This is a genomic window from Flavobacterium artemisiae, from assembly GCF_042678225.1.
Lineage (GTDB): Bacteria > Bacteroidota > Bacteroidia > Flavobacteriales > Flavobacteriaceae > Flavobacterium > Flavobacterium artemisiae.
The window spans coordinates 934,648-1,043,511 of record NZ_JBHUDZ010000018.1; the positions used below are offsets into that span (position 1 = coordinate 934,648).

Genomic DNA, 108,864 nt, shown 5'->3' on the forward strand with positions numbered 1-108,864 from the left:
ATTGGCGTTGACCACATGAAATACGTAATGTCACAGAATCAAACTGCAAGAGTAAATGGTTATATCAATTTACCTCAAGATGACCCAGGATCAATCTACAATGGAGAATACAATAACAGACCTGTAGATATGTCTCAAGGAGGCGCTATAGAAGGCGGCTACGAAAATGGTGCTACACCAGCAAATGGTCCTGCTTTTTTAATGTATGAGCATACTGATGGTTTGAACTACGTTCATACTGAGGTGTCTAGGTTTGATGATATTTCAAAATGGTTTGGATTGCCAAATATTGATAAAGTTCAGATTAATTTAACCGAAGGTTTGGGTGCTGGAGTTTTATACCCTAAAACGAATACTACTCTTTTAGGTAAAGAGCGTCATGATGATTTTCACATTTCTGGTTATGGTGTTTCGGCAAAAGCGGGTCTTAACATTACCTTTTTCAAATACTTCTATATTCAGGGAGAGCTAAAAGGTGGTTACATCAACATGCCGGATATTAAAACTACATTAAGTAATGACGATAAAGCTTCTCAGCACTTTACTTATTTCCAACGTATTATTGCTGTTGGAGGTATATTTAGAATCTAATATCTCTTAAAAATATTTATAAAAATAGCTGTCATTTTATTTGGCAGCTATTTTTTTTATTATTTACTTTGTACCTCAAAGTACTTTAAAAATATATTTAATGAAGACTAAATATTGGTTTCCGATTATTACTTTTATCCTTAGTTTTGGATGCGCTTTTTTTGTTGCAATAAAAGTTTTTCCTAATAACCCATTTACTGGAAATAAAGCACAGACAAATCTTGCTGCAACTATTCAGGATGGCGATTTGATCTTTCAGACTTCAGAATCTAAACAATGTGAAGCGGTACGAATTGCGACAAATTCTAAATTTTCTCATTGTGGTATTATTTTTAAAGAAAATGGAAACTGGATGGTTTTTGAAGCTGTTCAGCCGGTAAAAGTTACTCCATTAGAGCAATGGATTAAACACGGAAGAGATTCAAAATATGTGATTAAAAGACTTCAGGATCCAAGCGTATTAAATACGACTTCACTTTCTAAAATGAAAGCATACGGAAAGTCACTTTTAGGTAAAGAATATGATGCGTATTTTGAATGGTCGGATAATCGAATTTACTGCTCAGAATTAATCTGGAAAGTGTATAAAAACGGCGCAGGAATAGAATTATCAAAAACTAAATTACTGAAAGACTTTAATTTGACTGATCCGAGAATTCAACCCATTTTAAAGGAAAGATATGGAAATGAAATTCCGCTTGACGAAAAAGTAGTTGCTCCTTCTGACCTTGCTGATTCTAACTTACTTAAAACAATAATAGACACTTATTAATTTACTTAATGAGCCGGTAATACCATATTCCGGCTTTTTATTTATCATTTTACTTTGAATTTCAAAGAACTTTACAAAAACAATTATGAGAGATTATTTAATTGAAAGACTTTACGAATGTTCTAAAAAACCTTATCAGAAATATTTCAAGAAAAACGAACCTTGGAATATAGATAAAAATGCCCTTATGAATTATCCTGAGGAAAGTCTAGGTTTTGGTCTTGGCAACTTTTTATACAAAAACCATTTTGATATTCAGGAAAAACTGGAAGATCACGACATTATTCATGTTTTGACCAACACTGGTGTTTCTGTTTATGAAGAAATCGGGATGCAGTATTATCTATTTGGCAATGGAAAAAGAAGTTTGTATTTGTATATGGTTATTCTGTCTGGAACTATTTTTTACCCAAAACAAATGAAATACTTCATACAACAATATCAAAAAGGGAAACAAGCATTTCCGTATCATTATTTAGATTTTTCTAAAATGCTTTTATTATCTATTCCATCTATTCAACAAACTTTTAATATTAAAAACGTATGAAAACTATATCTAAACACTTCGAAGAAAGACAATCTATAGAATTAGCAATTGGTACTTTTGTTATAATTACGACTTTGTTTATGCTTTACATTTTATCTAAAGAAAATACAATCGTTTTGGTCGTTGCCTGGCCATTTGCTTTAGGAGCTATTATTGTCAATACGATAATGTTTGTTCATTTAACAGATCGCTTTATACATCATCCAGAATACCGAAGAGACATTTGTTTTAAAATACTTTTACTCCTATCAAATGTTCCGATCACGTTTTTATTTTATCTAATCACGGCACATTAATAAATAAAAAAAAGCTATGAGCAGAACTCATAGCTTTTTTTTATTTTATTTTAGCAATTTATTAGTTTGATGTTGGAAGCACAATTCCGTTTTGATCTAGTAGATAGATTAATGAAGTCATTGTTGCTGCACCAAGTTCAAGCTCTCTTTTGTTGATTGCATCAAATTTATCGTTTGCTGCGTGATGATAATCAAAATAACGTTGAGAATCTGGTTTTAAACCAGCTTTAACAATTGCTGGCGAGGTTAAATGGCTAATATCTGAACCTGCATGTCCAATTGTAAAACTATGTACTAAATAAGGCTCAAAAAGATCTCTATAGCCTTGAATTTTTTTCAAATTAGCATCGTCTGCTTCAATAGAAAATCCTCTAGGAGAAAATCCGCCAGAATCGCTTTCTAAAGCAAAAACGTGGTTTTCTTTATTTTGTTTTGAAACTTCTTCGTATTTCGCACCGCCTTTTCCGCCATTTTCTTCATTCATAAATAAAACAACACGAATAGTATTTTTAGGTTTGTAGTTTAAGTTTTTCAAAATGCGAATTACTTCCATACTTTGTACCACTCCTGCTCCATCATCGTGAGAACCGTCAGCTAAATCCCAAGAATCCAAATGTCCTCCTACAACCATAATATTTTTTGGCGTTACAGTTCCTGTCAATTCTCCAATTACATTGTATGACAATACATCTGGCAAAGTCTCACAAGACTGTTTGAAATAAAACTTCAAAGCTGGATTAACTTTTAAAGATTTACTTAATAACTCAGCACCATTCGTACTAATTGCCGCAGTTGGAATGTATTGCTCTTTTGGCAGATCACCGTAACTTTGGTTTCCTGTATGAGGGAAATCGTCTAAACGTAAATTCATTGAACGAACGATAGTTCCGACTGCTCCTAATTTAGCAGCTTCTTTTGCTCCTGCATATCTTTGGTCAACACATGCTCCGTATGATGTAAAAGTTTCGATGTTTTCAGGATTCATTGGTCGGTTGTAAAAAACAATTTTGCCTTTTACTTTATCAGCTCCAAGTTCATTTAATTCTTTAATTCCCTGAACTTCGATTACCTCTGCTGTAAGACCAGTTTTTGGAGTTGCAACAGAAGCTCCCAAAGCGCAAATTGGCACCGTAGTTTTTACTTTTCCATCAAGAATATATGCTGTTTCTTTCTCGCCTCTTACCCAATGAGGGACCATTACTTCCTGCAGGTAAACTTTATCCAATCCAAGACTTTCTAATTGTCTTTTAGTATATTCTACACCTTCCGCAGCTCCTTTTGAACCAGATAAACGGCTTCCGATATCATTAGACAAATACTCTAACCAAGTGTAGCATTTTGCTTCGGTCAAAGCTTTTTTGTAAAATAGTTTAATGTTTTTTTCATCATTTGACTGTGCAAAAGATGAAGTCAATCCGTTTAAAACTAAAGCAGTTAAAAGAATCGTTTTTTTCATAGTTTTTTTAGCATTTTGGGTTTTTCCAATTTCTTGGCTTATTTCACAAAGAAACAAAAAATCTACAAAATTGTCAGAGTTTTTACATATCCTTTCTCAAAAAAAAACTCTAATTACAAACCTGTTAGTTTATAATTAGAGTTTTTGTGATTTCATTAAAATAAAACTATTTTACTTCAATAATCTTATTTTTTGTTCCGATACCATTTTCATTAAAAGGCTCAATTGTAAAGTAATATTTTGTTCCTTTATCCAAACCTCTAAAATCGTATGAACTTTCTCCGTAAACCATTATACTGTTGTACATTTTGTCTGGAGTGATTCCGTAGTAAATGTTATAACCAATTGCATCATTTTGCTTTTTCCACGAAATCATAGCATTGCGAGAATCAGCTTTGTTTCGATCTACTTTAAAAGCTGTCACGGCTTTTGGTTTTGCTGCTAAACCGTTTCCGAATACTCTAAAATCTGAAATCGCGAATAAACCTGAAGCGTTGTGAATGTTTTCCATTTTAATGTAACGCGCTTCAATTGACTTTGAAAGCTCAACATAATCGTGAGGAACATCTTTATCATTTTTAGATTTATCTACAACTAATTTCCAGTTTACAGCATCATCAGACATAAATATTTTATATTGATAATAAATATCCATTGCTTTATTAAATTGCGTTGCTTTATGATCGGCATAGTTAATTTGTAAAGCATTGATTTGCATTTTTCTACCTAAATCCATTTGAAGCCATTCGCCAGGATTTGCCGTTTTAGCAGACCAATAGGTTTGAATATTTTCGTCTGTTAAGTTTTCAGCTCCGTAACAGAATTTCTCGTAGACTTTTTTACCGCCGTTATCCATTCTGTGTGTTTCAACTTCCATACAATCTTCAGATGAAGAAACTGTTACGGGCTTTTTGTACGAAAGTAACATCCATCCAGAAGAAGCTCCTTTTTCCTGATTTCTTTCTCCAGTTGGTAGTACAATAGGAAAATCGCCGTAGGACGTGATCGAATACATAACATCATCTTTATCAAATCCTGCTGGAAACATGTCTATACGACGCTCAAAACGGTCTTTTATAGAGATCTTACATGTTCCGGTATTCCAATAATTTCCGTAAACGTCTGCAAAAGTATTTCCGTGTCCAGCTCCAATTACAAATCCGCCCGGTTTATAAGACATCGGATTGTGTTTTTGGTACGTAAATGGCCCTAACGGATTATCACCTACGTGAACTCCATTTGCATAGCCTTTAAATTCGGTTGCAGGCGCTCCGTATTGCATATAATATTTTCCGTTGTGTTTCGTCATCCAAGCCCCTTCAATAAAATTTCCCCAAGGCGCAGGTTCCATATCATTGTTTGGACCAAAACGCTCCCAGCCATGTTCTGAAGGTTCTAAAACAGCTACTTCTTTGATCTGTCCATACGGACGCTGAATATCTTCGACTTCTGTCGCTTTATATAATGTCGCATAATCGGCTTGATTTCCTTTTGGAAGCCAAGTATTGTAATCTACCTCAACACCAACTAATGGTAATTTTCCGCTTGAACCATAGTACATGTAAACTTTTTTATCATCATCCTGAAAAATGGCAGGATCCCAAGTTGGCAGCATTGCCTTATTTACATGACGTGTCCATCTTCCCGATTTTGGATCGGCAGTTTTCCAGATCGGGTGATCTCTTTTCCAAGTAGAACCAACGTAAAATAGAGTATCGTTTACCACCCATGCAGCAGGCGCGCATTGATCATCGTCGCCTGGCTGTCTTTGAAAACTTCCATAAACAAAATTCCAATCAGACATATCTTTACTCCAAAAGAAACCTGCTTGATTGGTTGCAAACAAGTAATATTCGCCTTTATAAGTAATAATCACAGGATCTGCACTTGAACGACGAGATTCTGGAATTCCGTTATGATTGTGTGTTGTGTAATTGTAGCCAATATTTATTGGATTACAATATGTTGTCGCGGGTCTGCTTGGGTCAAACCATTCTGTTTTACCAGAATTTTGTGCCGATAAACTGTTTCCAAAAAGTATCAAAAACAATGAAATTGGCAGTGAAAGTTTTTTATATATTTTTCTCATGGTCAAATTCTTTAGTAAGTCTAAAAGATTATTTTTTAATCTCTTTTCTTTCTTTTAAAAGTTCAGGTTCGTTAGTTGTAATGTAATCGAATTTGTTTTCGATGATCCAATCCATGTCTGCAGCTTCATTTACTGTCCAAGCATTTAGAATTACTTTGTTATCTTTTGCTTCTTTGATCCACTCTGGATGTTTTTTAAAGACAGAATAATGGTAATCAACTCCATTGATTTTATCTGCTTTTACTTCTTTAGGAGATTTATTTCCTTCTAAATATTGCAGTGAAGTTTTAGGGTCAATCGCTCTAATTTGTTTTAGAATATCGTAATCAAAACTGATGTAGCAGGTGTTTTTATCGGCTTTTAATTTTTTAATGGTTTCGACTGCTGCTACACCCGTTTTGTGGCCTCTTTCTTTACTAATCTCTGAAGGTTTAATTTCGCACACTAACAATGTATGTTTGTTGTTTTTGATTCCTTCTGAAATGTATTCGTATAATGTTGGGAGTTTTTCTCCGTTTGAAAGTTTAAATTTTATCAAGTCTGCATAATTGGTTTTCTCAATAAGAAGTTTGTTGTAATGCGCGTCATGATTAATTACAAGTGAATCATCGGCAGTACGCCAAACATCAAATTCTGAACCGGGAAGTTTTAAATCTATTGCATGTCTAAGAGAAGCAATAGAATTTTCTGGCAGATTATTTTTTTTCCAAGCGCCTCTATGTGCTACAATTGCGTTTTGAGTGCAGCAAGAGGAAAATAAAACAGCAGTCAGCAAAAATGAAGCGGAACGAAATATTTGAAAAGTATTCATAATACATTTAGTTTAATAATTATTGCACAATAGTATATTTAGGGTTTTGCTTTTAGAAAAAAAGCCCTTCGTCAACCAGAACGAAGGGCTAATTACTAACCAATAAACCAACTATTTAGTTAACTCAAAACTAACTTTCTTGTCGGCAGCAGAATTTCCTCCAACGAAAATATCAAACTGTCCAGGCTCTGCTACGAATTGTAAATCAGAGTTATAAAATTTTAAATCTTCAACCGAAATATCAAAACTTACGGTTTGTTTCTCTCCTTTTTTAAGTGCTATTTTTTGGAAACCTTTTAATTCTCTAACTGGTCTTGTTACAGAACCAACTAAATCTCTAATGTATAATTGAACGGTTTCTTTTCCGTCAAAGTTTCCTGTGTTTGTTACATCAACAGTTACTTTTAATTTTCCAGAGAAATTCATTTTATCAGCAGAAATTTTCAAGTTTGAATAATCAAAAGTCGTGTAGCTTAAACCGAATCCGAATGGGAATAAAGCTTCGTTTCTTTCGTCGATATAATTTGATCTGAATTTTTCGAATTTTCCTTCAGTGTTAGAAAGTGGTCTTCCTGTATTCTTGTGTGCGTAATAAATTGGTAATTGTCCAACGCTTCTTGGAAAAGTCGAAGTTAATTTTCCTGAAGGATTTACATCTCCAAATAAAACATCAGCAATAGCATAACCAGCTTCTGTACCAGCAAACCAAGCATTTAAAATTGCTGGAACTGTTTTTTCTTCATCAGTAATTACTAACGGACGTCCGTCAAATAATACTAAAACAACAGGTTTTCCTGTTTTTAATAACGCATTTAATAAATCTTTCTGCGCTTGTGGAATTTCTAGATTTGTACGGCTACTAGATTCTCCGCTCATTTCTGCAGATTCTCCAAGAGCTGCAACAATTACGTCAGATTGGTTGGCTACTTTTAAAGCTTCTGCTAATAATTCTTCTTTCGAACGTGCATCGCGGTGTAATGTTTTTCCAAACATAGTTGCATTAGTTTCAAAAGTTTCATCGTAATCTAAGTTACTTCCTTTTGCATATAAAACTTTAGTTCCTGCTCCTGCCACTTCTTTAATTCCTGCTAAAAGCGAAACTGCATTTTCCATTTTAGTCGCTACAGACCAAGTTCCCGGCATGTTTTCTTTAGCATCTGCTAAAGGTCCGATAAGTGCAATTGTACCTGATTTTTTAAGAGGTAAAAGCTGATTCTGGTTTTTCAACAAAACCAAAGATTGAGAAGCAATCTGACGAGCTTCTTTTCTGCTTGCAGCTGTAAAGATTTCCGTTTTCGCTCTTTTTTCATCGCAATATTTATATGGGTCTTGGAATAATCCTAGATCATATTTTGCTTCCAAAATCAATCTAACAGCATTGTCAATTTGCTCAATTGTAACTCTTTTTTCGTCTAATGATTTTTTTAAAGTTGTAAGGAAACCTTCTCCAACCATATCCATCTCAACACCAGCGTTTAAAGACAAAGCCGAAACGTCTTGAAGATTACCCATTCCGTGTTCGATCATTTCTGGAATTCCAGTAAAATCAGTTACTACGAAACCTTTAAAGCCCCATTGTTTTCTCAAAATATCTGTCATTAACCATTTGTTTCCTGTTGCAGGAATTCCGTCAACTTCGTTGAAAGAAGCCATTACAGAACCTACACCAGCGTCTACTGCCGCTTTGTAAGGAGGAAAATAATCGTTAAACATTCTGATATGGCTCATATCCACAGTATTATAATCACGCCCGCCTTCTGGTGCACCGTATAATGCGAAGTGTTTTACACAAGCTAAAATTGAATTATTTTTAGAAAGATCAGGCTGCTGGTAGCCATTTACCATTGCTTTTGCAATTTGGCTTCCTAAATACGGATCTTCTCCAGAACCTTCAGAAACTCTTCCCCATCTTGGATCACGAGAAATATCTACCATTGGAGAGAATGTCCAGTTGATACCGTCTGCACTCGCTTCCTGAGCGGCAATTTGAGCACTTCTTTCAATTAATCCCATATCCCAAGTACACGATAATCCTAACGGAATTGGGAATGTAGTTTCGTAACCGTGAATAACGTCCATACCAAAAAGTAATGGAATTTTTAAACGGCTTTGCTCAACTGCAATTTTTTGTACTTCTTTAATTTTTTGTACCGATTTAATGTTGAACAAACCTCCTACTTTACCTTCAGCAATATTTTTTGCCACATTCGAGCTATTTGCTTGCCCTGTAGTAATATCACCAGATGTCGGCAAGTTTAACTGACCCAGTTTCTCGTCTAAAGTCATTTTAGAAATTAACTCCGCTACAAATTCAGACTTTGGTTTAATTTTCACTGTATTTTTAGTGTTCTTTTTTTGAGCATAACCCAAAACAGCACATCCTAAAAAAAGTAAGACTAATTTGTTTTTCATGTGTATTTAATGTTTGTTTTTTAATGGAACACGGAATCGCTTTTCTTGATTTTATTTTTGATTTGGAATCAAAGCGATTTCATTCTATTTTATTTATTTGTTTTTGTATTCGTTTTTTTCTGCTGTAACATCCAGTCGTAAATTGCTGCATTATCATAAACTCTCGTCCAGCTGTCATGATTTGCATCATCAAAAATGGTCAGCTTTACATCTTTTGCATTACACTTTTTTAATTCATTATAAATTGTGATTGCATAATTCACATTTACCACATTATCCTGTAATCCGTGGAAAATTCTGGTTGGAATATTGGCTATTTCACATGCGTGTTCTAACTGAATTAAATCTACAAAACCGGCGACAGGTACGTTTGCGGCAAATAGATCCGGATGTGCAAAAGCCAAATTCCATGAAGCCCAGCCTCCTGAGCTCAAACCAGTAACATATATTCTTTCTGAATCAATTTTATTTTCTCTCTGAATTTTTAATATCAGCTGATAAATCGATTCTATATCCCAATTTTCATCTTCTTTACACTGTGGTGCTACGACATAAGCGTCTAACTGGTGTGTTTTTAAATATTTAAGAGGACCGTTAATTTTTACCTTTTCAAGATCAGTTCCTTTTTCTCCATCTCCGGAAATAAAAACTATTAATGGCTTTTTTTCTTTCGTATTTGCCGGCTTGTGCAACACATAACCCAACTCGTACTTTTCCACTATGACAGTATTAATTTTTCCGGTTGTTTCGCTTTGGCTAAAGCCAAAAATTGAAAACAAAAGAGATAAAAGAGCTAATTTATATTTCATTGTCGATTCTTAAATTCCGTATTTCCCAGATTTAAATCCAATTTTGGTTAAACCTTGTTTTACTTCTGGCGCATTCATGAATAATTTCCATAATAATCCTGAACGATAGTTTTCAATCATTACCACTTCAGGCCCTTGATCAATTGCTAGATAACGTTTTGCAACCCATTTGTTTCCTAAGCTAAGAGCATCGTAAAAACCAGCGTCTCCCCAAGTTTCTTGTTTATGATTTTCATATAAATTGCGAATAAAAGTAAGAGACTCTTTTGGCGTATAAACAATCGAGCTTATTGCAGCTGTAGGCGAAATCACACCTTGATCATTACTCGGCATGTGCGCATTGTAACCGATAGAACCGTCAGGATTTCTAGAATATGATGCTGTTAAGCCCCAATATTCTGGGCCATAACCTGCATTTTTATTTGGATTTTCTACACAATATTGGTAATTGATTTTGGTTTGATTTACGTTCAAATCCCAATAATTAGCGTATTTATCACTCAATTGATTTGGATCTAAACCTACATAAGAATAATGTGCCCAGAATAAAGACCCGCCAAATTCTTCTGCACCATTGTGCTTTAAGATTAATGGTAAATTGTATTTTGTTTTTGAAGAAACGATATCCCCGCTTCTAGCCCAACCTTCGTGATAAACCTTTGGATCGATTGTATGTGTTGGTGATGAAGCTGCCATTACATAAGTAATAAGACATTCATTATAACCTTGCAAAGGAAAATCCATCTGCCAGTCATAGTTTGGAGACCAGTGCCAGTACAAAACATTTTTGTTATTAGTGAACCACTGCCAGTCAACACCTTTCCAAAGTGCATCATATTTTGCCGCAACGGCTTTCTCTTTTTCATTACCTGTTTTTAGATACTCACGAACGGTAATAAATCCTGAAACTAAAAATGATGTTTCGACTAAATCTCCTCCATTATCTTTAGTACCAAAAGGTTTTACTTTTCCTGTATTTCCGTCAATCCAGTGTGACCATGCTCCATGAAAGCGATCTGCTTTTGCAAGAAAATCGGCAATTTTATCTAATCTTTTTACGCCTTCTTCTTTTGTAACATAACCTCTATCTATACCTGCAACTAAAGCCATAAGTCCAAAACCTGAACCGCCTGTTGTTACAATATTTGAATCGTTTTCTGGATAATTCCCGTCTGGATGAAAACGTTCTCTTGCTAATCCTGAATTAGGTTCAGCGTAATCCCAGAAATATTTGAATGTTTGTTTTTGAACAACATCTAAAAGCTGTTCATCTGATAGTTTTTCGACAGAAGGTTTAACTTCTTCTTCTTTTGGATTTTGTTCTTTTGAACCACAGCTCAAAAAAGCAAATGAAAGTACTAAAAGTGAAAATCTAATCATGTCTAAATTTTAAAGTGATTTTTATAATGAAATCACTTCCTCCGAATTGAAGGAAGTGATTTTTAAAGAATTTATTAATAACCAGGGTTTTGAGTTGTTAAACCTCCTGATTCCTGAATTACTGTAGATGGAATTGGGTATAACTCGTGTTTACCAACTATAAAAGTTTTTCCGTTAGGGAAAGTCGGGCTAACATCTGCTTTCAATGCTGCCTCAGCCTGTCCAGTTCTTACAAGATCGAACCATCTATCATGTTCGAAAGCCATTTCTAACCTTCTTTCTTTATAGATCGCTTTTCTAACATCAGTTTGAGAAGTAAATGGAGTATCTCCAAGACCAGCTCTATGTCGGATTTGATTGATTAGAGGAATTGCAGCCCCAGTTTGTCCTAATTCATTTAGAGCTTCAGCTTTCATTAATATGACTTCAGCATATCTTAAATATCTAAGATTTGTATCTGTAAATTCTTGATTTGAAAATGCAGATGAGTATGCTTTATAATTGTACATTTCGTTAGATACAGTTGATGCTACAACAGTTCCATCATATAAAACTGAACCTCTAAAAATTATTGTTGCTGCTCTTCTAACATCTCCAGTTTCATAAGCATCAGCAAGTCCTTGAGATGGTGTATTGAAACCCCATCCCCATCCGCCAGCACCTCTCGGCGCTTGAGATACACTATAATTTCCAATTCCGAATCCTGGAGAAGAAGTTCCTCCGATTCCATTAATTTCAAAAATTGATTCTGAACCAAATTCTCCTTCTTTTTTATATTGCAAAGAATAATCTGAAACTAAAGAATAACCTGTTACTTTATCACAATTGTCAATAACATTTTGCCATTTTTTCTGGTATAAATTTACCTTGGCTAACAATGCATAAGCTGCTCCTTGAGATGCACGTGCAACATCAGTTCCACCATAAGTAGATTTTGGCGGTAATGCTTGTATAGCATCATTTAAATCTTTTTCAATGAAAGCGTAAACTTCTGCAGGAGTTTTACGTGTTAACTGCATAATTCTATCGTCCTCATTTCCAGGAACAGGTAAATGATCTACAATAGGAACCCCACCATACCCTTTAACTAAAGTAAAGTACATAAAAGCTCTTAAAAACTTAGCTTCTCCTTCTAATCTAGTTTTTAAAGCTGGAGTTACTTGTGTAAGCTTTGGAAACATAGCTAATGCTTGATTTGCTCTATTGATTCCTGCATAATTATAATTCCAAATACTGCTGAAAGATGGTGTAGAAGCATTAAATGTCAAAGCATCTAGAACATCTTTATCAGTACCTGTATCTCCCGGATCTGATCCTTTGTCCGCATCGTCTGTCATAATACTTGTAACTCCGTTCCATGCAAAAGAAGACATATCCCAGCTTAAGAATATATTATAAACCGCATCAACCATTGATGTAGCACCTGCATCGCTGTCAACTAAGGCAGGATCTGCAGGTATATTTTTTGTTTGATCTACTTCGAGAAATTCATCTGAACATCCTGAAACAAATAATCCAGAAAGTATAAAAAGTGATATATATAATCGTTTCATGATATTAAAATTTTAAGTTTGCACCAACTACAAATGTTCTTAACGCTGGATAAGCATCTAACTCAACTCCCTGAGTACCTGTAACTAACTCACCATTTCCTAAAATCTCAGGTGAGAATCCTGAAAACTTTTGAGTAATAAATGGGTTCATAGCATTTACATAAATTCTGCAATAGTTAATAAAACCTTCTTCTCTTAAAGGAAGTTTGTAACCTAAAGTAATGTTGTTGATTCTGAAGAAGTCTCCAGACTCTAAATAATATGTTGATGCAACTGGAACCTGATTAAATGGAGCTGGATTAGTTCCTGTTATATTTGTTGGAGTCCACATATCATTTAATAGAGATGCTTCAACATTTTCTCCAGAAAAACGCTGTGCTTTTTTTCCGTTATAAACTTTAGCACCTCCTGTTCCGTATCCGTCCACAGAGAAATCAATATTTTTATAATTCAATCCTAAAGTTACTCCGTAATTTGAAGTAGGTAAAACTGAACCTACATATTTTCTGTCTTTAGTTTGATCTAAAGCACCCTGAGCTACTTTATTCCCAGATGCAGTGTAATACAACATTTGTCCGTTTGTTGGGTCAATACCTGCATATTCATACATATAGAAACTACCTAAAGGCTGTCCTACCGATGAATTATCAAGTATTTTTGTAACTTGACCATTTCCTAATGAACCTCCATTTACTGTTGCAATCTGAACATTTTTTAAACTAGCTAATTCGTTTTTGTTATGAGAGAAATTACCTCCTACCCAATAACTTAAGTTATCCGTAATTTTATCATCCCAGCGCAATGCAATTTCATATCCTTTATTAGTAACTTCCCCTACGTGTGTTGGTGATTCTAATGTGATTCCTGATGTAGAATATGGCTTAACATTTAAAATAGCGTTGTTTGTGTTTTTATTATAAACATCAAACGATCCTTTTAATCTACTGTTAAACAATTCAATATCAATACCTGCAGAAGATTCTTCCACAATTTCCCATCCTAAACTAGGGTCAATTTGAGAATTAATAGTTGTTCCTGTGTTGCCATTATAATCTACTCCAGATGTAAATGACTGAATGTTTAATGGCACTTTCTGGTTTCCTAATTTACCCCATGACCCTCTAAGTTTTAATAAATCTAAACCTTTAACATCAGATAAGAAACTCTCTTTTGTTACAATCCATCCTAAACCTACAGAAGGAAATGTTCCCCAACGGTAATCACTAGAATAGTTTGAAGATCCATCACGTCTTACAGTACCAGTTAACAAGTATCTATCCATTAATTTGTATTGAAAACGTGCAAAATATGATGCTAATCTAGCTTCGTTTTCGTTTACAGCTTTATATGTAGTTACACCGCCATTTTGTGCATATGCAACATTGTCAAGTCCCCAATAGTTACTATTTGGATTTACATTCTTAATATCTGCTGTAGTTTTTGATCTTGTACCCATAACGTTAGCCTCAATACCTGCAGTAACTTCTACGTCATGAATCTCTGCAAACACTTTATTGTAAGTGAAATAGTTAGATAAATTCCAATTGAAATAATCATCTGTATTTCTTGTTAATGTGTTTGTGTTCAAGCTCTTTTTGTCATAAGCTGATTCTACTCTATTAGGATCAGCTGCTAACCAAAGACCTAAATTATCAACAAAATTGTATTGTTTATAAGTGAAATATTCTCCATTAAACTGTGAAGTAAATTTTAACGATTTTAGAATATCCCAATCTAATCGTAAACCTCCTTGGAGCATTACTGTTTTTTGCTGCTCATTGTTATAATCTAAAGCAACAACAGGATTACCAACTGAGTTAAAAGAATCTCCAGTCTGACCTACAACACCATTCGAAATAAATGGCACTCCATATTTTCCATTAGAATAACGAACAGGAACTAAAGGAGATTGTCTGTAAGCAGATGTAAATGCAGACATCGGCTGTGGAGTATTTTTTATAGAACTAACGCTAAAATTTTGAGTAATTTTAAGTTTATCAGAGATCTTGTATTCATTATTACTTCTGAAAGTAGTACGTCCATATTCGGTACCTTTTAAAATACCTTCTTCCTCATAATTACCAACACTAAAAAAGTATTTAATATTTTCTGATGATCCAGAAAGAGATATATTATTTTGAGTATAAACTCCTGTTTGCGTGATCTCATCAAACCAATTTGTATTATATAATTGATTTTGATTAAATCTACCAGCTGGAAATTGGCTCGAAAAAGCCGCATTATTGTACTGAATATATTGGTCAGCATTTGCCATTTTGACCTTCTTAAGTGGCGTTCTGAAACCTGCGTAACTATCAATATCGACAGTCATCTTACCTTTACCTGCTTTTGTTGTAATCATAATTACACCATTTGCACCTCTTGTACCATAAATAGCAAGAGCAGAAGCATCTTTTAAAACCTCATAAGAAGTAATATCATTTGAGTTGATATTATTGATGTTATCAGTCGGCATACCATCCACAACATACAATGGATTTCTTCCTCCTAATGCAGTACCAACCCCTCTAATAACAATAGAAGGTGTACTTCCTGGTGCATCTGAAGTAGCAACTTGAACCCCTGCAGCTTTACCTTGAATAGCTTGCGAAGCATTTATTACTTTCATTTTTGTAATTTCTTCGGACTTGATTGAGCTGACAGCCGAAGTATTATCAATTTTCTTTCTAGTACCATATCCAATAACTACTACTTCTTTTAATGCAGTATCACCTGCCTCTTTTAATGTAATTGTCATTGGTGCAGCGGTTGCAGGAACTGAAACAGAGTCAAAACCTAACATTGAGATTTTGATCGCTTCGCCTACTTTGGCATTGATCGTAAAATTTCCGTCGAAGTCAGCATCAGCTGTGGCTCTGGATTCTGGCGCCGCAATGATTGCACCTGGAACTCCAACTCCATTACTGTCTACTACTTTTCCTTTAATTGCTTGTGCCTGTCCCATCATATATGAAGGCAGCAACAAGAGCGCTAAAAAGCTAAAAATAAAATTTTTCATACAGTACGTAATCGTTTAAGTTAGTTCAGCCAAATTAAACAATTACAACGTTGTAGTACATCAAACTTCACTACTACATAGCTACATCACTACATCAAAATAATTAATTAACAAGCTTAAAAATAGACTTTTAGATATTATTAAATCTTCTTTAACATAGCATTATGATGTAGTAATGATGTATTGTAATTATGTAAAAAATAGTATTGAAAAATAATATATCTCTAAAAAATAAATGCGAATCTTACAGACTTAATAAAAACTTGGACAGGTTTTCGTCTTGTGTAAGGTTTAATTTCTTTCTCAAGCGATATCGGTGTAGTTCTACACCTCTAAATGAGATGTTCATCATAGGTGCAATTTCTTTTGATGAAAGATTCATTTTAAGATATACACACAATTTAATATCCTTTGGAGTCAGATTTGGATATTTCTTTGTTAGATTAATGATAAACTCGTTGTGGATTTGATTTAAATTCGTCTCAAAAGTTTCCCATTCGTGTTTATTTACCTCATTAATTTTTATTGCTTTTTTGATTTCGCTTTTTAGTTTGCTAAAATCTTTTTCATTTTCGAGAATTCCTTGGATTTTATCAATCATTTCGCTTTGTTTAGCGATAGATAAGGATTTTCCAGCAACTTCAGACGATTTGGTCTGCAGTTCTAATTCTAAAATATGTTTTTCGTATTCTTGAATATTGAGTTCATTTTCCTTTTTCAATTCCATTTCAAGAATTTCTCTTTGGTGTTTTAATTCTTCTGCCTGCAATTTTAATTTTTGCATATAACGCAGTTTATTCCATTTATAATAAAAGAACAAAACAGTTCCAACAACAAGTAAATAAAGCAATATCATCCAGAATGAAAAATACCAAGGTTCGGCTACCTTAAACCTATAATCTGAAACCTTGTCATACGTTGCACCGTCGTGTTTAAAAATTTCTATAGAATGATAACCGCTGCTAAGATTGTTTAGAATAATTAATCCATCAGAAATAGGCAGATAATCCTTTTCTTTATTTAATTTATAAAACAAATTGGGTTTACTGGCTCCATAAATTCCCGAAATCACATTAACTTTTATTTCGGTATTAAATTTTATCTTAGTTCCGTTTGGTACTAATTGGTCATTACTAAAAGCTTCAATTTCTACTTTTGAGTTTTGTCTGTTTTCGTATTCTAATTTAAGCGAAATAAAACCGTCGTCGAGATTAAAAAGGTAATCTTTGTCTTTTTTAAAGATTCTTAAATTTTCATTTATCAGTTTCCCTTTATAATATTTCTCTTGAATGATGTTCCAGATAAATTTATTTCCATCCGCAAAAATATGATACAGAATTCCATTTTGTAAAACCATGAAGTGATCTTCATCAATAGAAATCACATCGGTCACATTTTTAAAATTCTTGTTGAACAATTCATTTTCTTCTAATTTATTTGAAATCGAATTATAGGTATACCATGAATTATTGATTAGAAAAAGAATTTCTTTTCTAAACTCAAAAATCTTGATTCCAAAATCGTTTTGAATTTTGCTTTGCTGTGTAACATTCTCAACTTTTAAAGTATTGTAATTATCATCCAGCAAAACACGGTATAGTCCACGATAATTATCGGCAGCCCAGATTTCGTTCTTTTTATTTTGAGCAACATATTTAATTGGTTTTGCAAGATCTTTAATTATCTTATAATGTGACATGTTAGACGGATCGTCATACACCAAAATACCGCTGTAAGTTGATTGGAAGTAAGTATTATTTATACTGCTTTTAGACATATTCCATCCACCGCTTACTCCGTTAATTTTATGCAGCGAATTATTTTCGTATGAAAAAGTACCATCATTGTGTCCGATAATATATTTATCCTTTACCAACGAAATATTCCAGCCTTGACCTTGTGTATTGGGAATCATATTGAATTTTCCGGCACTGTACTCAAATATTCCATGATTCGAAGCTATTAAATATCCTTTATTAATAGTAGCAACAGAATAAACTGATCCTAAAATCCCTGAATTATCGTAAAAGAAAGAAATTGGAGAATTAACTTCAACATGTGCGAGACCATTATCTAAACCAAGCCAAAGATCATTTTCTTTATCAAAACCCAAACTCAAAACCGAATTGTTCATGAGAACATTATCGCGTTCAATGTTTTTGTATTGATTGGTTTTTAAATCTAATAATACAATACCGCGATTTCCAGTTCCTATTATTAATTTTTCACCTTTAATAAATTTTGCCACATTTATAGTCGCCGATTTTAAAGTCTCATTTATCGGATTATCCCAAGCTTTTAAACTTGTGCCATCAAATACAAAAACTCCTTTTTTTTGTGTAAAAATATAAGTCTTGCCTTTATACTTCTCAATAGCGTGAACGACTGTATTCTTTAAAACATTCCAGCCCTTTGGATTAGCGATATGCTTGTCATTCATTTTAAAAATTCCATCTTTAACAGAAGCAACATAAAGATTCTGATCTACAGCAAAACAGTATGAAATAAGAAAAGGGAATTTTATTTTTCGGATTGATTTTCCGTTATAAATAAAAACATCATTAAACGACTGAAAATACAAAGAGCCGTTGAATCTAAAGATTTTCCAGATTTCTTCATTATCTTTTTCATCAAATAAACGAAGGTTTTTGGTAATCGAAACATAATGCATTGTGCCGTCTTTTCTATACCAATAACCAAATTCTTTATAAGATCCTGAATAGATTTTATCCCCTTCGATCAAAATAGAACGAATGATCGTTTTATTAGGAAGCGTATATTTTTCCCATTTTACACCATCATATCGAAGCAAATAGTGATTGTTTGCAAAATACATGGCATCATCATTTCCCTGCGCCACATTCCAGACCTGATTATCACCCTGGTAATCAGATTTGCTGTAATTTTCTACGAAGGGAAGTAATTCTTGTGCTTGAAGTTGTAAAGCGATGAAAAAGAAGAAAATGATTTTATAAAGTATCGATTTCAAAATATTCAGATTTATTTTCAAAGGTACTGACAAAATTTAATTTAATGACGTAAAAAAAGCTTCTCGATGGAGAAGCTTTCTATATTAAGTGCCTTTTCAATTAATTTTCAAGCAAATGATAAACTTGATTTGCAATTTCAAATTCTTCGTCTGTTGGAACAACCAAAACTTTTACGATCGAATTTACTGAATTGATTTCTCTTAATTCTTTAGAACGAATTTTATTTTTTTCTTTGTCAATTTCAATTCCAAAATAATCCATATCGGTACAGATTAAATTTCGCATAAACGAAGAGTTTTCGCCGATTCCCGCTGTAAAAACAATAGCATCCAATCCGTTTAACGCGGCTGCATAAGCTCCGATTGTTTTTCTAATTCGATATGCATTCATTAACAAAGCCAATTCGCAGTCTTTATTCCCTTCTTCCGCTTTGGCTTCAATGTCACGTAAATCGCTGTATCCTGTTAATCCAAGCATACCGCTTTGTTTTAATAAGATTGAATTTACCTCATCCGGCGTATATCCGAGACTTTTTACCATATAAAAAATTACAGATTGATCGATATCTCCTGCTCTAGTTCCCATAATTAAACCATTTGCCGGGGAAAATCCCATCGTGGTATCAATACTTTTTCCGTCTTTTACAGCCGACATACTGCAACCATTTCCTAAGTGAATCGTAATGATCTTAGAATTCTTTTCTAAATAACGACTCGCTTTTTCTGAAACGTATTTATGACTTGTTCCGTGAAAACCATAAACACGAACTTTATGTTCTGTTAAAAGAAAATTTGGAATAGCATATTTATGTGCTTCAACTGGGATTGTTTGATGAAAAGCGGTGTCAAAAACTGCAACTTGTTTAGCCGATGCAAAAATTTCTTCTGCAACATTAATTCCAACTAAATGCGCTGGATTATGAAGCGGTGCTAATTCTGAAAGTTCTTTAATTTTTTCTTTTACTTCGTCCGTAATTATTGTTGTATCAGAAAAATAACTTCCGCCATGAACAACACGATGTCCAACAGCAGTAATTTCTGATGTCGATTTTATTACTCCTTTTTCTGGATGCAAAAGCATATCGGCTACTTTTTGTAAACCAATTTTATGTGTTAAAATCGGAATTATTTCTTCATGAGAATTGGCTGCTGTTTTAAAAGTCACGTTTGAAGTTTCTAATCCGATTCTATCAATCATACCCGAACAAATTACTTCGTTTTCAGGCATAACCATTAATTGATATTTTATAGATGAACTTCCAGAGTTTATGATAAGTATTTTCATTTTATTTAGAGATGCTAAGCTTCTAAGTCTCTAAGCTGTTGAGCTTTTTGAGAATCAGATTTTTTAATTTTTAATTTTCATTGATTTACAATCCTTGCGCTTGAATTGCCGTAATTACAACAGTATTAATGATATCGTCTACGGTACAGCCGCGGCTTAAATCGTTTACAGGCTTGTTTAGACCTTGTAACATTGGTCCGATGGCCAAAGCTCCAGTTTCTCTCTGAACGGCTTTGTAAGTGTTGTTTCCGGTATTTAAATCTGGAAATATCAACACACTCGCTTGTCCTGCAACTTCAGAATCTGGCATTTTGCTTTTTCCTACCGCACGATCTACGGCAGCATCGTATTGGATTGGTCCTTCGATTTTTAGATCTGGACGTTTTTGTTTCACAATTTCGGTTGCTGTTCTTACTTTATCTACTTCATCTCCTTTTCCTGAAGCTCCAGATGAGTACGAAAGCATTGCAATTTTTGGTTCAATTCCGAATGCAGCACTTGATTCTGCTGAAGAAATGGCTATTTCTGCCAGCTGTTCTGCCGTTGGGTTTGGATTAATAGCACAATCACCAAAAACAGAAACTCTATCTTCTAAGCACATAAAAAATACTGAAGAAACTACAGATGAATTTGGTTTGGTTTTAATGAACTGAAGTGCTGGCAAAATCGTATGCTGCGTTGTATGTGCAGCACCAGAAACCATTCCGTCAGCGTGGCCTTTATAAACCATCATAGTTCCGAAATACGAAACATCTTCCATTAAATCCCTCGCCATTGTAATACTTACGTTTTTAGCCTTTCTGAGCTCATAATAAGTATTAGCATAGTCCTCGTAAAGCTCCGACTCTTTTGGATTAATGATATTTACTTTAGAAAAATCAAAAGTCAGCGCTAATTCTGTCACTTTACTTTCAATTTGTTTTTTATCTCCAATAATTGAAATATCTACTACATCCATATCTAACAATCTTGAAGCCGCCATAATAATTCGATCATCATTCCCTTCTGGCAATACGATATGCTTACGATGCTGTTTGGCACGTTTTACCATATTGTACTGAAACATTTTTGGCGTCATACCTTCTGGCACAAAAGTGATAAGTCGCTCAGACAGAGGCTCAACTTCAACATATTTTTCGAAGGTTGTAATCGAAGTTTCTATTTTATGGGTATTATTGGCATAAATCTCCGATTTAATTGCACCAATTTTGTTGGTGATATGATACGTTCCACCGTCTACGGCAATGATCGGAACTATTGCAGAAAGTCCTTCAATTAACTTTAAGATGCTTTCTTCTGGAATAATATTACCTGTTAAGATAATCCCTGAAATCGTAGGGTAATTGGCCGATTCATTGGCTTGTAATGCCCCAAGAATAATATCAGAACGATCTCCTGGAGTAATAACTAATGCATTGTCATTTAGATGCACTAAATAATTATGCAATTGCATTGCTCCTACGCTGTAATGCCCGATTTCGTTGTTTAGATAAGCGTCTCCAAATAAAACCTTAGCATGTAATTGATTAACAATTTCCTGCATAGTCGGATTGTTTAAGCTAGAAATCAATGGAATAACATTGATCAAGACGTCTTGCGGAAGACTTTTTTGAAGTCCTTTTCGAACCAATTCTATGTTTTCTGGCTGTACTTTATTAGCAAAAACAGACAGAACCTCCACTTCTTTTACTTTAAATGAATTATAAACCAATGAAAGACTGTCTACTAATTCGTCCAAAGTTTTTCCAATACCAGAACCAATAATAATAGTTGGAATTCCAAGATTTTTGGCAATTAAAACATTGGTATCCAATTCTATTGATGTTCCTTCTCCGGTGAAACTTGTTCCTTCTACCAAAACAAAATCAAAACGTTCTTCCAGCTTTTTATATTTTTCAATAATCAAATCTAGGACTTCTCCAATTTTACCTTTATTCTTCTTTTTGATGAGTTTACTTTTCGTAATCGCATACGCATCTTCAATCTTAATATCAAGGTTATAATGAGACAAAACGGTCTCAATATGATTATCTACCTCACCGTCAACAAAATCTTCAATTATAGGCCTAAAATAACCTACTTTAGCCGTTTTACCAATCAAGATGCTCATTAAGCCAAGTGTAATAATTGACTTCCCGCTGTTATGATCGCTTGTAGCTATATATATTGCTTTACTCATAATTATTTATATTTATTCTAAATAACAAATTTAATACAAAAATCAAACGTTTCAAAGACAAATAAACATTAAAACCAACGTCTTTTCTTGAAATAAATGATTAGCGCAATGACGAGAAAAAACATGCTGATCATTGTAATAAAATAACCGTTTTGTGTTTTAAGCTCCGGCATATTTTCAAAATTCATTCCGTATACTCCTACTATAAAAGTAAGCGGGATAAATATTGCCGAAATGATCGTCAAGGTTTTCATGATCTCGTTCATCTTTCGGCTCTGTTCCGAAAAATAAAAGTTAGAAGCACTTTCTAAAGAACTCATATCAGATTCAATTTGTTCCAAAAGCTCTAAACTTTTTTGATGCAGTCTGATAAAAAAATTGAATGTTTCTTTCTGAATTAAGCCATTATCATCATCATCGTCTTTCTTCGTTTTCAAATAATAAAGTGAGTCTCGAAGCGGTACGATCGAACGTTTTAAAAAATTTAAATTATCTCTATGGTTTTCAATTTTCTCTAAAATAATAGGCTTAGCATCCTTCTTGGTAAGATTAATAAGGTCTTCTACTTTATCTTCTTCATCTTCTAATGTGATATAGAAATTCTCCATAACAGCGTCTAAAAGCAGATACAATAAATAATCTACTTTCTTGGTTCTAACAATTCCTGCATGTGTACGCAGACGCTCACGAATATGTGTAAAGAAGTCGCTTCGTTTCTCTTGAAATGAAATTAAGATTCCGTCTTTAACAATAAAACTAATCTGTTCAACACTTATATTATCTGAATATTCAGAAGGAAGGAGTGACTTTATATTAAAAAACAAAACATCTGATTGCTCTTCCAGCTTTGTTCTTTTAGTTGTATTTAAAATATCCGCAAGTAAAAAGTCATCTAATTTAAAATTCGCTCCAAGAGTTTTGATGAGATTGATGTCATTTAACCCATGAATATTGAGCCAATTGTTTTTAGTATAATCAAAACAAGAATTGAGAGCTAAAACTGTAAACTTATCATATTCAACTACATCTGCATCATCATATACAAAAAGCTGCATTTCGGTTTCATGCTCTTTGTGCGAACCTGTATACTCTAAAGTAATGTGCTGGAGCTTGCGTCCTTTCTTATATTTAATCTTTCTCATTCAGGATATTTTACAATAGTAATATTACGAAAAAGAATTCGAAAAGGAAATGACAATTGTCAGTTTGTGGAAAAGTTAGATATTTCGTTTATGTAATATTTTTATTACTTTTATAAAAATATTAAACCCGACAGGTTTTTGAAACCTGTCGGGTTTAACAAACATAAAATAAAACAAAAAAACCGAGCCATTTCTGACTCGGTTTTATATTCAATTAAAGAGTAAATTATTTTACTTCTTCGAATTCAACGTCTTCAACGTTATCTCCAGAAGACTGCTCTTGTTGTGGAGCAGCTTGTTGTCCTTCACCACCTTGAGCGTACATTGCTTCTGTAGCTGTTTTCCAAGCTGCATTTACATTGTCTAATCCTTTTTGGATTGCGTCAAGATCTTGAGATTGGTGAGCCATTCTCAATTCAGTTAAAGCGTATTCGATAGCTGTTTTTTGATCGTCTGTTAATTTATCTCCTAACTCTTTCAATTGAGATTCAGTTTGGAAGATAGTACTATCAGCTTCGTTCAATTTTTCAGCTCTTTCTTTAGCGATTCTATCTGCATCAGCGTTAGCTTCAGCATCTTTTTTCATTTTTTCGATTTCTTCAGCTGTTAATCCTGAAGAAGCTTCGATACGGATATCGTGAGATTTTCCAGTTCCTTTATCAGTTGCAGAAACTTTGATGATACCATTAGCATCAATATCGAAAGTAACTTCGATTTGAGGAACTCCTCTTGGTGCTGGTGGAATACCATCTAAGTGGAAACGACCGATAGTTTTGTTATCAGCAGCCATTGCTCTTTCTCCTTGTAATACGTGGATTTCAACAGATGGTTGAGAATCAGCAGCAGTAGAGAATACTTGAGATTTTTTAGTTGGGATAGTTGTGTTAGACTCGATTAATTTAGTCAATACACCACCCATAGTTTCGATACCTAAAGAAAGAGGCGTTACGTCAAGTAACAATACATCTTTTACATCTCCAGATAAAACTCCACCTTGAATAGCAGCTCCAATAGCAACAACCTCATCAGGGTTAACACCTTTAGATGCTTTTTTACCGAAGAATTTTTCAACTTCGTCAGCGATTCTTGGCATACGAGTAGAACCTCCAACAAGGATTACTTCGTCGATATCAGATGTAGATAAACCTGCATCTTTTAATGCTTTAGCAACTGGCTCCATAGAACGTTTTACTAAAGTATCAGATAATTGCTCAAATTTAGCTCTAGATAATTTTTTCACTAAGTGTTTTGGTCCAGAAGCAGTAGCAGTTACGTAAGGTAAGTTGATTTCTGTTTCAGCAGAAGATGATAATTCAATCTTAGCTTTCTCAGCAGCTTCTTTCAAACGCTGTAATGACATTGGATCTAAACGTAAGTCAATACCTTCTTCAGATTTGAATTCGTCAGCTAACCAGTCAATAATAACTTGGTCAAAATCATCACCACCTAAGTGAGTATCACCATTTGTAGACAATACTTCGAATACACCGTCTCCTAATTCAAGAACAGAGATATCAAAAGTACCTCCACCTAAATCGTAAACAGCAATTTTTTGATCATTTCCTTTTTTATCTAATCCGTAAGCAAGTGCAGCAGCAGTTGGCTCGTTGATGATACGCATAACTTTAAGACCAGCGATTTCACCAGCTTCTTTTGTAGCTTGACGTTGCGCATCGTTAAAGTAAGCAGGAACTGTAATAACTGCCTCAGTTACTGTTTGACCTAAATAGTCTTCAGCAGTTTTTTTCATTTTTTGAAGTGTCATTGCAGACAATTCTTGAGCAGTGTATAAACGACCGTCAATATCCACACGTGGCGTATTGTTGTCACCTTTTACAACACTGTAAGGAACTCTTTTTGCCTCTTCTTGAGTTTCAGCAAAAGTGTGTCCCATAAAACGTTTAATAGAAGCAATCGTTTTTGTAGGATTCGTTACTGCTTGTCTTTTTGCAGGATCACCTACTTTAATTTCTCCACCTTCAACAAAAGCGATGATAGAAGGAGTAGTTCTTTTTCCTTCTGCGTTAGGGATAACAACTGCTTCGTTACCTTCCATTACAGAAACACAAGAGTTCGTCGTACCTAAGTCAATTCCGATTATTTTACCCATTTTTTATATATTTAATTTTTGATTTAATTTTTAAACTCATGTGGCATAAGTCAATCTTTGTGCCAATATAAAAAACCAATATAAATTGTCAGTTTGCTATTGGCATGCCAAAAAAATCTGCCAACATGACATTTTTAAGACCTGACAATCATGGCAAATCAATACTTTAGCTGTCATTTTACAACTATTATATTTTAAATTCAAGCCAGGACAATCATTTTAAAAAGCAGTATTCAAAATAATTTAATTAGTACAAAAATCAAAAGTGTATAAAATTATTGATCAGAAATAAAACATATATTTGATTTTAAAATGAACTTTTCTTCCTTTTAATAGTAAAGATATACCTCATTTTAAAAATAGACATCAAAGACATTTATCTACCAGAAAACTCTATCAAACACAACTAAAAAACATATATGAAAGAGATATTTTCATTTTTTCGAGAAACTAGCAAAAAGAGTTTTTTAAAATCTCAGTCCATAATAATCAATCATGAGGATTACGATCCTTATTCGGAAGATTTAAATATCTTAGAAAATTTACTCGATGAAGAAGAATATTCCGAAGTAATAAATTACAATGAGATCAATATCATGCTATCTCCTAGAGCACACTTGTATAAATCTTATGCGCTTCAGCAAATAGGAAACGAAAAAGACGCAAGAATGGAAACAATAATTGCTGATAAAATATTGGAAGGGATCAGCCTGACTGGTGACGGGACGTTAGAATTTCCATATATCGTAACCCGCATATCTGATGAAAGAGACTTTTTAAGGTATTTAAATGAAGACCCAAAAATACAAAGTCTCATCAAATCGAACGACAAAACTATTGATTTACTCGAATGTGTTTCTGGAAAGCAATTTCATTTTGACATTACTAATTGTTTTAAAAGAATGCAAAATTTAATTGATAAAGGAAAACTGCAATTATCACTTGAAGAAGTAGAACAAAAAAAATGGTGGCAGTTTTGGAAATAAGAAATAAACCTGCTAACATCCTTTAGTAGAACATTTTGCATTACTTTCGAATGAGAGAATTCATAAAGAAAATATGAAAAAAACAATATTATTAATTGCAATTACATTTTTGAGTATTTGTTCGTTTGCGCAAACTCAAACAATGAAAAACTATGATTTTAATAAAGGTGGTTATTATATTTTAGGCCTATATTCTGAAAATAACAAAAATGCTTTGAGGGATAGTATAGGAGAATTCTATACGGACGATATTAAAGTTTTAAATCAATTTAAAAAAGTTTGGACTTTCAATAAACCTAGTAAAAAATATTCTTGTGGTTATCATTACGATATTTTTATTTGTAAAAAAGGGCAAATTTTAGAATCATATGCAATAAATCTAGAATGCAAAGTAATAGTTACTGATAAAGGTTATTTTTATTTTGACACCAATAAACTTAGAGAGTTTTACGGAAAATTAAAAAAGCCTATAAGGCAAAATAAAATATTTGAAACTGTAACTGAAGGTAGATTATATCGAGAAAAAATGATAGCAGATGAAAAACTTATTATGACTCCAAATCCAAATTGGTTAGAATTTGAAGGTTCTTTTCGGTTTACTTACAATTGCAAAAAAGGAACTAAAGATTGTTTAGATGAAGATAATAAAATATACAATTCAATTGTTTCGCGAGTAAAAAAGCAATTTCCGCATGAAAAATTTAAAATGAAAAATGTTGGAGGGAGTTGGACGGAAATTGAAATCGAAATAACCTGCAATAAAACCTTATCTGATCAATTTAATTTTAAAGACTTAGAAAGAAATGAGTACTTCGGAAAATGGGAACCATTCAAAGTAAAACTAGATAGTTATTGGATTAAATAAAAAATACTCAGAAATGCTTGTTGACGCTAGATAACATTGTCTAAAAAATATACAAATGAAATACATCAAACCAATAATTCTTATATGTTTAATAACCCTTTCCAAACCTTGTTAAGAAAATATTTAATACCATACAACAAGAGATAATTAACTATAAAAAAACAATCTAAAATGAAATATTCAATCTTAATCATTTTGATTTTATTAATGTCTTGTGCAAAAAAAAATGAATCAAAAACTGTAAAAGTTGAAACTCCGATTAAAATGACAGACAAGTCAGTAAAGTTTTTATGGAGAGAGGATGAATATGACAAAGAATTGAAAGACACTGTTAATACAATTTTCATAAATCAGGAATATTGTAAAAATATATCCGAACCAGAAAGAGCCGCACTCGGATTTGTCTCAAGTTTTATTGGAAGTGAATGCGATTGGGATGGTAAGGCAAATGAGAATTATGACAATTTAAGCTGTAAAATCAATACAGCACTCAATCTTGGTTATCAATGTTCTAACACTCATTTATCTTTTTTAAGAAAGTGGTTCAAAAATGATCAAAAATCATTAGAACGTTTGAAAGACTGTTCTGCAGTGCCATACACAGCAAGCGTACAAAATACATTTGATTATATAAATATTCTAACTAAAGGAGACACAATCAAAATAACATTTAAAGCAAGCGGTGTAAATATGCGCTCTGGCAATTCTTGGAGTTACAAAGAAGAAGATACCTTTGTTTTTAAAAAAGACAATTTATTGCTGGTAAACTCTAAAGAATCAGAAAATGAAAAAGATTCATTTTAAAGAGAATAGAAGAAATAAAAAACAGGAATGAAAAAATTAATATTTAAGTTTTGGATAATTAATTTTCTGATAAGTATTGTTTTATTTATCATTTATAGAATTGTTATTATTGAAACAAAGGCAACCGACGGAGATTGGTTTGAAAACTTCATAGCCATTTTAGATATTCTTTTAAACATAATTCTTTCAACGGTATATTTGATTGGAATACTTATTTGTTCGTTACCATTATTTCTCAATCTCAAAAAAAACATTCGAAATAATTACTACATGTCACTTTTGACATTTTTAGGATTACCATTCATTTTTATTATTACTGTAATTATCATTTTGGCAACAGACAATCAATCCTTTAAAATCAGGCCTATGCAGATCTTTGGCGCTTTTTCTTTGATTTATATATTTCTTTCATCAATACAATTTTTACTGTTTAGAAGAAAAACAAAAAAGCATGAGTTAAATGAATAATCGAAAACATATAGGATTTACGAATAAGTTTTTTTAAAATTCTAAAAACCTTAAAGCAATATATAAATTAAAAACCTCAAAGAATGAACATTGAACTTTTTTCAAGTTTAAATTATGATAATAAAACGTCACAAATTTTAAGCATAGACATAAATGAAAACTTATCTATTGGAGATCTTTTGAATAAAATTCATGAAGAAACAAAAATACCTTTTTATAAAGAGCTAAAATGGGGCGATCATGTAGAAAAAATAGCATGTAGTTATTACTTTAAAACTGGAATTGAATCGGATGAATTTGAAATAATCACTGATTTAGAGCAAAGAATCATTGATTTTCCAAAGAACGGAAAAAACAAAGAACTAAGCTTATTTATAGATGAAAGTGTTGGACTTGTTAACTAGATACAAATTCGATACTAATTTAAATTCCTCATCTGTCATTGAAGATTTAAAACAAGGAAATACTTTGGTTCTCATTGAAAACTTTCCTTTATCAGACGACGCTTTTGAATCATTCATTAATACAATTGGAGTTTCAATTATTGAAAACAGAAATAATAACAGAAAAGCTGTTTTTAATGTGAAAATAGTTAAGCAAAATAGTTTTTTTGAATCTATTGCCAATTCAAACTTAGCTTTTCCTTTACATACTGATTGTGCCGATTTTAATTCGATTCCAAATTGTATAGGTTTATTATGCGTAGAGCCGGCCACCTTAAAACAAGGAGAAAGTACTTTTATGTTCTTAAATGAGGTTATAAATCAATTATCTGAAAAAAGAATTGAAGAACTATTAAATAAAAAATGGAAATTTAGAAATCAATCCAGAAGCATTTTAACGCTTGAGAATAAGACATATAAAATTTGTTATGATAGAATAACCATAGAATCTTTTTCTGAAATAAGTAAAATTGAAATTGATGAATTAAATAAACTTGATGAACTTTTTGAAAGTAATTCATTCGATATCAAATTAAAAAAAGGAGATTTAATCTTGTTTCGAAATGATTTAATGCTGCATGGACGAAAAGGAATTGATATAGACTCCAAAAGATTAATTAAAAGAATAAGATTTACTATTTCATAAAACAGTTAAGTTTATAATTCATAAAAACAACAGACCTAATTAATCCGAAGTTTGTAAATCTAAATATGCTAATAAAAAATAAACGCTCAATCAAACGCTATATGTATATTTAGCAAATAAAATAATTTTTTCACAAAGCCTAAATGGAAAACTACAGTATTATCATCTTCATTCTAACCGTTGTAATAGGAATTGCTGCCTTTGCAGACAAATTAAAACTTCCCTACCCTATTCTTCTCGTTATTGTTGGAGTCGAAATTGGCTTTATCCCAACAATGAATGAAATTGTAATTAATCCAGATATAATCTTTCTTTTATTTCTGCCGCCATTATTGTATGATGCCTCATTCAATATTTCTGCAAAAGATTTTAAAACCAATATACATACCATTACTACATTGGCCATTTGGCTTGTTTTCCTTACCACGGTTGCCATTGCTGTTGTGGCATATTATCTAATTCCAGAAATGACCTGGCCTCTAGCCTTTGTATTAGGCTCAATTCTTTCTGCTACAGATGCAGTCGCTGCGATCAGTATTACAAAAGGCCTTAAAATATCTCATAAAACCATCACTATTCTTGAAGGCGAAAGTCTTATTAACGATGCATCTGCCTTGGTTGCATATCGATTTGCAGTTGCAGCTGTTATGGGTGCGGCTTTTATAATCTGGAAAGCAGCCTTAGAATTCTTTTTGTTACTTGGCGGCGGATTTGTCGTTGGTTTTGTAATGTCAAAAATCTTATCTTTTATACTCGCGCGCGTAAAAAAGAAGCCCGAAGTTACGATCAGTTTTATGCTCTTAATGCCGTTTGTAACGTATTTAATTGCCGAACATCTGCACGTTTCTGGTGTAATTGCCGTAGTGATTTTAGGATTAGCAATTTCGCGTTTCAGCAAAAAAATATTTCCAGAGAGTCTTAAAAATCAATCTAAAGGACTCTGGGATGTGATCATTTTTCTCTTAAACGGATTAATCTTCATCTTAATTGGACTCAATTTCCGATACATTTTAAAGGATATAGACAACGACATGATTCTTCCTTATATCGGATATGCGGTCATTATTACCATCGCAGCACTGTTACTTAGAATGGCAAGAGTATTTTTGCAGAAAATTAATCTTCAAAAAGCCTTTTTGGATAATCGAAGAAAACGAAAAGTGAGCGAACATGCCTTACTCGATTTTAATAATAGTATTATTTTAGGATGGTCTGGAATGCGTGGTATTGTTTCGCTGGCTATCGCAATCGGTTTACCGAGAGCTCTTGAAGACGGAACACCTTTTCCGCATAGAAATGCTATCATATTTATTTCAGTAGCAGTTGTGCTTTTAACTCTAATCGGACAAGGATTAACACTGCCGTGGATCGTTAAAAAACTAAACACAAAAGAAGAAATCATACAAGAACAAAAAGAATAAATACTATTAACTAACCTTTTAAACTAAAAAAAAATGAACCAAGAATTAGAAAGTAAATTTGATGAATTTGACAAACCAGAAATAGTAAGACGAAAATTGCTGCCGTGGTGGATAAAAGTTTTCTGCTGGATTTTTATGATTCTAAGCGTATTTGCTATCGGCACTCTTATAACAAACCTTTTTGTTGATAATGTAAATTTATCTATTTACGGTTTTTCTACTAATAACGCATATTCTGGAGTTGGATTTTTTATAATTGCAATTATGCTTTTAAAAGGATTTGCTGCTTTTTCTCTTTGGTTCGAAAGACCAAATGCAATTATGATTGCTAAAATAGATGCAATTGTAGGTGTTGCAATTTGTATAGCATCTATGTTTATTCTTCCCTTTACTACAGCAAATGGACATTTTTCTTTAAGATTAGAAATTATTCTGCTTATTCCGTATTACTTGAAAGTTAATAATATCGAATATGAATGGGATAATCTTGAAAGCCTTTAATGAAATAAAGAATTGATTATCAGCAAAAAAATGTAATTTTATAAGTAACATTTCGGTCTAATTTAATCTGTTATTAAAATGTCTTCAACGATTCTTTCAACAACACCAGAATCTGAAATTGTTACTTCAAGAATTCTGAGTTTTCCTCAAAAACTTGTTTTTAAAGCCTGGAGCAATCCAGAACATTTAAAAAACTGGTGGGGACCAAAAGGTTTTACCAATACTTTTCACGTATTTGACTTTCGCGAAGGCGGTAAATGGACTTTTACCATGCACGGTCCTGAGCAGGGAAACTATGAAAATGACGTTGAATTCATTAAAATTGACGAACCAAATCTTATTGCATGGAAACGTTATTCGAAGCCTTTATTTCAAATCTTAACGACTTTTGAAGCCATTTCTGAAAAGGAAACTAAAGTAGTTTTTAAAATGCTTTTTGAAACCGTAGAAGAATGTCAAAAATTAAAACCGTATGTGGTGGACAAAAACGAAGAGAATTTTGATAAGCTTGAAGTTGAATTGGGGAAAATGATTTCTTAGACAACTTTTTATTCGTAATTTCGGTTTCTCATTAAATTACAATTAAAAAAATGGCATCATTTATAAAAGAAATCTCTTTTCGCTGGTCAGATCTTGACCCAAACTTTCATGTTCGTCACAGTGCTTATTACGATTTTGGTGCGCAGCATCGTATCGAAATCTTAGAAGAATTGGGCTTAACGCTAAAAGTTATGCAGACACAAGGTTTTGGCCCTGTTTTGTTTAGAGAAGAATGTGTTTTTAGAAAAGAATTAAAACTTTCAGACAAAATATTCATTCATACTAAAACTTCAAAAATGAAAGCTGATGCTTCGCGTTGGTCAATCATTCACGAATTTAGAAGAGAAGACGACACACTTTGCGCAACTATTACTGTTGATGGTGCTTGGATGGATACTAAATTGAGAAAACTAGCATCTCCAACTCCAGAAATTGCTATTCAGGCATTAAGTATTTTCCCAAAAAGTGATGATTTCGTGGGACTTTAAAAAATTTTAATCCTTTTCACAAAATGCATTTCTTGTGAAAAGGAATTTTTACAAATTAGTGAAATACAAATAGTGATGAAATCTGCACCAGCAAAACCAATTGAAACCATTCACCTCTTTCCTATTTTAGACCAGCTGTTAATTGAGCTGCTTACATCATTAACAGAAGAAGAATGGCACGCTAAAACTGTGGCAAAAAAATGGCTGGTTAAAGACATTGCATCACATTTATTAGACGGAAACTTACGCGGATTATCTATTTCCAGAGATCGTTATTTTGGTGAAAAACCTGAAAATATTAATTCTTACAGCGATTTAGTAGATTTTCTTAATCAATTGAATATGACTTGGACAAATGCTGCAAAAAGATTAAGTCCAAATGTTATAATTAATTTATTAGAAACTACTGGAAAAGAATATTCTAAACATTTAGAGATATTAAACCCAAACGAAAACGCCATTTTTTCGGTTGCATGGGCAGGCGAAGAAACTTCTTTGAACTGGTTTCATATTGCACGAGAATATACCGAAAAATTCCTTCATCAACAACAAATTAGGGATGCTGTTGGCAAACAGGCTCTTTTTACGAGAGAATTATTTTATCCATTTATAAATACTTTTGTCCAAGCGCTCCCGCATACCTACAGAGATACAAAAGCACCAGTTAATACAATTGTATCTTTGATTGTATCAACTGAAATTGGTGGAAAATGGAGTATCATTAAAAAAGAAAATCATTGGTCTTTTATTGATTCTTTAGAAGAAGAACCATCCGCATCTGTAGAAATAGCGCCTCAAGATGCGTGGCTTTTATTTTCTAAAGGAATGTCCCCTATTGAGGCTTTAGAAAAAGTCAACATTACCGGCGACAAAGAACTCGGTAAAATTGCCCTAAACGTTGTTGCTGTAATGGCTTAATTTTTAACTCAATCGCTTTTTTGAGATAACTTTAAGAGTGTAATTTTTGGTTTTAAAAATGCATAGCGGTAAATTTATAATCCTAATAAAAACTGCTTTTGAAATGAAAACCTTAAAACTCCTTATACTTTTATTACCTGTTTTTTGCTCGGCACAAGAACAGAAAATCAAGTCATTAGACATCAATTTAACCAATTACGAATATCCTTTTCCAGTACATTTTTTAGAATTGAACAATCAGCGTCAAGCTCTTAAAATGGCATATATGGATATTAAACCAAACAATTACAACAATAAAAATGTGGTTTTACTTCATGGAAAAAACTTCAACGGAGCATATTGGGAAACAACCATAAAAGCTTTAACAAAAGAAGGTTTCCGTGTAATTGTTCCCGACCAAATTGGTTTCGGAAAATCGACAAAACCTGATAATTTTCAATATACTTTTCAGCAATTAGCACAAAACACCAAAAAACTTTTAGAACATTTAGGAATTGAAACAACTACAGTTTTAGGCCATTCTATGGGTGGCATGCTCGCAACTCGTTTTGCTTTGTTATATCCTGAAACTACAGAAAAATTAGTTTTAGAAAATCCAATTGGCTTGGAAGATTGGAAATTAGTCGTTCCATACAAACCTGTAGATTGGTGGTTTGAATCTGAATTAAAACAGAATTACGAAGCCATCAAAAAATATCAAATGGCGAATTATTACGATGGAAAATGGAATGCCGATTATCAAAAATGGGCAGAACTCGGCGCCGGCTGGACAACAGCGCCGGATTACGATCGCGTGGCATGGAATTCTGCTTTACTTTACGACATGATTTTTACACAGCCTGTTTTATATGAATTTAAAAACATCAAAAGTCCAACACTTTTATTAATCGGAACAAGAGACAAAACCGCTTTAGGAAAACCTTTAGTTTCGGCAGAAGTTCAGAAAACGATGGGAAATTATGCTGAGTTAGGCAAAAAAACACAGAAAGCAATTCCGAATGCGAAATTAGTCGAAATTCCAAATACAGGACATTTGCCACATATTGAATCTTTTGATCAATTTATAAAACCATTAATCGTATTTTTGAAATAAATATTTTTTTTTGCCACGACTCGAGCGACAGCGAACAGGCGAAGCAATTCACGAATTAGCACTAATTTTTAATCATTTCAAAGGCTTAATTTGTGTAAATTCGTGTAATTCGTGGCAAAAAATCTAAAATCTAAAATCAACAATCTAAAATAAAAAAACATGTTTACAATAGAACAAATCAAAGAAGCACATTCAAAAGTAAAAAGCGGAGCCGATTTTCCAAATTACATTCAAGACCTGATCATTTTAGGCGTAAAAGGTTATGATACTTATGTTCATGACGGAAGTGTTGTTTACTACGGATTAAACAATTATACTGCGGAAGCGGAAGAAAAATATGCAACAATCACAGTTGCCGATTTTGCAAACAAAGAACTTTTTATAGAAAATTTGGTTAAACATCAGCATGGCGAAACCGATTATATGACATTCTGTAATCATTGTGCTCAAGCAGGAATTGCGAAATGGAGAGTTGATATTGTAGAAATGACTTGTACTTATTTTGATAAGTCTGGAAACGAAATTTTGATTGAAAAAATTCCAAGTTAATTTCTTAAAATTAATCAATGTTATTTTCTAACCAAAAACCAACCACAGCTTTTAAGAAAATCTTATTGGCTGTTCTTTTATTTATTTCTTTTTCAAGTTTTTCGCAAACTAATAAAAAGCATACGAAATTTAAAGTAATTGCTTTTTATACGGCTCAAAACGATCAGGCGCATATAAGCTATGTGCATGAAGCCAATAAATACTTTCCAAAATTAGCTGCTGAAAATCATTTTCAATACGATTCAACCAGCAATTGGGATAATCTGAATGCTACGTTTTTAGCCAAATATCAAGTGGTTTTATTTTTAGACACACGTCCAGAAAAGAAAGAACAGCGAGAAGCATTTCAAAAGTACATGAAAAATGGCGGTGGTTTTATTGGGTTTCATTTTTCGGCTTTCGCTTTAAAAAATTCGAGTTATCCGCAGGATTGGAATTGGTATCACAATACTTTTCTAGGTTCTGGCGAATACGGAAGCAATACATGGAGACCAACTTCGGCGGTTTTAAGAGTTGAAAATCAACATGCTGTTACCAAGAATCTGCCAAAAACTTTTACGTCTGCGCCAAACGAATGGTATCGCTGGTCGAATGATCTGACGAAAAACCCAGATATTGAAATTTTACTAGCAATCGACGAATCTAGTTTTCCGTTAGGAACTGGTCCAAAGGCACACGAAATCTGGCATAACGGTTATTATCCGGTAGTTTGGACAAACAAAAAATACAAAATGCTCTACGTCAATATGGGGCACAATGATATTGATTACGAACACGGAACCAATAAAACGCTGTCTTTTACTTTTGAGAACAAAATACAAAACGATTTAATTTTGAATGCCCTGCTTTGGCTTGGAAATTCAAGAAAATAATATACTAAAATGTCAACTTCTTTTTCTCCAATAATTTCCGCTGAAGAATTAAGCCAGCTCAATCTTGCTGAAATCATTTTAGTCGATGCAAGAGCGGGTGCAAATGCTTTTGAAAATTACCAAAATCAACATTTAAAAGAGGCTCGGTTTGTAGATTTAAATCGTGATTTGGCTGCAATTCCAGAAAATCCAGCCAATGGCGGAAGACATCCTTTACCCTCAATAGAAGATTTTTCTAAAACACTTTCTTCCCTTGGGATTTCTCCAGAAAGCCATGTTGTGGTTTATGATGATAAAAACGGTTCTAATTTTGCTGCGAGATTTTGGTGGATGATGCGTGCCGTTGGTCATGAAAAAATTCAGGTTTTAAACGGCGGATATCAAGCAGCAATTACATTTGGTTTTCCAACAAATTCTGGAGAGGAATTTTTTCCAAAAACAGATTATCCAATTCAAAACTGGCAATTACCTTTAGCTGCTATTGATGAAGTCGAAATTGCCCGTAAAACCGATCAAAACATCATAATTGATGTTCGTGATAAAAACAGATACGACGGCCTTACAGAACCTTTAGATTTAATTGCAGGACATATTCCGGGAGCGATAAATATTCCGTTAACAGAAAATCTGGACGAAAGCGGCCTTTTCAAAGCAGCAGCAATTTTGGCAGAAAAATACAAATCAATACTGGGAGATAAAAATCCAGAAAACATAATCGTCCATTGCGGTTCTGGTGTTACAGCCTGTCATACCTTATTAGCAATGGATTACGCCGGAATTCCGATTCCAAAACTATACGTAGGTTCGTGGAGCGAATGGTCTAGAAACGACCGCGAAATGACCTTGAAACAATAATTAATACTTTTATAGAATACATAATGCAGCATTGGGATATACTTTTATCAAATCAGGTAAATAAAAAAGCTTTTATTGATAACATCTTAAACGGAGAAGCTAAAGGCGAATTGGCCGTTTTTAATAATCTAAAAGGAATTCTGTTTTCGGATATCGCTATCGAAAAATTCATCGAAAAAGAGTTTCAATATGACAGCGTCGAAGCTTCAAAAGATTCACACAGACAGCTTCGTACTTTTTCTTCGGGCGAACGTAAAAAAGAATTCTTAAAATATTGTATCAACCAAAAACCAGATTTCATCATTTTTGATAATCCGTTCGATCATTTAGATCAGGCTTCGAGAGTAATTTTAGCCGATTCATTAAAAGATTTGACCAATGACATTGCAATTATCCAGCTTTTAAATCGAACGGTTGATGTTCTTGAATTTGTTCCGAATAAAGCGCAGATTAATGACAATACATTTGAACTGCATCCTATTTCAAAAACCGAAAATCACTTTAAAACTTTAAATACCGCTTCAATTCCCAAGCCTTTAGAACCACATTCTTTTGACGAAAGTGTTTTAATTAAACTCGAAGAAGTTTCGGTAAGTTACGAAGATCGAAAAATCCTGAACAACATTTCATGGACAATAAAACAAGGGGAATTCTGGCAGTTAATCGGTCCAAATGGTTCTGGAAAAAGTACTATTCTCTCTTTGATTACAGGAGATAATCCGAAAGGTTTTGGGCAGAATTTATTTTTGTTTGGAAGAAAAAAAGGAACTGGAGAAAGCGTTTGGGACATTAAAAAACAAATCGGAATCTTCACGACTTCAATGACCGATTTATTTCAAAAAGGTCACACTCTGGAACAAATGATCTTATCAGGTTTCTTTGATTCGATCGGATTGTATACAGAACCTACAACGCATCAAAAAAACTTGGTAAATCAATGGCTGGAAGTTATTGAAATGACGCATTTGCGTAAAAAACGCTTCATAGATCTTTCTGTAGGACAGCAGCGAGTTGCGTTAATCGTTCGCGCCGTTTTAAAACATCCGCCGTTATTAATTCTAGACGAGCCTGTTGAAGGTCTGGACGACGAAAATGTAGAGTTAGTTATCCAATTAATCAATACCATAAAACAAGAAACAAATGTTACAATTGTTTACGTTTCTCATAGAATAGAACAAGGCCTCGCTCCCACTTCCGTTTTCGAACTTTTGCCGGCAGAAACAGGTTCAACTGGTCAAATAAAATAACATTCTGAATTGAATTAGGATATTTTATAAACCTTTATGGGATTAAGAAAATTAAGCAATTCTTGACCTGCTTAACCTCTTACCAATTAAAAGAAAAATAAGTTTCAAACTTTATCAAACAGTATTAAATGAAATATATAATAATGTTTCTTTTTTTATTGGTTTTAATTTCGTGTTCATCGACAATTTCAACTTCTAAAAAAGAATATCAAATCTCCGAAAAATCGAAACTAGAAAAAGATTGGAAGTATGATCCCAAAGAATGGACTTTGGAAAATCAATCTTTAAACGGAACAGGTTCACCGGAACATTGGGCTGGCATAACTTCAAAAAAAGATTTGCCTGAAAACTATGAAATTACTTTTGAAATTAATTTAACAAGCGGCAATTTATTTGAAGTTATGTTGAATTTTGAAGGTCAAAATTACATCCGAACTTATTTGTATAATATCGATCAAAACATTTTTATTGGCAGAGGAATTTATGACAAAAACAGTGATGAATATGGCAAACGAGGCGGTCCAACAATTTTAAAGAAACCTTTCGATTTCTCTTCCAACGTTTGGCATAAAGTAAAAATACAAGTGCAAAACAAACAGCTGCAGTTTATTGTAGACGAAAATACGTCTTTAGTATGTTCGCTGGAAAAACAAAATCTCAGTCAGAAAGGGAAAATTGGTTTCTTAACGAATGGAAAAGTACAAATGAAAAATTTAAAGATTAAAACTCTTTAATTTTATACCAAATGAAAAACTACAATATTCAGCAGAACAGCGATAAAGAAATGATTATTTCATTTGATTTAATAAAATCATCCTTAATTTTTCCAATCCTTTTTATCGTTTCAATGCTAATTATAGCGCTTACACAAATAAATTTACAAACATTACAAAGTAAATGGCTGTCATTAACTGTTTGTATTATAATTGTAGGCTGTATTGTATTTAAAGATCATTTTGAGTGGTACAAAAACAAGTATCACGTAATCACAATAAAAGACGAAGATTTATACATCAACAATAAATTTCACTGTCCGCTTTACAAACTAAAATCTGTGAATATCTGTTATATCAACAAACACAATATTGGGTGGATGGTCTATCTGGATATTTTTCCAGATTCATCTCATGATTATACTATTAAGAAAAGATTACAAGAAAAAGAAGCTCAAGAACTTGCCGAAACAGTTTCATTATTTTTAGATCGAAAAGTCAAAAAAGAATAAAAAAAGCTCCAATTAGGAGCTTTTTATTTTATACATACAATAGAAATTATCTAATTGACAAATTAACTAATTTTCTAATTGATTATTCTTCCTCATCTGTATTATGCGATTTCACATAATTACGCCATTTCTCAATACATTCTTTAAAATCATCTGGTAATTCGGTATCAAAACGCATTAATTCTCCCGTGTTTGGGTGAACAAATCCAAGTGTTTTCGCATGCAGCGCCTGACGTGGCAACGCTTTAAAACAATTTTCAATAAACTGTTTGTATTTTGTAAAAGTCGTTCCTTTCAAAATCAAATGACCGCCATAACGTTCGTCATTAAACAACGGATGCCCGATATGTTTCATGTGTGCACGAATCTGGTGTGTTCTTCCGGTTTCTAACTTGCAGGAAATCAGAGTTACATAACCAAAACGTTCCAAAACTTTATAATGCGTAATAGCAGGTTTTCCAACTTCAGGATCATCAAAAACAGCCATTTGCATGCGGTCTTTTAAGTGTCTTGCCAAGTTTCCTTCAATAGTACCACTTTCTGCAGCAACATTTCCCCACACAAGAGCAATATACTCACGTTCGGTTGTTTTGGCTTCAAATTGCTTAGCCAAATGCGTCATTGCCGCTTCGGTTTTTGCTACCACTAGAAGTCCAGAAGTATCTTTATCAATTCGATGCACCAAACCTGGGCGTTCACTGCTGTTCATTGGTAGATTATCAAAATGATGCGCCAAAGCGTTTACCAAAGTTCCAGTATAATTTCCGTGACCTGGATGCACAACCATTCCCGGCTCTTTGTTGATTAATAAAAGAGCATCGTCTTCATAAACAATATTCAACGGAATATCCTCAGGAAGAATATGATTTTCAAATGGAGGATGCGACAACATAACCGTTATCACATCAAAGGGTTTTACTTTATAATTTGATTTTATCGGAATATCATTTACAAAAATGTTTCCATTGGTTGCCGCATTCTGAATTTTATTTCGCGTGGCATTCGGAATCAAATACATTAAATATTTGTCAATACGCAAAAACGCTTGACCTTTTGGGACTTCAAATCTGTAATGTTCGAATAATTCGTCTTCCAGATCTAAGTTTTCTTCAATATTATTGTTCATCATTTTGGGTTTCTGCAGGCTCAGTTGCTGTACTGTCTGCTTGGCTTTCATCTACATAACTTGCTTTTCCGTCTCCTAAAACCAAATCGATTTTAGACGCTTTAAGCACACGATCTCCAACTTTTAAGTTTCTTCCTTTCAAACGCATTTCAAGAACCATATCTTTTCCAAGATTCGGAATATATGTAATTGTTCCCGGCTCAAGTCCTAAAGCTTTTAAAGTAGGAACTGCTTCACGATACGTTTTTTCGATTAAATCAGGAATTTTCACAGAAGAAAAACCAGAAGCATTAATTTTAATATAAATTTTTCTACCCACTTTTACCTTAGTTCCAGGAAGCGGATCTTGCTCTACAACGCTATATTTTGGGAATTCACTTCTATAATCAACACTATCCAAAAGCACATAATCCAAATCTAAATCATCTAGTTTCGCTTCTACTTGTTCTTCTGTTAATTTAGCCAAATTCGGAACTTCGATTTCGTGTCCGTGATCAGTTGTAAAAGTCAACCAATGCATAAATAAATAACCAATAACAGCTATAATAGCTGCCGAAGCAAGCAATTGCAAGAAAAAAACTCGGCTTGTTAAATACTGACCTAAACTCATAAATTTATTTTTAATAGCGACAAAGATAAAGTATTTCGTTTCAAAAAAAATGATAATTTTGTTTTAAACAAAGATCTTTAGAATTTGGAATTTTAAAATCTGAATTTCAATTCTCAGGAGCTGTTTCCTGCTGTCCGCTGTATCTTTTGCTTTTTAAAGAAAAAAGCAAAAGGATGCCGCTCCCATCAGGGCTAGGCACTCGGTTTCATAAGAACGTTATTTATTAAAAAATCATATATTCAATAAAGTTTCAATAACAGATTTACACATTTTTAAGGCAAACCTGAAACCTGAAACAAATTAAAACCTGAAACAAAAACATGAAAAACATTGCCATCATCATGGGCGGTTATTCCAGCGAATACAAAATCTCATTAATCAGCGGAAATGTCGTTTACCAATATCTTGACAAAACAAAATTTAAAGGATTCAGAATCCATATTTTTAAAGAAAAATGGGTTTATGTAGACGAAAAAGATGCCGAATTTCCAATCGATAGAAATGATTTTTCGGTAACTGTAAACGGAGAAAAAATCACTTTTGACTGCGTTTTCAATGCCATTCACGGAACTCCGGGCGAAGATGGATTAATGCAGGCTTATTTCGAATTAATCGGATTACCACAATCTTCTTGCGATTATTACCAATCGGCTCTTACATTCAACAAAAGAGATTTATTATCGGTTTTAAAACCATACGGAATCAAAACGGCAATTTCTTATTATTTGAACAAAGGAGACGTTATCAATACAGCAGAAATTGTAAAAAAAGTCGGTTTACCATGTTTTGTAAAACCAAACAAAGCAGGTTCTAGTTTCGGAATCTCAAAAGTAAAAACAGAAGCAGAACTTCCGATCGCAATTGAAGTAGCTTATAAAGAAGATAACGAAATCATCATCGAAAGTTTCCTTGACGGAACTGAAGTTTCTGTGGGCGTAATTAATTACAAAGGAGAAATTATCGTTTTACCAATCACAGAAATTGTTTCAGACAATGATTTCTTTGATTACGAAGCCAAATACGAAGGAAAATCTCAGGAAATCACACCTGCGAGAATCTCTGATGAATTGACTAAAAAAGTGGGAGAAACTGCCAAACGCGCTTACGAGGTTTTAAAAATGAAAGGTTTCTCAAGAAGCGAATTCATCATTGTGGACAACGAACCGTATATGCTGGAAATGAACACCATTCCAGGTTTAACAACCGAAAGTTTGATTCCACAGCAAGCAAAAGCAGCTGGAATTTCTTTAGAAGATTTATTTACAAACGCAATTGAGCTGGCTTTGGAATAAGGTGCTGAGGTTCTAAGTTTTTTTTACCGCTAAGAGCGCTAAGAATTACGCAAGGGTCGCAAGGATTTGTCAGTTTAGAAACATAAAAGTTCGCAAAAGCTTTATTTATAAGGCTCTGCGAACTTTATTTATTTAAGGCTCTTTCAAAAACTTAGCGAACTCCGCGTAATTCCTAGCGCACTTAGCGATTAAATTTCTAAGCACAGAAAATAACAATAGTACATTTTTGATCAACTAAAAGTTTATCAAAATTTACAGAAAAAATTACTTCCAAACATGGAAATTTCAATACATTACTCACAATAAAACTTAGTATCTTAGTTTCTTAAAATCTTAGCAACTTAAAAAAATGAAACAAATCTTCGAGTGGGAAAGACTTCTTTTTAACAATCTGCCAGAGAGCTTTGTTCTCGAAGTAATATTTCGTTCGACAGTTATGTTCATCATTTTACTGCTGACTCTAAAATTAGCGGGAAAAAGAGGCGTAAAACAACTGTCGATTTTCGAAACCGTAATTATCATAGCATTAGGTTCTGCTGCCGGCGATCCAATGTTTTATGAAGATGTCGGGATAATTCCGGCAGCAATTGTTTTTACTGTAATTATCATTCTATATCGTTCTGTAACCTGGCTAACAGGAAAAAGCAAAAGATTTGAAGAATTTATAGAAGGTAAAACGGAATGTTTAATCAACGACGGAAAATTTTCTGTATCGACTTTTAAAAAAGAAAGCTTGGCACAAGACGAATTTTTCGCCGAATTACGAATAAGATCAATTGAACATTTAGGTCAGGTAAAACATGCTTTTATAGAAACGAGCGGCGAAATCAGCGTTTATTTTTATGCAGACGAAAAAGTAGGCTACGGCCTCCCTATTCTGCCTTCTTTATTCTATGCAAAAAGTAAATTCATTCCAAAAGATGGTATCTATTCTTGTTCCTTCTGCGGTCACACCCAAGAACAAAAAGCAGGAACAGCAATATGCAAAGTCTGCAAAAAAGAAGAATGGGTAGAATCTATTAATACGAAGAGAATTACATAAAGTTTAAATTCCAAAATTTAAATTCCAAATTCCAAGACTTAGCAATTAAAAGTTATAAAAACCTTTGTGTCTTTGTAACTTTAACCTTCAAAAAAGGAAAAACCTTAGCAGCTGAGAAACTCAGAACCTTAGAACCTTAAAAAAATCCTTTGCGCCTTTGTGCCTTTGTAGCTTTGAACCTAAAAAAGAAAATACCTTTACGCCTCTGTATCTTTGAACCTTTGAACCTAAAAAAAGAAAAAATCTTAGTAGCTTAGCAACTCAAAATCTTAGAACCTTAAAAAAAGCCTTTGCGCCTTTGCGCCTTTGTAGCTTTGAAACTTTGAAACTTTAAAAGAAAAAAAAATGCGTAAAGCCATATTCCCTGGATCATTTGACCCAATCACTTTAGGTCACGAAGATATTATCAAAAGAGGAATTCCTTTGTTTGATGAAATTATAATCGCAATTGGTGTTAATGCCGAAAAAAAATACATGTTTTCATTAGAAGAAAGGAAACGTTTTATAGAAGAAACTTTTAAAGACGAACCAAAAGTTTCGGTAATCACTTATGAAGGACTTACAATTGATTTGGCTAAAAGACTAAAAGCTAATTTTATTTTAAGAGGTTTAAGAAATCCAGCCGATTTCGAATTCGAAAAAGCAATTGCACACACCAACAGAAAATTATCAAAAATAGAAACCGTATTCTTATTGACAGCTGCAAGTACTTCATTTATCAGTTCGAGCATTGTGCGTGATGTATTGCGTCATGGCGGTGAATATGAAATGCTGGTTCCCGATGCAGTTCGAGTTCAGAAATAATCCAGTTAAATGCCAAAAACTTTATCAATATTATAGGGACAAATTTTAATTTGTCCTTTTTTTTGCCCTAAATCAAAGTAAAAACATAAATTTGCCAGCGAAATTAAATAAGTAATTTCGCATTTTTAAATAACACCTTACAATGAGCATCGAAAGAGAATTAAACAAACGCAGCGGATCTAAATGTGAGCTTTGCGGCGCAGAAGAAAACCTAAAAGTATATCAAGTATTACCAACAAGAAAAGGCGGTCTTGAAGAAAGTATTTTAGCTTGTAACACTTGTATTGACCAAATTGAAAATCCGGATAATGTAGATTTAAATCACTGGAGATGCCTTAACGACAGCATGTGGAATGAAAACGTTGCTGTACAAGTTGTGGCTTGGAGAATGTTAAGTCGCATGCGCGCAGCGGGATGGCCTCAAGAATTATTAGATATGATGTATTTAGAAGACGAAATTCTTGATTGGGCAAAAGCAACTGGCGAAGGTGAAGATGATGAAAACAAATTGGTTCACAGAGACAGTAACGGCGTGGTACTACAACACGGAGATTCTGTTGTTTTAATCAAAGATCTTAAAGTAAAAGGATCAAGCATGGTTGCTAAACAAGGAACTGCTGTTAGAAACATTCGTCTTGACCACGAAAACGCCGAATATATCGAAGGAAAAGTTGACGGACAACAGATTGTGATTATTACACAGTATGTGAAGAAAATATAGCTTTTTTTTAAGCTACTTAGTTGCTAAGATTCTAAGATAGTTTTATTATTGGTACTTATAAAAAATCTTAGAAGCTTAGAAGCTCAGAATCTTAGCAACTAAATAAAAAAAGAAAAGGCTGTTCAAATTGAACAGCCTTTTCTTTTTTTATTTAGTTGTAGATTACTTTTGAAATAACTTACTGATTTGATCCTTTACAAATGGCTCAGAAACGTTATTTGTTGCAGCGTCTCTTTCTTTACCAGAAACCATAAATTGTACAGTTGCTTTGTCTGGAACAACATTTCCTGTGTAGTGTAACCAAATGTAGTTGTTAGGTAACTCTAATTTGATATCGTACAATGGAGAAGCTGTAAATCCTCCCATAATAATGCTATATAAAGAGTTATAAGCGTTATCAATGTTTTTGAATGAAAATTTTCTCAAAGTCGAATCATCATCACTTTGAATAATAGTGTAATACACTGTGTATTCGTCACCAATTTTCTGAATGTAATTGTTATTTACTTTTCCTAATTTTTCAACAGGAACAGTTTCTAGAACCTTAACCTGTGCAAACGAAACAAAACTAAAAAACAATGCAGCAAGAGTAATAATCTTTTTCATGTGGTATTTGGGGTTTACATTTTACGATCACAAAAAAACATAGAAATATTGAAAAAACAGCTATCAATTGATTATTTTTTTAACATAAATTTGTTAAACTTAGTTAAACACTCACAAACAACTGAATTTCAAACAAATAAATAAAAATATAAGTTTTAAAATTTGTCCTACAAGTTCTAATATCTTTCCTTTTTATCCTCTTCTTCCTTTTTAATCACATTGCGGGCAATCTCAATTTTAAACTTCTTGCCTTTCATTTTTTCGTCTCGAATGTTTTTCAGCAAATCTTTTACTTTATTATATTTTACGGCAGCAAACGAAACAAAATCTTTTACTTCGATTAATCCTAAATCGTCTTTTTCTAATTTACCTTTTTGAGAAAAGAAACCAACAATATCAAATTTATTCAGTTTTGTTTTCTTTCCGCCGCTAATATAAATAGTTTGAAATTGAGGTGGTTTTGGCAGCGAAACCATTCCTTCGACATTTAAAACTTCCATTTCGTAGTCAATATAATCCAGTTCTTTTTCACTTTCGTGAATGATTACATACGCCGTTCCTGTCGCCTGCATACGCGCTGTACGCCCATTTCTATGCGTAAACTCGTCTTCTTTTAACGGAAGATGATAATGAATAACGTGTTTCATTTCTGGAATATCCAAACCACGCGCCGCCAAATCGGTTGTGACTAAATAACTGATACTTCCATTTCTAAACTGAATCAAAGCACGCTCACGTTCCTCCTGATCCATTCCGCCGTGATAATAGACCGAATAAATTCCCTTTTCGTTCAAAGTATCACTGATACGTTCTGCAGCATCTCTATGATTACAGAAAATAATGGCCGATTCTGATTTTAAAGAACAAATCAAATTGAATAAACTCTGCAATTTATCTTTTGCTGGCGAAACCACCATTTTCATGGTAAGATTTGTTTTTTCGTCTTCCTCAGGAATAAAATCCAAAACGGTTGGATTTATAACACGTGTATATTTCGGAATCTCAATATCTGAAGTTGCCGAAACCAAAACTCTTTTGTTTACTTTCTGTAATCTTCCAATAATGAAAGACATTTGTTCATGAAATCCCAATTGAAGCGATTTATCAAACTCGTCTAAAATAAGCGTCTGAATTTTATCTGTTCTAAAAGTTTCTCTATCAATATGATCGGCAATTCTTCCCGGAGTTCCAATTAAAACCGCTGGTGGATTGCTTAAGTTCTTGATCTCAGTATCAATAGAATGTCCGCCGTAGCAGATATTTACTTTGTACTGCGTTCCCATTTTTTTCCAAACCTGCTCGATTTGCAGTCCAAGTTCACGAGACGGTACTAAAATCAAACATTGTACAGAAAGGATTTCGGGCTGTAATAATTCTAAAATTGGAAGCAAAAAAGCCAATGTTTTTCCCGAACCTGTTGGAGAAAGTAATAAAACATTGCTGTCGTTTAAAATAGCATCTTGTGCCATTTCCTGCATTTCGTTTAGGTTCTCAATCCCTAAATTCGAAAGTATATTGTTAGAATGGTGTATTTTATTCATTTTGCAAAAGTAGGGAAAATTGTTTGGTTTGTTTCAGGTTTCAAGTTTAAGGTTTGAATGCTGGTGATTTAACCGCAAAGAGCGCTAAGTTTTTTTGCTTTTGATGGAGTTGAACAAACACAAAGTGCGCAAAGCTGCAAGGTTTGAATGCAGGCGATTTAACCACAAAGAGCGCTACCTTTTTTGCTTTTGATGGAGTTGAACAAACACAAAGTGCGCAAAGTTTGTTTATAAAAAACTTTGCGAACCTTGCGTAATCCTTAGCGCTCTTTGCGGTTAAACTCTACAAGCAAAGCATATCCAACTTGAAACAAAGTAAACCTGAAACCTGAAACAAAACCCCTATATTTGATACCCATAAAAAAACCAAAACCATGAAACGTTTTACATTTCTCCTTTCACTTTTCACAATCTCTCTTTTCGCTCAAAACGATAAAAAATACGATACGTTTTTCGAAAAAGGAAACGGAAATCAAGCCGCAGATTATTACGAAGCCATTCGTTATTTTAAGCTTTTAGCAAATGATTTTCCGACGATTCAAATCAAAGAAATGGGGTTGACAGATTCTGGGGAACCTCTGCATATGGTTACTTTTAATCCAGACAAAGAGTTTGATTTTGATAAAATTCAGAAAACAAAAGCGGTTTTGTTTGTTAATAACGGAATCCACGCTGGCGAACCCGACGGGATCGACTCTACAATGCAGTTTTACAGAGATTTGGCAACCGGAAAAATGAAAGCGCCAAAAAATACTGTTTTGGTTTGTATTCCGGTTTACAATATCGGCGGTGCTTTGAACCGAAATTCGACAACGCGCGCCAATCAGGACGGGCCAGAAATTTACGGCTTTCGAGGAAATGCCAGAAACTACGATTTGAACCGTGATTTAATGAAATCTGATACTCGAAACACAAAGAGTTTTGTCGAGATTTTCCAGAAAATAAACGCTGATGTTTTTATTGACAACCACGTAAGTAATGGTTCTGATTATCAATATAAACTAACCTATATCATGACACAGCATAATAAATTGGGAACTGTTTTAGGAGATTACATGAACGATGTTATGATGCCGGCTTTGGTAAAAGATCTTCAAAAAAAGAAAATCGAAACAACGCCTTATGTCGATTCGTTTAAAGATACGCCAGACAAAGGTTTTGGGCAGTTTGTAGATAGTCCGAGATATACAACGGGTTATACTTCGCTTTTTAATACAATTGGTTTTGTAGTTGAAACACACATGCTTAAAAAATATGCTGAACGCGTAAAAATGACTTACGAATACATGAAATCGACTTTAGATTTTACCGATGCCAATTATCTTAAAATCAAAGAACTTCGCGTAAAAAATTTGGAACAATTTCATCCAAAGAAAAAATATACGCTGCAATGGGAAATGGACAGCACAAAAGCTACCAAATTTACCTTTTTAGGTTACGAAGCGGGTTACAAAAAAAGCGAGGCCACAACGGGCGATCGTTTGTATTACGATAGAAACAAACCGTATAAAAAAGACGTTCCGTATATTAAAGAATTCAAATCGCAGAAAGAAGTTGTTATTCCTTCAGCTTATATCATTCCGCGTGGTTATTGGAATATTATTGATATTTTGAAAAACAATAAGATTCAATATTCGCAGCTTAAAAACGATACGATTATCGAAGTTGAAAGTTACAAAATTGCCGATTTTAAAACCGTTCCGTCTGCTTACGAAGGTCATTATTTGCATAGAAACACGACAATAACTTCTAAGATAGTTAAAACCGCTTTCGCGAAAGGCGATTACATAGTTTCGACAAACCAAAAAGGTGTAAAATATCTTCTTGAAGCTTTTGAGCCAGAAAGCGTTGATTCGTTTTTTAACTGGAATTTCTTCGATGCGATTTTACAGCAAAAAGAACATTATTCTGAATATATTTTTGAAGATACAGCTGCAAATCTTTTAAAAGAAAACCCAGCTTTAAAAGCAGAATTGGAAGCTAAAAAGCAAAGTGATACCGCTTTCGCTAAAAATCCTGAAGCACAATTAAACTGGATTTACAAGCATTCTGTTTATTATGAAAAGGCACATTTGCAGTATCCTGTTTATCGTTTGCTTTAGTTTTTTTTTAACCGCAAAGAGCGCTAAGTTTTTTTATTTTTGATTGAGTTTAGCAAACGCTAAGATCGTAAAACTTTACTTGTAGAACTTTGTCAAAGTTTAAAACTTTGACAAAGTTGAGTTACGGTTTTCCATAAAATAAATATATATATTGAATTTTTAACTTTGAAAGCAAAAAACAATTCAGTGATTATGAAAACAGTATTATTATTTTTAGGAGTTTTATTTTTAACTGTTTCTTGTAAAAAAACCAAGCAAGAAAATCTACAAAATGAAATTGAAAGCAAAATCAAAGTGCAGTTAAATGACCCTGAAAGTTATGAATTTAATTATTTCTATTTAGATTCTTTAGAATACATCATAAATAAAAAAGAAATCAAAACAGTTTTAAAAGATATTCAAGATTTTGAGAAAGATGATGATTCGAAGTCACAAACAATGGTTTCTTTTTTAAAATCAAAAAATAAATTTCTTGAATCATTAAATAAAAATAAATATAAAGGCATTTTTCATTTAGAGCAAACAATAAATTTGGAGCTAAAATCTTAGCTGAATATACTTTTGAAGCTGACAGCACTTATAAATTAATCTATATAAAAGATAATACTGGAGATACAATATATAAGGATGCTGAAAATTTAAAAAAGGAAATTCAAAAATAAATATAAAAAATATCTGTGTATAGACATCCTCTAATATCGCAAACGTTAGCGCGGATTTGTAATCCGTGCCCGCAACGGATTTATAAGCATTCTGTTTATTATGAAAAGGCTCATATGCAGTATCCTGTTATCGTGTTTTGTAGATTTTAAAACCGTAAGCTTCTCATTTAAGATTGTATGTTTCGAAAACATATTTAGATTGTGGTTTTCCGTAATAATTTTATCATATTATATTTTACATTTGGAAAAATCTTAAATTTTTCTTTATTAAATTAACGATAGATTAATGGCAACAGTAAAAATAAAAGAGTACACAGTATTAACTTATGAATCAGATAAATTTCAACCAATCTATTGGAAAAAAATGTCTGCATCAATTTTTGAAAAATATGGAAAACAGAAAATCGACGACTTTGATTTAGTCAATAATATTTTAAATGATTGCTTTGAATTTTTAATTCATGAATTCACTGAAATTATAAACCAAATAGATGACATTTCTTTCTTCAAATATTGTTTTCACTTACATGAAGATTCATTAAAAATACTTATAGATCCTGATAAGAATTTAATATTTAAAGACTATATAAACGAAGCAGATTTTTCAAGATACAGAAGAATTCTTAAATTAATTTTAGAACAAGGATGCGAAAAAGAATTCACAACATCAAAAAAAACTTCTCCAGAAGATTTTATAGAATTTGATGATATAATTCAAAGGTTATTTTATTTAGGAACATGGCTCTACGTTATAGCTGACCATATAGCATATCATAGAATGCTTGAAGGTGCAAAAATTATAAATTTTGATGACGATGATTTGTTAATCGAATGGAAAAACGATTATGGAAAAATATATACTCATCTATTTACTAATTCGTACGACGATTATGAAAAAGCAGCATTTGATGAAAAATGCACAGAAGAATTAATTAATTCCTTGAATCAAAATTATGGTATTGATTATGATTTTGCATGTGGGATGATTTTTGAGATTCAAAAACACCACAGCAATTCACCTTTTCAGACTATTGAACCATACGTACTTCCAATTAATTTATCAAAACATTCAAAAATTGATTTGGATCTTGCCAAACAATTCTATGATGGACTAAGTTTAAAAAAAGAAAATAAGTTATCAATTAAAGAATGTATTTTAAAACCTTATTCCACAGATAGATATCTTTTTAAACCTTTATTGATTTATAATATCAAAGGAGTTGAAAGAATGTTCGTTAGTAAAAATAAATTTGCAGAAAGCATATTCGTAATTGCTTCAAATGCAATAAATTGGAACACGCTTTCTAAAGAATGGTTAAAAAATGAAAAAATGCAGAATTTTATAAACATGAAAGGAAACCAACATGATAAAATTCTTGAAGATCAAATACAAGAACATATTAAAAATAACAACTTAAAGTTTTCTAGAAATATTACAAGTCTAAAAACTACGACAAAAAACAACTATAATATCATAGACAAATGTGGAGAAATTGATTTTATTATAATTGATGATCAAAACAAAAGAATTATTGTTGCAGATTCAAAATACAATAAAGCTAGATATGAAGGCATTGGATACAGGTCCGATTACACTAATTTCATAAAATATGAATCTCAAATTGGAAAAAAGATAATTTGGATTAAAGATAATATTGATAAAATTGAAATTCATTTTAAAAAATTATACAATGACGACAATTTGAAATTAAATGAATTCACTGTTACAGGAGCTTTCTTTATAAACACTCCCACATTTTACATGTATAATTCTAAATATTCCGTTGCCACCTTAAATAAAATTGATAATTATCTAAAAAATATAAATATAACACCTGACATTAGAATTATTTTTGAAGACAAAAAATATGATTACTCTTACCCTTACTTTGGGAGAGCTCAGGACTAAAATTGTTTAAAATATTTAATCTAAGAACTTAGACTGCAATCAAAGCCTAATAAAACATAAAAATTTTATTAGGCTTTTTCAATTTCAAAAAGAATAAAAAACTTATTTATCCTTCAATATTTTCTCTAAAAACTCAACTTTATCTTTTTCAGCTTGAACCAAACGTTCGTAAAGTTTTTTGTTTTCTTCGTAAGCTTCAATTAATTTATCCAATGGATTAAAAGTAAGATTACTACAAGAATTATTTAATATTTGTCCTTTTGCGCTTTCATCATAGAAATTATTAAAATAATTAATTACACTATCCTCTGAAAAGTTCTTGAGCGCTTCAACACTTACGCCCAAAACTTTTGCAATATCAATAAGTCTTTCATCATCGATTGTTTCACTATTTTCAATGTTAGAAATAGATTGTTGGCTCAATCCTAAAGCTTGTGCCAATGCCTCCTGTTTCATGTCTTTAAGTTCACGAATTCGGCTTATTTTTCGCCCAATATGGTTTGATTTTGTTAGTGTGCTCATAATTCAAAGATAATAGTAAGAGTAATAAAAAGCAATTTGTAAAAACAATTTCTGCGTGGTACAATACAATCAAAATAATTTGAATTGCATGTTCTATTTCACTTACGGTTTCTCTGACAAAAATACAATTTTTAAGACACTAAAATCCCAAAAGTAAAAATTATATAAAACTACGAAACAGTACAAGTTGAGTTGCTGGAACGGATTACAAATCTTTGCTAAAGTTTGTGGTAACGTTGCGGGCACGGATTACAAATCCGCGCTAACGTTTGTGGAAATGGTTTGCGCAGAAACTTTGATAAAGTTGAATCGTTAGCGCAGATTATAAATGCGTGCTAACATTTTAAAAACTCAATTTTATCTTTATATATTTGAGTATTCTTAAGGAAAAAATATGTCTTATAAACTTTTTCTAGACGATTTACGAGATGTAAAAATGGTTTACAAAGATCTGACTGATGATGATTTTGTGATCGTTAGAAATTTTCATGATTTCAAAAAAGTAATTCTCGAAAAAGGTCTTCCCGAATTTATTAGTTTTGATAATGATTTAGGTCTTGATGAAAATGATCTTATTGCCGAAGATGGCTACGCTTGCGCGAAATGGCTGGTTTACGATTCTGGGATCGATTTAAGAGATTTAAACTTCTATGTACATTCGGCAAATCCTGTGGCAAGTCAGCAAATACAAAGTCTTCTTGATAATTATATCAAACATTTGAAGACTTATAAATCTTAGTAAAAACACAACATGAAAAATCTTTTTTTAATTCTTTTATTAGCATCTTCAAATCTATTCTTCGGACAAAAAATAATTTCCGGCGAATACGAAATGGGTTTGAAACTTTCGTACAATGCTTCTAATAATATGCTAACAGGTTATTTTGAAAGTTATACGGGCTGGGATGAAGAAACGCAAAATCCACGATTTTCTTGTATTTTTTATATTGAAGGAAAAGTAACGGGAAATAAGTTTACTGTTAAAACCTATTACCCAGAAGATAAAAAAGAAGATCTGATTTTAGGAACTGTCGAAATTGTAAACAACAAAACCATCAAAATAAAACTGCCAGAAGAACATGGCGGTTGTTGGAACGTAATGCATTTTGTAGAGAATCCGAAGTTTGATTTAGAAAAGAAATCCAATTGGATTCAGATTCGATATGCTGACAAAGCAAAAGCTTATTTTTATAAGAATAAATCAGACCAAAATCCGTCAAAAATCTATCTCGTAAAAGGCGATGCGGTCTGCATTGATAAAATTGAAAACGGAAAAGCTTTTTGTACGTATTTTGGAAAAAAGGTTTCAAAAGGTTGGGTTAATGTAGCGGAGCTGAATAAGATTTAAGTTCTAAGGTTCTGAGATGCTGAGGTTCTAAGTTTTTTTTAGATTGAAAGCCACGAAGGCACAAATACACAAAGTTTTTGAATTTTGAAATTGAAATTGCTATTGTTATTGAAATCGAAATTTAAATTTCAAAATTGATAAGAAATAATTTATATTTGAAATATCGCTGACCCAAACCCAAAAACCTCAAACTGATGCCAAAACGACTGCTTTCACTTGCTTTTATTTTGATTTTTATTGCCTGTAAAAATGAAAATAAGGAACCTAATCCCGCTGTAGAATCTCAAAAAACTAGTACAGATACAGTTTCAACCGAAAGTACGCAAACCGATTCTTCCAAAGTTGTTGTTGCTAATCCAAATTTAGAAGCAGACAAAAAATTGCTTGCTGATTTTTTCGTAAAAAATGACAAAAAACCACAATTCTTTACGATCAACAACACGAAAGACACAACAATTATTTGTGTTCAAAAAACTAAAATTACGATTCGTGCCAACAGTTTTGTGACCTCAAATTCTAAAAATGCAGTAACTGGAAAAGTCAAAATTTCGGTTAAAGAATATTATAGTATTTCGGATATTTTACTGGGAAGGCTTTCAACAACTTCTAACGGAAAGTTATTGGAAACGGGCGGTATGCTGGAAATTAATGCTTTTTCTAACAATGAAAAATGCCAACTGAAAAGTGGCAAAGCGATCGAAATTGCGTTTCCAACAAAAAAAGAAAAAGAAGGCATGCAACTTTTTTCTGGAAGCTGGAAAAATAATCAGATCAATTGGGAAGTTGCTGAAAATTCGGTCAACTTAAATCAAACTTTTGGTAACGTAGATGAAGCTCCAATTTTTCCGGGTGGAATTAACAAATTTTATAAACTTCTTTCAAGCCGTATACATCTTGAAGGAGATGAGGAAGTTTCTGGTAAAGTGTATGCTTCTTTTGTTATAGATAGAGAAGGAAATGTAACCAACATAAAAATTGTCAAAGGCCTCACAAAAAAAATCAACGAAGCTGTAATAAAAGCATTTAATAATATTCCAAAATTTATTCCTGGCAAAGTAAACGGAATTGCTGTCAACACTACCTACAGCTTACCAATTACTATTCAAAGTTCTAACGATGAACTAGATGATAGACCATCAAGTACATATATTGATAAAAAACAGAGAAAAAATTATACAGAGGAAACAATCAAAGAAGAAGAAATTTCTACAATTGGTTATTATTTTTTCAGCAGTTTTAAATTAGGAATAATCAATTGTGATCGATTTTATAATCTTAATCAAAACGCAGCTATAAACTTTGCTGTAAACTTTGAAAACGGCGGCGAAACGTTTGTAAGCATTGTTTTTCATCAAATGAAATCTATAATAAGCATTAATACTAATTCAAAAAATGCTGTTTTTAAAACTATTCCTAAAGGAAAGAAAATTACAATTGTTGCTATTAAATATATCGACAATAAACCTTTTATTGGAATTAAAGAAACAACAACGTCTGCAATAGCAGAAAATAATCTTGCTTTTCAACCCATAACTCTTCAAGGAATAAAAAGTGAAATGGAAAAACTAAACAGATTTGATTAATAATGAAAACACTTTTTAACTATTTTTCCGTTTTATTTTCGATTTGCTGTTTTTCGCAAACCAATGAAAATATTCCAACCAAAAAAGAAATTGTCCATTTTCTGGAAAACATAGAAGTTCCGGGAAAAGAAATCAAAAAAATTGATCGTAAAATTATTCTATGGACCGATTTTGTTATTTATGGAGAACAAAATTTGGAAATAGAAAAAGGTTAAATTATAAGCGGGATTTTGGGATATAAAGCGCTTCAAAAGTACTTTAATCCCGAAGATTTAAAGTTTATTGAAAAACAATATTTAAATCAAAAAGATTCGCTCTGGCAGAAAAACGATTTTAAAAAATTCGACATAACAGATTCGGCAGAACAAAAGAAAATCGTCGAACACAGTAAAAAAGGCAAAAGAATGGGATCATACTATTCGTATTCTTTTTCTGTACCGCTTTTTTCGCTTGACAAAAAATATGCTCTTGTCACAAAGCAATTTTTCTGTGGTATGATGTGTTCAGATCAATGCATTTACGTTTACGAAAGAGATAATCTCTTAAATAAATGGAAAGTCGTTTCAAGCTGGTTTTGCGGGTCTAGTTAGAATTCTAAAATTCCAATTAAAAAAATAAATTCCAAACTCCAATTAAAAAATAAGTTGGAATTTGGAATTTATTTTTTGGATTTTCTATACTCCTATTGGTTTTTTACTTTTTCTTCTTCAAACAATAATTTTATGTTTTCATAAGAATTGGTAAGCGCATCTTTGATTTGCTCTGGGTTTAACCAAGCTACTTTCTCGATTCCTTCTTCAATTTGTCCGTGCGGCGTTCCTTCAAAATCAGAGAACATTTCGAACCAATGTGTGATTTTGAGTTTGTATTTTCCGTTGCGTTTAAAAATGTGATAGGTTTTTTCGAGCTTGTTTGTAATTCTTAATTTTCCAACGCCTGTCTCCTCTTCTACTTCACGCATGGCGGTGTTTTCTATTTCTTCACCCTTCTCGATGCCTCCTTTTGGAAGATCCCATTTACCATTTCTAAAAATAAATAAAACCTCACCTTTCTTATTATATACCAAGCCTCCACCCGCTTTGTTTACGGGAATTTTGGCTTTTAGGGTTTTCATCATTTCACTTTCGTCGGGATGATATAGAATGGCTTTTTGAATTTTATTTTGAAAAATTTTTATAATAAGCTGTTCGATATCAATGCTCTCCAACAAGAACAATTGGAAATCTGTTTCTTTCGAGATTTCATTTGTCAAAAAAAGTGGTTTGTCGTTTACAAAAACTTTATACATTTGTACTATGATTTTTAATAAAGATACTGCCGAAAAAACAGCCGAATTGCTTTTGCAAATAAATGCAATTAAATTGAATCCCGAAAATCCTTTTACATGGGCTTCTGGTTGGAAATCTCCTATTTATTGTGACAATAGGTTAATTCTTTCATTTCCGAGCATCAGAAATTATGTTCGTGATGAATTTGCTAAAAACATCGAAAAACAATTTGGAAAGCCTGATGTCATTGCCGGTGTTGCTACTGGAGCCATTGGAGTTGGTATTTTGGTTGCCGAAAGTTTAGGTCTTCCGTTCGTATACGTGCGTCCTGAACCAAAAAAACACGGCAGACAAAACCAAGTGGAAGGTTTTTTACAAAAAGGACAAAATGTTGTGGTGGTTGAAGATTTGATCAGTACTGGAAAAAGCAGTTTGATGGCTGTAGAAGCTTTAAGAAGTGAAGGTGCTAATATTAAAGGTATGGCTGCTATTTTTACATACGGTTTTGGTGTCGCAGAAGAAAATTTCAAAGAAGCTAATATTGATTTATTCACTTTAAGCAACTACGAAAATCTTCTTGACTTAGCTGTTCAAAAACAATATATAACAGAAGACCAACAATCAACTCTTTTAGAATGGAACGAAAGTCCATCTACTTGGGGACAGGAAGACTAATTTTAGATTTCTGATTTTTGATTTTAGATTTCTGTTCTTTACGAATAGATTTTTGGAACTTGGGATTTAGAAAATTGGAATTTATTTAAAATCCAGCTTTGCGAACTTTGCGTTTATAAAGTCAACTATATATAAAAAAACCTTGCGCCCTTTGCGGTTAAATAACAAAAACAAACAAATATGAACTTAGAAAGTCCAAAAGTTACTGTTCAGAAATCAGCACAGGATTTATTTGATCAACTGACTGATGTAAAGAATTTCGAAAAATTAATGCCAGACAACATCGCTAAATTTGAAGTGACTGGCGAAGACGCTTTTATTTTTGGATTAAAAGGGATGCCGGAAATCAAATTAAAAATGAAAGATAAAATAGCGCCAAACAAAATTGTTTTGGGTGCTGCAAGTGATAAACTTCCGTTTACACTGACTTCAAACATTGATACTATTTCTGATTCAGAAAGTGCGGTCCAATTGTTTTTTGAAGGAGAATTCAACGCGATGATGGCAATGATGGTTAAAGGTCCAATCAGCAAGTTTATCGAAACTCTAGCGAATAATATGCATAAACTTTAATAATGCTCAATTATTAGTTGTGAATTATAAATTTAAAGTCCGGTAAAAACCGGACTTTTTTTTGTTTGCCACAGATTACACAGATTTTAAGGATTATTTTTTTCTATTTGTTTAAGTATACAAATAAACAAGAAACCATTTTAAACTTTTAACCAGTGGTAAAGCAAAAAACTCAGAGTCTTAGCACTTTCGCAACAAACCTCTGTTACTTTGTTACTCTGCCACTTTGCATCTTAGCAACTTAGAAGCTTAAAAAAACCCAATTCATCCTCAGAAAAACACAGTTCAGCCAAATAAATTATTCTTCTTGAAAATTTTGATAGAAGTTTGCTTCATCAACCAAAACAAACTAAACCAAATGGAAGCAGCTATCAAAATTCTAATTTACATTCATGCCTTTTTCGGAGGAATCGGACTAATTACAGGAATCGGAAGTATTGTCGTTAAAAAAGGCAGTAAACTTCATAAACGAATGGGAAAACTATTCTCTATCGGCATGTTGATTAGTTCTCTTATTTCAATTCCGATCTGCTGGATGCCGAAACATCAAAATATATTTTTGTTCTTAATTGCTTTGTTTACCGTTTATCTTGTAATTTCTGGAAACCGCTTTTTGAGCTTTAAATACAAAACCAAAGCAGATTTGACAGACAAATTGATTTCTGGAACTATGCTTTTCTTTTCTGTAATTATGATTTTACTTGGATTGTATTGCCAATTCAGCGGTGTTGCAAACGGAGTTTTATTTACTTTCTTCGGCGGATTCGGATTATATATGACGGTTAAAGATTTTATATTCTTCAAAAGACTTTCTGAAACTAATAAAAATTGGCTTTCAAAACATATCGGAAAAATGATGGGCGCTTTAATCGCATCAATTACCGCTTATATTGTTGCCGGTTTGGGAATCGGAAATTTAATTGCATGGATCACTCCGTCAATTCTTGGAACTATTTATATTATGTATTGGAATAGAAAAATCGATCCGAAAAAGACTTTACAAACGCCTGTTTAATCATTTGTCATAAAAAAATAAGTTTTTTTGCTATAGATTAAATGGATTAAAATAATCTTTAAAATTCATGTAATCTGTGGCAAAAAAACTTAGAATCTCAGCATCTCAAAACCTTAGAAACTTTAGTAAAGCATCTTAACCTCTTTAATTTCAAATTCAGCGACAGAATCATCTTCGAGTAAAACTTGCAGCTTTCCGCTTTTAGAAACACCGTGAATGATTCCCATAAAGTCCTGATCATTATTGTTTCTAAAAGGTGTTGGAATTCCTTTTTTAAATAACATTTTAAAATAATCTTCCCAAAACAGCTGAGATGAGGTTTTCCAAAGCTTAATTTTCTCTTTTAATCTTTCTACGATTAAAACTGCCAGTTCTTCTTTATCAAAAGATTTTCCAGAAATTACTGCCAGCGAAGAAGCATTAGGAAGTTCGCTGTAATCGGTTTGATTAACATTTATTCCGATTCCGACAACTGACACGATTCTGCCATCGCTTTTTATAGTATTTTCGATTAATATGCCAACCAGCTTCTTATTATATGACAGAATGTCGTTTGGCCATTTTATACAGACATTGGGAATTTTTAATGATTTTAAAGCCTCTGAAACTACTAGAGAAACCACTACACTTAAATTAAAAACTTCTTCACTATCAAACAAAAAATCCTTAACCAAAACACTCATTGTTAAGTTTTTACCCGCCTCAGACTTCCATACCCCGCCAACCTGGCCTTTTCCTTTTGTCTGATTTTCAGCCGTTACGATTGTGAAATTCTCCAGTTCGTCTTGGCTTGCCAATGCTTTTAAGAAATCATTTGTAGAATCTATGGCATCGAGTTTGATTAGTTTCATTAGTATAATTTAAATAACTTCGTTTAATATTTTGTTAAGGTTCAAAAATAATCACAAAATTTGGTAACTTTACAAATTCATATAAAATAATTCATGGCGAAAAAGACTATTAATAATGATGTTCTATTGGCGAACATAATCAAAGGGATTGAGGAAGTAAAAGGAAATGATATCGATATTCTTGACTTAAGAGAAATAGATACAGCAGTATGCGATTATTTTGTAATCTGCAATGGTAGCTCAAATACCCAAGTAAACGCCATTGTAAACTCAATTCAAAAAACAGTATCAAAAGACTTAAAAGATAAACCTTGGCACGTAGAAGGAACTGATAACGCAGAGTGGGTTTTAATGGACTACGTACATATCGTTGTACATGTTTTCCAAAAACATATTCGTGAATATTACAACATCGAAAGCCTTTGGGGCGACGCCAAAATAACTACAATCGAGAACAAATACTAAAGAAACTTTCATTAAATGGCTAAAGATAATAATCCCAATCCGAATAAATTTAAAATAAGTCCTTGGTTAATATACACCGCAATACTTTTAGTTTTTTTATTTATAAGTTTTGCTACCGGAGGATCAAGCTTAAGCGAACCTGCGCAATTAACTTCTTCTAAATTCAACACCTTATTAGAAAAAGGCCAAATTGAAAAAGTAATTGTTTACAACAAAGCAGAAGCTGAGGTATATTTAAATGCTGGAGCTCTTAAAGACCCAGCTAACAAAAAAGTAGCTAAAGATATTTTTGAAAGACCTAACAAAGGTCCTCACTATACTTTGGAAATAGGTAACGACCAGATTTTTCAAACTAAATTAGAAAAAGCTGTTGGCGAAGGAAAATTGAAAGATTTTAACTTTCTTCAAAAAAACAACTGGAGCGATATCTTAATCAGTTTACTTCCTATCATCATTATTGTCGGTGTATGGATTTTCATTATGCGTAAAATGTCTGGCGGAGGCGCTGGAGGTGGCGGACAGATTTTCAATATCGGAAAATCTAAAGCTAAGTTATTTGATGAAAAAACAGATATCAAAACTACATTTAAAGATGTTGCTGGTTTAGAAGGCGCAAAAGAAGAAATTCAAGAAATTGTTGAATTCCTTAAAAATCCAGAAAAATATACTAATCTTGGAGGTAAAATCCCGAAAGGAGCTTTACTTGTAGGTCCTCCGGGAACTGGTAAAACTTTATTAGCAAAAGCTGTTGCTGGAGAAGCTCAGGTTCCGTTCTTCTCATTATCAGGATCAGATTTCGTTGAAATGTTTGTTGGAGTTGGTGCTTCTCGTGTACGTGACTTATTTAAACAAGCAAAAGAAAAATCTCCTGCTATCATTTTCATCGACGAGATCGATGCTGTTGGTAGAGCAAGAGGAAAAAGCAATATGTCTGGCGGAAATGACGAAAGAGAAAATACTTTGAACCAGTTACTAACAGAAATGGACGGTTTTGGTACAAACTCTAACGTAATTGTATTAGCTGCAACAAATAGAGCTGACGTTCTTGACAAAGCTTTAATGCGTGCAGGACGTTTTGACAGACAAATTTTTGTTGACTTACCAGACATTCGCGAAAGAGCAGAAATTTTCCAAGTACACTTAAAACCAATTAAAAAGGTTGAAGGTCTTGATTTAGATTTCTTAGCAAAACAAACTCCAGGTTTTTCTGGTGCTGATATCGCTAATGTTTGTAACGAAGCTGCCTTAATTGCTGCAAGAAACAACAAACCTGCTGTAGACAGACAAGATTTCTTAGACGCTGTTGATAGAATCATCGGTGGTCTTGAGAAGAAGAATAAAATTATCACTCCAGAGGAGAAAAGAGCAATTGCAATTCACGAAGCGGGTCACGCTACTGTAAGCTGGATGTTAGAACATGCTGCACCACTTATTAAGGTAACTATTGTACCTCGCGGACAAAGTTTAGGAGCTGCATGGTATTTACCAGAAGAAAGACAAATCGTTAGAACAGATCAAATGTTAGACGAAATGTGTGCTACAATGGGCGGAAGAGCTGCAGAAAAAGTAACTTTTGACAGAATTTCAACAGGTGCTTTAAGCGATTTAGAAAAAGTAACACGTCAAGCTCGTGCAATGGTAACGATCTACGGATTGAATGATAAAATCGGAAACGTTACTTATTATGATTCAAGCGGACAAAGCGAATATAATTTCTCTAAACCATATTCTGATGAAACTGCAAAAATCATTGATGCTGAAATTTCAGAATTAATCGAAGGTCAATACCAAAGAGCAATTCATATTTTAGAAGAAAACAAAGATAAATTAAATCAACTTGCTGATATTCTGATTGAAAAAGAGGTTATCTTTAAAGATGATTTAGAAAACATCTTCGGAAAACGTACTTTTGATAAAAATTTAGAGGAAGTGGTTTCATAAATAATTTACGAAATACGTAATAATTTTTCAAAATCTTAATTCAAAATACCCTTTTGAATTAAGATTTTTTTATCTTTGAACGTTTTCAATTAACATGTAAAGCATTTCATATAAAAAGAATGAATTTTTTCAAAAAAATATTTGGTTCCAGTGAGCCCGCTTCTGACGAAGAACACGAGAGCGAGTATGCAGGAACTTCAGCCCAGAATAGTCATTTATCTTTAGATGAACAATTCATTTTCAATTTCAAGAAAAATGGAGGAAAATTTCTGTATTGTGAAAATACTCAGGAAGTGGCTGAACAATTTGAAAACATTCTAGAAGAAAATGATTGGTTTGAAAATGAAGTTTTATGCTACGAACCGGCGTTATTTCATTTATTAGAAGAGAACAAACTTTTTTACATTGCTCCATCTAAACCAAAATTTTTATTAGCAAGCTGTGAAAATTTAATTGCCGATGAAGGTTCTATTTTATTTTCATCAAAACAAATTAGGCAAAATAAACCAAATGACCTGCCTGCAAATATTGTTATTATAGCTACAACAAGCCAAATCCTGCCAATGAAAAGCGACGGATTGAGCGCTATAAAACGTAAATACGAAAGAGACTATCCAACCAATATCACTACAATAAAATATTTCGAAAAAGCTAAAGAAGAAGATTTTACTCAATACGGAAGTGTTGCTAAGAATCTGTATTTATTGCTTTTAGAAGATCTTTAAGATGAACGAAACACTGAAGAGAACCATTTCTGGTGCTGTTTATATCGCTTTGTTATTAACTTCGATATTGTTTTCTACCGAAAGCTTCATTATTCTTTTTGGGATTTTTTTGATCATCACCATATATGAATTTTGCAATATTGTAAATCTTAATAAAGTCTTTTCAATTCTATTTGGAACACTGGTCTACTCGACCGTTATCTTAATTAGTCATTACAACAAACAGACAACTCAATTTATAAACGATACATTTCAGACTGCCATTAGTTTAGAAACCAATATTAAACAATTGGATTTAATATTACTTGCTATAACTATTGTTGTTTCCATTAAATGTATCATCTTTTTATTTTATGATTCAGTTCAGAAAATAAGCACTTCTTCAAAATATTTATATTTATTAGGATACGTTACACTCCCATTTATATTTATTGTCAAAATATCATTTGGAACCAATGATTATAATCCAAAAATTATTCTTGGCTTATTTATCTTGATTTGGACGAATGATACTTTTGCCTATTTGGTTGGAAAATCAATAGGAAAACACAAATTATTTGAACGTGTATCTCCTAAAAAAACTATCGAAGGTTTTCTTGGAGGAGCAGTTTTCGCTGCTTTTGCCGGATTCTTAATTTCTAAATTTTACATTCAGCCAAAACCAGAATTTAGCAGCATGTCTATTATAATCTGGACAACTATTGCTGTAATTGTCAGCATTTTTGGAACAATTGGCGACTTAATTGAATCCAAATTTAAGCGCATTGCCGGTGTTAAAGACAGCGGTTCTATAATGCCCGGACATGGAGGTATCTTAGATCGATTAGATAGTGTTATATTTGTAGCACCAATTATATTTTTATTTTATCAAATTTTATATTATGTTTCATAAAGAAGGTGGCCCGTCTATTTTATTAGGTACAAGTTTTACTGTAGCTTTACTTTTAATCGCTGATCGATTTATTGATATCTATTGGCTTAGAATGCTTGTTCAAATTGCAGCCGTTGTAATTTTGATTATTATTTTACAATTCTTTAGAAATCCTAAAAGAATTGCAGTAAGAAACAGTGATCATATTCTTGCTCCAGTTGACGGAAAAGTTGTGGTTATCGAAGAGGTTTATGAAGGAGAATATTTTAAAGATAAACGTTTACAGGTATCTATTTTTATGTCGCCGATCAATGTTCACGTAACTCGTTACGCTATGGACGGTATCATAAAATTCAGCAAATACCATCCTGGAAAATTTTTGGTTGCTTGGCATCCAAAAGCGAGCGAGGAAAACGAAAGAACTACTGTAGTTATCGAAAACGAAACTTTTGGCGCTATTTTGTACAGACAAATTGCTGGAGCTTTGGCTCGTAGAATTGTAAACTACGCTCAAGAAGGAATGCAGGTTGTTCAAGGAACTGACGCTGGTTTCATTAAATTTGGATCAAGAGTAGATTTATTTTTACCTTTAGGTACACCAATTAATGTTGAATTAAATCAAAAAGCGATTGGCGGAAAAACAATAATTGCTACGAAAGCATAAATGACTAATAAAGATTTAGATATTCGTTTTGCAGAGGCTGTAGAAACTGCTTTGACAATGACACAAGCCTCACTGCCGCAAGATGTGCAGCTAAGACTTTATGCGTTTTACAAGCAAGCTACTTTTGGAACAGCTGTTTACAATCAATCTGAGAATTTTGATTTAAGAGACGCTTTCAAAACAAACGCATGGATGCAGATAAGTCATATTTCTATTGATGAAGCCAAAGAGAATTACATTGAAATCATCAATTCATTAACATCAAAATAAATAACATTATGAAGAAATACGTTGTTCTTTTTAGCATCTTAACTTCATTTTTACTATTATTTTCTTGTAAAGAGGATAAACTGATCGAAGTTGTAGAAGTTCCTCTGCCAACTAAAGAGGAAAAAATAACTATTGGCTCACCAAATGAAGTTAAAGCCGAGCCTGGTTCTTTTGAAATGACAAAATTAGCATTTGGCTACGATGGTCTGGCTCCTGGAATACGATCTCTTACTTTAGAAACACATTATTCTAAACATTATTTATCGTATACTAATAATTTTAATAAAGAAATCTTATCCACAGAATTTGAAAATATGCCTATAGAGGATATTTTGAAAAAAATGGATATGAATAACGCGAAACTGCGTCAGAATGCAGGTGGTTATTACAATCATACTCTTTATTTCAATATTTTGACACCAAAGGAACAAACTCCAAAAGATACGCTTTCTGGTTCTATCAATAAAGAATTTGGTTCTTTTAACAATCTTACCAATCAGTTTAAAGGACAGGCAGAGAAACAGTTTGGCTCCGGCTGGGTTTGGCTTGTTGTAGATCGTTACGGAAAACTACAAATTACAACAACAGACAATCAGGATAATCCGTTAATGAGAAACGCTTTGATTCCGGGAACGCCAATTATGGGAATTGATCTTTGGGAACATGCTTATTATTTGGATTACCAAAATAGAAAAGGCAGTTATATTGATGCCTTTTATGAACATATAAACTGGGAAAAAGTAAACGAATATTACGTTGAAGCTCTCAAAAAGGTTAAAAAAGTATAAAACAAAAAAGCTGATATAGAATTCTGTATCAGCTTTTTTTTATAACTTAAATATTTATAATTATATAGATATGAAAGATATAGTAAATCGTTTTATAGAAAATCCGCTTTTATCACCCGCAGATTTACCACCAAGCAGCGAAGGTTTAGAGATTACCTGCCTGCTGAACCCTGGTGTTTTTCAGTTTCAAAATAAAATCTGGCTGGCTGTGCGGGTTGCCGAAAGACCAAAACAAATTGAAAACATTATTTCTTTTCCAGTATTAACAGAAACCGGCGCTGTTCAAATTATAGAGATTTTAAAAAATCATCCTGAACTTATTGCAACAGATGCACGCGTCATTAATTATCAAGGACTTGATTATTTGACCACTTTATCTCATATTAGATTGTTATGCAGTGAAGATGGACGTCATTTTTATGAACCTGAAGATTATCCGCATTTGGTAGGCGAAGGAATACTTGAATCTTTCGGAATAGAAGATTGCCGCGTTTCGCTGATAGAAGGCAAATACTACCTGACTTTTACAGCTGTATCAGATAATGGAGTCGGTGTAGGACTGCGAACAACGACCGATTGGAAAACATTTGAGAAACACGGAATGATATTTCCTGCACATAATAAAGATTGTGCAATTTTTGAAGAAAAAATAAATGACCTGTTTTATGCGCTCCATCGTCCGAGCAGTGTTGACTTGGGAGGCAATTACATCTGGATTGCTTCTTCGCCAGACGGCATTCATTGGGGAAATCATAAATGCATTATTAAAACAAGAAAAAATCTTTGGGACAGCAAAAGAGTTGGCGCGGGCGCTGCTCCTATTAAAACAGAAAAGGGCTGGCTCGAAATCTATCATGGTGCCAACGATGCTCACCAATATTGCCTGGGTGCTTTTTTAATGGATCTTGAAAATCCTTTAAAAGTGATTTCGAGAACGGAAGAACCAATTATGTTTCCGAAAACGGATTATGAATTGAGTGGCTTTTTTGGAAATGTAGTTTTTACAAACGGTCATATTATAGAGCCTGACGGAGATACACTAACTGTTTATTACGGCGCTTCTGATGAGTTTGTCTGTGGTGCTCAATTTTCGATAAAAGAAATTCTTTCGCTTTTAAAAGCTGTTTAAAAACAAACGCTGATTAAACTTCTTCGTGATAACGAATCCGTCTAATCAGCGTCAAAATATTTTTATTTAGGAATTAAATTTTAATTTACTTCATAAATAAAAGATTCTGAAGGTGCAATTTTAATTAGCGCCGCTCCTTCTCCGTTTTTTACAGTTAAATAAGTTTTATTTTTTGAATACAGTTGATCTACCAGAACGTAAGAACCGTCTTTTAAATTCCATTTTGAAATAACATCAGCAGGAATTTTCAATTCAAATTCACTTGTTTTATCAGAAGAGAAATTAGCAACAACAACCAATTTTTGTTTTCCAGACCAGCGAACGTATGAATAAATCAAATCATCATAACCCGAATTATTTTGTCTGTTAGCCGATTGGATTTCTTGAAAATTCCCCATCAAGGCATCACTTTTTATAGTGAAGTTTAATAAACGCTTATAGAAATCACGAAGTTGCTTTTCTGAATCTGAAAGTTTTCCGCCGTCAAATTTCCCTTCGTTCATCCAGCGTTGGTGATTTGGAACTCCAATATAATCGAAAATAGATGTTCTCGAATGTTTTCCGAAGCCTGCATCTTCATTACCAGCCTCACCTACTTCTTGTCCAAAATAAATCATTGTTGGCGAAGTGCTTATCGTTGCCGAAACAACCATCAAAGGTTTTCCTCTTTCCGGTGTTCCTGCAAATTCTGCCGACGCCAGACGCTGCTCGTCATGATTATCTAGGAAATGCAGCATATGATGTTCGATATCAGCCATTCTGTTTTGAATTGGCGTTAACTCATCTGGAGATGATTTTCCTCGAATAATATCTTTCAGTTTATCATAAGTCTCCACTTTATCATACAAATAATCCATTTTTCCTAAACGAATGTAATTTCTGTATTCGTTTGGATTATATACTTCAGCAAGCAGGAAAGCATTTGGATTTTTCATTTTGATTGAAGAGTTCATATAACTCCAAAATTCATACGGAACCATTTCTGCCATATCGTAACGGAAACCGTCAACGCCTTTTGCTGTCCAATACAAAGCAATATCTCTAAATTTCTTCCAAGAATCCGGTACATCTTTATCCTGCCAAAAAACAAAATGTTCTTTGTATGATTTTTGATCAAAACCTGCCGGAAGTTCCGGGAAATCTTTTGTTCCGTCGGGGCGAATGCCGTAATTTACCTTAACCGTTTCATACCAATCGTTTTGATCCGGTTTTGCTTTACGTGAACCATTTCCAGTCCATTTTGCAGGATTTTCATCAAATTTGCCATCAACTAAAGGATTTTTTTCTCCATTTAATGGAAGATCTCCGTCAGGAATTTCAAAATGCTGATTCGGAATATAATAGAAATTATTATCTCTTTTATATTCAACGGTTACATCGTCATCGGCTCCAAAATCTTTTACGCCTGCAGGATTGGATTTTCCTTCATACTTACGCGCAATATGATTGGGAACAATATCAATAAGAACTTTTAAGCCCGCTTTGTGTGTACGTGCTATTAAAGCTTCAAACTCCTGAAGTCTATTGGCAGGATTTTCAGCCAAATCAGGATTTACATTATAATAATCTTTCACGGCATAAGGAGAACCAGCGCGCCCTTTTACCACTTCGGGATCATCATTTGAGATTCCGAAAGCGGTATAATCTCGAACCAATGCATGATGAGGAACGCCGGTGTACCAAATATAAGTAACTCCTAAATCTTTAATCTCATGAAGAGATTTGTCTGTAAAATCATTAAATTTCCCAACACCATTTTCTTCAATTGTTCCCCAAGGTTTGTTTGTTGTATTTTTATTTCCAAATAGGCGTGTAAAAACTTGATAAACTACAACTTTTTTATCAGTAGAATGATCCTTTTCTGCTTCACTCATTTTTAAATCTTTTGTCTTACAAGCCGAAAGCAATACCATTGCAGTAATTCCAGCTGTAACTAATCTTTTATTTATCATAAAATCAATTAATAAACTTATCTGTTCCTGTACTTTACAATCATTGATCGTAAAATCAGTTTCTAAATTTAACCTATTTTTTACAATGCAGTGCAGGACGCTTTTGTTTTAACCTTTTTAAATAAATAAAAACCTTTACTACAACGTGGGAGTTGTCGATTTTGTTGAAAAATAAAAGTTTAAGATTTCTTACATCTCGAATGTTAATTACGAATTATAAATTAATGCTAATATGCCTTACAGGTTCTTTCCTTTTTCATAAATTTGACAAAAATTTAATCACTTGAAGAAATCACTCTTTTTTATATTTTGCATACTTACTTTCAGCGTTCAATTTATTGCAGCGCAGGCTAAGAAAACCAAACAGCCAAATAAAGAAATCCATATTCAACATTCAGACTTTGTTGATATTGACGAAGTTCTCGTACCTGATGGGGTACTACTTACGGGAAATGTAAAAGTAGATCATGATGGTGTGGTTTTAACTTGCAACAAAGCTTATATCTTTAAAAAAGAAAATTACCTTAAAGCTTTTGGAAATGTACAGCTGGTTCAGGGCGATACTTTATTCTTAAATAGTAAATATGCTGAGTATAGCGGCGAATTAAAACAAGCTTTTGCAACTGGAGACGCTGTAATGACTTCGCCAGATGCTACGCTTCAAACTGATACTATTCATTTTGACCGTAATCTACAGCAGGTTTTTTACAATTCTAAAGGTACAATTATCAATAAAGACAATACTTTAGTCAGTAAATCAGGAAGGTATTTTGCCAATGAAAAAAAGTTTCAGTTTTTGACGGAAGTTACAATCACAAATCCGAAGTATGTTATAAAATCAAATCATTTGGATTATTACAGTAATTCTGGACATACGTATCTTTTCGGACCTTCAACTATTACCAGTAAAACAAATTATATTTATACCGAAAAAGGTTTTTACGACACAAAGAAAAACCTCGCGCATTTCCTCCGAAAATCTTATATAAAATATGATGATCGAAGAATAGAAGGTGACAGTTTATTCTATAATCGAAATACCGAATTTGCATCGGCTACACGAAATGTAAAAATTACCGATTCTGTAAATAGAGGTGTTGTAAAAGGCCATTATGCTGAACTTTATAAACTTAAAGATTCGATGTTTGTAACCAAAAGAGCTGTGGCAATTAATTTGGTCGAAAATGACTCGGTTTACATTCACGGACAGAAATTATTGGTTACCGGAAAAGAAGGAGAAAGAATCTTAAGGGCTTTTAAAAATGTTCGTTTTTATAAAATTGACATGAGCGGAAAATGTGATTCGATACATTCGAACTCTAAAAGTGCTTTGACAAAACTTATTGGAAATCCGATTTTATGGAATGGAGAAAGCCAGATTACGGGAGATTTGATGCATTTGATCGGCGATAATAAAACTAGAAAAATAGATTCTTTAAAAGTTATCAATAACACTTTTCTGCTCTCTAAAGATACTTTAGGAACAGGTTTTAATCAGGTCAAAGGACTTAATCTCTTCGGAAAATTCCGGGATGGAAAACTGCATGATGTCGACGTCGTCAAAAATACCGAGGTAATTTATTACATGCGAAATGACGCCAACGAATTGATTGGAATTAATAAAAACGTGAGCAGTAAAATCACTATGATTCTTGAAGACAATCAATTACAAGACATTACATTTTATAACAAAGTAGACGGAGATATTTTTCCTGAAGACGAATTGCCCGAGAATGCCCGCAAACTCAAAGGTATGAAATGGCGCGGTGACGAAAGGATAAAATCTAAGGATGATATTTTTACAGCAGAAGAAAATGAACTTAATGATAAATTAATTCAAGAAGGTAAAGACGAAGCCGCTAAAAAAAATGTCCCGATGAAAGTCAGGAAAGAAACCTTGAATTACGACAAAAAGAAACCGGCAGAGAAGAGCAAAAAATAGTATTCAGTTTTCAGTTATTAGTATTCACTAATAAAAATTTACTATTAACTTAAAGCTAATATTCAAAACTTAGAAGCTTAGTATCTTTACAACTTTGCACTTAAAAAAAATGAATCCAGATTTTATAAAATATCAGGCACAAACTTCTCCTTATCCATTAGGAATGGAAGTTTCACATGCCAAAGGCTCTTATATTTACGATACAGACGATAAAAAATATTTAGATTTTGTTGCCGGCGTTTCGGCTTGTACGTTAGGACATCAACATCCACGAGTTAATCAGGCGATAAAAGATCAATTGGACAAATATTCTCATGTAATGGTTTACGGGGAATATTCGCAGAGCCCTGCCGTTCAATATTGCAAATTAATGGCCTCTCTCCTTCCTGAATCTTTGAGCAAAACCTATTTAGTTAATTCTGGAACAGAAGCTATTGAAGGCGCTCTTAAATTAGCCAAAAGAACTACAGGAAGAAGTCAGCTAATTTCCTGTCATAATGCTTATCACGGCAATACAATGGGATCAATGAGTGTTATGGGATTTGAGGAGCGCAAACAAGCTTTTAGACCATTATTGCCTGATGTTGATTTTATTACTTTTAATAATGAAGAAGATTTACAAAAAATAACCACCAGAACGGCTGCTATTTTATTAGAAACGATTCAAGGAGGTGCCGGATTTATCCAGCCAGAAAATAACTTTTTACAAAAAGTTCGTAAACGTTGTGACGAAGTTGGAGCTTTGATGATTGTTGACGAAATTCAGCCAGGATTTGGAAGAACAGGAAAGTTATTCGGTTTTCAAAACTACGATGTCGTTCCTGATATAGTGGTTATGGGAAAAGGTATGGGAGGCGGTATGCCGGTTGGTGCTTTTACAGCTTCTGCAGAGCGAATGGATCTGTTGACTGAAAATCCAAAATTGGGACATATTACGACTTTTGGAGGGCATCCTGTCATTGCGTCAGCTTGTTTGGCTACTTTGCAAGAATTAACTGAAACAAATTTAATGACAGAAGCAATCGAAAAGGAAAAGCTTTTTAGATCGCTTTTGGTACATCCTTTGATTACAGAAGTTAGAGGAAAAGGTTTAATGCTGGCTGCTATGACAGAATCGGCTGAAATTACAAACGAAGTAATCTTAACCTGCCAAGATAAAGGACTGATATTATTCTGGCTTTTATTTGAAGGTTGTGCGATTAGAATTACACCACCGTTAACTATTTCAGAAGAAGAAATCAGAGAAGGATGCAGTATTATTTTAGAAGTGATGGATGATATAATGAAAAGAAAATAAACTAAAATTAAAAGCAGTCACTTTATTTTCAGCTAGATAAAAAAACAAAATTTGAAGTTAATCATTTACGAATAAAAGAGATTTCTTCCCAAAACAGAATAAAAAACGCCATATATTGTTAATTAAATTGTTCAAAACAATTAATTCTCTTTCCTTTCAACATTATTTGGTTGCCTAATTTTATAATAGGCTAATTTCAAAAACACGAAGTATGCAATTAAGCAACGAAGAAGAAGATTATAACCTATCCCTATCCAAATTTGAGTCTATGTTAAAAACTAACAAAGTACTCTTTTTTGATTCTGAAGAATTTGAAGAAATCATTCTTCATTATCTTGACATAGGCAAGGCTAATTTAGCAAAAAAGGCCTTAAAATTGGCTCTAGACCAACATCCAAAATCTACAGGCTTAAAATTAGTACAAGTAGAAATGCTGGTTTACGACGACAAACTCGAAATGGCTGAAAAGCTTTTGAATGAGTTATATGCAATTGAACCCAACAACGAGGAAATCTACATCCAGAAAGCCAATATTTGTTCTAAAAGAGACCAGCATGAAAAAGCAGTAGAATTACTGAAAATCGCACTGCAATACACAGACGATTATGCAGATGTCTACAACTTAATCGGAATGGAATATCTTTTTATGGATAATCTCGAATTGGCGAAAGAAAGCTTTATTAAATGTCTTGAAGAAGATTTAGAAGATCAGTCTGCATTATACAATGTTGTGTATTGCTTTGAGTTTTTAGACCAAAATCACGATGCTATTGCTTATCTAAATCAATATATTGACAGAAATCCTTATAGCGAGATCGCCTGGCATCAGCTTGGACGTCTGCATTATGGCGTAAAAGAGTATGAAGAAGCTATTCGCGCTTTTGATTATGCTACTCTTATTGACGACGAATTTCTGGGTGCTTTTATGGAAAAAGCTAAAGCCTACGAACGTCTAAAAAAATATGAAGAAGCAATTGAAAGTTACAATAGAACGATTGAATTGGATGATGCGACTTCTTATGCGTTACTGCGAATTGGTAAATGTTATGAAAAGCTTGGAAATTTAGCAAAAGCGATTCAGTACTACAATCAGACAGTTCACGAAGATCCACTTTTAGATAAAGGATGGATTGCGATAACTGATTTTCACCTTCGCCAGAAAAACTACCAAAAAGCATTGTTTTTTGTAAACAAAGCTTTGGCTATTGACAATCAAAATCGTTTGTACTGGAAAAGATATGCAACCATTAACAAACAAATGAACTTCTTTGAAGAAGCTGAATTTGGTTATAGAAAAGCAGTTGAATTTGGTGATTATGGTTTAGATACTTGGTTATTTTGGGTTGATATTCTTCAATTTTTAGGAGAATTCGAAAGCGCGATTCAAACTTTATTGCAAGCAACAGAATATTTCCCAGAAGAAAATGAAATCGAATATCGTCTAGCTGGATTATATTTCATGATTCAAGACAATACAAAAGCAAAATTCCACTTGAGCAACGGTTTACGTTTAAACTTTGAAAATTATATCTTGATCGAAGATTTATTTCCCGTAGTCTGGTCAAAAAAAATGGTAAAAAATTATATCGAAAAACACCGCAAATAAGAATGGTTGATATTTTATTAAGAAGACGTTTTGGTTTATTAGGCCGTAATATAAGTTATTCATTTTCTAAAGGTTATTTTACAGAAAAATTTAATCACGAAGTTTTTACAGGAAATAGTTACGAGAATTTTGACATACCAGAAATTAATTATTTTACAGAATTAATAAAAAACAATCCTGATTTAAAAGGTTTAAATGTAACTATTCCTTATAAAGAACAAGTTATTCCTTTCTTAGATAAATTATCCCGAAAAGCTACCTTAATTGGCGCTGTAAACACTATTAAATTTACTAAAAACGGTAAATTAAAAGGATATAACACCGATTATTATGGTTTCAAAAAATCATTAGAACCATTATTAGAACCGCATCATAAAAAAGCACTTATTCTTGGAACTGGAGGTGCTTCTAAAGGTGTAGCTTTTGCTCTTGACGAACTAAATATTCCTTATACATTTGTTTCTAGAGAAGCAAAAGAGAATATCATCGATTATGATTTAATTAATGCAACTACTTTTGATAATTTTCAGATTATCATTAATTGTACTCCAGTAGGAACAAGCCCAAATATAGAGGCTTGTCCAAATCTGCCTTATGAATTTTTCACAGAAAAACATATTGCCTACGATTTGATTTACAATCCGGAAGAGACAACTTTTTTAAGAAAAGCAAAAGAAAAAGGCGCTGTCATAAAAAACGGCTACGACATGCTTATTTTTCAAGCTGAGAAGGCTTGGAAAATTTGGAATAAATAAAAAACACTACACAAAAAATAAAATGTTATAGTATTTTTTTGTATTTTTAAACCACTTACTATTAGGTAGTTATGAAAGAAATACAAATACTTAGCATTTTATTTTTTTTATTTAACAGCCAGCTTTCGGCTCAAGATACTATCGCGTCCTCAAGTCCTTTTTTTAGAACCGCGTTACCATTATTTTCTAAAAACAATTATCTTTTTTGATGAATATTTGGACACTGATAATGGTTCATTTAATACTACACAAGTTCGGGTTATGCTTCCGATCGGAAATAAAGCTTGGAACTTACGTTTTGATCTTCCTTTTATTTCTGCCAATACAAATTCTATTAACAAAACTGCCATCGGAGATGTAGGCATGGGAATCAGTTATATTCCTTATTTACAAAAGAACAATGGCGTTGCTTTTCGAGCACGCGTTTATGCGAATACGGCAGCAGATCCAAACTTTGGAACCGGAAAATGGGTTTTTATGCCTGCCGTAGTGTACGGAAAATATTTTTTAAAAAAGAAATTCTTATGGCTTTCTACTTTAGAATATCAAGGAAGTTTTGCTGGTGCAGACGAAAGAAGTGATATTAGTGTGACTGTTTTTGACAATGTCTTTCTACATTTTTTCGGCAAAAATTGGATTGCTTCAGATGTTGCTTTTAGATATAATACAACGTTAGAAGCATTTCAAAATAATTGTTATATAGAATTTGGACGAAAAATAACGCCTGCAAATTTAGTTTATATTCATCCCAGTGCTGGTTTTGGAGGAGGGAAAACCTATAATTTTGGTGTAGAAGCAGGTATTTTGGTATTATTTTAAATTGAATTAATGTCTAAAAAAAAGCAATTATTTCGAATCTTCTTTGAAAGAACCTTCAAAAAAGCAGCAATTTAAAATTTTTATATACTGCAGCAAATCAGTAAAAAAACATTCAACACATCTTTAAATAATCGCAAAGAATAAGAATTTCGTCGTAAATTGCGGTATAAACAAACGAATTATTTTGTAGTTAACGCCACCTTTACTATCTTTCGCACTGTTTAAAATAAAAACCTTATACATTTTTAAGATGTTAGAAGAAAAGAATGACAACCTGCAAGAGGCAGACGGAAAAAATGGAATCGAAATAACAGATTCTACATCAAATGACAGTATTGAAGTATCTGACACTTCTGCAACAGCGGAAAACACTGTTGAATCATCAGAAGAAAAAGAAATAGATACTGATGCAAATCATCAATCTGCATTAGATGCAATCAATAATTCAAACGCTGAAGAAAGTGAAGACGAAACACTGAAAGAACGTCATGACATTCCGATGCAGGATTATAACACTTTTCCTTTAGATGCCCTTGTTTCTGAATTGAAAAAACTAATCGATACAGATAAAATAATGTCTGTAAAAGATCATATTGAAGAAATTAAAAAAGCCTTTTTACTGCAATATCATCATTTAATCGAAGAAAAAAAGGAAGAATTCAATGCTTCAAATCAAGATCCAAATGAAGAGTTTGAATATCATTCTCCGCTAAAATCTAAATTCGATGAATACTATAATGTATTTAGAGAAAAAAGAAATGTTCATTTTAAACACTTGCAGACAAATTTAAAGTCAAATTTAGAAGAGCGTCTTGCGATCGTAGAAGAATTAAAAGAACTGATCAATCCGCAGGAAAATATCAAAGACACTCTTAAGCATTTTAACGATTTAAGAGAAAGATGGAAAAATGCTGGTGCAATCCCAAAAGATAAATACAATCACGTTTGGAATAACTACCACTTTCATGTAGAAAATTTTTATGATTATCTGCATTTAGATAGAGAAGCGAGAGATTTAGATTTTAAACATAATTTAGACCAAAAGCAAAAAATTATTTCTAGAGTTGAACAATTAGTAGACGAAACTGACATCAACAAATCGTTCCGTGAGTTACAGGATTTACACAGAATCTGGAAAGAAGATATTGGCCCTGTTTCTAAAGAGCATCGTGATGTGATCTGGAATAAGTTTAGCGAATTAACTAAAAAAATTCATGATAAACGCGAAGTTCTTTTTGAAAATCAAAGAGCTGGCGAACAACAAAATCTTGAAATCAAAAAAGAAATTATTGCTAAAATAGAGGTTTTAGGTACAGAAAAAGTAAATTCTCACTCTCAATGGCTGGTACAAATTGAAAAAGTAGAAGCTTTACGTAATGAGTTTTTTGCTGCTGGCAAAGTTCCTTCTGATGTAAATGAAGAAACTTGGGCCGCTTTTAAAACTGCTGTACGAAATTTTAATGCCTTTAAAAATTCGTTTTACAAAGACATTAAAAAAGATCAAAACGATAATTTAAATAAAAAGTTAGCGCTGGTTGCAAAAGCAAAAGAGTTACAAGAAAGTACCGATTTTTCGTCTACTACTCCAATCATGAAGCAAATTCAGGAAGAATGGAAGCAAATTGGACACGTTCCGAAAAAGTATTCTGATAAGATCTGGAAAGAGTTTAAAGATGCCTGCAACCATTATTTTGATAAATTAAAAGAACATAAATCTGAAGAAAACGGCGAAGAAGTTGCCGCTTTTGATAACAAAAAAGCTTATTTAGACGTAATAAGAGCTTTCGAGTTAACTGGAGATCACAAAACAGATTTAGATGCCATTAAAGCGCATATAGAAACTTGGAAAGGCTACGGAAAAGTTCCGTTTTCTAGACGTCATATCGAAGGTAAATTCAATAAAATCCTGGATGCCCTTTTTGAAAAATTAAGTTTAAGCAAGAAAGAAACTGAAATGATGCGCTTTTCAAACCGTATTGATTCTCTTTCAGACAGCAATGATACGCGTAAATTAGATAATGAAAAGATTTTTATTATGCGTAAGATTGAAGAAGTTCAGAATGAAATCTTCCAATTAGAAAATAACATTCAGTTTTTCACTAATACTAAAAACGCTAAAAAAGAAAACTCCATAGTTCTTGAAGTACGTAAAAACATTGCGGTTCATAAAGAAAGTCTCCAAGTTTGGAAAGATAAATTAAGACAGCTTCGAAATTTAAATCAAGAATAAAGACAAAAGTCTAAATTTTTAAATTCCAAATTCCAATTCATTATACGCAATTGGAATTTGGAATTTTATTTTTTTTACCATTTTAAAAAGGCGCAATGAATCTTCATTGCGCCTTTTTTTATGTGAATTTACTTTTGAGTTACAATTTGATAAAACAAAAATGTAAAATATTGGCTATATTTGAGTTACGAATAACAAACCAAGAGAATTAAAATACAATTCAATTATTAATTTTAATAACTAAGAAAATGAAATTTACAAGAAAAGCACACGCTAACTGGCAAGGAACCGGCATGGAAGGCAAAGGAACGATCAGTACACAAAGTACAACTCTAGACAATGCTCAGCTTTCGTTTAAAACAAGATTTGCTGACGGTGTAGGTACAAATCCAGAAGAGCTTGTTGCAGCAGCTCATTCGGGCTGTTTTACGATGCAGTTAAGTTTTCTGCTTAATGAAGGCGGTTTTACAGCAGACGATTTGACAACTGAAGCAACAGTAACCTTTGAAGATGGCACTATCACACTGATTCATTTAGACTTAAAAGGTAAAGTTCCGTCTATTTCTGCTGAAGAATTTGCTGCAACTGCTGCAAAAGCCAAAGAAATATGTCCTATTTCAAAACTTTTAAATACAACTATTACTTTATCGGCTGAATTGATATAATCAAAAAGTTAAGACATAAAAAAACCAAGGTTATCAGCCTTGGTTTTTTTATAGATTTAATCTCTAAAATTACATTTTTGCTTTTACAGCTTTTGCTTCAGCAGTCATTTCAAGAGCATTGTAAACTCCGATAAGAGTTTTTGCAATATCTTCGTTTTTAGGATCTAATTCGTTTGCCTTTTTAAGTGACGGAATTACGCTTTTAAATACGTTTTCTCTCTTAAGTTTCAACTCGTCATAACGCTTCATATCTTTTGCTGAAGTTCCTAATTTATTCATTTCATCAATGATTGGTTTTTCAGCTTCTAATTTGATAACTGCTAAATTGATGTAAGCATTTGCATAATTAGGATCAATTTCAATTGCTCTAGCATAGTATTTTTCAGCATCTGCATTGTTTTTAGCACCTGCACTAATAACACCTAAATTAAATACTAAATCAGCATTGTTAGGATCTTTTTGCAAAGCTTCTCCAACTAATTTTTTGTAAGTATCATAGTCTTTAGTCTCTAAGTACAAGTTAGCTTCTGTCAACAATAAAGAACTGTCTTCTGGGTTTGCTTTTCTAGCGTCAGAAATTGCTTTTTTAGCTTCTTCAGTACGTCCTTTTTGAACTAAGATTAATGCTAAGTTTTTGTAGATCTCACCTCTTTTAGAAGGAATAACTTCTGTTTTAGGTTTTTCGTGAGTTCCTAATTTAACTGCTAAATCTCTATCTTTAGCGTTAGAGAATCCAACTTCGTTTTCAGTACCTTTTTCAAAAGCTGTATAAGAAGTACCTTTACCTGAATAATTTATTTTTTTCAATTCCTCGTACATGTTCAATGCAAGATCAAAATCTTGTCCATTTACCGCTGTAGAAGCTGCGTAATATAAATTAATAGTATCGTTTTTATCCAACAAGTAAGCATCATATAATTTTTTTGCTCCTTCAGAATTCTTGTTTATTTTAGAATCAGCAATTGCAGAATTAATTAATTTTCCTTTAATATCTGTAATTGAAGTTGCAGCTTGAGTAGAATATTTTTGTTTACCAGAAGCTTTTTCTACATCAATTAATTTTTTGTAATTCTCAGCAGCTAAAGATAAATTTTTACTTTCTTCTACTTTTTTGTTTGCAAGATCTAAATAAGCATTTCCTTTTACAAAATAAAATTGAGCCTGCTCAACATCTTTTGCATTTGCTACCATATTTTCAGCGTCATTCAAGATTGAGATTGCACCTTGAGCATCGCCTCCTTTTAAAGCTTTTTCAGCACTTTTAATTTGATCTTTTTGAGCAAAAGTTGCCATTGAAATCATTAATGCTGAAGCAAGTATTACATATTTACTTTTCATAGTGGTTTATTTGTATTTAATTTTCCTTTTTATTTATTCTTCAGATTCTTCCTCATCAGATCCAGCATCATCTTCATCTTCGATTACTTCATCATCAGAATCATCCTCTTCTTCTGTTGTTCCTTCGTCTTCAAGAACTTCCATATCTGGTTTTACCCTTTCAATTGTAGATTCGATTACGTTTCCGTCTTCGTCAACCACAACTTCTTCCGCATCATCTTTCATTACTGTTGTAACGGCAGCGATAGAATCTTTTCCTTTCAGGTTAATCAATCTAACACCTTGCGTAGCACGTCCCATAACACGTAAATCTTCGATTGCCATTCTGATTGTTAATCCAGATTTATTGATAATCATTAAATCATCAGCATCTGTTACAGCATTGATAGAGATTAATTTACCTGTTTTGTCAGTAATATTAAGTGTTTTAACACCTTTACCTCCACGGTTTGTAATTCTATAAACATCTTCTCCATCTTCATCAACTAATTTGGTACGTTTACCGTATCCGTTTTCAGTCACTACCAAGATTTGAGATTCTGCAATATCGTTTTTGTCAACAGTCACCATTCCGATTACTTCATCAGAATCATCTTTTAAGGTAATACCACGAACTCCAGAAGCTGTTCTTCCCATCGGACGTGTTTTTGTTTCTTCAAAACGAACTAACTTACCAGATTTAACTGCCATAATAATTTGGCTTTCTCCGTTTGTTAATTGTGCTCCGATTAACTCATCACCTTCTTTAATTGTAATAGCGGCAACTCCATTTGCTCTTGGTTTAGAATATTTCTCTAAAGAAGTTTTCTTAACCTGGCCTTTTTTAGTCACCATTACAAGATTATGTGTATTGATATAATCTTTATCTTTTAAGTCTTGTGTACAAATGAAAGCTTTTACTTTATCATCGCTTTCAATATTCACAAGATTCTGAATTGCTCTACCTTTTGCGGTTTTACTTCCTTCAGGAATTTCATACACACGCATCCAGAAACATTTACCTTTCTGGGTAAAGAACATCATGTATTGGTGGTTTGTGGCTACAAACATATGCTCTAAGAAATCTTGATCTCTTGTTCCAGCACTTTTTTGTCCAACTCCTCCTCTATTTTGTGTTTTATATTCTGTAAGGTTTGTACGTTTGATATAACCTGCGTGCGAAATTGTAATGACAACATTTTCGTCAGCAATTAAATCTTCGATACTAACATCTCCTCCAGAATATTCAATTTGAGAACGACGCTCATCACCGTATTTATCACGGATTTCAGCAAGTTCTTCTTTAATAACATCTGTTCTTAAATTAACATCTGCAAGCAAAGCTTTTAAGTGCTCGATTAATTTCATTAATTCATCAAACTCAGCTCTTAATTTATCTTGCTCCAGACCTGTCAACTGACGCAAACGCATCTCAACAATGGCACGAGCCTGAATATCTGATAATTTAAATCTTTCGATTAATTTCTCTCTGGCTTCATCTGTATTTTTAGATCCTCTTATTAACGCAATTACTTCATCGATATTATCAGAAGCAATAATTAATCCTTCTAAAATATGCGCTCTTTCTTCCGCTTTGCGCAATTCAAACTGAGTTCTTCTAACTACTACATCATGACGGTGCTCAATAAAGTAGTGAATCATATCTTTTAGATTCAACAATTGAGGACGTCCTTTTACTAATGCAATATTATTTACACTGAAAGAAGATTGTAATTGAGTGTATTTATATAAGGTATTCAAAACTACGTTTGGCGTAGCATCACGTTTCAAGATATAAACGATACGCATACCGGTTCTATCCGATTCGTCACGGATATTGGCAATACCTTCTATTTTTTTATCATTAACCAAATCAGCCGTACGTTTGATCATTTCGGCTTTGTTAACTTGATAAGGAATTTCAGTTACGATGATACATTCTCTTCCGTCAACTTCTTCAAAACCAACTTTAGCACGCATTACAATACGTCCTCGACCAGTTTTGAAAGCTTCACGAACACCTTCGTATCCATAAATAATACCTCCTGTTGGAAAATCAGGAGCTTTGATGTGAGACATTAATTCGTCTACTTCGATATCATTATTATCAAGGTATGCTAAAGTACCATTGATAACTTCAGTTAAATTGTGTGGCGGCATGTTTGTCGCCATACCAACTGCAATACCAGTTGCTCCGTTTACTAATAAAGTAGGAACTCTTGTAGGCATTACTTTTGGTTCATATATTGTATCGTCAAAGTTTAATTGAAAATCAACTGTTTCTTTTTCGATATCTGCCATAATTTCTTCCGAAATCTTGCGCATTCTAGCCTCAGTATAACGCATTGCTGCAGGGCTGTCGCCATCGACAGAACCAAAGTTACCTTGACCATCAACTAATAAATAACGCATACTCCACTCTTGAGCCATACGTACCATTGCGTCATAAACAGATGTATCACCGTGCGGGTGATACTTACCCAGAACCTCCCCTACAATTCTCGCAGATTTTTTATGGGCAGATCTTGAAGTTACACCTAAATCATACATTCCGTACAGCACTCTTCTGTGTACTGGTTTCAAGCCATCTCTAACATCAGGAAGTGCTCTCGATACAATTACTGACATCGAATAATCGATGTAAGCAGATTTCATTTCATCCTCTATGTTAATGGGAATTAACTTTTCTCCTTCAGACATAAGTTGTTATATTAAATAATTATATTAGTTTCAAAGCGTGCCAAGATACGTTTTTTTGAAGATTTTTCCGCTGTTTCCGCATACTAATTTCAATGATTTATTAACAACTTTTATTGGAGTTTTAGTTAATAAATTAAGCGTTTTTTAACGCTTTTATTGTCTTTTTTTTCGTCTATTAGCTGTCAGGAGTTCTTGAAGGGTACGGTTTTTGTTTTTAAAACTGTAATTCATTAAATTTACAATACCAATTATATATTATGGATGATAATTTTTCACCAAGAGTAAAAGATGTTATTACGTACAGTAAAGAAGAAGCCTTACGTTTAGGGCACGACTTTATTGGTACCGAACATCTTATGCTGGGCATTTTAAGAGATGGTAACGGAAAAGCTATTCATATACTTAATAACCTGGCAGTCGATTTAGACCATTTACGCAGAAAGGTAGAAGTACTGAGCCCTGCTAATTTGGGCGTTGAAGTAAATGCCGAAAAGAAGAATCTTCATCTTACCCGACAGGCCGAAAGAGCCCTGAAGACGACCTTCTTAGAAGCTAAAGTATTTCAAAGCTCATCAATTAGCACCGCACACTTGCTTTTATGCATTTTGCGAAACGAAAACGATCCAACAACCAAGCTGTTGAATAAACTAAAAATAGATTATGACATAGCTAAAGAACAGTATTTAAATATGACTCCAAACGAAGAAGAATTCTTAGAGAACTTGCCTAGAAACGAATCATACAATGACGATTCAGGACAAGATGACAGTTTAAAAGAAAGTAGTTTTAATAATCCCGCCAATAAGTCAAACAAAAAATCTAAAACTCCGGTATTAGATAATTTTGGGAGAGATTTAACAGAAATGGCAGAGGAAGGAAAACTAGATCCAGTGGTGGGACGCGAAAAAGAAATTGAGCGTGTTTCACAGATTCTAAGCCGAAGAAAGAAAAACAACCCGCTTCTTATTGGAGAACCTGGAGTTGGTAAATCTGCTATTGCAGAAGGACTTGCTTTACGTATTATTCAAAAGAAAGTATCACGTATTCTTTTCCACAAACGTGTTGTCACACTTGATCTTGCAAGTTTAGTTGCAGGAACAAAATACAGAGGACAGTTTGAAGAAAGAATGAAAGCAGTAATGAACGAGCTTGAAAAAAATGATGACATCATCCTTTTCATTGACGAAATTCATACTATCGTCGGTGCAGGTGGCGCAACAGGTTCGCTTGATGCTTCAAATATGTTTAAACCAGCTTTAGCAAGAGGCGAAATCCAATGTATTGGCGCTACTACTCTTGATGAGTACAGACAATATATTGAAAAAGACGGTGCTTTAGAAAGACGTTTCCAAAAAGTAATTGTTGAACCAACTTCTGTTGAAGAAACAATCGCGATTTTGAACAACGTAAAAGACAAATACGAAGATCACCACAACGTAACTTATACTCCAGAAGCAATTGAGGCTTGTGTTAAATTAACAAACAGATATATGTCTGAGCGTTTCTTACCAGACAAAGCCATCGATGCTATGGATGAGGCTGGATCTCGTGTACATATTACCAATATTGATGTTCCGAAACAAATTTTGGATCTTGAACGTCAATTAGAAGAAGTTCGTGAGCTTAAAAATATGGTTGTTAAAAAACAAAAATATGAAGAAGCTGCTAAACTTCGTGATGATGAAAAACGTATCGAAAAAGATCTTGCTGTTGCTCAAGAACAATGGGAAGAAGATTCTAAAAACAACAGAATTGAAGTTACAGAAGACAATGTTGCCGATGTAGTTTCGATGATGACTGGAATTCCTGTTAACAGAATTGCACAGACAGAAAGCAACAAATTAGCCAAATTACCTGAATTGATTCAGAACAAAGTAATTGGACAAAATGAAGCAGTTCTTAAAATTGCACGTTCTATTCAGCGTAACAGAGCCGGACTTAAAGATCCTAACAAACCAATTGGTTCGTTCATTTTCTTAGGTCAGACTGGTGTTGGTAAAACACAACTAGCAAAAGTATTAGCAAAAGAATTATTTGATTCTGAAGACGCATTAGTTCGTATCGACATGAGTGAATACATGGAGAAATTTGCGATCTCTCGTTTAGTGGGAGCGCCTCCAGGATACGTTGGTTACGAAGAAGGAGGTCAATTGACTGAAAAAGTTCGTAGAAAACCATATTGTGTAGTGCTGCTAGACGAGATCGAAAAAGCACACCCAGATGTATTCAATATGATGCTTCAGGTTCTTGATGACGGATATTTAACAGATAGTTTAGGTCGTAAAATTGACTTTAAAAACACTATCATCATCATGACATCTAACGTTGGTGCACGTCAATTGAAAGATTTTGGACAAGGTGTTGGATTCGGAACTGCTGCAAGAACAGCTCAAGCGGATGAAAACTCAAAAAGCATTATCGAAAACGCTTTGAAGAAAACTTTTGCTCCTGAATTCTTAAACAGAATTGATGATGTAATTGTGTTTAATGCACTTGAAAAAGCTGATATCGATTTGATTATCGAAATCGAATTGAAAAAATTGTATTCTCGTATTGCTGAGTTAGGTTATAATTTACGTTTAACAGACAAAGCAAAAGCATTTATTGCAGAGAAAGGTTTTGACAAACAATTTGGTGCAAGACCTCTTAAAAGAGCAATTCAGAAATATGTTGAAGATTTATTGGCAGAAGAAATCATTACTTCAAAAATTCATTCAGGTGACGAAATCTTAATGGATTTAAAAGATGATTCTCAAGAACTTTCAGTAGAAATACACAAAGCCGAAGAGCCGACAAATCAATAAATTAGTCAAAATTTATAACAAAAATAATTTACCCGTTACGTTTTCATAACATAACGGGTATTTTTTTTGAATAAATCATTATCTTTAGTAAAAGCAAATAGCTATTTTTGAATTTCAATTCTATAAAATAAAAAACAAAGTATGCTTCAAAACAAAGTCATTTTAGGCAGCGAAGAATGGTGCTCATTTCCAGAACTTGGAATCCCGACAATTAAAGCTCGTGTCGATTCTGGTGCCAAAACTTCGGCAATGCACGCTATAAACATAGCTCCTTTTATTAAAAATGATGCGAACTGGGTAAAATTTGATATAAACCCAATTCAAAATAATATTAAAACGATAATTCACGGTGAAGCGCCGTTGGTTGATAAAAGAATTGTAAAAAGTTCTAGCGGTTTTAGAGAACATCGTTATGTAATTCAGACAAGTTTAAAAATTGGCGATGCAAAATGGCCGATCGAAATGACATTGACGAATCGCGATTCTATGGGGTTTAGAATGCTTTTAGGACGCGAAGCTATGAGCGGAAGGGTTTTGGTTGATCCGGAACAAAAATATCTTTTAGGACAGCCTACCCCAGAATCTCTTAAAGAACTTTATCAAAACTCAGAAAAAGCAAAAACTGGTCTGCGAATTGGACTTTTAGCCAGTAATCCGGAATTATACAGCAACAAAAGAATCATGGAAGCCGGCGAAATGCGCGGCCATGAAATGCATTTCCTAAACATCAAGGAATGTTACATGAAACTCGATGCCAAAAAACCAGAGATTCATTACAGAGGCGGAAAAATCTTAAATGAGTTTGATGCGATTATTCCAAGAATCCGTCCAAGCATTACATTTTACGGCTGTGCATTAACACGTCAGTTTGAAGCTTTGAAGGTTTTTGTTTTAAACTCCGCTACAGCGATAACACAATCTCGCGATAAATTATATTCACTTCAATTATTATTGAATAGCGGTATCGACATTCCAACAACTGGATTTGCCAATTCTCCACTCGATACAGACAATTTAATTAAAATGGTGGGTGGTTCTCCCTTAATTGTCAAATTATTAGAAGGAACGCAAGGAAAAGGCGTTGTTTTAGCTGAAACTAAAAAAGCGGCAGAAAGTGTTATCAATGCTTTTAAAAGCTTAAATGCCAATATTTTAGTTCAAGAATTCATCAAAGAAGCCAACGGAAAAGACATTCGTTGTTTTGTTATTGACGGAAAAGTAGTTGCGGCGATTCAGCGCGAAGCTATGCCGGGCGAATTTAGAGCCAATATACACCTTGGCGGAACGGCTTCAGTAATCAAAGTAACTGCCGAAGAGAAAAAGATCGCTATTAAAGCCGCAAAAGCAATGGATTTGAAAGTTGCTGGAGTAGATATTATTCGTTCTTCTAAAGGTCCGTTATTGCTTGAGGTAAACTCTTCTCCAGGTCTTGAAGGAATTGAAGGCGCAACTAATAAAGATGTTGCTGGAGAAATGATTAAAGCAATCGAAAAGAATTTTAAATTATAATTAAGTTCATTTAAACTTAATAACACATAAATATTTTAGCAGCTTTGTCAAAGTTTTAAAACTTTGGCAAAGCTTTTTTATTTAACTTTAAACCTATTGGATGTAATGCTAATTTAAAAATACAACTTTGAATAAAATAGTACGCTGATAAAACGGATTTACTTCGTAAAAACGCGAAAAAAAACTGATTCTTTTTGATTCTTTATATAAATCCGTTTTTTTTTCCGCGTTTTCGTGATAACGAATCTGTTTAATCTGCGTCAAAATTTATACTATTTTAAATACACCCAATGGGTTAACTATAAAATAAAAAAACATGACTTTTCCGTATTTAGATATTGTTTTAAGAAGTATTGCTGTCTATTTTTTTATGACAATCGCGCTCCGCGTATTCGGAAAAAAAGAGCTTTCGCAATTAAATACCGCTGATGTTATCCTGATTTTATTAATCAGCAACTCTGTGCAAAATGCAATGGTGGGACCAGACACCAGTTTAGTTGGCGGATTAGTTGCTGCTTTGGTTTTATTTATCATTAACTTCATTATAAAAAAACTCATTCACAAATATAAAGTCGTTGGCGACCTATTATTAGACAAACCTCAAGTTCTAATACACGATGGAAAATTGGATTTTAAAACCTTAAGTAAATTAGATATCTCTGATGAAGAATTAAAAGAAGCCATGCGAGAACACGGAATTGAATTTTTTAAAAACGTCAAATTAGCAATGCTCGAAATCGATGGAACAATCAGCATTATTTCTGAAGATAAAAAAAACTTAAAACAAACTCATTACAAGCGCAGACACAATCGCAAGAATCTGCAGAAGTTTTAAAACGAAAAAAGCCGATTTCAAATTTGAAATCGGCTTTTTTATATGTTGGTAAATGAAAATTTATAAATTCACATTATTTAATAAAAACACTTAAGATAAAGTAAACTAAACCTGCCAATAAAGCTGAAATAGGAATAGTTAAAATCCAAGCCCAGATTAAGCTTACTGTTACTCCCCATCTTACAGCAGATACACGTTTTGTTAATCCAACCCCGATGATAGATCCTGTAATAGTATGCGTTGTACTTACTGGAATTTTTAAGTGCTCTGTAAAGTAAAGCGTCAAAGCTCCAGCAGTTTCAGCAGCAACTCCTTCAAACGAACTTACTTTAGTGATTTTAGAACCCATTGTTTTTACAATTTTCCATCCTCCGCTTAAAGTTCCTGCAGCAATTGCAGAATAACAAGCTAAAGGAATCCAACTTGGCATTTTAAAAGCTCCGTCTTCTGAAGGAAGAGCAACGTCCAGCCAAGGATTCATATGAACACCAGGATTTGTATTGATATAAACAACAACCGCAGCTGCAATAATTCCCATTACTTTTTGAGAATCATTTCCTCCATGTCCTAAACTAAAAGCTGCAGAAGAAAGTAATTGCATTTTTTTCAAAGCAGCATCAGCCTGGTGTAAATTTAAACTACTAAATATTAAGCAGAAACCACTAACCGTTAATACTATAAATGCAACTAGAAGCCATTTAATATTATGTGGTTCTAATGCTACGCTCCAAAATTCCGAAGATGCAAAACGAGGTTTATGTCCGTCTTTTATAATTTCTTCATAAGGAATCATTTGAGTGTAAACAAACCAAATAGTTGCAAGCATTAAAGCAACAGTAAATATTTTTGGTCCGATACTTTTGCGTGAAGCATTTAAAAGCCAAATAGAAATTAAATACGACGCTAAAGCTCCTAATAACGGGGCTAAAACAATAAAAGCAATAATAATAAGAACTCCTGAGGGCATACCTCCATCTTTACCAGCCTTGTACCAACTTACTATATCGTACCAATGATGAGTTACTCCTTCTGCATCAACATATCCTGAGAAACCATGAACCGCTATTGCATGTGCAACGGCAGCTCCCGCAAAACCACCAATTAAGGTATGAGAGGAACTAGAAGGAATTCCGAGCCACCAAGTCAATAGATTCCAGCATATTGCAGCGATAACTCCTGCTAAAATTACTACCAAATCTATTTGCATTGTGTCGGCTGTTTTAGCTACAGTATCTGCAACACCAAAACCGAAAACCCAATAAGCCAGAAAGTTAAAAAACGCTGCCCAAAGTACCGCCTGAAACGGCGTAAGAACCTTTGTGGCCACAACTGTAGCAATAGCATTTGCTGCATCATGAAAACCATTGATGTAATCAAAAATTAAAGCTAATACTATAATAATTATAAGTATAGTCATAAATTATAACTTCAGAATGAAATAAATTAAATTAAGAGTGTTTTACAGAAATTGATTCTAATATATTAGCCACACTCTTACATTTGTCTGTAGCAGATTCTAGAACAGACAATACTTCTTTATACTTAATAATATTTTTAGCGTCAGTTTCGTTTTCGAAGATCTCGAAAACTGCTTTATTATAAACGTTATCCGATTTGTTTTCAAGCTTGTTAATTCTTGCACACGCATCTTTAATAACCTTAAAATTCTTTAAATTTCTCAACTCTTTTACAGCGCTGTCAATGTTTTGACAAGCTTCAAGGTTGATTTCTGTCATTTTTCGGATAGATTTTGTAATCTTATCTACTTGATATAATCTCATACGGCTAGATGCACCGTGAAGGTAATCTGCAACGTTATCAATTGAAGTAATTAAAGTGTGAATATCTTCTCTATCAAATGGAGTAATGAAGTTTCTGCTCAACTCTAAGTTAGTCTGACGCGTAATATCTTCTCCTTTTTGTTCTAATTCGTCAATCTTCTGAAAAAGAATTTCTCTTTCTTTTAATGGTAAATTTACAGCTTCGTGTAAGTTAGAAGCTAATTCAATTAAATTGCTTGAAGCCTCTTCAAAAAGTGGAAAGAATTTTTTGTCTTTCGGCACTAAAAATTGGAAAATACTGTTTATTGACATTTGTTTATTTTTGATAGTGCAAAATTACTTCAATAATGTTTTACAATGTTAAGCCATTGTTAACAAATCGTTTTCTATTTGAAAACTAGACAAGAACGAAATGGTCTTTTCAATATCATAATGTAAGATTCTATCTTCTTTAACCAATGGCACCACTTCTCTGTAACTGCTCAAAAACATTTCGATAAAGTCACTCGATTTTAAAGGTTCTCTATAAGCAATAGCTTGTGAAGCATTTAACAATTCGATGGCTAAAATTCGCTCTAGATTATCCATAACCTTCAAAGCTTTTGTAGCGCCGTTCGCCCCCATACTTACGTGATCTTCCTGACCATTACTAGAAACAATACTGTCAATACTTGCAGGCGTAGCTAATTGTTTGTTTTGACTAGCAATACTCGCAGCAGTATATTGTGGAATCATAAATCCTGAGTTTAAGCCTGGATTATCAACCAAAAATGCCGGAAGATTACGTAACCCAGAAATTAACTGATACGTTCTTCTCTCCGAAATACTTCCTAATTCTGCCAAAGCAATTGCCATAAAATCTAAAGCCAAAGCCAAGGGCTGCCCGTGGAAATTGCCACCAGAAATAATCTGATCGGCTTCAATAAAAATATTTGGATTATCGGTAACTGAATTAATTTCTGTTTTGAATACTTTTCGAACATAATCAATCGCATCTTTTGAAGCACCGTGAACCTGCGGCATACAACGGAAAGAATACGGATCCTGAACGTGTTTCTTTTGTTGTGTGATAATTTCACTTCCGTCCAAAAATTCATTTATTCGCTGTGCTGTGACAATCTGCCCTTTGTGTGGACGTATATAATGTATCAATTCGTTAAAAGGTTCGATTCTTCCATCAAAACCTTCCAGCGAAATAGTTCCGATTAAATCTGCCAAATACGAATATTTATACGCTTTCAATAAAATATGAGCTCCATATGCGCTCATAAATTGAGTTCCATTCAATAATGCCAAACCTTCTTTTGACATTAAAACAATTGGTTCCCAATTAAAATGTTTTAAAACTGAAGCAGAATCCATTCTTTTTCCTTCAAACAAAACTTCACCTTCACCCAATAATGGTAAAGACAAATGTGCCAAAGGCGCCAAATCTCCAGAAGCTCCAAGAGATCCTTGTGTATAAATGATCGGCAGAATATCATTATTATAAAAATCGACTAAGCGCTCTAAAGTTTTTAGCTGAACGCCCGAATGTCCGTAGCTTAAAGATTGTATTTTTAGCAGCAGCATCATTTTTACAATCTCCGCAGGAACTTCCTCGCCTGTTCCGCATGCATGAGATTTTACTAGATTTTCCTGAAGTTTTGATAAATTCTCGTTAGAGATTTTCACACTATAAAGCGATCCAAAACCAGTATTGATTCCATAGATAGGATCGGAATGCGTGGCCATTTTTTTATCCAAATAATCACGGCATTTCTGAACATTTACTTTTGCCTCTTCAGACAATTCAAGCATTTTTTGATTTACAATAATCTCCTGAATCGTTTCTAAACTTATGGTTTCAGTACTTATATAATGGATGTCCCTCATAACATTTTTAATTTAAGGCATCAAAATTCAGCAAATCAATATTAAAAAGCAACATTTGTTCATAATAATTAAAATTCGCCTAATTTTATTTCTAAAGTTTTACCTTTTTCATATTACAAATCAAACAAAACGCCGATGGAACTAAAATCAAAAAACTGAAATTCATTTTATTATATAAAAAACATTTTCCTACTCATTTTGTAGACTAAAGCAGTTTTTTCATTAAAAAATTACTATCAAAATGCCTCAAAAGCCATTTGAGACGGCCAGAAAACGTTACAAAATATACGAAAACCACAATTTAACATATTGAATCTTGCCAAAAGCTCAATTTGAATTTGATGAAAAATGAAATATTAAAATATTCGCAAAAAGGCTCAGAGAGTTTTTAATACTTCTAAAAAACTGTATTTTTGAAAAATCAAAATGAAAAGTAACAGCACAAAATATCCATCTACAATGACAACTCAAACTGGAGTTGCAATTGCTGCTACGATTATTTCTACTACAACAACTACTACCCCTTAGGGGTATACATTTTACATATAATCCTGGTTATCTATACTTTTTTCGCAAAAGAAGAAAGATATTGGATACATGAAAACATTTCCAAAAAGAAAAGAAATAAAACAGCAATCACAGTTTTAAGTTACAGTTCACAGTTGATAATCTTTGAACCTTCGTTACTCAGAACCTTTGCAACTAAGAAAAAAAAAAAAAAATGAAAGTATTAAAATTTGGCGGAACTTCGGTTGCCAATGCTCAAAATATAAAACTCGTTCTCGAAATCGTTAAACAAAAATCACAACAAGACAAAGTAGCTGTAGTAGTTTCGGCTTTAAGTAAAGTGACTGATTTATTGCAATCTGCTGCCGCAAAAGCAGCGGCAAACGATGAAAGCTTTAGAGAAATTGTTGCTGAAATTGAGAAAAAACACCTTGACACTCTTAAAGAACTGATTCCGGTAAGCGAGCAAAGCAGTCTTTTAAGCCATGTAAAAAGAATCATCAACCATTTAGAAACTCTATTAGACGGTTGTTTCCTTTTAGGCGAATTATCGCCGAGAACTGCCGATACTATTTTAAGTTTTGGAGAGCTTTTATCTTCTTACATTATTGCGCAGGCGTATCAGCAGATCAATAAAAATGCGGCTTACAAAGACAGTCGTGAATTAATTAAAACAGATTCTAATTACGGAAAAGCGGTTGTAAACTTTGAGGTTTCTAACAATTTAATTCAAGAATATTTCAAAAACAACGAAGCGCAAATCAATATTTTACCTGGATTTATTGCACAGACTTTAGACGGAATCACTACAACTTTAGGACGCGGCGGTTCTGATTATACTGCAGCGATTATCGCGGGAGCGCTTGATGCGGAACAATTGGAAATCTGGACTGATGTAAACGGAATGTTTACTGCCAACCCAAAAATTGTAAAACAAGCACAGCCAATTGCGACTATTTCTTACCAAGAAGCGATGGAATTATCGCATTTTGGAGCCAAAGTTTTGTACCCGCCGACAATTCAGCCGGTTTTAAGAAAAAACATTCCGATTTTAATTAAAAATACTTTTGAACCAGAAGCCGAAGGAACATTGATTTCTAGTCAGCCTTCTTCAAAAGATACAGTTGTAAAAGGAATCAGCCATATCGATAATATTTCGCTTGTAACTCTTGAAGGTCCGGGAATGATTGGTGTAGCGGGTTCTTCTAGACGTTTGTTTGAAGTATTATCTCAGGAAAAAATCAACGTTATTTTTATTACGCAGGCTTCTTCTGAGCATTCAATTTGTATCGGAATTTTAAATTCGGATGCTGATAATGCCGAAGCTGCAATCAACAGAGCTTTTGAAATCGAAATTGCTCAGAACAAAATCGATCCTTGTTATGTAGAAAAAGACCTTTGTATTATTGCTTTGGTTGGTGAAAACATGAAAAATCACCAAGGTCTTAGCGGAAGAATGTTCAGCACTTTAGGAAAAAATAACGTAAATATCCGCGCCATTGCACAAGGTGCTTCTGAAAGAAATATTTCGACTGTAATTAACGAAAGAGACGTTAAAAAAGCACTAAATACTTTACACGAAAACTTCTTTGAGGAAAACACAAAACAGCTGAATTTATTTGTAATGGGAGTTGGAAATGTGGGTGAAAAATTCATCGAACAGATTCACAGCCAAAAGAAATTCTTAAAAGATGCTTTAAAGATTAATGTTCGTGTAATTGCTTTATCAAATTCAAGAAAAATGCTTTTTGATGAAGACGGAATCTCTTTAAAAGACTGGCAGGCTTCTTTAGACAAAAGCGAAGAAGCGATTCCGACAGAATTTATCGCTCGAGCGAAAGAGCTGAATTTACGTAACAGCATTTTTGTAGATATTACTGCAAATGCAGGAGTTTCTGATATGTATGAGAAATTCTTAAAAGAAAGTATTGCCGTTGTAACATGCAACAAAATTGCTTGTTCATCTGCTTACGACAATTATAAAAAACTGAAAAACTTATCACGTCAATACAACGCTCCTTTCTTGTTTGAAACGAATGTTGGTGCGGGATTACCGATTATCGATACAGTAAAAAACCTGATTGCATCTGGAGATAAAGTGCATAAAATTCAGGCAGTTTTATCGGGAAGTCTGAATTTTATTTTCAACAATTTTGATGAGAATAATTCTTTCCATGATGTGGTAAAAGAAGCTGGAGTTCAAGGTTTCACAGAACCAGATCCGAAAATCGACTTAAGCGGTATCGACGTAGCGCGTAAAATCCTGATTCTAATTCGCGAAAGCGGTTATGAAATGGATATTGACGCCATTGCAAACGAATCATTTTTGCCTGCTGACTGTTTAGCAACAACAAACAACGATGACTTTTTTGCTTCGTTAATCAAACATGCTTCTCATTTTGAAAACATTTATAAAGAAGCTTTAGCAAAAGATTCTAGATTGAAATATGTAGCGCAATTCGAAAACGGAAAAGCAAGCGTAGGGCTTCAATTCATTCCAAAAGATCATCCTTTCTATAATTTAGAAGGAAAAGACAATATCGTGCTTTTCTATACCGATCGTTACGTAGATCAGCCTTTATTGATTAAAGGAGCTGGTGCCGGAGCTGCGGTGACTGCTTCAGGGATTTTTGCGGATGTTATTAGAATAGGGAATATATAAATTTTTGTTTCAGGTTTAAAATTTAACCGCAAAGGTCGCAAAGAGCTACGCAAAGGTTGCAAAGCTTTGTTTTTCCTTGTGTGCTTTGCGAAAAAACCTTGCGAACTTTGCGGTTAAGCTCACAAAGCTTGGCAACTTAAAACTTTAAACCTGAAACCTGAAACAACCAAAAATGAAAGAAATAAAATTATTCTGTCCCGCTACAATTGCAAACCTCTCATGCGGATTTGACGTTTTGGGACTTTGCTTAGACAATGCGGGTGATGAAATGATTGTTCGAAAAGTCGATCAAAAAGGAGTTCGAATTACTAAAATCGTGGGTGCCGATTTGCCTCTTGAAACCGAGAAAAATGTTTCTGGAGTTGCGGCTTTGGCGATGTTGGAAGCCTATGAAAGGGATTTCTCCGCGATAGCTATCGGGATTGAAATTGAAATTTATAAAAACATCAAAGCTGGAAGCGGTATCGGAAGCAGTGCGGCAAGTTCTGCCGGAGCGGTTTTCGGAATCAATGAATTATTGGGAAGACCTTATTCTCGTAAAGATTTGGTTCAGTTTGCGATGCAGGGCGAGAAATTAGCCAGCGGCAACGCGCACGCCGACAACGTTGCTCCTGCCCTTTTAGGTGGATTTACTTTGGTAAGAAGTTACGATCCTTTAGATATTATCAGAATTGACAGTCCAGAAGAATTGTACGCAACGGTGGTTCATCCACAGATTGAATTGAAAACGTCTGACGCTCGTTCGGTTTTAAAACAAAATGTTTCCCTTAAAAGTGCCATCATGCAGTGGGGAAATGTGGGCGGATTGGTTGCGGGTCTTTACACCAAAGATTATGAGTTAATCGGACGTTCGCTTCACGACGAAATCGTTGAGCCTTTAAGAAGTGTTTTGATTCCTGGTTTCGACCAAATCAAAAAAACAGCTTACGAAAACGGCGCTTTAGGCTCTGGAATTTCAGGTTCTGGTCCGTCGATTTTCGCTTTAAGCCGAGGAAAAGAAACCGCAGATCAAATCGCAAAAGCCATGAGCGAAGTTTACGAAAAAATGAATTTACCGTATGAAATTCACGTTTCGAAGATTAATCCAGATGGTGTTAGGATTTTGTAATTTCTTGAATCATGGATGAAATAACAAAAGAAGAGCAAATTGAAAATTGGTTAAAAATCGGTTTCAGCCAGCCCGAAGAAAGACTTTATGAAATATTTTATTTCGATAAAAGGGACAATCAATTTTTCTCTATTCTTGTTTCTGACTATTTTCATTTTGATGAAGATTATACTATTCCTAAAAATGCTGTTTCAACCTATTCTAAAGATATTTTAGTGGTGTTAGCAGAAAGAATGAAACGAATTGAAAATGATGACAAATCAATTATTTCATTAAGCAGAGCCAAGAAAGATGAAAATCTTACCGATGAATACTTAAATCAAAAAATGGAAACATTCTTAAATTTAAATTCAATAGACATAACAACTGCAACTATTTGGGAAGTCGATGAAATTGGAAGTGTAACTTTTAACTTGAGAGATGACGAATCAGAAGCTAACGTAAGTAAACAAAAAAGTTGGTGGAAATTTTGGAAATAAGATCAATCATAATTAATACAAAAAATATAAGAAGTTATCAATAGAAAAAATCTAAAATCTAACTTCTAAAATCTAAAATAAGAAATGAAATACTACAGTTTAAACCATAATGCCCCAAAAGTTTCTTTTCAGGAAGCTGTAATACAAGGATTAGCGAGTGACAAAGGATTATATTTCCCAGAAAGCATTACGCCTCTTGATCCTTCATTTTTTGATACAATCGAAAGTTTAAGCCACGAAGAAATTGCTTTTGAAGCGATTAAACAATTCGTAGGCGACGAAATACCTGCAGAAAAACTAAAAGAAATCATTGCTGAAACTTTGGTTTTTGATTTCCCTGTCGTGAAAGTGGAAAACGGAATCTATTCGTTAGAATTATTCCACGGGCCGACAATGGCGTTTAAAGACGTGGGAGCGCGATTTATGTCTCGTTGTTTGGGTTATTTCAATAAAGACAAAAAAGACGCTAAAAACACGGTTTTAGTAGCGACTTCTGGCGATACAGGCGGTGCTGTTGCGAGCGGATTTTTAGGCGTTGACGGAGTAGATGTTGTCATTTTATATCCGTCAGGAAAAGTGAGCGATATTCAGGAAAAACAATTGACGACTTTAGGACAAAATATTAAAGCGCTTGAAGTTGATGGTGTTTTTGACGATTGCCAAGACATGGTGAAAAAAGCGTTTTTAGACGAAACTTTAGCGCACAAAAACCTGACTTCGGCGAATTCTATCAATATTGCGCGTTGGTTACCACAGATGTTTTATTTCTTCTTTGCTTACAAAGCGTTGAAGAGCCAAAACAAACCTTTGGTTTTCTCTTGCCCAAGCGGAAACTTCGGAAATATCTGTGCTGGAATTATGGCAAAAAAATTAGGTTTGCCAATTGAGCATTTCGTTGCTTCGACAAACGTAAACGACACGGTGCCAAGATTCTTAGAAAACGGAAAATACGACCCAAAACCTTCTAAAGCTACAATCTCTAACGCAATGGACGTTGGAAACCCAAGTAATTTTATTAGAATTCAGGAATTATATAATAATGATCTAAAAGCGTTCGAAAAAGACTTTTCTTCTTATAGTTATACCGATGAAGAAACACTCGAAGCTCTAAAGAAAATTTATAACACCGACGGTTACATCGCAGAACCTCACGGCGCTGTTGGCTATTTAGGTTTGAAAAAAGAACTTGAAAAATACCCGAACGCCATTGGTATTTTCTTAGAAACCGCTCACCCAATTAAATTCTTAGATGTGGTTGAACCAGCGCTAGGAATTACGCTTCCTATCCCAGCACAAATTGAAAGTGTTATTAATGAGGAGAAAGTTAGTGTGAAGATTGGGACTTATGAGGAGTTGAAGGATTTCTTGGCGTAATTTCAAGAAAGATTAGTATAAAAAAAGCAATTGAAAAAAGTTCAATTGCTTTTTTTATGGTGCTTTATCAGGTATAACTGCTCCTTCCTTTGGATATAGATTAGGTGCAGGAACATCATAAATTTTAAAATCTTTCACATTACTCATTTCAAAAATAAGTGTTTGATTTCTTGATTTATCATAAATAAAAATATTTTCGTCGGTTTTACCTATCAAGTATAACTTAAATTTTTTACCTGTTTCTACAATTTTTGATTCATTGTAGCAAAAATAGAGGCGGTCAGATTTTGGAAAATAGTTTACCTCGGTAATAATCAATTGACACATGAAATAAGGCACTATCAATATAAGACTAAAATATGCTTTTAGATTGTATGCTGAAATTTTAAATTTATAGTGTATTAGTTTACTCAACCTATCAATAGCATGTAAAATGCCAATTACGACAAATACTGTAATGCTAAATAAAGGTCTGTTTATTCTTGAATCAATTCCTAAAAGCAACATTATAAACAATCCTATAAAAATTATAAATAAAATATAAAAAAGTATTATCGTTTTTCTCAAAGAAAGTTTATTAAAAGTCTGATTTTTAACTTGAAAAGACTTCTTTGAAGTTCCTGCCACAATTAATAAAACAAGTGAAGAAAAAATTATAATCTTTATCGTATTACTTAGAAACAGTGTCAAAACCCCTTGTAAATCTGTGTAATAAAAAATATTTATACCATAGAACCCATAGTATACAAAAACGTACACTATGGAGTAAAATGTAAACAAAATTCCTAAATTTTTAAAGGTAAAGCTATCAGTCATTAATTACTTAGATTTGAAAATCAATTTTGTTACGTCTGCAATATTCTTCAATATCAGCATGTACAAGCATATCGTAATCATTTTCAAGCACTATATAAACCCTCAAAGGTGTTCCAGCTGGCAACAACCTGCAAGCTTGCAAAGTGGCCTCTTTATTCCCTAGAGCATGACGAAGTTCTCTCGAAATGGCTACAACTGGTGCAATCATATTTGCATTTTGAACAAAAGACTCTAGTAAATTTTGATTTTCGGGTCCAACAAAAGTGTAATCATTCTTTAATAGATAAGGCTGGAATCTTTGTTCTAATTCGAATACTTTTTCGTTCATGTTTTTTGGTTTGTTAGTTGTTATTAAATATTATTTTCCACAATGATTTTACTATCCCCGCTAGCGCAAACACCTCGTTCATCAACACAAAGAAATTCAAAAACTAATTTAAATGAGCACGAGCGTGACGCTCGCGCTAGCAGGAGGAAATATCTTTTTTTTATAAAACTTTAAAGCCACAATTACGTGTTTATTCTTTTGTAATTGTGGCTTATATCTTTAAGGTACATTAAAAAAGCATCATTAAATAATTACTTAACTTTCTCAACAAGAACTGTTTTAATCGTTTTACTTAACATATTAAAAATTTCTTGTTTTTCTAGCGGAATATCTTCATCTGTTATTGAAAAAAATAATAAGTAAGATACTGGAATATCAAGTGCCTCACATATCTTTTCGATTGTACTTTTCTGCGGAAAAGAGGCATTAATTTCAATCTGACTTAGAGCATTTATAGAAATATCACATTTCTCTGCCAAATCTCTTTGCCCCATTTTCTTTTCTTTTCTTAACAATTTTATTGCATTCCCTATATTCATAACTAATTAATTAAGCTCAGATATCAATTCCGAACAATTTTAATATCTCTTTACTGATTGAACAGATTCCGAGAAAACCTTTTATAAAATCGTCTAAATCTAATTGATTATCCGATAATTTTGAAATTAATGTATTTTTATCTTCTTCAGATAAGTCACTTTGTTTTATATTTTCTATGAGTAATTTATATTTTTCCATGAGATTTGCTTAAAATAAATATTAAATTTTATAAAAGCTTCTCTTCTAAAGTTATTCCAAGAGAAGCAAAAAAATGAATTTTTGATTCTCGAAATATCTTCATCATCTGTAAAAATATAATAATGATTTGAAATTAAAATTGGCGAAAGAACCGACCTTAAATCTTTATTAATTTTACTAATTTTAAAATTGATTTTTTTTAAAATTTTTCTTGTTATAAATCCAAAATTACTTTTGCTTGATTTTACTGGTTCTGCGTAAATAATTTTACTAAAAAAATCGACAATTAAATCATTTTCTAAACTAAAGTCTAAAATTTCACCATTTGCCAAACAAACTTCATCTAGATTCAATTTATCTTTTTTTATAAAATTCAAGAAAAATCTACTATATGCGACGGGGCTTTCTATAAAATATTCATGATTCAATTTTAAATCTTTAAAAAGACTATTGACCGCATCTACGTAAAAAGATGAAATTACCTCAATTTGTTTTGAATTAAGAAAAGCGAATGATCCATCTCCAAAAACATTAAAACCAGCTTGCTTTAGCATTGAAACAATATCTGATTTAGAAAAACCTGTTCTTTTGCATACTTGATCAATACTAACCATCTTTCTATCTCTTCTAATTTTTACGGATTTCATCTTTCTAATTTTTTAACAAAGATAAAACAAATTTCAAAAATTACAAGCAAAACATGTAATTTTAACATTTAATTACAATTATCACCTCCAATATTAATCCCTATTCCCTCTACTGAAGTGAGCGTCCCACTCGTGAACGCAAAGAATATCAAGACCAATTGAAACGTTTACGAGCGAGACGCTCGCCATAGCAATTAAGAAGTCAAAAAACAAAAAAAGAGACCTAATCAAAGGTCTCTTCTCAATTTAATATATCTTCAAAAAACATTTATTTCCCATTCAATAATTTCTCCAAATACTCCACTTTATCTTTTTCAGCTTGCACCAAACGCTCGTAAAGTTCAACAACTTTATCTAAAGGATTAAAAGTACAATTGTAATTATAATCACCTGAAGCAATTGCACTGCTATCTTGAAAAGTATTTCCAATAATATTAAAAACCGCTTCTTCCGAAAAGTTTTTAATGGCTTCAACAGAAACTCCAAGAACGTTTGCAATTTGGTTCAGTTTTTCGTCATCAACATTTTCGCTTGCTTCAATATTAGAAACTGTTTGTTGCGTTACGCCAATTGCCATTGCCAAAGCTTCCTGCTTCATGCCTTTTAGTTCTCTAATTCGGCTAATATTTCTGCCGATATGTTTTGGTTTTACTGCTGTGCTCATGAATCAAAGATATTTAAAATTCTTAAGGAAAAATAGATTTTTGTAAAAAACTAAGTCCATTTGTGCTATACAAATGTAAATATTTTTGTAACTCAAAATCTCTGGCTTACTTGCCGCTAATTACACAAAAGTAAGATTTTTACAGCAATTAAAACTATAAGCCATGAACGAACAAAGTAAATTATCACTAACCGATTTTTTAGAATTTGCAGCAAGAGTTAATTATTTTACCAAATTAAAACCCAGTAAAAAGAATACAAACTCTTTTAAAACAATGGTAACCATAACGTGTTATAACGAATTAATGCAAAGTATTATTTCGCTGTTAAGAACAAGTATCAACACGCTGCAACAGGAAGAATCTCAAACTGCCATTGATGTTATGCTTCTTCTCGAAATCGCTATACAGCTTTTACCTTCTGATGAAATGGAATTGTTGGATGAATTGTATAAAGTGCTTTCTCATAACTAGTACCATCAGGACTTCGCACAGCTTATAGCAGCAAATAAAATTCTAAAACCTCAATTGCCTCCTGCTTTAGCTGGAGGTTTATAAAGCAAAGTGCGCACGCTTTAGCCAAATTAATTTTCGGCTAAAGCCATTTGTAATCTTCTTATTTTTTTCCTCCAGCTAAAGCAGGAGGCAATTAATATTATTATTACAATCAAAATATTCTCTTAGAGAAGTGTTCTGATCGCTGTGGGAAGTCTCTCTACTTTATATTTGTTTGCAATTATCAACAAAGCAGATTTACAAGATATTAAAAGGGAATATTAGGTTTACATCGTAGTAAAAACGGCTGCCATTTCAGTCGTTTTTTTATTATGCAGCCTCATTCTTATTTAAAAATTTACTTGAAAAAATACATACATTTGAAAACAAGAAAAAAAACTATGAATTCTATAGAAGAGCTAAAGAAAGAATTAGAAAATAAAACTTTATCCGTTAAATGGAAAATACTTTCGGAAATTGGTCCTGACTGGATTGGAAGCAGCAGAACTATAACTTTTTATTTAGACAATGCTCCACTAGAAGATAACGCCTTTTGTAAGCAAATGACTGATAAGCTGATAGAAGTTATTGAAATTCCATCAACAAGCGAAGACCACGTTATAACAGGCGAAGGAACTTTCGTTTTGCAAGGTGCAGATTTGCTTATTGAGTATCAAATAGAAGCTGCTATTCCTTATGATTACAATTTCGATTACGACAGCGATATAAAAACTTTTATGGCAAATCTATAGTTGTTATAATTTGATAGAAATATTCGCCAAGAATAATCATTGAGCAAGAACTGAAATGAATGAATTAGATCAAATAAAAAAGAAATCAAAAAGTTTTTCTAAAACTATTATTTTAGAATTTGCTTACGCCACTTTCGTCTATTGGCTTTATAAAATATCATCTGTTAAAGATTATAAAGTTTATTGGATTTACATTTTTATACTTTTCTCCTTACCTCTATTTTTTAATATTTATAAGTATTTAAATTATAAAAAGAATGGCGATTTTGTTCAGTCCAATAATATCCTTATAATTCAAATATTGCTTTTGATTTTCTGTCTTAAGTTTTTAATTTAATACCATAAGTTTATTATGTTTGATTAAAAAACAATAAACTCCAATATGGGCACAAAAATTATTCTGGTCTTTTTAGTAGTAATCATTATTCTTCTTCTCAGTTACAAAAAAATTCTATTTTGGATAGAGCGCCATAATGAACAGAAAGAAATAGCATTTAAAAAAAGAACAGGTCTTGATTTATGGTCACTGAATCGATTATCTGCCGAAGCGCCTTTTTTCTGGGGATTAGAAAAATTCTTATTTGACAAAAGAGTTTTCTATTTTGACGATACTAATTTATATCTAATAAAACCTAACGAACCTCTATTAAAATATCCGCTTTCGACAATTACCGAAGTTACAAGAACTATGATTACTATTAATAAAAGAAGGGTTTGGCAAATTATTATAGACAATTCAGGACAGCGATTAACGTATAAGTTGAGAACTTACAGCAATCTGGGGCTTTTCTTAGAAAAAGTGAAAGAGAATCCAAATGCAATTGTAGACGATCAATATATTTGGGGAATATTTGAGTAATTACTAATTTAATCTTATTGTAAAAATGGCAATCTGGCAATATCTTTTAATTGTAGTTCCTGAAAATTCTATTGATGATAATTACAATATTTTTGAAAATAATGAAACTGGTTTTTTACCCGAAACAAATTCTTATTGGGAAAATTTTGACGGCAGTATTAATTCCATTATTTCAGAACTCAATCAAATTCTTCCAAAAGCAAGTTGGAGTGACGAAATACATTTGAATTGGAAAGGCAACGGCAATAATGACGAAGACAATGATGCATTTATTTGTCTTACAGATGATAAATCTAAAATTAAAGAATTTCAATTCAGAATTGATTTAAGAAAGGCATCTAATATTACAAACATTCTTCAATCTATCTTAGAACTTTGCAAAAGACACAATTTAGTTCTAATTGACTTAAAAGGAAAAATCTTAAAGCCAGAATTAAAAGATATATCAGAAAGTATAAGAACGTCAAATGCTTCAAGTTTTGTCACCGATCCTATGCAATTTTTCGAAAATTTAAGTAATCAAAGTAAAATTGAAACATCAAAAAATACCAGCAAAATATACCCTTTTGAAAAACTAGAAATAATCAAAAGTTTAGTAAGAATCTCATCATGGTTCTTAATTTTGATATTGTTCTTTGCTATGATTATTACTTTGCTTTCTGATGCGTTTGGAAGTTATTTCATTAATTATTTTGTCGTTTTTCTATCTATTTTTATATTATTAATCAATGCTTCAACTTTACTTGTAATTTCTATTTTGTATAAATCAAAGAAAGAAAAAGTCTTTTACAACATTAAAAAAGAATTCATTTTATTTCTGGTTTCTATAGCTAGTCTGATGCTTTTAAGCGGTGTAATCCATTTTAAAATATAATATAAATTAAATATTAATATTTTTTTGTACCCACCAAATACAGAATCTTAGTTGGTCCAGATTTTACTTTTCCAATTTCCCAATTAAAGTTTTCTTTATTATTTAATTTAGAAACCAAGACATTCATTTCGTCAACAGAATAGGTTCGTAAAGACGAAACTACTCCATCCCATAAAATTAAAATCGGCACAATCGGAATCAGATAAGTAAATATAATTCTGCCAATATGAAACGGTCTAATAAAAGGTGTTGTCAGTAAAACAGAGATCGGCGAAAAGATCATCGCCATGATACTTTGCAAACTTCTCTCCTGCCCTTCAAAAATGGCAATCGAACTATTACTGTCGACAGCATTCTGCAGAATTTGCTGTGCATCTTCGGGTTTAAAATGATGCAGTGACAAAAATTGTGTTCTAAGTCCGTTTAGGTTTTCGGGAACATTTCGGGCATCGATGGAAGTTCTTATAAAATCGAAATTATCTACTTGTTTTTGCGTATGTTCGAACGCTGGAATATTAGGAAAATAATCGGTCAGTAGAATTTTTACATCTGGATTTCTTTTACGCAATTCTTTATTGATCCAGATTAATCCGCCGCCACCGCCGGAACCTAAATCTATAATCTGATTGGTATTGGTATCTTTTAAAGCTTTTTCTAAAATCGTAATTATTCCTTTATACATTGGAGTTTTATTTGCTAGAAACTGTAAAAAGTCGGTCATGTAGTTTCTAATAAATTTGGGAAGCCATTGCTGGTCTTCAAACTCGAATAAATGTATTCTGCTCATTTCTTTGTAAAATTTGGGTAGAACAAATTACAATATTTTTCTCTAGCTTTTGATTAAAATAAAATTAGAATGGAATTGAAATTTTAAACCACGAAAAAATAGTAATTGATTAGCTTTAGTTATTGATAAGTATTTCGACACTATTTCACTCTCCCAAAATATTCTAAAGATTCGAATAAAGCCATTTCTATATTGCAATTTTGTTTTTAATATAAAGCTAAAGTAAATTCATACATTTATATGTTTTTAAAGGAAAATAATTTCGAAATTCTTTATAATAAACATGATTAGAAAAAAATGCTGCTAAAATTTTAGTTCGTTCTTCTGATCGGTAAAAATTCATCATTACTTTTTTTATATCTTTAAAAACTCTAATAGTAGAATTCATCATTACCCTAACTTTATGAAAAAAACATTCCTCTCGATTCTTTTAGTTGGATTTTTAACTGCTTACGCCCAAGAATCAAAACCAGATTCAAAACCGAAAACACCTCCTGCAAAAGAAGAAAATTCTCCTTCTAATCTTACTTTTAATCCAGATTCTCAAGTTGTAACCAATCATACCACAACAATAAAAGGCCAGAAGGTTTCCTATAAAGCAACAGCAGGTACAATGCCGGTTTGGGATGAAGAAGGAAAAGCGATTGCCGGATTATTCTATACCTATTATGAGCGTTCTGATGTAAAAGATCGCGATTCTCGTCCTTTAGTAATTTCATTTAATGGCGGTCCTGGTTCTGCCTCAGTTTGGATGGAGATTGCTTATACAGGGCCAAGCTTGTTAAATATTGATGATGAAGGATATCCTTTGCAGCCTTATGGAATAAAAGAAAATCCGTATTCTATTTTAGATATTGCTGATATCGTTTTTGTAAACCCTGTCAATACAGCTTACTCAAGACCGACAAGCAAAGAGATCCCTACAACAAAATTCTTCGGCGTGAATGCCGACATTAAATACTTAGCCGATTGGATTAATGGCTTTGTAACGAGATCTAATCGTTGGGCTTCACCTAAATATCTAATAGGAGAAAGTTATGGAACCACTCGAGTATCAGGATTAGCGCTGCAATTACAAAACAATCAATGGATGTATCTTAATGGAGTAATTTTAGTATCTCCTACCGATTTAGGCATAACCCGCGGCGTTGTTTCTAATGCTGCTCTTAAATTGCCTTATTTTGCCGCTACAGCTTGGTATCATAAAATGTTAAGTCCAGATCTTCAGAACAAAGATTTAACTGCCATGTTACCAGAAGTAGAAAGTTTTACCATAAATGAACTTCTTCCTGCATTGAGCAAAGGAGGATCTTTGGAAGAAAAAAAAAGAAAAGAAATCGCTGCTAAAATGGCGCATTATTCTGGTATTTCAGATAAAGTTATTCTACAAAACAATTTAGATGTTCCTAATGATTATTTCTGGAAAGAATTGCTAAGAGATCAAGGCTATACCGTAGGAAGACTTGATTCAAGATACAAAGGAATTGACCGCAAAGATGCTGGCGAAAGTGTTGATTTTAATGCTGAACTTACTTCTTGGCTGCATTCGTTTACACCTTCTATCAATATGTATTTACGTAATAATCTTAACTACAAAACCGACTTTAAATACAATATGTTTGGCTCCGTTCATCCTTGGGACAGATCTAATGATAAAACAGGAGAAAACCTGAGACAAGCCATGGCGCAAAATCCATATTTACATGTAATGGTGCAGTCAGGATATTATGATGGTGCTTGTGACTATTTTAATGCAAAATATGATTTATGGCAAATGGACCCAAGCGGAAAACTAAACAATAGAATGTCATGGAAAGGTTACCGAAGCGGCCATATGATGTATTTGAGAAAAGCTGACTTAGAAACTGCAAATGAAGACATCAGAACATTCATAAAGCAATCATTACCTAAAGCCAGCGAACCTGCAAAATATTAAATCAGATTTCCAATATAAGAGACTAGATTATTATAATTTCAATTGCCTCCAGCTTTAGCTGGAGGTTTTGTTTTAATAGTATAATTGGCTTTAGCCAAAAAACTTAGAAGATTAGGCTAAAGCCATTTTCTGATTTAACTTTGTATCCTGCAGCTAAAGCTGTAGGCAATTCATTTTTTTTATTTAATAACATGATTATAAAAGCATTACTCAAAGATATTCCGGATTTAACCATTTTAATCAATTCAGCTTACAGAGGCGAAAGCTCTAAAAAAGGCTGGACAACTGAAGCACATCTACTAGAAGGAAAAAGAACTGATGAAGAGGAAATGACGGAAATCTTTCTGGATCCAAAAAATACAATTCTGAAATTTACGTATAACGATCGAATTATCGGTTCGGTTTTATTGGTCGAAAAAGAAAATCAATTATATCTCGGAATGCTGACCGTTTCGCCAGAACTTCAAAACAGCGGCATCGGAAAAAAACTTTTGGCTGAAGCCGAAAATCATGCTAAAACCTTAGGATTGACTTCTATTATTATGACGGTAATTTCGGTTCGCGAGGAATTGATCGCTTGGTACAAACGTCACGGATATGTGGATACAGGCAAAAGAGAGGCTTTTCCTGAAAGTGAAATTCATATTACGATTTCTGAAATTCCTTTGGAGTTTATTTATTTGGAGAAAAATATTTAAGTTTTTTTTGCCACAAAGTCTCAAAGATTTTTTTTAATCTCGCAACAAAGTTTAACTAAAAAACAACCATATAAGTGATATAAGTTCAATTAAGCGGAAAACTTAAATTTCTTATATCACTTATATGGTTCAAAACTTTGCGACTCTGCGACTTTGCGAGATTTTAATTTAGCCTCTGCACCTTTGCCTCTCTGCCACTTTGAACCTTTTAAAATTAAGAAACTGTTCTCTTAATCTTCGATAAAAATTCATGTGAAACTCCTAAATATGATGAGAGATTCTTATTGTTTATCGAGCTTACTTTCTGCGGATAACGCTCTTTAAAATCAAGATAACGCTGTTTGGAGGTTTTGTTGAGAACGTCTAAAAGCCTTTGCTGTATAGCAACATTGGCACTTTCGATCATTAAAACATGAAACTGAAAAAGCTTGGGAACCTCAGCAAATAACTGTGCTTTTTTAATTTTACTAATTACTAAAATTTCGCTTTCTTCAATAGCTTTAATATTGTATGTCGTTGGTTTTTGATGGTAAAAACTTTCGAGATCACACATCCATTCGTTTTCGAATGAGAAGAAAATTACGGTTTCGGTGCCGTTTTCGTTTAAGATGTAGGTTTTAAACGAACCTTTTAAAATAAATCCCTCATAACTGTTATTGGAATCCTGAATCTGCAAAAACTGATTCTTTTTGAGTTTAATGAGTTCTGCCTTTGAAACAATGAGATTCCATTCTTCATCGCTGAGCGGAATCTTCCTTTCGATGTTTTTTCGTAGTAGGTTGTACATGTTGTGGTTTTTGTTTAAGGAAATACTTTTCTCGATTCATTGTCTGTAGGGGCATACACAATGTAATCGATTACGTAAAAATACGGTATTTATCCTTTTTTTGTAAACTAACAAGTGTTAAAAATATTGTTTCCAGTAGAAATATTTGCAAAAGTTTGAACTTGTTCAATTTTTTTCCTACAAATTATAAGCAGTTTTGTGCCGTTAAACATTTATAAATAACCAAACTTATTGTAATGAACTTAAAAACAAAAATCGCAGCATGCCTTATGGCATTAGCTTTGGGTTTTACGTCCTGTAACACCGACGAAGCTATTTCTGAGCAAAATGCTCAGAACACCGTTAACGAAAGCACAACGGAATTATCAACAACTTCAACTGCTAAAGTAGGGAATTGCGCAGCTGTACCAGGCTGGGCTTCTCAAAACGGAGGAACAACCGGAGGTGGTTCTGCAGCAGAAACAACCGTTACTACTTACGCACAGTTGAAATCGGCTATTGAAAACACTTCTGTAAAAGTGATTAAGGTTTCTGGAACTATCACAGTTACTACAAGATTGTCGTTTCAGGATCAAACAGGAAAAACGATTTACGGTGCCAGCGGTGCTAAATTGGTTTCTACTAACCAGACTAAAGATGCTTCTGGAATCATCAACATTAAGAGATGTAAAAACATCATTATTAGAAACTTAATTTTTGAAGGTCCTGGTGCTTATGATACTGATGGATGGGATAACGCTATCCTTGACGAATGTACAAATGTGTGGGTGGACCACTGCGAATTTAGAGACGGTGTTGACGGAAACTTTGACATTAAAAACAAATCAGATTATATTTCTGTTACGTATTCTAAATTCCATTATCTAAAACCACCAAAAGCTGGAGGATCTGGAGGATCAGACGATCACAGATATTCTAACTTAATTGGTTCTAGCGACGGTGCAACTGGTGACCGCGGTAAATTAAGAATCACTTTTGCAAGATGCTGGTGGGCTCCAGGATGTAAAGAAAGAATGCCTAGAGTTCGTTACGGAAAAGTGCACATCGTAAATAGTTTCTTTAACAGTACAGTAAGCAACAAATGTATTGCCGCAGGTTTTGAAGCTGATATTCGTGTAGAAACCAATGTTTTTGAAGGCGTTAAAAATCCAATTGATCTAATGAGCAGCTATACTGCAGTTACTGTTGCCAGTGACAATGTATTTACTAGCGTATCAGGAACTAAAGCGGGAAGCGGTACGGCTTTTACACCTCCTTATTCTATAGTAAAATTGAATGCTTCTGCTGTTAAATCTGATATTTCTGCAAATGCTGGAGCTACTTTAGGAGGAAACGTATGTGGTTCTTTCTAATGGAAGTTCTATAAAAATATGAGTTAGTTTTAGTTTTGAAACCACGGATTGTGTGAGAAGCAATTCGTGGTTTTTTTATTTTTTGTTTCAGGTTTCAAGTTTCAGGTTTTTTCGCAAAGATTCACAGAGAATTGCGCAAAAGATTCGCTAAGATATTTTAATCTCGCAAAGTCGCAGAGTCGCAAAGGTTTTATATTCTTGGCGTCTTAGCGACTTTGCGAGATTTATCAGTTTAGGCTTAAATTATCTTATATAACTTATATGGTTTAAAAACAGTTTCAGGTTTTTTCGCAAAGATTCACAGAGAATTGCGCAAAGATTCGCAGAGATATTTTAATCTCGCAAAGTCGCAGAGTCGCAAAGGTTTTATATTCTTGGCGTCTTAGCGACTTTGCGAGATTTATCAGTTTAGGCTTAAATTATCTTATATAACTTATATGGTTTAAAAACAG

100 protein-coding genes (1 of these 100 only partly in view) are annotated in these 108,864 nt (G+C 33.1%); 66 read left to right on the forward strand and 34 right to left on the reverse strand.

The annotated features are described in order from the left end of the window. The 4 genes from ACFSC2_RS23900 to ACFSC2_RS23915 all read left to right on the forward strand — a co-directional run. Positions 1–591, forward strand: partial view of a hypothetical protein gene (locus tag ACFSC2_RS23900; protein ID WP_379813616.1) — the 3' portion only. The gene continues 315 nt to the left of window position 1, outside the view; only the last 591 of its 906 coding nucleotides appear in the window; its start codon lies off the left edge, out of view; its stop codon occupies positions 589–591. A gap of 100 nt (positions 592–691) precedes the next feature. Then, positions 692–1,363 carry a YiiX family permuted papain-like enzyme gene (locus ACFSC2_RS23905; protein WP_379813617.1) on the forward strand — a complete coding sequence of 224 codons (672 nt, stop codon included), beginning with the start codon at positions 692–694 and terminating at the stop codon, positions 1,361–1,363. Between the two features lie 85 nt (positions 1,364–1,448). After that, positions 1,449–1,910, forward strand: a complete 462-nt coding sequence (locus ACFSC2_RS23910; protein WP_379813619.1) for a hypothetical protein — start codon at positions 1,449–1,451, stop codon at positions 1,908–1,910. Then, the gene (locus ACFSC2_RS23915) at positions 1,907–2,206 is read left to right on the forward strand and encodes a hypothetical protein (protein WP_379813620.1); all 300 of its coding nucleotides are present in this window, start codon (positions 1,907–1,909) and stop codon (positions 2,204–2,206) included. Before ACFSC2_RS23910 ends, ACFSC2_RS23915 begins: the two co-directional genes overlap by 4 nt. 61 nt (positions 2,207–2,267) lie before the next feature. On the opposite strand, the gene ACFSC2_RS23920 is transcribed toward ACFSC2_RS23915, so the two are convergent. From ACFSC2_RS23920 to dnaK, 13 genes are all read right to left on the reverse strand, one after another. Further along, the gene (locus ACFSC2_RS23920) at positions 2,268–3,662 is read right to left on the reverse strand and encodes a M20/M25/M40 family metallo-hydrolase (protein WP_379813621.1); all 1,395 of its coding nucleotides are present in this window, start codon (positions 3,660–3,662) and stop codon (positions 2,268–2,270) included. A 166-nt stretch (positions 3,663–3,828) separates the two neighbouring features. Continuing rightward, positions 3,829–5,751, reverse strand: coding sequence for a family 43 glycosylhydrolase (locus ACFSC2_RS23925; protein ID WP_379813622.1), 1,923 nt, complete (start codon positions 5,749–5,751; stop codon positions 3,829–3,831). 28 nt (positions 5,752–5,779) lie between these two features. Beyond that, on the reverse strand, positions 5,780–6,562 hold the full coding sequence (locus tag ACFSC2_RS23930; protein ID WP_379813623.1) for a glycerophosphodiester phosphodiesterase family protein: 783 nt from the start codon (positions 6,560–6,562) through the stop codon (positions 5,780–5,782). A 111-nt stretch (positions 6,563–6,673) separates the two neighbouring features. Next, positions 6,674–8,974 carry a beta-glucosidase BglX gene (bglX, locus tag ACFSC2_RS23935; protein ID WP_379813624.1) on the reverse strand — a complete coding sequence of 767 codons (2,301 nt, stop codon included), beginning with the start codon at positions 8,972–8,974 and terminating at the stop codon, positions 6,674–6,676. A gap of 89 nt (positions 8,975–9,063) precedes the next feature. Beyond that, on the reverse strand, positions 9,064–9,783 hold the full coding sequence (locus ACFSC2_RS23940) for a carboxylesterase family protein (RefSeq protein WP_379813625.1): 720 nt from the start codon (positions 9,781–9,783) through the stop codon (positions 9,064–9,066). A 9-nt stretch (positions 9,784–9,792) separates the two neighbouring features. Continuing rightward, entirely contained in the window at positions 9,793–11,163 is a 1,371-nt protein-coding gene (locus ACFSC2_RS23945) for a glucoamylase family protein (RefSeq protein ID WP_379813626.1), read from the reverse strand. A 74-nt stretch (positions 11,164–11,237) separates the two neighbouring features. Further along, positions 11,238–12,716, reverse strand: coding sequence for a RagB/SusD family nutrient uptake outer membrane protein (locus tag ACFSC2_RS23950; RefSeq protein WP_379813627.1), 1,479 nt, complete (start codon positions 12,714–12,716; stop codon positions 11,238–11,240). A 4-nt stretch (positions 12,717–12,720) separates the two neighbouring features. Further along, complete coding sequence (locus tag ACFSC2_RS23955) at positions 12,721–15,735, reverse strand: SusC/RagA family TonB-linked outer membrane protein (protein WP_379813628.1); 3,015 nt, start codon at positions 15,733–15,735, stop codon at positions 12,721–12,723. 244 nt (positions 15,736–15,979) lie between these two features. Next, a complete protein-coding gene (locus ACFSC2_RS23960; RefSeq protein ID WP_379813629.1) occupies positions 15,980–18,724 on the reverse strand; it encodes a helix-turn-helix and ligand-binding sensor domain-containing protein in 2,745 nt (914 codons plus the stop codon). 100 nt (positions 18,725–18,824) lie between these two features. After that, the gene (locus ACFSC2_RS23965; RefSeq protein WP_379813630.1) at positions 18,825–20,009 is read right to left on the reverse strand and encodes an acetate/propionate family kinase; all 1,185 of its coding nucleotides are present in this window, start codon (positions 20,007–20,009) and stop codon (positions 18,825–18,827) included. Between the two features lie 85 nt (positions 20,010–20,094). Further along, entirely contained in the window at positions 20,095–22,188 is a 2,094-nt protein-coding gene (pta, locus tag ACFSC2_RS23970) for a phosphate acetyltransferase (protein WP_379813631.1), read from the reverse strand. 68 nt (positions 22,189–22,256) lie between these two features. Then, positions 22,257–23,330, reverse strand: a complete 1,074-nt coding sequence (gene corA, locus ACFSC2_RS23975) for a magnesium/cobalt transporter CorA (RefSeq protein WP_379813632.1) — start codon at positions 23,328–23,330, stop codon at positions 22,257–22,259. Between the two features lie 226 nt (positions 23,331–23,556). Further along, positions 23,557–25,440, reverse strand: coding sequence for a molecular chaperone DnaK (gene dnaK, locus ACFSC2_RS23980; protein ID WP_095927810.1), 1,884 nt, complete (start codon positions 25,438–25,440; stop codon positions 23,557–23,559). Positions 25,441–25,859: 419 nt separating this feature from the next. Here dnaK and ACFSC2_RS23985 point away from each other — a divergent pair, with 419 nt between their 5' ends. The 18 genes from ACFSC2_RS23985 to ACFSC2_RS24070 all read left to right on the forward strand — a co-directional run bounded on the left by ACFSC2_RS23985 (position 25,860) and on the right by ACFSC2_RS24070 (position 39,361). Then, positions 25,860–26,426 carry a DUF4919 domain-containing protein gene (locus ACFSC2_RS23985; protein ID WP_379813633.1) on the forward strand — a complete coding sequence of 189 codons (567 nt, stop codon included), beginning with the start codon at positions 25,860–25,862 and terminating at the stop codon, positions 26,424–26,426. Positions 26,427–26,568: 142 nt separating this feature from the next. Next, the gene (locus ACFSC2_RS23990; protein WP_379813634.1) at positions 26,569–27,291 is read left to right on the forward strand and encodes a hypothetical protein; all 723 of its coding nucleotides are present in this window, start codon (positions 26,569–26,571) and stop codon (positions 27,289–27,291) included. Positions 27,292–27,462: 171 nt separating this feature from the next. Then, positions 27,463–28,095 carry a hypothetical protein gene (locus tag ACFSC2_RS23995; protein ID WP_379813635.1) on the forward strand — a complete coding sequence of 211 codons (633 nt, stop codon included), beginning with the start codon at positions 27,463–27,465 and terminating at the stop codon, positions 28,093–28,095. Between the two features lie 27 nt (positions 28,096–28,122). Continuing rightward, positions 28,123–28,563, forward strand: a complete 441-nt coding sequence (locus ACFSC2_RS24000; protein ID WP_379813636.1) for a hypothetical protein — start codon at positions 28,123–28,125, stop codon at positions 28,561–28,563. An 83-nt stretch (positions 28,564–28,646) separates the two neighbouring features. Further along, positions 28,647–28,967 (forward strand): hypothetical protein, encoded by a 321-nt coding sequence (locus tag ACFSC2_RS24005; RefSeq protein WP_379813637.1) that lies wholly within the window; start codon positions 28,647–28,649, stop codon positions 28,965–28,967. Further along, a complete protein-coding gene (locus ACFSC2_RS24010; RefSeq protein WP_379813638.1) occupies positions 28,942–29,652 on the forward strand; it encodes a TauD/TfdA family dioxygenase in 711 nt (236 codons plus the stop codon). Before ACFSC2_RS24005 ends, ACFSC2_RS24010 begins: the two co-directional genes overlap by 26 nt. A gap of 143 nt (positions 29,653–29,795) precedes the next feature. Further along, a complete protein-coding gene (locus ACFSC2_RS24015; RefSeq protein WP_379813639.1) occupies positions 29,796–31,073 on the forward strand; it encodes a Na+/H+ antiporter in 1,278 nt (425 codons plus the stop codon). A gap of 33 nt (positions 31,074–31,106) precedes the next feature. After that, positions 31,107–31,574, forward strand: coding sequence for a hypothetical protein (locus ACFSC2_RS24020; RefSeq protein ID WP_379813640.1), 468 nt, complete (start codon positions 31,107–31,109; stop codon positions 31,572–31,574). Positions 31,575–31,652: 78 nt separating this feature from the next. Then, positions 31,653–32,114, forward strand: a complete 462-nt coding sequence (locus ACFSC2_RS24025) for an SRPBCC family protein (RefSeq protein ID WP_379813641.1) — start codon at positions 31,653–31,655, stop codon at positions 32,112–32,114. Positions 32,115–32,164: 50 nt separating this feature from the next. Continuing rightward, the gene (locus ACFSC2_RS24030) at positions 32,165–32,602 is read left to right on the forward strand and encodes an acyl-CoA thioesterase (RefSeq protein WP_073409155.1); all 438 of its coding nucleotides are present in this window, start codon (positions 32,165–32,167) and stop codon (positions 32,600–32,602) included. Positions 32,603–32,677: 75 nt separating this feature from the next. Beyond that, entirely contained in the window at positions 32,678–33,520 is an 843-nt protein-coding gene (locus tag ACFSC2_RS24035; RefSeq protein WP_379813642.1) for a maleylpyruvate isomerase N-terminal domain-containing protein, read from the forward strand. Positions 33,521–33,623: 103 nt separating this feature from the next. Continuing rightward, positions 33,624–34,613 (forward strand): alpha/beta fold hydrolase, encoded by a 990-nt coding sequence (locus tag ACFSC2_RS24040; RefSeq protein ID WP_379813643.1) that lies wholly within the window; start codon positions 33,624–33,626, stop codon positions 34,611–34,613. 159 nt (positions 34,614–34,772) lie between these two features. Then, the gene (locus ACFSC2_RS24045; protein ID WP_379813644.1) at positions 34,773–35,162 is read left to right on the forward strand and encodes a DUF1398 domain-containing protein; all 390 of its coding nucleotides are present in this window, start codon (positions 34,773–34,775) and stop codon (positions 35,160–35,162) included. A gap of 17 nt (positions 35,163–35,179) precedes the next feature. Next, the gene (locus ACFSC2_RS24050; protein WP_379813645.1) at positions 35,180–36,034 is read left to right on the forward strand and encodes a ThuA domain-containing protein; all 855 of its coding nucleotides are present in this window, start codon (positions 35,180–35,182) and stop codon (positions 36,032–36,034) included. A 9-nt stretch (positions 36,035–36,043) separates the two neighbouring features. Next, positions 36,044–36,889 (forward strand): sulfurtransferase, encoded by an 846-nt coding sequence (locus ACFSC2_RS24055; protein ID WP_379813646.1) that lies wholly within the window; start codon positions 36,044–36,046, stop codon positions 36,887–36,889. Positions 36,890–36,912: 23 nt separating this feature from the next. Continuing rightward, positions 36,913–38,136, forward strand: a complete 1,224-nt coding sequence (locus tag ACFSC2_RS24060; protein ID WP_379813647.1) for an ATP-binding cassette domain-containing protein — start codon at positions 36,913–36,915, stop codon at positions 38,134–38,136. Between the two features lie 128 nt (positions 38,137–38,264). Beyond that, the gene (locus tag ACFSC2_RS24065; RefSeq protein WP_379813648.1) at positions 38,265–38,870 is read left to right on the forward strand and encodes a 3-keto-alpha-glucoside-1,2-lyase-like domain-containing protein; all 606 of its coding nucleotides are present in this window, start codon (positions 38,265–38,267) and stop codon (positions 38,868–38,870) included. Between the two features lie 11 nt (positions 38,871–38,881). Next, on the forward strand, positions 38,882–39,361 hold the full coding sequence (locus ACFSC2_RS24070) for a hypothetical protein (protein ID WP_379813649.1): 480 nt from the start codon (positions 38,882–38,884) through the stop codon (positions 39,359–39,361). Between the two features lie 82 nt (positions 39,362–39,443). On the opposite strand, the gene ACFSC2_RS24075 is transcribed toward ACFSC2_RS24070, so the two are convergent. Next, a complete protein-coding gene (locus ACFSC2_RS24075) occupies positions 39,444–40,487 on the reverse strand; it encodes an RluA family pseudouridine synthase (RefSeq protein ID WP_379813650.1) in 1,044 nt (347 codons plus the stop codon). After that, complete coding sequence (locus ACFSC2_RS24080; RefSeq protein ID WP_379813651.1) at positions 40,477–41,097, reverse strand: PASTA domain-containing protein; 621 nt, start codon at positions 41,095–41,097, stop codon at positions 40,477–40,479. Before ACFSC2_RS24080 ends, ACFSC2_RS24075 begins: the two co-directional genes overlap by 11 nt. 320 nt (positions 41,098–41,417) lie before the next feature. Here ACFSC2_RS24080 and ACFSC2_RS24085 point away from each other — a divergent pair, with 320 nt between their 5' ends. The 4 genes from ACFSC2_RS24085 (at position 41,418) to ACFSC2_RS24100 (ending at position 44,956) form a co-directional block, all read left to right on the forward strand. After that, on the forward strand, positions 41,418–42,389 hold the full coding sequence (locus ACFSC2_RS24085) for a D-alanine--D-alanine ligase (RefSeq protein WP_379813652.1): 972 nt from the start codon (positions 41,418–41,420) through the stop codon (positions 42,387–42,389). A 349-nt stretch (positions 42,390–42,738) separates the two neighbouring features. Continuing rightward, a complete protein-coding gene (locus ACFSC2_RS24090) occupies positions 42,739–43,431 on the forward strand; it encodes a DUF421 domain-containing protein (RefSeq protein WP_379813653.1) in 693 nt (230 codons plus the stop codon). A gap of 345 nt (positions 43,432–43,776) precedes the next feature. Continuing rightward, a complete protein-coding gene (gene coaD / locus ACFSC2_RS24095) occupies positions 43,777–44,235 on the forward strand; it encodes a pantetheine-phosphate adenylyltransferase (protein ID WP_379813654.1) in 459 nt (152 codons plus the stop codon). A gap of 142 nt (positions 44,236–44,377) precedes the next feature. Beyond that, positions 44,378–44,956: a PhnA domain-containing protein gene (locus tag ACFSC2_RS24100; RefSeq protein ID WP_379813655.1), complete on the forward strand. Its 579-nt coding sequence runs from the start codon at positions 44,378–44,380 to the stop codon at positions 44,954–44,956. A 162-nt stretch (positions 44,957–45,118) separates the two neighbouring features. On the opposite strand, the gene ACFSC2_RS24105 is transcribed toward ACFSC2_RS24100, so the two are convergent. Together ACFSC2_RS24105 and ACFSC2_RS24110 are read right to left on the reverse strand one after the other, a co-directional pair. Continuing rightward, entirely contained in the window at positions 45,119–45,562 is a 444-nt protein-coding gene (locus tag ACFSC2_RS24105) for a hypothetical protein (RefSeq protein WP_379813656.1), read from the reverse strand. A 176-nt stretch (positions 45,563–45,738) separates the two neighbouring features. Then, complete coding sequence (locus tag ACFSC2_RS24110) at positions 45,739–47,103, reverse strand: DEAD/DEAH box helicase (RefSeq protein WP_379813657.1); 1,365 nt, start codon at positions 47,101–47,103, stop codon at positions 45,739–45,741. A 374-nt stretch (positions 47,104–47,477) separates the two neighbouring features. Between ACFSC2_RS24110 and ACFSC2_RS24115 the strand changes: the two genes are divergently transcribed. The 3 genes from ACFSC2_RS24115 to ACFSC2_RS24125 all read left to right on the forward strand — a co-directional run bounded on the left by ACFSC2_RS24115 (position 47,478) and on the right by ACFSC2_RS24125 (position 51,776). Next, positions 47,478–49,205: a M14 family metallopeptidase gene (locus ACFSC2_RS24115; protein ID WP_379813658.1), complete on the forward strand. Its 1,728-nt coding sequence runs from the start codon at positions 47,478–47,480 to the stop codon at positions 49,203–49,205. 192 nt (positions 49,206–49,397) lie between these two features. Beyond that, positions 49,398–49,754: a hypothetical protein gene (locus ACFSC2_RS24120; protein WP_379813659.1), complete on the forward strand. Its 357-nt coding sequence runs from the start codon at positions 49,398–49,400 to the stop codon at positions 49,752–49,754. Between the two features lie 399 nt (positions 49,755–50,153). Next, positions 50,154–51,776, forward strand: coding sequence for a hypothetical protein (locus ACFSC2_RS24125; RefSeq protein ID WP_379813660.1), 1,623 nt, complete (start codon positions 50,154–50,156; stop codon positions 51,774–51,776). A 102-nt stretch (positions 51,777–51,878) separates the two neighbouring features. Here ACFSC2_RS24125 and ACFSC2_RS24130 read toward each other — a convergent pair whose 3' ends face one another. Then, positions 51,879–52,298 carry a helix-turn-helix domain-containing protein gene (locus ACFSC2_RS24130; protein ID WP_379813661.1) on the reverse strand — a complete coding sequence of 140 codons (420 nt, stop codon included), beginning with the start codon at positions 52,296–52,298 and terminating at the stop codon, positions 51,879–51,881. 394 nt (positions 52,299–52,692) lie between these two features. Between ACFSC2_RS24130 and ACFSC2_RS24135 the strand changes: the two genes are divergently transcribed. The 5 genes from ACFSC2_RS24135 to ACFSC2_RS24155 all read left to right on the forward strand — a co-directional run bounded on the left by ACFSC2_RS24135 (position 52,693) and on the right by ACFSC2_RS24155 (position 55,819). Next, positions 52,693–53,037 carry a cyclic-phosphate processing receiver domain-containing protein gene (locus tag ACFSC2_RS24135; RefSeq protein ID WP_379813662.1) on the forward strand — a complete coding sequence of 115 codons (345 nt, stop codon included), beginning with the start codon at positions 52,693–52,695 and terminating at the stop codon, positions 53,035–53,037. Positions 53,038–53,049: 12 nt separating this feature from the next. Beyond that, positions 53,050–53,646 carry a hypothetical protein gene (locus ACFSC2_RS24140; protein WP_379813663.1) on the forward strand — a complete coding sequence of 199 codons (597 nt, stop codon included), beginning with the start codon at positions 53,050–53,052 and terminating at the stop codon, positions 53,644–53,646. Between the two features lie 194 nt (positions 53,647–53,840). Beyond that, positions 53,841–55,229, forward strand: coding sequence for an energy transducer TonB (locus ACFSC2_RS24145; RefSeq protein WP_379813664.1), 1,389 nt, complete (start codon positions 53,841–53,843; stop codon positions 55,227–55,229). Between the two features lie 2 nt (positions 55,230–55,231). Then, positions 55,232–55,444 (forward strand): hypothetical protein, encoded by a 213-nt coding sequence (locus tag ACFSC2_RS24150; protein ID WP_379813665.1) that lies wholly within the window; start codon positions 55,232–55,234, stop codon positions 55,442–55,444. A 15-nt stretch (positions 55,445–55,459) separates the two neighbouring features. Then, on the forward strand, positions 55,460–55,819 hold the full coding sequence (locus ACFSC2_RS24155) for a hypothetical protein (RefSeq protein ID WP_379813666.1): 360 nt from the start codon (positions 55,460–55,462) through the stop codon (positions 55,817–55,819). Between the two features lie 92 nt (positions 55,820–55,911). On the opposite strand, the gene ACFSC2_RS24160 is transcribed toward ACFSC2_RS24155, so the two are convergent. Further along, positions 55,912–56,517, reverse strand: coding sequence for an NUDIX hydrolase (locus ACFSC2_RS24160; RefSeq protein WP_379813667.1), 606 nt, complete (start codon positions 56,515–56,517; stop codon positions 55,912–55,914). Between the two features lie 7 nt (positions 56,518–56,524). Here ACFSC2_RS24160 and pyrE point away from each other — a divergent pair, with 7 nt between their 5' ends. The 3 genes from pyrE to ACFSC2_RS24175 all read left to right on the forward strand — a co-directional run bounded on the left by pyrE (position 56,525) and on the right by ACFSC2_RS24175 (position 58,760). Continuing rightward, a complete protein-coding gene (pyrE, locus tag ACFSC2_RS24165) occupies positions 56,525–57,172 on the forward strand; it encodes an orotate phosphoribosyltransferase (protein ID WP_379813668.1) in 648 nt (215 codons plus the stop codon). A gap of 180 nt (positions 57,173–57,352) precedes the next feature. After that, on the forward strand, positions 57,353–57,745 hold the full coding sequence (locus ACFSC2_RS24170; RefSeq protein WP_379813669.1) for an SRPBCC family protein: 393 nt from the start codon (positions 57,353–57,355) through the stop codon (positions 57,743–57,745). 358 nt (positions 57,746–58,103) lie between these two features. Continuing rightward, entirely contained in the window at positions 58,104–58,760 is a 657-nt protein-coding gene (locus tag ACFSC2_RS24175; RefSeq protein WP_379813670.1) for a hypothetical protein, read from the forward strand. Positions 58,761–58,882: 122 nt separating this feature from the next. On the opposite strand, the gene ACFSC2_RS24180 is transcribed toward ACFSC2_RS24175, so the two are convergent. Next, on the reverse strand, positions 58,883–59,611 hold the full coding sequence (locus ACFSC2_RS24180) for a biotin--[acetyl-CoA-carboxylase] ligase (RefSeq protein WP_379813671.1): 729 nt from the start codon (positions 59,609–59,611) through the stop codon (positions 58,883–58,885). Between the two features lie 93 nt (positions 59,612–59,704). Between ACFSC2_RS24180 and rsfS the strand changes: the two genes are divergently transcribed. The 8 genes from rsfS to ACFSC2_RS24220 all read left to right on the forward strand — a co-directional run bounded on the left by rsfS (position 59,705) and on the right by ACFSC2_RS24220 (position 66,464). After that, positions 59,705–60,076, forward strand: a complete 372-nt coding sequence (rsfS, locus tag ACFSC2_RS24185) for a ribosome silencing factor (protein WP_007809313.1) — start codon at positions 59,705–59,707, stop codon at positions 60,074–60,076. A gap of 15 nt (positions 60,077–60,091) precedes the next feature. Continuing rightward, positions 60,092–62,017, forward strand: a complete 1,926-nt coding sequence (gene ftsH / locus ACFSC2_RS24190; RefSeq protein ID WP_379813672.1) for an ATP-dependent zinc metalloprotease FtsH — start codon at positions 60,092–60,094, stop codon at positions 62,015–62,017. Positions 62,018–62,136: 119 nt separating this feature from the next. After that, positions 62,137–62,742: a lactate utilization protein B/C gene (locus ACFSC2_RS24195; RefSeq protein WP_379813673.1), complete on the forward strand. Its 606-nt coding sequence runs from the start codon at positions 62,137–62,139 to the stop codon at positions 62,740–62,742. Position 62,743: 1 nt separating this feature from the next. Then, positions 62,744–63,634 (forward strand): phosphatidate cytidylyltransferase, encoded by an 891-nt coding sequence (locus ACFSC2_RS24200; protein WP_379813674.1) that lies wholly within the window; start codon positions 62,744–62,746, stop codon positions 63,632–63,634. Next, complete coding sequence (locus tag ACFSC2_RS24205) at positions 63,624–64,277, forward strand: phosphatidylserine decarboxylase family protein (protein WP_379813675.1); 654 nt, start codon at positions 63,624–63,626, stop codon at positions 64,275–64,277. The genes ACFSC2_RS24200 and ACFSC2_RS24205 overlap by 11 nt, the downstream gene beginning before the upstream one ends. Then, on the forward strand, positions 64,278–64,547 hold the full coding sequence (locus ACFSC2_RS24210; RefSeq protein ID WP_379813677.1) for an acyl-CoA-binding protein: 270 nt from the start codon (positions 64,278–64,280) through the stop codon (positions 64,545–64,547). 8 nt (positions 64,548–64,555) lie between these two features. Further along, on the forward strand, positions 64,556–65,335 hold the full coding sequence (locus tag ACFSC2_RS24215; protein WP_379813678.1) for a superoxide dismutase: 780 nt from the start codon (positions 64,556–64,558) through the stop codon (positions 65,333–65,335). 70 nt (positions 65,336–65,405) lie between these two features. Then, positions 65,406–66,464, forward strand: coding sequence for a glycoside hydrolase family 130 protein (locus tag ACFSC2_RS24220; RefSeq protein ID WP_379813679.1), 1,059 nt, complete (start codon positions 65,406–65,408; stop codon positions 66,462–66,464). An 80-nt stretch (positions 66,465–66,544) separates the two neighbouring features. Here the strand turns inward: ACFSC2_RS24220 and ACFSC2_RS24225 are convergent, their stop codons facing one another. Continuing rightward, the gene (locus ACFSC2_RS24225; protein WP_379813680.1) at positions 66,545–68,416 is read right to left on the reverse strand and encodes an alpha-amylase family glycosyl hydrolase; all 1,872 of its coding nucleotides are present in this window, start codon (positions 68,414–68,416) and stop codon (positions 66,545–66,547) included. Between the two features lie 283 nt (positions 68,417–68,699). Here ACFSC2_RS24225 and ACFSC2_RS24230 point away from each other — a divergent pair, with 283 nt between their 5' ends. The 7 genes from ACFSC2_RS24230 to ACFSC2_RS24260 all read left to right on the forward strand — a co-directional run bounded on the left by ACFSC2_RS24230 (position 68,700) and on the right by ACFSC2_RS24260 (position 77,730). Continuing rightward, positions 68,700–70,358: an OstA-like protein gene (locus tag ACFSC2_RS24230; RefSeq protein WP_379813681.1), complete on the forward strand. Its 1,659-nt coding sequence runs from the start codon at positions 68,700–68,702 to the stop codon at positions 70,356–70,358. A 109-nt stretch (positions 70,359–70,467) separates the two neighbouring features. After that, complete coding sequence (locus ACFSC2_RS24235) at positions 70,468–71,655, forward strand: aspartate aminotransferase family protein (RefSeq protein ID WP_379813682.1); 1,188 nt, start codon at positions 70,468–70,470, stop codon at positions 71,653–71,655. Between the two features lie 211 nt (positions 71,656–71,866). Then, complete coding sequence (locus ACFSC2_RS24240) at positions 71,867–73,261, forward strand: tetratricopeptide repeat protein (protein WP_379813683.1); 1,395 nt, start codon at positions 71,867–71,869, stop codon at positions 73,259–73,261. 2 nt (positions 73,262–73,263) lie between these two features. Then, positions 73,264–74,016: a shikimate dehydrogenase family protein gene (locus ACFSC2_RS24245; RefSeq protein ID WP_379813684.1), complete on the forward strand. Its 753-nt coding sequence runs from the start codon at positions 73,264–73,266 to the stop codon at positions 74,014–74,016. 216 nt (positions 74,017–74,232) lie between these two features. Next, a complete protein-coding gene (locus tag ACFSC2_RS24250) occupies positions 74,233–74,835 on the forward strand; it encodes a lipid A phosphoethanolamine transferase (protein WP_379813685.1) in 603 nt (200 codons plus the stop codon). Positions 74,836–75,085: 250 nt separating this feature from the next. Next, on the forward strand, positions 75,086–77,065 hold the full coding sequence (locus tag ACFSC2_RS24255) for a DUF349 domain-containing protein (RefSeq protein WP_379813686.1): 1,980 nt from the start codon (positions 75,086–75,088) through the stop codon (positions 77,063–77,065). A gap of 248 nt (positions 77,066–77,313) precedes the next feature. Then, on the forward strand, positions 77,314–77,730 hold the full coding sequence (locus ACFSC2_RS24260) for an OsmC family protein (protein ID WP_379813687.1): 417 nt from the start codon (positions 77,314–77,316) through the stop codon (positions 77,728–77,730). 69 nt (positions 77,731–77,799) lie between these two features. On the opposite strand, the gene ACFSC2_RS24265 is transcribed toward ACFSC2_RS24260, so the two are convergent. Together ACFSC2_RS24265 and gyrA are read right to left on the reverse strand one after the other, a co-directional pair. Further along, positions 77,800–79,068, reverse strand: a complete 1,269-nt coding sequence (locus ACFSC2_RS24265; RefSeq protein ID WP_379813688.1) for a tetratricopeptide repeat protein — start codon at positions 79,066–79,068, stop codon at positions 77,800–77,802. Positions 79,069–79,101: 33 nt separating this feature from the next. Continuing rightward, complete coding sequence (gyrA, locus tag ACFSC2_RS24270) at positions 79,102–81,747, reverse strand: DNA gyrase subunit A (RefSeq protein WP_379813689.1); 2,646 nt, start codon at positions 81,745–81,747, stop codon at positions 79,102–79,104. A 257-nt stretch (positions 81,748–82,004) separates the two neighbouring features. Between gyrA and ACFSC2_RS24275 the strand changes: the two genes are divergently transcribed. From ACFSC2_RS24275 to ACFSC2_RS24285, 3 genes are all read left to right on the forward strand, one after another. Further along, positions 82,005–84,551, forward strand: a complete 2,547-nt coding sequence (locus tag ACFSC2_RS24275) for an ATP-dependent Clp protease ATP-binding subunit (RefSeq protein WP_379813690.1) — start codon at positions 82,005–82,007, stop codon at positions 84,549–84,551. 141 nt (positions 84,552–84,692) lie between these two features. Next, positions 84,693–86,060 (forward strand): 30S ribosomal protein S6--L-glutamate ligase, encoded by a 1,368-nt coding sequence (gene rimK / locus ACFSC2_RS24280; RefSeq protein ID WP_379813691.1) that lies wholly within the window; start codon positions 84,693–84,695, stop codon positions 86,058–86,060. Positions 86,061–86,376: 316 nt separating this feature from the next. Further along, complete coding sequence (locus ACFSC2_RS24285) at positions 86,377–86,895, forward strand: DUF421 domain-containing protein (RefSeq protein ID WP_379813692.1); 519 nt, start codon at positions 86,377–86,379, stop codon at positions 86,893–86,895. Positions 86,896–86,968: 73 nt separating this feature from the next. On the opposite strand, the gene ACFSC2_RS24290 is transcribed toward ACFSC2_RS24285, so the two are convergent. The 3 genes from ACFSC2_RS24290 to hutH are packed head-to-tail and all read right to left on the reverse strand — an operon-like array spanning position 86,969 to position 90,551. Further along, complete coding sequence (locus ACFSC2_RS24290) at positions 86,969–88,312, reverse strand: inorganic phosphate transporter (RefSeq protein ID WP_379813693.1); 1,344 nt, start codon at positions 88,310–88,312, stop codon at positions 86,969–86,971. A 31-nt stretch (positions 88,313–88,343) separates the two neighbouring features. Next, positions 88,344–88,988: a DUF47 domain-containing protein gene (locus ACFSC2_RS24295; RefSeq protein WP_091491116.1), complete on the reverse strand. Its 645-nt coding sequence runs from the start codon at positions 88,986–88,988 to the stop codon at positions 88,344–88,346. 48 nt (positions 88,989–89,036) lie between these two features. Further along, entirely contained in the window at positions 89,037–90,551 is a 1,515-nt protein-coding gene (gene hutH / locus ACFSC2_RS24300) for a histidine ammonia-lyase (RefSeq protein WP_379813694.1), read from the reverse strand. Positions 90,552–91,272: 721 nt separating this feature from the next. On the opposite strand from hutH, the gene thrA reads away from it, so the two are divergent. From thrA to thrC, 4 genes are all read left to right on the forward strand, one after another. Continuing rightward, the gene (gene thrA, locus ACFSC2_RS24305; protein WP_379813695.1) at positions 91,273–93,720 is read left to right on the forward strand and encodes a bifunctional aspartate kinase/homoserine dehydrogenase I; all 2,448 of its coding nucleotides are present in this window, start codon (positions 91,273–91,275) and stop codon (positions 93,718–93,720) included. Positions 93,721–93,892: 172 nt separating this feature from the next. After that, positions 93,893–94,828, forward strand: coding sequence for a homoserine kinase (locus tag ACFSC2_RS24310; RefSeq protein ID WP_379813696.1), 936 nt, complete (start codon positions 93,893–93,895; stop codon positions 94,826–94,828). Between the two features lie 11 nt (positions 94,829–94,839). Further along, positions 94,840–95,307, forward strand: a complete 468-nt coding sequence (locus ACFSC2_RS24315) for a hypothetical protein (protein ID WP_379813698.1) — start codon at positions 94,840–94,842, stop codon at positions 95,305–95,307. Positions 95,308–95,391: 84 nt separating this feature from the next. Beyond that, a complete protein-coding gene (gene thrC / locus ACFSC2_RS24320) occupies positions 95,392–96,681 on the forward strand; it encodes a threonine synthase (protein ID WP_379813699.1) in 1,290 nt (429 codons plus the stop codon). Between the two features lie 54 nt (positions 96,682–96,735). On the opposite strand, the gene ACFSC2_RS24325 is transcribed toward thrC, so the two are convergent. From ACFSC2_RS24325 to ACFSC2_RS24350, 6 genes are all read right to left on the reverse strand, one after another. Next, entirely contained in the window at positions 96,736–97,497 is a 762-nt protein-coding gene (locus ACFSC2_RS24325) for a hypothetical protein (RefSeq protein ID WP_379813700.1), read from the reverse strand. Between the two features lie 7 nt (positions 97,498–97,504). Beyond that, a complete protein-coding gene (locus ACFSC2_RS24330; RefSeq protein ID WP_379813701.1) occupies positions 97,505–97,825 on the reverse strand; it encodes a hypothetical protein in 321 nt (106 codons plus the stop codon). A 251-nt stretch (positions 97,826–98,076) separates the two neighbouring features. After that, a complete protein-coding gene (locus tag ACFSC2_RS24335) occupies positions 98,077–98,364 on the reverse strand; it encodes a helix-turn-helix domain-containing protein (protein ID WP_379813702.1) in 288 nt (95 codons plus the stop codon). A 16-nt stretch (positions 98,365–98,380) separates the two neighbouring features. Further along, positions 98,381–98,563, reverse strand: a complete 183-nt coding sequence (locus ACFSC2_RS24340; protein ID WP_248726273.1) for a hypothetical protein — start codon at positions 98,561–98,563, stop codon at positions 98,381–98,383. Then, a complete protein-coding gene (locus tag ACFSC2_RS24345) occupies positions 98,539–99,210 on the reverse strand; it encodes a hypothetical protein (RefSeq protein WP_379813703.1) in 672 nt (223 codons plus the stop codon). Before ACFSC2_RS24345 ends, ACFSC2_RS24340 begins: the two co-directional genes overlap by 25 nt. Positions 99,211–99,478: 268 nt before the next feature. Continuing rightward, positions 99,479–99,874, reverse strand: coding sequence for a helix-turn-helix domain-containing protein (locus ACFSC2_RS24350; RefSeq protein WP_379813705.1), 396 nt, complete (start codon positions 99,872–99,874; stop codon positions 99,479–99,481). Between the two features lie 163 nt (positions 99,875–100,037). On the opposite strand from ACFSC2_RS24350, the gene ACFSC2_RS24355 reads away from it, so the two are divergent. The 4 genes from ACFSC2_RS24355 (at position 100,038) to ACFSC2_RS24370 (ending at position 102,852) form a co-directional block, all read left to right on the forward strand. Further along, on the forward strand, positions 100,038–100,346 hold the full coding sequence (locus ACFSC2_RS24355; RefSeq protein ID WP_379813706.1) for a hypothetical protein: 309 nt from the start codon (positions 100,038–100,040) through the stop codon (positions 100,344–100,346). Between the two features lie 422 nt (positions 100,347–100,768). Continuing rightward, on the forward strand, positions 100,769–101,119 hold the full coding sequence (locus tag ACFSC2_RS24360) for a hypothetical protein (RefSeq protein WP_379813708.1): 351 nt from the start codon (positions 100,769–100,771) through the stop codon (positions 101,117–101,119). 382 nt (positions 101,120–101,501) lie between these two features. Beyond that, positions 101,502–101,978: a hypothetical protein gene (locus tag ACFSC2_RS24365; protein ID WP_379813709.1), complete on the forward strand. Its 477-nt coding sequence runs from the start codon at positions 101,502–101,504 to the stop codon at positions 101,976–101,978. A 25-nt stretch (positions 101,979–102,003) separates the two neighbouring features. Next, entirely contained in the window at positions 102,004–102,852 is an 849-nt protein-coding gene (locus ACFSC2_RS24370; protein WP_379813710.1) for a hypothetical protein, read from the forward strand. Positions 102,853–102,865: 13 nt separating this feature from the next. On the opposite strand, the gene ACFSC2_RS24375 is transcribed toward ACFSC2_RS24370, so the two are convergent. Then, positions 102,866–103,639 (reverse strand): hypothetical protein, encoded by a 774-nt coding sequence (locus tag ACFSC2_RS24375; RefSeq protein ID WP_379813711.1) that lies wholly within the window; start codon positions 103,637–103,639, stop codon positions 102,866–102,868. A gap of 403 nt (positions 103,640–104,042) precedes the next feature. Here ACFSC2_RS24375 and ACFSC2_RS24380 point away from each other — a divergent pair, with 403 nt between their 5' ends. Further along, the gene (locus tag ACFSC2_RS24380; RefSeq protein ID WP_379813712.1) at positions 104,043–105,575 is read left to right on the forward strand and encodes a S10 family peptidase; all 1,533 of its coding nucleotides are present in this window, start codon (positions 104,043–104,045) and stop codon (positions 105,573–105,575) included. Between the two features lie 191 nt (positions 105,576–105,766). Further along, positions 105,767–106,273: a GNAT family N-acetyltransferase gene (locus tag ACFSC2_RS24385; RefSeq protein WP_379813713.1), complete on the forward strand. Its 507-nt coding sequence runs from the start codon at positions 105,767–105,769 to the stop codon at positions 106,271–106,273. 214 nt (positions 106,274–106,487) lie between these two features. Here the strand turns inward: ACFSC2_RS24385 and ACFSC2_RS24390 are convergent, their stop codons facing one another. Next, the gene (locus ACFSC2_RS24390) at positions 106,488–107,060 is read right to left on the reverse strand and encodes a Crp/Fnr family transcriptional regulator (protein WP_379813714.1); all 573 of its coding nucleotides are present in this window, start codon (positions 107,058–107,060) and stop codon (positions 106,488–106,490) included. Positions 107,061–107,296: 236 nt separating this feature from the next. Here ACFSC2_RS24390 and ACFSC2_RS24395 point away from each other — a divergent pair, with 236 nt between their 5' ends. Further along, positions 107,297–108,412, forward strand: coding sequence for a pectate lyase family protein (locus ACFSC2_RS24395; protein WP_379813715.1), 1,116 nt, complete (start codon positions 107,297–107,299; stop codon positions 108,410–108,412). Positions 108,413–108,864: the final 452 nt, after the last annotated feature.

Excerpts from the sequence above, each read along its gene's own strand:
- ACFSC2_RS24360 (WP_379813708.1), top strand. The coding sequence starts at position 100,769 with ATGAATTCTATAGAAGAGCTAAAGAAAGAATTAGAAAATAAAACTTTA.
- ACFSC2_RS24255 (WP_379813686.1), top strand. The coding sequence starts at position 75,086 with ATGTTAGAAGAAAAGAATGACAACCTGCAAGAGGCAGACGGAAAAAAT.
- ACFSC2_RS24205 (WP_379813675.1), top strand. The coding sequence starts at position 63,624 with ATGTTTCATAAAGAAGGTGGCCCGTCTATTTTATTAGGTACAAGTTTT.
- ACFSC2_RS24335 (WP_379813702.1), bottom strand. The coding sequence starts at position 98,364 with ATGAATATAGGGAATGCAATAAAATTGTTAAGAAAAGAAAAGAAAATG.
- ACFSC2_RS23925 (WP_379813622.1), bottom strand. The coding sequence starts at position 5,751 with ATGAGAAAAATATATAAAAAACTTTCACTGCCAATTTCATTGTTTTTG.
- ACFSC2_RS24285 (WP_379813692.1), top strand. The coding sequence starts at position 86,377 with ATGACTTTTCCGTATTTAGATATTGTTTTAAGAAGTATTGCTGTCTAT.
- ACFSC2_RS24115 (WP_379813658.1), top strand. The coding sequence starts at position 47,478 with ATGAAACGTTTTACATTTCTCCTTTCACTTTTCACAATCTCTCTTTTC.
- pta (WP_379813631.1), bottom strand. The coding sequence starts at position 22,188 with ATGAGTAAAGCAATATATATAGCTACAAGCGATCATAACAGCGGGAAG.
- ACFSC2_RS23995 (WP_379813635.1), top strand. The coding sequence starts at position 27,463 with ATGAAATATTCAATCTTAATCATTTTGATTTTATTAATGTCTTGTGCA.
- corA (WP_379813632.1), bottom strand. The coding sequence starts at position 23,330 with ATGAGAAAGATTAAATATAAGAAAGGACGCAAGCTCCAGCACATTACT.
- ACFSC2_RS24380 (WP_379813712.1), top strand. The coding sequence starts at position 104,043 with ATGAAAAAAACATTCCTCTCGATTCTTTTAGTTGGATTTTTAACTGCT.
- ACFSC2_RS24020 (WP_379813640.1), top strand. The coding sequence starts at position 31,107 with ATGAACCAAGAATTAGAAAGTAAATTTGATGAATTTGACAAACCAGAA.
- ACFSC2_RS24055 (WP_379813646.1), top strand. The coding sequence starts at position 36,044 with ATGTCAACTTCTTTTTCTCCAATAATTTCCGCTGAAGAATTAAGCCAG.
- ACFSC2_RS24245 (WP_379813684.1), top strand. The coding sequence starts at position 73,264 with ATGGTTGATATTTTATTAAGAAGACGTTTTGGTTTATTAGGCCGTAAT.
- ACFSC2_RS24035 (WP_379813642.1), top strand. The coding sequence starts at position 32,678 with ATGAAATCTGCACCAGCAAAACCAATTGAAACCATTCACCTCTTTCCT.
- bglX (WP_379813624.1), bottom strand. The coding sequence starts at position 8,974 with ATGAAAAACAAATTAGTCTTACTTTTTTTAGGATGTGCTGTTTTGGGT.
- ACFSC2_RS24370 (WP_379813710.1), top strand. The coding sequence starts at position 102,004 with ATGGCAATCTGGCAATATCTTTTAATTGTAGTTCCTGAAAATTCTATT.
- ACFSC2_RS23965 (WP_379813630.1), bottom strand. The coding sequence starts at position 20,009 with ATGAAAATACTTATCATAAACTCTGGAAGTTCATCTATAAAATATCAA.
- gyrA (WP_379813689.1), bottom strand. The coding sequence starts at position 81,747 with ATGTCTGAAGGAGAAAAGTTAATTCCCATTAACATAGAGGATGAAATG.
- ftsH (WP_379813672.1), top strand. The coding sequence starts at position 60,092 with ATGGCTAAAGATAATAATCCCAATCCGAATAAATTTAAAATAAGTCCT.
- ACFSC2_RS23955 (WP_379813628.1), bottom strand. The coding sequence starts at position 15,735 with ATGAAAAATTTTATTTTTAGCTTTTTAGCGCTCTTGTTGCTGCCTTCA.
- ACFSC2_RS24025 (WP_379813641.1), top strand. The coding sequence starts at position 31,653 with ATGTCTTCAACGATTCTTTCAACAACACCAGAATCTGAAATTGTTACT.
- ACFSC2_RS24265 (WP_379813688.1), bottom strand. The coding sequence starts at position 79,068 with ATGAAAAGTAAATATGTAATACTTGCTTCAGCATTAATGATTTCAATG.
- ACFSC2_RS24145 (WP_379813664.1), top strand. The coding sequence starts at position 53,841 with ATGCCAAAACGACTGCTTTCACTTGCTTTTATTTTGATTTTTATTGCC.
- ACFSC2_RS24260 (WP_379813687.1), top strand. The coding sequence starts at position 77,314 with ATGAAATTTACAAGAAAAGCACACGCTAACTGGCAAGGAACCGGCATG.
- ACFSC2_RS24345 (WP_379813703.1), bottom strand. The coding sequence starts at position 99,210 with ATGAAATCCGTAAAAATTAGAAGAGATAGAAAGATGGTTAGTATTGAT.
- ACFSC2_RS24110 (WP_379813657.1), bottom strand. The coding sequence starts at position 47,103 with ATGAATAAAATACACCATTCTAACAATATACTTTCGAATTTAGGGATT.
- ACFSC2_RS24295 (WP_091491116.1), bottom strand. The coding sequence starts at position 88,988 with ATGTCAATAAACAGTATTTTCCAATTTTTAGTGCCGAAAGACAAAAAA.
- ACFSC2_RS23945 (WP_379813626.1), bottom strand. The coding sequence starts at position 11,163 with ATGATTAGATTTTCACTTTTAGTACTTTCATTTGCTTTTTTGAGCTGT.
- ACFSC2_RS23985 (WP_379813633.1), top strand. The coding sequence starts at position 25,860 with ATGAAAGAGATATTTTCATTTTTTCGAGAAACTAGCAAAAAGAGTTTT.
- ACFSC2_RS24365 (WP_379813709.1), top strand. The coding sequence starts at position 101,502 with ATGGGCACAAAAATTATTCTGGTCTTTTTAGTAGTAATCATTATTCTT.
- ACFSC2_RS23910 (WP_379813619.1), top strand. The coding sequence starts at position 1,449 with ATGAGAGATTATTTAATTGAAAGACTTTACGAATGTTCTAAAAAACCT.
- ACFSC2_RS24175 (WP_379813670.1), top strand. The coding sequence starts at position 58,104 with ATGGAAGCAGCTATCAAAATTCTAATTTACATTCATGCCTTTTTCGGA.
- ACFSC2_RS24310 (WP_379813696.1), top strand. The coding sequence starts at position 93,893 with ATGAAAGAAATAAAATTATTCTGTCCCGCTACAATTGCAAACCTCTCA.
- ACFSC2_RS24040 (WP_379813643.1), top strand. The coding sequence starts at position 33,624 with ATGAAAACCTTAAAACTCCTTATACTTTTATTACCTGTTTTTTGCTCG.
- ACFSC2_RS24100 (WP_379813655.1), top strand. The coding sequence starts at position 44,378 with ATGAGCATCGAAAGAGAATTAAACAAACGCAGCGGATCTAAATGTGAG.
- ACFSC2_RS24005 (WP_379813637.1), top strand. The coding sequence starts at position 28,647 with ATGAACATTGAACTTTTTTCAAGTTTAAATTATGATAATAAAACGTCA.
- ACFSC2_RS24325 (WP_379813700.1), bottom strand. The coding sequence starts at position 97,497 with ATGACTGATAGCTTTACCTTTAAAAATTTAGGAATTTTGTTTACATTT.
- ACFSC2_RS24220 (WP_379813679.1), top strand. The coding sequence starts at position 65,406 with ATGAAAGATATAGTAAATCGTTTTATAGAAAATCCGCTTTTATCACCC.
- ACFSC2_RS24160 (WP_379813667.1), bottom strand. The coding sequence starts at position 56,517 with ATGTATAAAGTTTTTGTAAACGACAAACCACTTTTTTTGACAAATGAA.
- ACFSC2_RS24150 (WP_379813665.1), top strand. The coding sequence starts at position 55,232 with ATGAAAACACTTTTTAACTATTTTTCCGTTTTATTTTCGATTTGCTGT.
- ACFSC2_RS24210 (WP_379813677.1), top strand. The coding sequence starts at position 64,278 with ATGACTAATAAAGATTTAGATATTCGTTTTGCAGAGGCTGTAGAAACT.
- ACFSC2_RS24065 (WP_379813648.1), top strand. The coding sequence starts at position 38,265 with ATGAAATATATAATAATGTTTCTTTTTTTATTGGTTTTAATTTCGTGT.
- ACFSC2_RS24010 (WP_379813638.1), top strand. The coding sequence starts at position 28,942 with ATGAAAGTGTTGGACTTGTTAACTAGATACAAATTCGATACTAATTTA.
- ACFSC2_RS24375 (WP_379813711.1), bottom strand. The coding sequence starts at position 103,639 with ATGAGCAGAATACATTTATTCGAGTTTGAAGACCAGCAATGGCTTCCC.
- ACFSC2_RS24240 (WP_379813683.1), top strand. The coding sequence starts at position 71,867 with ATGCAATTAAGCAACGAAGAAGAAGATTATAACCTATCCCTATCCAAA.
- ACFSC2_RS24225 (WP_379813680.1), bottom strand. The coding sequence starts at position 68,416 with ATGATAAATAAAAGATTAGTTACAGCTGGAATTACTGCAATGGTATTG.
- ACFSC2_RS24105 (WP_379813656.1), bottom strand. The coding sequence starts at position 45,562 with ATGAAAAAGATTATTACTCTTGCTGCATTGTTTTTTAGTTTTGTTTCG.
- ACFSC2_RS24070 (WP_379813649.1), top strand. The coding sequence starts at position 38,882 with ATGAAAAACTACAATATTCAGCAGAACAGCGATAAAGAAATGATTATT.
- ACFSC2_RS24130 (WP_379813661.1), bottom strand. The coding sequence starts at position 52,298 with ATGAGCACACTAACAAAATCAAACCATATTGGGCGAAAAATAAGCCGA.
- ACFSC2_RS24075 (WP_379813650.1), bottom strand. The coding sequence starts at position 40,487 with ATGAACAATAATATTGAAGAAAACTTAGATCTGGAAGACGAATTATTC.
- ACFSC2_RS23950 (WP_379813627.1), bottom strand. The coding sequence starts at position 12,716 with ATGAAACGATTATATATATCACTTTTTATACTTTCTGGATTATTTGTT.
- ACFSC2_RS24140 (WP_379813663.1), top strand. The coding sequence starts at position 53,050 with ATGAAAAATCTTTTTTTAATTCTTTTATTAGCATCTTCAAATCTATTC.
- ACFSC2_RS24180 (WP_379813671.1), bottom strand. The coding sequence starts at position 59,611 with ATGAAACTAATCAAACTCGATGCCATAGATTCTACAAATGATTTCTTA.
- coaD (WP_379813654.1), top strand. The coding sequence starts at position 43,777 with ATGCGTAAAGCCATATTCCCTGGATCATTTGACCCAATCACTTTAGGT.
- rimK (WP_379813691.1), top strand. The coding sequence starts at position 84,693 with ATGCTTCAAAACAAAGTCATTTTAGGCAGCGAAGAATGGTGCTCATTT.
- ACFSC2_RS23920 (WP_379813621.1), bottom strand. The coding sequence starts at position 3,662 with ATGAAAAAAACGATTCTTTTAACTGCTTTAGTTTTAAACGGATTGACT.
- ACFSC2_RS24060 (WP_379813647.1), top strand. The coding sequence starts at position 36,913 with ATGCAGCATTGGGATATACTTTTATCAAATCAGGTAAATAAAAAAGCT.
- ACFSC2_RS23915 (WP_379813620.1), top strand. The coding sequence starts at position 1,907 with ATGAAAACTATATCTAAACACTTCGAAGAAAGACAATCTATAGAATTA.
- ACFSC2_RS24235 (WP_379813682.1), top strand. The coding sequence starts at position 70,468 with ATGAATCCAGATTTTATAAAATATCAGGCACAAACTTCTCCTTATCCA.
- ACFSC2_RS24315 (WP_379813698.1), top strand. The coding sequence starts at position 94,840 with ATGGATGAAATAACAAAAGAAGAGCAAATTGAAAATTGGTTAAAAATC.
- ACFSC2_RS24090 (WP_379813653.1), top strand. The coding sequence starts at position 42,739 with ATGAAACAAATCTTCGAGTGGGAAAGACTTCTTTTTAACAATCTGCCA.
- ACFSC2_RS24045 (WP_379813644.1), top strand. The coding sequence starts at position 34,773 with ATGTTTACAATAGAACAAATCAAAGAAGCACATTCAAAAGTAAAAAGC.
- hutH (WP_379813694.1), bottom strand. The coding sequence starts at position 90,551 with ATGAGGGACATCCATTATATAAGTACTGAAACCATAAGTTTAGAAACG.
- ACFSC2_RS24340 (WP_248726273.1), bottom strand. The coding sequence starts at position 98,563 with ATGGAAAAATATAAATTACTCATAGAAAATATAAAACAAAGTGACTTA.
- ACFSC2_RS24385 (WP_379813713.1), top strand. The coding sequence starts at position 105,767 with ATGATTATAAAAGCATTACTCAAAGATATTCCGGATTTAACCATTTTA.
- ACFSC2_RS24135 (WP_379813662.1), top strand. The coding sequence starts at position 52,693 with ATGTCTTATAAACTTTTTCTAGACGATTTACGAGATGTAAAAATGGTT.
- ACFSC2_RS24195 (WP_379813673.1), top strand. The coding sequence starts at position 62,137 with ATGAATTTTTTCAAAAAAATATTTGGTTCCAGTGAGCCCGCTTCTGAC.
- ACFSC2_RS23940 (WP_379813625.1), bottom strand. The coding sequence starts at position 9,783 with ATGAAATATAAATTAGCTCTTTTATCTCTTTTGTTTTCAATTTTTGGC.
- ACFSC2_RS24000 (WP_379813636.1), top strand. The coding sequence starts at position 28,123 with ATGAAAAAATTAATATTTAAGTTTTGGATAATTAATTTTCTGATAAGT.
- ACFSC2_RS24395 (WP_379813715.1), top strand. The coding sequence starts at position 107,297 with ATGAACTTAAAAACAAAAATCGCAGCATGCCTTATGGCATTAGCTTTG.
- ACFSC2_RS24170 (WP_379813669.1), top strand. The coding sequence starts at position 57,353 with ATGAACTTAGAAAGTCCAAAAGTTACTGTTCAGAAATCAGCACAGGAT.
- ACFSC2_RS24215 (WP_379813678.1), top strand. The coding sequence starts at position 64,556 with ATGAAGAAATACGTTGTTCTTTTTAGCATCTTAACTTCATTTTTACTA.
- ACFSC2_RS24125 (WP_379813660.1), top strand. The coding sequence starts at position 50,154 with ATGGCAACAGTAAAAATAAAAGAGTACACAGTATTAACTTATGAATCA.
- ACFSC2_RS24080 (WP_379813651.1), bottom strand. The coding sequence starts at position 41,097 with ATGAGTTTAGGTCAGTATTTAACAAGCCGAGTTTTTTTCTTGCAATTG.
- ACFSC2_RS24085 (WP_379813652.1), top strand. The coding sequence starts at position 41,418 with ATGAAAAACATTGCCATCATCATGGGCGGTTATTCCAGCGAATACAAA.
- ACFSC2_RS24275 (WP_379813690.1), top strand. The coding sequence starts at position 82,005 with ATGGATGATAATTTTTCACCAAGAGTAAAAGATGTTATTACGTACAGT.
- ACFSC2_RS24200 (WP_379813674.1), top strand. The coding sequence starts at position 62,744 with ATGAACGAAACACTGAAGAGAACCATTTCTGGTGCTGTTTATATCGCT.
- ACFSC2_RS24330 (WP_379813701.1), bottom strand. The coding sequence starts at position 97,825 with ATGAACGAAAAAGTATTCGAATTAGAACAAAGATTCCAGCCTTATCTA.
- thrA (WP_379813695.1), top strand. The coding sequence starts at position 91,273 with ATGAAAGTATTAAAATTTGGCGGAACTTCGGTTGCCAATGCTCAAAAT.
- ACFSC2_RS24290 (WP_379813693.1), bottom strand. The coding sequence starts at position 88,312 with ATGACTATACTTATAATTATTATAGTATTAGCTTTAATTTTTGATTAC.
- ACFSC2_RS24015 (WP_379813639.1), top strand. The coding sequence starts at position 29,796 with ATGGAAAACTACAGTATTATCATCTTCATTCTAACCGTTGTAATAGGA.
- ACFSC2_RS23990 (WP_379813634.1), top strand. The coding sequence starts at position 26,569 with ATGAAAAACTATGATTTTAATAAAGGTGGTTATTATATTTTAGGCCTA.
- pyrE (WP_379813668.1), top strand. The coding sequence starts at position 56,525 with ATGATTTTTAATAAAGATACTGCCGAAAAAACAGCCGAATTGCTTTTG.
- ACFSC2_RS24355 (WP_379813706.1), top strand. The coding sequence starts at position 100,038 with ATGAACGAACAAAGTAAATTATCACTAACCGATTTTTTAGAATTTGCA.
- ACFSC2_RS24390 (WP_379813714.1), bottom strand. The coding sequence starts at position 107,060 with ATGTACAACCTACTACGAAAAAACATCGAAAGGAAGATTCCGCTCAGC.
- dnaK (WP_095927810.1), bottom strand. The coding sequence starts at position 25,440 with ATGGGTAAAATAATCGGAATTGACTTAGGTACGACGAACTCTTGTGTT.
- rsfS (WP_007809313.1), top strand. The coding sequence starts at position 59,705 with ATGGCGAAAAAGACTATTAATAATGATGTTCTATTGGCGAACATAATC.
- thrC (WP_379813699.1), top strand. The coding sequence starts at position 95,392 with ATGAAATACTACAGTTTAAACCATAATGCCCCAAAAGTTTCTTTTCAG.
- ACFSC2_RS24030 (WP_073409155.1), top strand. The coding sequence starts at position 32,165 with ATGGCATCATTTATAAAAGAAATCTCTTTTCGCTGGTCAGATCTTGAC.
- ACFSC2_RS23930 (WP_379813623.1), bottom strand. The coding sequence starts at position 6,562 with ATGAATACTTTTCAAATATTTCGTTCCGCTTCATTTTTGCTGACTGCT.
- ACFSC2_RS24120 (WP_379813659.1), top strand. The coding sequence starts at position 49,398 with ATGAAAACAGTATTATTATTTTTAGGAGTTTTATTTTTAACTGTTTCT.
- ACFSC2_RS24350 (WP_379813705.1), bottom strand. The coding sequence starts at position 99,874 with ATGAGCACAGCAGTAAAACCAAAACATATCGGCAGAAATATTAGCCGA.
- ACFSC2_RS23905 (WP_379813617.1), top strand. The coding sequence starts at position 692 with ATGAAGACTAAATATTGGTTTCCGATTATTACTTTTATCCTTAGTTTT.
- ACFSC2_RS24050 (WP_379813645.1), top strand. The coding sequence starts at position 35,180 with ATGTTATTTTCTAACCAAAAACCAACCACAGCTTTTAAGAAAATCTTA.